We start from the raw sequence: 115,343 nt of genomic DNA on the forward strand, positions 1-115,343 counted from the left end.
TGCTCCAAAGAATAAGGCAAAGTAGAACACGATAGCGAGGGCATGTTATGTCGTAGACTTGCATTCATCCTGGGAGCGGGATCAGGTCTTGCATTGCACAGATCGATCCGTCGCATTCCTTTGGAAAGATTGGCACCGTATGCAATGCAAGACCTGACCCCTTGTGAACCTCCCCCGGTAAAATGGACACCTGAATTCTAATCGAGAGATCTCCGATAACTAGCTCTACCGCGACGGGTGACCGTGATAAGGCCGTTGAAATGACGAAGGTTACCGATCTGATCGCTATCGATGAGGCCCACGCCTGGCACCCCTATACCTCGACCATCGGCCGCGACCCGGTCTATCCTGTGGCTTCGGCCCATGGGTGTCTGATCGAGCTCGCCGACGGGCGTACCCTCATCGACGGTATGTCGTCCTGGTGGTGCGCCATCCACGGCTATAACCATCCGGTCCTGAACCAGGCGGCCAAGGATCAGCTCGCGCGCATGTCCCACGTCATGTTCGGCGGGCTCACTCACGAGCCGGCGGTCCGGCTCGTGGAACGTCTGGTGGGGCTGACGCCCGAGCCGCTCCGGCATGTCTTCCTCTGTGATTCGGGCTCCGTATCCGTCGAAGTGGCCATCAAGATGACTATCCAGTACTGGTACGCCAAGGGTAGGCCCGAGAAGCACCGACTGTTGACCGTTCGTTCCGGCTACCACGGCGATACCTTTGCCGCCATGTCCGTGTGCGATCCGGTCACCGGCATGCACCGCCTGTTCTCCGGTCTACTGCCGCAACAGCTCTTCGCGCCCGCGCCCGCCTGCGGATTCGACGCAACCTGCCGGGATCAGGACATCGCGGAGCTGAACACACTGCTGGCCGAGCATCATCGGGAGCTGGCCGCCGTCATTCTGGAGCCGATCGTCCAGGGTGCGGGGGGGATGCGTTTCTACTCGCCGCACTACCTGGAGCGGGTGCGCGAGCGCTGCGACCGCTACCAAGTCCTCCTCATCGCGGACGAGATCGCCACCGGCTTTGGACGCACCGGACGGCTCTTCGCCTGCGAGCACGCAAGTGTAGCGCCGGACCTCATGACCGTCGGCAAGGCACTCACCGGCGGCTATTTGACCCTGGCCGCGACCCTGGCCAGCGCGGAGGTGGCCCATACCATTTCCTCCGGCGATCCGGGGGTATTCATGCATGGCCCGACCTTCATGGGCAATCCCTTGGCCTGCGCCCTGGCTAATGCCAACATCGACCTCTTGTTGGCGTCCGACTGGCGGGCCAATATTCGCCGCATCGAACAGATCCTTCGGGACGGGCTCGCCCCCTGTGCACGGCTGCCGGGTATAGTAGAGGTACGGGTGCTGGGTGCGATCGGTGTGGTGGAGCTGGAACATCCCGTGCGAATGCGCGAGATCCAGCGCCGCTTCGTCGACCGTGGCGTTTGGGTGCGGCCCTTCGGCAGGTTGGTCTACCTGATGCCGCCCTACATCATTACCGACGCGCAGCTCGCTGTGCTGTGCCGGGCCATGGTCGAGGTGCTCTCCGAATTCGGCGCGGCCTGAGAAGGTGTCTGTCCGGCGTTATTCGGCGCGAATCGGGAAGGCGTCGTGTTGCCGGATATGACGTGGTTCTTGCCATACTTTCATCAACCAGGATACCATTCGTCGCTTTGACGATTTGAGCCGAATAAAGAGGCCCGGAGCAGCGGACATGAGGACTGAGAGTACCAAGCCTGCACAGGTCCGCCATGAGTGGTACCTGGTTGATGCGCAAGGCAAGACGCTTGGCAGGCTCGCTTCGGAGCTGGCACGGCGCCTGCGCGGCAAGCACAAGGTAGAGTACACTCCCCATGTGGACACAGGTGACTATATCGTGGTCGTCAATGCCGAAAGGGTGCGGGTGACCGGCAATAAGCTCCGGAACAAGCTGTATCATCACCACACGGGTTATATTGGGAGTCTCAAGTCCATCAGCTTGGGGAAACTGCTCGCTAAGGCGCCGGAGCGGGTGATCATCCATGCCGTCAAAGGGATGCTGCCGCGTAATCCGCTCGGTCGCGCCATGCTCAAAAAGCTGCGGGTATACGCCGGTCCGCAACATCGCCATCAGGCCCAACAACCCCAACCACTCGACATCTGAGTCTTGAGTACAGGAAGCCACATCCATGTCGGATTTCAACTACGCAACCGGGCGTCGCAAGAGTTCCGCGGCCCGCGTCTTCCTGACCACGGGTTCAGGCAACATCACCGTCAATGGTCGGCCCCTGGATCGGTTCTTCGGTCGAGAGACCGCGCGCATGATCGTCCGTCAACCCCTGGAAACCGTCGCGATGCTGGATCGCGTCGACTTGCGGGTTACCGTTACCGGCGGCGGTACTTCCGGGCAAGCAGGTGCGATACGCCATGGTATCGCCCGCGCCCTGGTCGATTATGACGAGGGGCTGCGCCAGCCGCTGCGCCAGGCCGGTTTTCTGACCCGTGATGCCCGCGCGGTCGAGCGCAAGAAGGTGGGGCTGCACAAGGCACGCAAACGACCGCAGTACTCGAAGCGCTAAATAGAGAAAGGGCACAGGGAAAGGGCCTGGAACCGAGGGACCGGGTTCGATTGGGGGATCGTCTAGCGGCAGGACTACGGACTCTGACTCCGTCAACCTAGGTTCGAATCCTAGTCCCCCAGCCAAGATGCTTAAGAAGCTGTCTGGTTAAAAGCAATCCTGAATGATTCGGCATTGTCGGAGGGTTCGACGTGTTGCGTTCGACGCGCTAAGGCTCGCTGATCGTCTGCTTAGGTCTGTGCCAGCGTCTTAACGCAACCTACACCCACATGATCCCCCGCGCGGCCTGTGGGCGTGGATCCGCCGACGCTCCAGCGTCGACTAAGCGCCTCTATCCGCACAGAGGAGCTGAATCCGCTGGAGCGGACAAGACGGCGTTCCCACGCTGGAGCGTAGGAACGAGCGTGAAATTTACAGATTTCGATATGATTTTACCGGCAGGCCAGCTGTCAGCGGGCACGGTAGGTGATGCGCCCCTTGGACAGGTCGTAAGGGGTGAGCTCGACCGTCACCTTGTCCCCGGTCAGGATGCGAATATAGTGTTTTCGCATCTTACCCGAGATATGGGCGGTGATTAGGTGTCCATTTTCAAGCTCCACGCGAAACATGGTATTAGGCAAGGTATCAATCACCGTACCTTCCATCTGGATTACGTCTTCTTTGGCCATCGATTGCTTGAACTCAAGTGCAGGGATTGGGTTGCCATACGAAATTACCCAAGTATAGCACAGGTCTTGGGGCTCCCCGACCAGGGCAAAATCCTGTCGGACGACTGAGCCGCAAAGGCCCGCAGGATGCACAGGAATCGTAGCCACGCCCATGAAAAGTGCCGAGGTCATCAAACGGCTGGAAGCGGAAGGTTGGATGTTTGCGGGCGGCAAAGGCGACCATCGAAAATACAAGCATCCCGGAAAAATAGGTCATGTGGTTGTACCCCATCCCCGCAAGGATCTTCCGATCGGCACCTTGCGTAACATCTATCGACAGGCCGGTTGGGCATGGAAATAATCTTTATGAGACTGCTAGAACCTTATACCTCGTAAATCAGTTAGTTATGAGTAAGTCTCGGCTTGTTTCCGGATAACGGTTTGCCATCTTCGACAATAATGATTTTAAAATCAATATGTTAGTTATTAGAAGTCTCTAAGGTAGATCATGCTGTACGCAGTCTATGTTCATCCTGGTGACGAGACCCACGCTCACGGGGTCACCTTGCCGGATTTTCCCGGATGCTTTTCAGCCGCGGATCGCTGGGAGGACATCCCCGCAAAGATTCAGGAGGCGGTAGAGCTGTACTTCGAGGGTGAGTCTTCGGAGGTCCCGGTTCCTACCCCGTTGGACCGACTTCGTGATGACCCGCAGTACACCGACGGAGAATGGATACTTCTCGATATCGACCTCACGCGTCTCCGACCAAGGACCAGGCGCATCAACGTCACTTTGCCGGAGCCCCTGCTGGAAAGGATCGATGCCTATGCACAAGCGCATCAGATGAGCCGATCCGGTTTCATCTCGCAAGCGGCCACCAAAGCAATGGAAGAAAAGTGTTAAGGATAAGAGAACACCGATAGCAATTCCTCACCACCCCTTCGGAGTATGTCCCGTGCGTAACAACGTCGTTTGGCACCATCACCCTGTCGATCAATCTGTGCGGGCAGGGCAGAAGGATCAGCGTCCGGTCGTCATCTGGTTCACGGGCCTGAGTGCCTCGGGTAAGTCAACCCTGGCGGGCGCCTTGGAATGGATCCTCACGGCTCAGGGTTACCATACCTATCTGCTCGACGGGGACAATGTCCGCCATGGGCTGTGCAAAGACCTGGGCTTTAGCGATACCGACCGCACGGAGAACATCCGCCGGGTCGGCGAAGTGGCCAGATTGATGGCCGACGCGGGCCTGATCGTGATGGCCGCCTTCATCTCCCCATTCCGGGCGGACCGCCAAATCGTGCGCGAAATCCTCCCCCCAGGGCAGTTTATCGAGGTCTTCATGGACGCCTCCCTGGAGGTGTGCAAGGAACGCGATCCCAAGGGGCTCTACATCAAGGCGGAGCGGGGTGAGATCAAGCAGTTCACGGGTATCGACAGCCCCTACGAGGTACCCCTGGAGCCCGAGGTCCACGTCGATGCGGATCGACTCAGCGTGCCCGAAGGGATAAACCTGCTGCTCGACTACCTGCACGAGCAGGAAATCCTCCGGGGGGGATACCAACGGGTCGAGGAAAGTATCGTCGCCTGATGGAGGGGTGCTTTGCGGCTTGGGAGTCTACGCGGGATGAGCCTGATCAAGCACTGGTGGCGGGCCTTCGGGACCGCAGGGAGGGAACCGGGTCGGCTGGCCCGGGCAGGGATCTTTTCGATCCGTCTGCTCGCGGGCATTCCGGGAAAGTTCCGGGACGGGAAGCTGCACCTGCAATCGACCAGCCTTGCCTATACGACTCTGCTGTCCCTGGTCCCCCTCCTGGCCGTTACCTTTTCCGTGCTCAAGGGCTTCGGGGTCCAGAATCAGCTCGAACCGATGCTCATGCAATCCTTGGAGCCCTTGGGCGAGAAGGGCGCTGAGATCGGCCGGCACATCCTGACCTATGTGAGCAATCTCAACTTTGCCGTCCTGGGCTTTTTCGGCATTGCCCTGTTGTTCTGGACTGTCGTCTCGTTGCTTACCAGGGTAGAAGAGGCCTTCAACACCATTTGGCACGTACCCGGCGTTCGCAGCTGGACCCGCCGTTTCAGCGACTATCTGAGCGTGGCCCTGGTAGGGCCCGTGTTTATCTTCGCCGCACTTGGTGTTACCGCCATCGTATTCCGCAGCGAGAACATCCACCGGATCGTCGGCATCGAGCCCCTCGACCAGCTCATCGTCGGGCTGGGCCGATTGGCTCCTTACCTGCTGATGTGCCTGGCGTTCGCCTCCCTGTACGCCTTCCTCACCAATTGCCGGGTACGCCTGCTACCCGCCCTGGCGGGTGGTCTCTTCGCCAGCGTGGCCTGGCATGGCGTTGCCTATCTGTTTGCCCGGTTGGTTGCCGGCTCCTCGAAATATTCGGCCGTCTACTCCGGTATGGCCGCGGCTGTACTCTTCATTATCTGGCTCAATGTCGGCTGGCTGATCGTCCTGGTCGGAGCGCACATCGCCCGCTACACCCAGCACCCCCACCTGTTGCGGCGCCACTTGGATGGTCCGCAGGTCGGGCAGGTCCATGATCAAGCGCTCGCCCTGGATGTCATGGCCGCGATCGGTCGCACCCATTACTTCGATGAGTCCAAATGGACGCTCGAAGCCCTGACCGCGGCTGGTTGCTACGGCTCGCCGGATCAGGTCGAGCAACTCCTCCAATCACTGCGGGCGGGGGGGCTCATCGTGGCGACCAACGACGAGCCCGAGACCTATCTCCCGGCCCGTGCGATCGAGACCATCGGCCTGCGGGAGATCCTGGATGTAGCCCACGCGCGCGGCGACAAGTCGGCACGCCAGGCGGTGGTGCAAGCGGTCACCGCCGACCTCGAACAGGCCGTTGCCGGGAGCCTGGAGGGGAAGACCTTGAAAGACCTGGTGGTGGCTGCGGTAGCGCCTTGAGACCAATCCAGTGCGGCTTACCAGCCTTCGCGCCCTCTATTCAACCCCTTACTTTGGACCGACGCCTCCTCTCCCCCCGTCATTGGCCGAGCTGGCTCCCGGTGGGGGGGTTCTGTCTCATCGGGTTCCTGCCGTTTCCCCTGCTCTGGGCTCTGGGCATGGGAATCGGGTATGTGGGTTATTTCCTTGCGGGTGCCCGTCGGCGCGTGGCCTTGCGCAACCTCGCGCTCTGTTTTCCGGACCTGACAGACCGGGCGCGCAGAGGGCTTGCGGTCCGGCACTTCGGCTACCTGGGGGTCGCCGTCTGCACCCAGGGATTGGTGTGGGTAAGCTCCCGGCGGAGGCTGGAGCGCATCGTCAAGCTCCGGCACCGGGAACGGGTCGATGAGCCGCTCCGCAACCGGCGTAACCTCATCGTCATGGTGCCCCACTTCGTGGGATTGGAGTTGGGCGGTGCCGCCTTCACCGCCTTGGTTCACCCCGGATTGTACATGTACCAAAAGATCCGTAACCCCGTCATCGACCATCAGATGCACCGTAGCCGCTCGCGTTTCGGCGCGGTCTCGATAGAGCGCAGCGACGACCTGCGGCGGATGGTGCGGGAGATCCACAAAGGCACCCCCTTGTTCTATCTGCCCGATCAGGACCCGGGCCGCCGCGGCATCTTTGTACCCTTTTGCGGCACACCTACCGCTACGGTTCCCATGCTGAGCCGGTTCGCACGCCTCAGCAAGGCCCAGGTGATCCCGGTCTACACCCGCTATCTGCCCTGGGGACGCGGCCTGGAGCTGATCTTCGACTCGCCATTGGACCCCTTTCCCACGGACGATCAGACAGCGGACACGGCCCTGATGAACCGGACCATCGAGGCCCGCATCCGCACCACGCCGGAGCAATATTTCTGGGTGCACCGCAGATTCAAGACCCGCCCACCGGGAGAGCCGCCGATCTATCCGTCGCGACGGCGCGCAGGACGCAAAATGTAGGATGTGGTGAGCCGCCGGGCGCGGGACGCGCCCGGCGGCGAACCGCATCAATGGTGTGGTAAGCGCCTGTCTACGTGCAGGGACGCCCAGGCAGGCAGCGAACCGCATCGCCGGAACTGGCCCCGACTCCGGCGTCACGCAATAAGGGACAGGATTGAACATGGAAAAAACGATCAGGTTGTCTCAATCCATCCGCAGATTACGCAGATGAAGAATGAAACAATCTGTGAAAATCTGCGTAATCTGCGGATAGAAAATTGAGCATAGGAAAATACCCATGGCTTCAATGTCTTATACCCAGGTATAGTCGCTGCATGAGACTGCGGGCACTCCGGGATTCCGGACCCTGGATCGGACGGGCCCGGGACTGGGGTCTCGGCGGCATCCTGCTTGCCATAGTGGTCACCAGCGTGGCGCTGACGCTGGGTTGGGGACCCATACTGGCCTCCTGGCGGGCGTTGACCCCGGCCGAGCTGTTGCCCCCCATGGCGCTTACGGCCCTGAGCTACTGTCTGCGTGGGGTCCGGATCCATGATTACTTTCATCCCCGGCTTCGGGGGCGCTTCCCTGCCGTACTGAGACTCTCGGTCCTACATACCACGGCCAACAACCTGCTGCCGATGCGGGCGGGAGAGCTGGTCTTCCCATGGCTCATGAGGCGTTATTTCGGTCACGGGTTCCTCAGCACCACCGCGTCCCTGATCTGGATTCGGCTGCTGGATCTGCATTTTCTAGGGCTGATGGGCATCCTCATCCTTTGGCTTCGCCATCCGACCTGGCTCTGGTCCCTGGTTGCGCTGCCGTGGCTGCTGCTGTTACCGATCATGGGCCGGCTGGGCCACCGCCAGCCGAACGGGCAGGGCCGGCTCGGAAAGGCGTTCCGCCTGATGATCGACGCCGCCCCGGCCTCCACCTCAAGGGCGCTGCGTATCTACCTGTGGACGGCGCTTATCTGGATCAGCAAGCTCCTCGCCTTCGCGCTCGTGCTGCGGTATTTCCTGGCGGCGGAACCTTGGGAGGTCCTGCTCGGGGTCATGGGGGCGGAGCTGTCCAGCGTCCTGCCCTTCCACGGCATCGCCGGCAGCGGCAGCTACGAGCTGGCGGTGATGACGGCCCTGTTGCCGTTGGGCATCGATGCAGCCACGGCCCTGACGGGGGCGATAAATCTGCACCTGTTCCTGCTGGGGGTAACCCTGCTGCTCGGCGCGCTCGCATTCCTGCTGCCCGTGCGCAGGGACAGGCAAGTAACCAATGTATTGTAGAGCGGGTTTTCGGGCATCGTAACGCAATACGCCATTATTCAGGATTGCTCATTCGATCCCGGCGCTGTTCGGCGTTATTTGGCGTTGCCTGAAGAGGCATCTTTTTAATCCGCAGATTACACGGATTTTCACAGATTATTTCGTTCTTAATCTGCGGAAATCGGCGTAATCTGCGGATCAAATAAGGAATGTAAACCGCATCTTTGGATGGCCCCGCGCCCAACATGCGGTGTTCAGCCTACCCGGTGTTCAGCCCCCCTACGAAATAGGCCTCCTGGTACAAGGCTATCCACCCGCCACTCAGAGGGGCTTGGACAAGGTGAAGGCACCCCGGATGTCTCCGAGGGAAAAGCCCCTTGCTTGGTCTTGCGGATAGGCCCTGTCAAGGGCCGTGCCGACAGCGGGGGCGAGGGCTTCACCGTGGCAGGTGAGGCAGAGCCCGCCGGTGGGGATCGCCTGCATGTATCTGAATCGCTTTTCCCCATTCACTTGGGTTACCTCGGCGACGGCCATGGTCTTGATGTCCTCACCGCCCGCCTTGCGTTCCTCGAACTTGAGCAGGACCTGCTGCTCCCAGGCATCCGGCGCATTCGCCGCGGGGTTGCGCAACTTCAGGCTGGTACGCCCCACATCCCAGCCGGTCCGGGCGGAATAATCCGCGGCGATGGCCGGTGCCCTCTCCTTACAGACCCGGATGGCGTTTGTCGGACCGCCGGCGTTCAATGCGGCCTGAAGCTCGGCCTGCAAGCTGGAGGAGAAGGCCTTGATGATGCCCTTTGCCTCCTCCAGGTTCGCGTCCCCCCCGGTCTCGGCGAAACCGGAGGACATCAGGGTGATACCGGAGGTGATTGCGATCAGAACGCGTGTTCTCTTCTTTTTCAGCGTGTTGAGCATGTCTTGACCTTCGATCATTAGCATACTGTTTTGATAGCGTACCCTCACGACCAGAGGATAGTGATTACCCTACCACGGATCGGAAATCAACCTTGATAAAGAAGCGATTGCAACCGCTCTACTGCCTGTTTCATCCGCGGTGCACCACCGAACAGCTCGGCAATTTCCATGACGTTACCCTGCTCGGAGATGGGCGGCACTTGCAGGGCCTCCGATATGCTGAGCTGGCCGGGGCCGAAATCGGCATATTTGTCGAGCAGCACGATGAGGATGGCCCGCGCTCGTGGCCCGTACTGATTTACGGGACCGAGCATCAAGATTCGCAGCCCCGACCAACGGGCAAACCCAGGGCGAGCGCGTATAAATCCTCCCGAAAACATGATCTTGTAGGTTGGGCAAGGGCCGTAAGATGTGGTGAGCGCAGCGAACCGCATCTTTGGACGGTGCGCCGTGCCCAACGAAATGTTGCTGTTGGGCACGCCGGATCGTCCCTGATCCGGCTTTGCCCAACCTACGAGCCGGCAGGATGCCGGCGCTCCCGGCTTTGCCCAATCGACACGGCTGGTAGTAACTTGTTAATCAAAAAGAAATTTATACGCGCCCGCCCTGCGGGCAAACCGGATGCGCAGTGAGCCGATCCCATGCCTGCTGTAGAATGGGATCCTCACCGCCGGCCTGCGACGTACCAGGGTTCGGCGAATCCCCTTCTCGATGGTCGATACCGGGATGGCACCGCATGAACAAAATTCCGATACTCCTGCTGATGTTGTGGGCGGCGGTAGCCGTCGCCGAAAAGCCCATCCTTATCTATCAGCTCACGGGGGCGATCCAATGTGTCGAGGGTACGGGCATACCGCCTGACCAGGCCGCCGACCTGTTGCGCGGACAGGGCGTCAAGGTGGTCTCGGCCGCAAGGCGCAAGCTGCCGCAGCATGAGACGAGCCGCTGCGGTACCCCCACGGGGGAGGCGAACGTGATGGAGGTCTCCGCCGCCGATTGGTCCGCCTTCTTAGCGAAAAACCCGGACGCGGGCGGCTATGGGCTGTGGGTGTTCGATGCGGGCACCGTCCGCATCTACATGTACGACGGGACCCTGCAATGCGGAATGGGTCGTGAGATTGCCCTGGAAGCGATGGCAAAGGAGCTGGCAGATGCAGGTATCGAGGTGACGGAGCGCTACAAGGGCACAGACGGTCTGGACCACATCAGCGTGTGCGGTGCCTCCACTGGGGCGATAAACATCTTCGTCATCGACCGTGACGCGCTCCCTGCCGCCCGGCGGCTCGGCTATCGGTTGTTGGTGACCCGGGAGATGACCCGGCAGATCACCTCCAGGGATACCAAGCCGCAACCGCCCGGCATGACCACGTCCTCACCGTCCTCGGCTGCCGAAAATCCGCCGGGCCCGAATCCCATCCCTCTGCTGTGGTGATCGGGATGCAGGTTTAAAATCAATGAGTTAGTCTTTAGACAGCCTCTAAGACATAATGGATGCTCGGGAACGCTTTGTGTCTCTGAGGTTCAAATCACACAACTGACGAGGCATGAGTTTTTTGTGCAGTGCACACAAAACTTGACTCGTTCGACTGCCTATAATACTAGGCGAGCAGGACTTTCACGGATGCGTTAGCCGCGAATCGACGCGAATGGACGCATGGATGCGACGGGATGAGGGATCGTCAATGATGGCAAGCGATTGTGGCCGATTTGCGTCGATTCGCGTTCATTTGCGGAAAAAAAGGATTCGGTTATCCCGGCTGCCCGCTCCCCATGCCGACACGCGTTCCCGCGGTAATGTCTCCTACCGGCCAGGCTATCCGATCTGTGCACCCGCGGGCCCGACGACTCGGATAACCCGCCCCGGCGACCCGAATCGAAGGCGACGCCGTAAGGCATCAACGACCACAGGGGGTACCCTGTTGGTCCTGGCCTTGGCGTTGCTCGTTTCCCTGCTAGTTTCCTTCCGGGGGCTGCAAGCCCAGCCACCGCAGGCGGACTCCCCGGCCCCAGGCAAGCCCGGGTACCTGCCGAGCCCCGCGGTCACGCCGGACATGATCGAGAGCAGGAGCAAGGAGATCGCCTCCGCCGCAGACCTGAACGAAGCCACAAAAACCAGACTAAGCGAGCTATACCGCAAGGCCCTAGGCAGCCTGGAGGCTGCCGAGACCTACCAGGCCAGGACCGCCACCTTTGTGGAGGCCCTGGAAACGGCACCTGAGCAGACCGAGGAGATTCGTCGCCGACTCGAGGCCTCGGCCCCTGAGCCTGCAATCGAACCGCTGCCGGCAGGGCGCCCGGTCAAGGAACTCGAACAGCGGCTTACCAAGTATCGGGCCGATACCGCCGCGGTGGAGGCCAAGCTCGGTGAGCTGGAGCAGAAACTCGCGACCTGGTCGCAGCGTCCCGCCCAGCTGCGCGACCGTATCACCGCGGCCAAAATCGAGCTCGAACGGCTCGACGCCGAAAACGGTCTACCGCTCTCGCAGGAAGAACCACCGCTCCTCACCGAGGCCCGCCGCTGGGCCTTGCAGGCGCGCCGCCGGGAGCTGCGCGCCGAGCTCCATATGTTGGACCAAGACCTCTTGAGCCACGCGGCGCGCGAGGCTCTGTTGAAGGCCCGGAGGGACGTCTCCACGCACGAGCTGGCGTTGCTCCGCACCCGGCAACATCAGCTCGAGGAACAGCTCGATCGGCACCGTCACCAGGAGGCCGAACAGGCCCGCGTTGCGGCGGAAGCCGCCCAACGGGAGGTCGCCGGGAAGCATCCCCTCCTGGAGGATCTGGCCGCACGGAACGCGCAGCTCACCGGTGAGCTGTCCGAGTTCATCGCGGCTCATGATGGGATTCATACCCGGCAGGCCCAGGTGGTCGCGGAGACCGAGCGCCTCGGCGATGAGCTGCGCAACACCCGCCGGCGACTGGAGATAGGGGGTCTAACCCAGACCCTCGGCCAGATCCTCTTCGACCGGCGGCAGAAACTGCCCGACCAGCGTCCCTACCGCAGGGAAGCAAAGGAACGGGAGCAAGCGATCGCCGCTGCCATGCTGAAGCAGATCCGTTACGACGAGGAGGTGTTGCGCCTGCGCGACCCGGACACCTTCGTCGCCACGCTGACGATGGATCATGAGGGACCGCTACCATCGGACCTGCGCGACGAGCTCCGGGAACTGGCACAAGTGCGCGCATCGCTGCTCACTAAGGTCATCGCCGCCACCGATACCTATCTGCGTGCCTTGGGCGATTTGGATTATGCCTCCAGCCGGCTCATAGAGACCATCGCCGACTACGACGACTATCTCGCCACGCACCTCCTGTGGGTCCGCAGCGCCCCGCCGGTGAGTCCGGCTACTTTGAAGGTCCTGCCTGGGGCCATCGCCTGGTTCTTCTCGCCGGACAACTGGCTGCAAGTCGCCCAGGTGCTCGTCCGGGAAGTAACCAGCCCCTCCCTGCTATGGTTGCTGCTCTTGGGCCTGCTGTTGCTGCGGTGGCGAACGCGGGCTATCCGCGCCGCCATCCTGGCCACTGCCCACCCCCTCCGCTGGGTAAGTACCGACCGGACCAGATTGACCCTCAAGGCGCTTGGCTCGACCCTCCTGCTCGCCGCCCCGTGGCCGCTCCTGCTGGTCCTCCTGGGCTGGCGACTCGATGCCTCGTTGGAGGCGACGCCGTTCACCAAGGCCATCGGTCACGGCGCCTTGGAGGTAGCATTCGCCCTGTTTTCGCTGCGGGCCTTCCGCCTACTGTGCATCCCGGGTGGCGTAGCGGATCGGCACTTTGGCTGGTCGCGCCGGGCCCTGCGGACCATCAGGCGTCACTTCGACTGGGTGATCTGGTTCCTGGTTCCGGTCGGCTTCGTGGTCCACACCACGCATAGCTATTGGCACGCGACCTATTCTGACAGCCTGGAACAGATCGCCCTGCTCGTCGTCATGGTGGGGACCGCGCTTTTCATCATGTTCCTGAGCCACCCGAAACGGGGTGTCCTGAGTGCCTATCTCGCGGCCAATCCCAAGGGCTGTATCAGCCGCTTGAGCCCGCTGTGGTACCCGCTGATCGTAGCCATGCCGCCGGTCCTTGCGGTACTCACTCTGCTTGGCTATGTCCATACGGCCGGCACCCTCATGCGTTCCCTGGTGGCCGAGCTCTGGCTCATTCTCGGACTTACGGTGATCCAACAACTCAGCGTGCGCTGGCTAACCTTGAGTCGGCAGCGGTTGACCCTAAGCGCGGCCGGCGAGCGGCCCGCGGCACCGGGCAAAACGGCCCGCCAGGGCGATCCGCCGCACCTGGGCCCGGTCCCGCCGGTCGCGGAGCCCGAGGTGAATCTGGCGGTCCTGGACACCCGGACCCAAACCCTGGTCAACAGCCTGGTGTTGGTGGCCGCCGTGGTCGGTCTGTGGGGGATCTACTCCGATGTCCTACCGGCCCTCGCGGTCTTCGAAGACATCTCGCTGTGGACCTACACCGGGACCCTGGACGGCCAGGAGCACGTGATCCCCGTGACCTTGGCCGACCTCGGTTTGACCTTGCTCATCACCATCACCGCTGCGGTGGCGGTCAGGAACCTGCCCGCCTTCCTGGAGATCGCCCTGCTGCAGCGCATCGCCATTTCCGCGGGTATCCGCTACACGGTCAAGACCCTCACCGGCTATATCATCGTCATCGCCGCCGCCTCTATCATCTTCAGTACCTTCGGGCTCTCCTGGTCCCAGATACAGTGGCTCGTGGCCGCCCTCGGCGTGGGCATCGGTTTCGGCCTCCAGGAGATCGTGGCCAACTTTATCAGCGGGCTCATCATCCTGTTCGAGCGGCCGGTCCGGGTGGGTGATATCGTCACCATCGGGAACACCACCGGCGTCGTCTCCCAGATCCGGATCCGCGCCACCATCGTGCGCAGTTGGGACCAACAAGAATTGTTGGTTCCCAACAAGGCGTTGATCACCGGGCACCTGACCAACTGGACCCTGTCCGATCGGATGAACCGCATCGTCATCACAGTGGGGGTGAATTATGCAGCCGATATCCCACAAGCCTTGGATCGCTTACGAGCGGTCGTCGAGGAGAACGAACAGATCCTCATGGACCCAAAGCCGCTCATCACCTTCGAGGGCTTCGGAGGCAACGCCCTCACCCTGGTCCTGCGCTGCTATCTGGACTCTCCGGAGCATCGGCTCGCGGTCATCAGCAGGCTGCATCAAAGCATCCACCAGGAGTTCCGCGCCGCCGGCATCGCCATCACCGGCGAGGCACAGAAAGCACGGGAGGGATAAGAGATGGGCGAGATGCAGTCGCCAGCTCGCGTAGGATGCGGTGAGGCCAGGGATGGCCGAACCGCATCGATGGATGGCGGCCTGTCCCACACCAGGGCAGTCACGGCACGCTCCAAGGATGCGGTTCGCGGCCTACCCGCCCCGTCCTTGGGGCGGGTAGGCGCTCACCACATCCTACGGGCTGTTGCGACACCCTCCACCGGAGGCAGACCTCACCGGAAGGGAGGGTTCCGGAAGGCCCGGATACTCCGGCTCCGGCTTCAATCCTGCACACAGGCGCTTATCTTGACGTCCAGTACGTCTAGATCGTCTCCTTGGATACCGTTCAGGATGTCGAGGACAATCCGAGACCAGGCATATTCGGTCGCCCCCTTCTCATCTCCGCCATGGGCGTCGCGCCATTCCTGACGGTAGGTCTCCATGCGTCCACGGTAAAAGTTCAGTCCACCCGGCTCCGCGTCGCGACTGAACATTTGGCGATAGAGAGCTTTGATCAACTCCTCGTCGCTCATATCGCCGTACTTATCGGTGAATTCCTGGGAGGTCACGAAGGCCGTAACGATCCGCGTGAGATCCGATTCCCTCCCCTCCGGAACCTGGCTTATCGCCTCCTCGATCTTTTTGCACCAGTACTTGAATCCCCCGCACTCGGCACAGCGACCGTAATAGCTTCTGTAGAATTTATGCGTCCAATCCTTGGCCGTCTCATCACATTCGATGTCGTTGACAGCCGGGCACGCAACACTAAACCTGGCAGTGACGGTCTTCGTACTATCAATGGTGAACTCGCACAACGGATTCGTCATACGGTTACAAGCACCACCCGTCCAACCAGTGAATTTATGACCCGAGTCTGCCTCGGCAGTCAGCGACACGGAAGTCCCCTCATCGAAGCTCATCCTGCAGGTATCGGAGGCGGAGGCGACACCTGCCTTGATCGCACAGCTGATCCCGTTCCCTGAGACCCTACCATCTCCGCTTCCGCTGCCTTGTACCGTCAACCTATGCGCTGTCGTTGTTGTTGTTGTTGTTGTTGTTGTTTCCAACTTGAACGAGGCAACAGCCGTGACATCTCCAAAATCAAACACACCCCTAAGCAGCTCACACGGATTCTGCATAGCATCCTTTGCTCCTGGCGGGCCACACTCCTCATCCTTCCAGCCGGTGAACGTACTACCCGGTGCCTCCTTGGCAGTCAGCCTCACAACTTTGGTGACGTCGATCAACTTGCAAGTTGTACCGGAGGCGTCGGAGACGCCTTCCGTGATCGTGCAGTCGATGACCCCCTTTGTAACTGTACCATCTGTTGCAACTGTATCACCTGTAACTGTACCACTTCCGGTACCCTCTCCCGTCACGATCAGGTCCCCTTGGTTGGCCAGGCTGGGGGTTGGATTGGCGATTGCAAGCAGAAATCCCAAGATTACTCCCCAGGATCGAGGGGCCCGTTTCATAACCGCCGTCAGGGCATGGGAACCCCCGTGGACGGTGTTTCCGTGTGGTGTGCCGGCATCGGCCCCTGTGCTACCGTGGTGGACGTGATGATGGGTCATGGCCATAACTCCTCTATTGAGAAAGAGACATCAGGAAGTGCTTCTCGGAAATTTTTCGATACCGCAGTGAGGGAGCTGTCTTGTGGAAAGAATTTTTGTTTGTCATATTCCTGAATCCGTGAGGTAAAATCCGAGATTGGAACTAACCATATGATTTCACTCAAGATTTAGAAATTGGTCACTTCACCCCCTAGGTGAAACTGCCAATCTCTATATATCCAGTAAAATCATAGGGTTATATTTAATTCTAACTTTTACCTCACGGATTCAGGATATTGCAAGAGGAGCTCCCACACTGGTCTGTGAATTCATTCAAATTTATCAATGGGATATACGGGCAAAAGTGTACTCCTTGTAATTCTGATCGGAAAGGCCCTGTAGGGCATTTCAGTCCACGGACAAGGATAGCAACCACAGGGGGGGCTCTGAACCATTACCCAAGGTTATGTTTCAGCATAATTATCATTCGGTAGCCCTGGGAACCCTGTGGCAAAGGCGATGGATGAGGGCCGATTTTGGTACTATGCCGGGACCTTCTGAAGCGGGAACAGTTTATGGCTTCGTGGTCCCCCCCCAGTGCGGAAGCATCCCCACCGGACCCGGTGGCGGCCGTCGATCTGGGCTCCAACAGTTTTCACATGATCGTCGCCCGCATCGCCGACGGCGACCTCCAGGTCATCGACCGCCTCAAGGAGATGGTGCGCTTGGGCGAGGGGCTCACGGACGACAAACAGCTGTTGCCTGCGGTGGTCGATCGGGCCTTTACCTGTTTGGAACGTTTCGGCCAGCGCCTGCGGGGAATGCCGCCGGACAGCGTTCGCGCCGTGGGCACCAACACCCTGCGCCAGGTAGATCCCGCGTTCGGCTTTCTCGAACGGGCGGAGCAGGCACTAGGGCATGCGATCGACGTGATCGCCGGGCGCGAGGAGGCGCGGCTGATCTACCTGGGCGTAGCCAATGGTCTGGCCGCCGGCGACGAACGGCGGCTGGTGGTGGATATCGGCGGCGGCAGCACCGAGCTGATCGTCGGGGAAGGCGTTACCCCACGGTTGCGCGAGAGCCTGCAAATGGGGTGTGTGAGCATGTCGCGGGAACGGTTTCCCGACGGCCGGCTATCCGCCAAACAGATGGATCAGGCCGAGCTCGCGGGGGCCCTGGAAATCCGCCCGGTGCGGGAACGCTTCCGCCGTGCCGACTGGAAACAGGCGGTAGGCAGCTCCGGCACCATCAGGGCGATCGCCAGGGTGGTGGAGGCCCAGGGCTGGTCTATGGACGGCATCTCCGTGGGGTCCCTGGACCGGTTACGGGACGCCCTGATCGGATTCGGCAAATCCGGTGCTATCGATCTCGATGGCCTGTCCGAACAGCGCAAGCCGGTGTTCGCCGGCGGTGTGGCCGTGCTGCGCGCTGTGTTCACGACCCTGGGTATCGAGCACATGCAAATCTCGCAGGAGGCCCTGCGCGAGGGCCTCATCTACGAGATGATGGGGCGGATTCGACATGAGGACGTACGTCAACGCACCGTGAGCAACCTGTGCCAACGGTTCGGCGTGGACGAGGAGCACGCCGATCGCATCAAGACCACTGCGATCGCATTCTACGGTCAGGTCGCCCAACCCTGGGGACTCACGAGCCCCGATCATCTGAGCATGTTGGGCTGGGCGGCCCGTCTGCACGAGGTCGGACTCATGATCGGCCATAGCCAATACCAAAGACATGGCGCTTACCTGCTGCGCAATGCGGACCTGTCCGGCTTTACCCGGCAGGAACAAAATGTCCTGGCGGCCCTGGTGCTCGGCCATCGCCGCAAATTCCCGAGTCAGGAATTTCTCGCCCTGCCCATGCCGGTGCGTGACAGCTCACGCCACCTGTGCATCATCCTCCGCCTGGCGGTCTTGCTGCACCGCGGACGTTCCCCAACCACCAAGCCTTGCCCCATGCTCAATCCGGACGGCGAACGACTCAGGCTCACCTTTCCCGAGGGCTGGCTGTCCCATCACCCGCAGACCCGCTTGGAGCTGGAACAGGAAGCGGAACGCTTGGCACCGGCGGACATCAGGTTGGAGTATGGGTGATCGTGTTAGAATCGAGTACCTGAGGCGGGGACTCGCCATCAGAATCTGAATCGCCTACTCGCCGCTGCGCCTCGCCTTGAGCGGCGGCCATCCTAGAAGATCTCTTGGAGGACCAACGACAATGGCTGAACTTTTTTCCGATGAGTGGATGAAGAAATTCAAGGACGCCTGGAACGCCGAGTCCGAAATCAAGGACAAGCTCGCCGACATCGGCTTCGACTCCGTCATCTGCTACGGCTTCAAAGACGAAGACGATCCTCGCGGTTTCCTGAAGGTGGAGAAAGGCGAGTGCACAAGCGCCGGTGGCTGGAGCGGCGGTGAGATGAATTGGGACTTGCGCGCCGAGAAGGAAAACTGGGACAAGTGGATCGAAAAGGGGGTCGGGATGGGGGGCCTGGGCATGGCCTATACCACCGGCAAGCTCAAGTTCAAGGTCGGTGACTACAAGAGCATGATAAAGGATCCCCGCATGGCCGGTCCCTTCGTCAAGAGCTTCAGTGTGATGGGGAAGGTGGGAACCTAAGAGCCTGTTTGGTCCATCGAACGCGAAACGGCCCGCCACTTGGCGGGTTCTTTCCGTTCCGGGGTGACGGGGCTATCTGTCGCAGAGGAATCCTTCAGGGGTCTTGTAAAAAGCGAGGTGCGCTTCGATGTGGAGAAACATCCGGCCAACTTGGCTTCTGATTGCAGCGCTGGGTATCGGCCTGGCCCCCTCGGTCATGGCCTGGACATCCTACGGTTATGGCCCTTATGGTCCCGGCTACCGGGACGGATATCCGGAACCGCCCCCAGGGACTGGGGCTGGGAGCTATAGACCCGGTCTTCTGCCACCGACCGGTCAGAGCAGCGGATATGCCGGTGGATGGCCCCCCCACTACGGACCTGAGGCACCCGCCCCTTACAGGGATACCCCCCAGAATGCCTTATCTCCTACACCCGCCGACCCCGGTTACGGGTCACGATTCTATCCTCCTTGGGGACACCCCGACTCCGGCGGACGGGACTTCGGAAGGCCGGCGGGATTCCGGATCTCCCGCGCCACATCGGATGATGCCTACATGCTCACCATCGCGCTCGAGGGGATGGGGCCCGAAGCGGTCCAGGTCCGCACCCAAGGACATTGGCTACTCCTCAGCCGAACCCACTCCGCCCAGCAGACACGGAAAGACAGCCTTGACGATGGGCGCGGATCCATGCGCAGCTTTAGCTACTCGTCCGGCACTACGAACCAGCGGTTGTCGGTACCCCCGGACGCTATCCTGAGCGCCATGAGCCGCGAGGACGGCGCAGACAGCATTCGCCTCCGCATCCCGCGGCGCGGTCGTCAAGGGACAGGAAAAGAATAAAGGTAGTGGCCTGAAGTATCCCCACAAACCAGCCTCTCCGGCTCCCATGTTCCACGTGGGAACGAGCCAAGTATTCGCGTGGATTCGCGCGATTCGTACCATTGATGGAGAGGGGATACGGTGCGGTGCATGCCCAACATGCGGCCGATGGCGATGTTTCCATCTAAACCTTAGAGGCTGTCTAGAAACTAATACACTGATTTTATTGGTTTTCAGTTGGAAAACTGTAACTTTCGGTCGTTTCGTACCAAACCATCGATTCGCTTCAGGTTCCTTAAGCCCCTTATTTTTGCCGCAAATAACGCAAATAGACGCAAATTTAAGCCGTGATCTTCATTTGCGTTCATTCGCGTTCATTTGCGGCTGAATCCTTCGGCAGGCAGTTAAGACCAAGGCACCTTGATTTTTTGGACAGCGTCTTAAGCACTACCTGTTAATGCGCTGCAACTGACGTAGTGAGGTGGCAAAAATTCGTACGGTACTTGACACAAATATTCTCTATTCAGCGTTGTATTCGAACCGCGGTGCATCGCATCAGGTTTTGAAAGCAGTATTGTCCAAAGATATTCATCCGGTAATGTCAGTAACTTTGTTATTTGAATATGAGGATGTTTTGAAACGAAATAGTCGAAAACTCGGTATTAAGCATTCAGATATTGATGCATTGCTGGATGTTTTATGTGCGTTGTGTTCACTTCATAAAATCCATTATTTGTGGAGACCATTTTTGCCCGATCCCAAAGATGACCATGTGTTGGAGTTGGCTCTTGCATCAGGTGTCAACACCATCACTACGTTCAATCGCGCTGATTTTAAGGGTGTAGAAAAATTTTGTGTTCACATCATCTCACCCCAGAAATTACTGGAGGAAATAAAATGGGAGCATTGAGTCTGAGACTTCCGGAGTCAATTCATCGTCATATTCGTGAAATTGCGAAGCAAGAAGGTGTTTCGATCAATCAATTAATCTCTTCAGCTGTTTCTGAAAAAATTTCCGCATTGTTGACAGAAGAATACATTCAAGCACGTGCAAAACGCGCGGACATCGGCAAAGTTGAACAAATTCTGGCTAACGTTCCTGATCGAGATCCTGCAACTGAAGATTTACGCTGAAACAAAAGGAGAAGCAAAAGGACACCCATTTTTTTGACCTGATCTTCTTACTGAGCTAGCATTCCCCTGAGCTCATACTACCTGTTAAGCGCCAAACCGTTGGTCCGAGGTGCACCAACGCCTCTTCCGTGGCTTCGAGTGAGCCAAGCCGTTAGGCGAAATCACAAATAGCAGAGATTGTAAATGAAAAAATCAATCTTAATAGAAGGAAAAAAATACACGTTCAGCGATTATTTTGAGTTGAACAATCCTACCGAGGAAATAGTTGAAGAATTAGGATATTCTTTTTCTCATGAAGTAGTGAATCTTCCGCAGTCTGATGATTACGAGCATAATGATATCAGAAAACTTCAAGATACTTTTTATACTATTCTTCCAAAAATCACTATAAATTCTGAAATTGCTAAGAGAGATTTTTTAATAGCACCGATTTTAGTAGAGATTGCTAGAAATACGGAATCAAAAATAAACGTGGAATATGCAATAGAAATCGATAGCAGATTAAGTGGTTCATTAGATTACTTAATACGGCTAAAACGAGAATTGATCGTGATTGAAGCAAAAAAAGGCGACTTAGATAAAGGATTTAATCAGCTATCAGCAGAGTTAATAGCTTTAGACAAGTATGAAGAAAGTAATGAGAGTGATAGATTGTATGGTGCTATCACTATAGGTGATGTTTGGAGATTTGGCGTTCTTGAAAGAAAACAACAACATATTACAAAGGATATTAACAGTTTTACAATTCCGGGAGATTTGGAGAAAGTTTTTTCGATATTGATCGGTATTTTAATAGCATAGTCCTAACGAAAGCATCCGGCGGACCGCCAAAAGCGTCATGGTTTTTGCTTTCGCAGGGAAAAGGTGGAAAAAGAACATGGAGGCGGGATGCTGCGCTTTCCCGCCCTACGGTTCTAATTACGTTTATTTGCGTCCATTTGCGTTGATTTGCGGCTAATTTTTCCGTGATGATCCGCGCGCTCAATGTCATCGGTAATTGAGAGCACCTGTCTAGCTCCCGACAACCGAAACCTTCAGAATCGATACTCCAATCCCTTGAGCCTGCTGCGGAAGTCATCGGTGATCGCTTTGAGGTCCGCATCGCTGGCGATCACCCGCGGCGTCAACACCACCACGAGCTCGGTGCGATCCGCCTTTCTGGAGCGTTCGCCGAACAAGGGACCGATGATCGGGAGGTTGTAGAGACCGGGGACGCCCTGATTGCTCTCCTCGCGCTTATCCTCGATGAGTCCGCCGAGCACGACGGCCTGATTCGAGCGCACCGCCACGTTGCTGGTGATCTTGCGGGTCTGGAAGGTCGGGGAGTCGAGGGCCGAGCTGTCGGTTTGGGCGACGGTGCTGACTTCCTGCTTGATCTCCATCTGCACCAGACCGCCCGGTGTCACCCGTGGCGTGACCGAAAGCTGAACGCCCGTGCTGCGGTACTGGATCTGGTTGATGATCCGATCCGTCTGGGAGGTGCCCTGCTGTTGGGAGGTCGCCACGGGGACCTCCTTTCCGACCTGGATCTCGGCGGTCTGGTTGTCCAGGACCATCACCGACGGCGAGGAGAGCACATTGACCAAGCCTTCGCCGGCTAGCGCGTTCAGGGTCGAACGAATGGTTTCCGGTCGCAGGACCGTGGTCCAGTTGAAGCCGGGAAAGGATGGGCCGATGCCCGACTGGCTTTGGTTATCATGCTGGCCATCGAGCGAGAAGTCGAAACTGTAGCCGCCTCCCGGGCTTCCGCGAAACTGCCATTGGACTCCGTACTTCAGGTTTCCGGACAAGGTAATCTCGAGGATGGTGGCCTCGACCAAGACTTGCAGGGGTACCAGGTCGAGCTGCTTGAGGGCGTCGACGATCTTCTTGTAGTCGCGCGGGTTGGATCTGATCAGCAACGAGTTGTTGACGCTGTCGGCGACGATGCTGACTTTGGAAGAGAGCTCAATGTTGCCGGCGACGGTGCGCTTAGGACTGGCCCGGCGTTGGGTGCCACTCTCCCCCTTTTTACCCTTATCGTCCTTACCCTTATCGGATGCGATGGAGGTCCGGCGCAGACCCGGGGCGACGCCGCCGACGGAGCGACCGTCCTTATGGTCGGAAGCGAACAACTTGGTCAGGATGTCGGCCAGCTCCTCCGCGTCGCCGTGCTTGACCCGGTAGACGAACAGACGCTCCTCGCCGCCCCCCGCCGCCTCGGCCAGGTCGAGGCGTTCGATCCAGTTCTGGGCCTGCTTGAGGTACTTCTCCTGGGGCGAGACCACCAGAATACTGTTGGCGCTATCCACGGGTACGAAATGGAAGAGTCCCTTGAAGGGATTCCCGCTCTCATCGGCGAGGAGATTGTTGAGTTGGGTGACCACATCCCCGGCTGTGGCATAGTCGAGGGTGAAAAAGCCGACCGAAAGGCCGGACATCCAGTCCACGTCGAAGACCTGGATGGTATCCAACAGGTTGCCGATCTCCGGACTGGTCCCCGCCAGGACCAGCAGGTTGCGTAGGTTGTCGATGCGGATGATGCTGCCCTCCGGGGCCAGGGGCTGGAGGATCCTGCTCATCTCCTCGGCCCCGATGTAGTGCAGGGGCACGACTTGGACGCTGTAGCCCACCGGCAACGCCTGGGAGGACTCGCCCAGCTGCGGGATCACCCGCCCCTGGACGGCGGTCAGGGGTACGACCTCGTAAGTGCCGCCCCGGTTGACGAGGGCGGCATTGTTCATCCGTAACAGGGTCTCGAGGGTGGGAATCAGGTGCTTGCGTTGCAGGGGACGCCCGGTCTGTAGAGAAGCCGCCCCCTGCACGTTCGGGTCCAGCACATAATTCACCTGCAATAGATCGCCGAGGATGACCTTGACCACCTCCCGGATATCGGTGCCGTCGAAGTTCAGCGTGACGTCACCGGGGGCAGTATCCGCCGCGGGCGGCGTGATCTTGCGCACGAAGGTCCCGGTGCCCGATTCGATGGAATCCTGCGGGGCCGGAGCGGTGGTGCCGGACCCCAGATCCACCCCCCGTTCTCCGACGGGGTAGGTCCTGGTGTCCCTCCCGCGGAGCGGGCCCTGCTTGCCGATGATGTGCCCTTTGGGGTCGCCGACTTTGACCGTAGGGTCCCAATGGGAGCGCTCGCACGCACTCAGCATGACGAGCAGGACACCGAGGACACAGATCAGCGATCGCCGCAAGCCACTACTCCTAGACTTAAGCATTCAAAGCGATGATAAAGGTCATCCTACCCTGCCGCGTGCTTACGGGCTTACCGAGCGGGCGGGCGGTTGGGGGGCGCCTTAGCGGTTCCCGGCGGGCGGTTTTCGGGTCGGCCTTTCGGGCTGCGCGCCTGCAACGCGCCTTTATCCGCGGTTGGAGGCGGTGGTTGTGCCAGTTTGGGTGCTGTCGGTCTTCTCTTTGGGGGGGGCAGGTTCTTGTAGTCACGCAATACTAACGTATTCTGTTCCCCTTGTCGCTCCAACTGAACACGGTCCGAGAGGATCTCCCGGACGGACCAACCTTCCAGCTCGTCGCCGAGCCGCAGCCGGACCGACGCCTTCTGCCCCGGGTCCCAAACCAAGGCGAATGACTCCGACGGCGTAATCAGGATGGTGCTCAGGTTGAGGCGTGCGAGGTTCGAGGGCGGCTCTAGTTTCACCTTACCCTCTTTATTCGGCGCCTCCGCGGGCGGTCGGCGGTCTACCAGGAACAAGGGCCGTTCCGCGATAGGCGCGTACTTCTCTTTGTCCTCGAGTAGGGACAACCGATCGAGCGGATTCTCAGCCGTCTGTGAGGGCACCTGAGTAGTGGGGGACGCTGGTGGTGCTCCGCTGAGTCCAGGTGCCGCAGGGGGCCAGTCGTGCCACTGCCACACCAGCACCAGCGCCAAGGCAAGGGCGAGCAGGCCAACCCAGGTCTTCAAGGTGTCACCCCCAAGGTATATCCGAAGACATCCAGGCGCACGGTCAGCAGTCCCTGCCGGGTGCCTCGGCGCTGCGGGCGACGCTGCCTCGGGGGGGCACGCACGGAAAGCTTTTCTACAAAGAGAAACGGACGTGCCTGCTCGATCTGGTAGAGCACATCCAGGAGAGCGTCGGTCATGCCTTGAATCTGGGTTCGCACACGCACCCTGGGTGGCTGCTCGTCCTTAGGGGACGGCAAGCGTTGTGTGCTCATGACTTGGCCACCGGCGGAGGTGACCATCTTCTTCACCTGACGCTGCAGCTCGGCACCGGCCAGCGCTGAGGTCTTGGCATCGAAGTAAAAATTCTTCACATCTTTGTTGTCGCTCACCTGCTTGAGCTCGGCCTGCAACCCGGGCAGTGTCCGCAGCAACCCCTGATGGCGGACTATCCGTTCGTCAAGGGACGCGATCTCCCGCTCCAATGCCTTCACTCGCTCCAACCAAGGCCAACCGATTGCGAAGACGAGCCCGACGGGAATAGCCAACACCCCCAGCCAGGCGAGGACGCAGATCCCCTTGTGATCGGTGCGTTCGCTCATGAGTCCTGCGGGCGCCCGTACTGCATGGAAATGTGGAAGCGTTCCCAATTGCTGTTCTTTACCTGGACGACGGGCGAGCGGAACCTAACCCCGGTGATGCCGGGGGCCTGATCGAGCAGGTTGATCAGGGCCGTGGCCTGTTCCGACTCACCGCGAATCTGTATCTCCCCACCCTGGTAGTCCAGATTCTGTACCCAGGTATGGTCCGGGAGGCGGTCCGTGAGCTCTAGCATCAGGTCAATCATCCGCGGCAGCTCCCGCTTGCGCTGCAAGACCGCCACACTCCCCTGCCGACCCCGTTCGAGATCGGTGCGTGCCGCGTGTACCTGTTCGGTCCGCACCTTGAGGTCCGCCAACTGCTCCATGCGCTCGTCCCGGGTCCGCTGCAGCTGCCAGATGGGGGTCCCCAAAACCGCCACGCCCAACAATAACACCAGCAACAGGAGCAGCGTGTTCATGCTCAAGGGCCATATGCTGCGCCGAGGGCGTTCCCGGACCGGCAACAGGTTTGCCTGCGGCCACGCGCCTTCCCAGCTTATCCGCTCCACCGGCGCCCTCCGGTCATGCAAATGCCGCAACCAATCCTGCACCTGATCGCGCAGGCAGATGGCCAACTCGACCTTTACCCTGCCGCCCGGCGCCGGGCCTTCCAGGGTGCGAAAATCGAAATAGACCTGCTCGGACCGAAACGGCGAAAGGCGATCCATCTCATACTCCAGGACCCGCACCAGATTGTCCCGTACCTGGGCGGGGAACATGACCCGGCGCCTCAGAACCCGGCCTTCCAGGAGCCGAACGAATGTCCTGCGACGCCTACCTTTCGTGGCGTCGAGTACTGCCGGCAAGAAACCGGAGGTCTGCAAACCCACCTCCGGCTCACCCTGCGGAGCGTCGAGCATCGCCAGCGAGGAGCCGGGAGCCTGCGGATTCAGCTTCAGCTCACCCACCGCCACTTCTTCGCCATCCTGGGACTCGAACACCTGCGCCTGCGTGCCCATCGGCACGACGATCAGGCGCTGTTCCCGACGCGCCAGAAGACGCCGCAGCTTGTTCGGTAGACAGGAAAGGAGAAGCGCGCGCCCATGTTCGAGAAAACCGTCGAGCGATGAACGCCGCTCGAGGACCGATGCACGCAGCGAGTGGAAAGCGTCAGTGATGGCCATTCGGATTACGGAAGGATCTCCTGTGAAGTAGTGTTTTAGGTCGTGTTGACATTTAGAAAGGTCCGCACAGCGGACCCTACACTAACCTTTGATTGACTGTAGGGTCCGCTGTGCGGACCGCTCGGATGTTGCGACCATTTAGAAGCTGTCTGGTTAAAAGCAATCCTGAATGATTCGGCGCGGTTTGGGGGGAAAGATCCCTCCTGCGTCGGGACAGGGTTTGACGGGTTGCGTTGCGACGCCCAACGGCTCGTTGATCGACGGCCAGGTCCGTACCGGCGTCTCAACACAACCTACACCCGGATTACCCCCGCGCTGCCGGCCCGCGCGGCCTCGCGTTAAGCGTAGGTTGGGTTAGGCGCGCGGTTCGATCCCGAAGCCCAGTGACAGGGCTGAACGCGCCGTAACCCAACACGCCGGACTGGTCCCGACGCAGGAGGGATCTTTTCCCACAACCAACGCCAAATAACCCAGGACCGCGCCCGGACCGGCACGGCGCCGAACGCGGTGTAACGCAACCCGACGCTCGGATCCATTTTAACCAGACAGCCTCTTAATATATGGAAACCGTCGGTTAGGGTTAACTGTCAACAGGACCTAAAGCCAGCGGGCAACATCCTTCGCGTAGTAAGTCAGGATAGCGTCCGCCCCGGCACGTTTGATACAGATCAGGGCCTCGAGGACGACGGCCTGTTCTTCCAACCAGCCGTTCCGGCTCGCGGCCTTGAGCATGGCGTACTCGCCGCTGACCTGGTACACAAAGGTCGGGGCCCCGAAGCGGTCCTTGACGCGTCGGACCAGGTCCAGATAAGGCATGCCGGGCTTGATCATGACCATGTCGGCCCCTTCGCGCAGATCCAGGGCCACCTCACGCATAGCCTCATCGCCGTTGGCCGGATCCATCTGGTAGCTGTATTTGTTGCCACTGCCCAGGCTGGCGGCGGAGCCCACGGCAGCGCGGAAAGGGCCATAGAAGCCGGAGGCGTACTTGGCCGAATAGGCCAGGATGCGCGTGTGGATTCTGCCCGCTGCCTCCAGAGCCACACGGATGGCGCCGATGCGCCCGTCCATCATGTCCGAGGGCGCAACCACGTCCGCCCCAGCCTCGGCGTGGGACAGGGCTTGGCGGATGAGTACCTCCACCGTCTCATCATTCAGGACATAGCCGGTCTCGTCGATGAGACCGTCCTGGCCGTGGGTGGTAAAGGGGTCCAAAGCCACGTCCGTGATCACACCCAGGTCCGGCAAGGCCTCCTTCAGGGCCCGCACGGCCCGCTGGGCCAGTCCGTCGGGATTGTAGGCCTCACGGGCATCCTCGGATTTGGCCGCCGCCGGGGTGACGGGAAACAGCGCCATGGCCGGGATGCCCAGGGTCTGGAGCTCCCGGGCCTCTTCCACCAGCAGGTCGATGCTCAGCCGCTCCACCCCTGGCATGGAGACTACGGGCTCCCGCCGGTTGGTCCCCTCCAGGACGAATACCGGGTAGATCAGATCATCCGGTGTCAAATGTGTCTCCCGCATCAACCGGCGGGAGAAGTCATCGCGGCGCATGCGACGCATGCGGGTTAGGGGATAACCGGTGGGGAAGGTGCTTTCAGCAGTCATGGATTCAAAAGCTGTCTGGTTAAAAGCAATTCTGGATAGTGGTAAATTTCTAACTGATAGAGTGGTTGATAGTCCAAGTCCGCCGACCCGCATAGCGGTCTAACCTACCCTCTGCCAGTTAAAGATTTACCACTACCCAATTCTGAATTATTTGGTGTTGTCGGGAGGGAAAAGATCCCTCCTGCGTCGGGACAGGGTTTGACGTGTTGCGTTCGACGCACCAAGGCCCGCTGATCGTCTGCTCGATCAGTACCGGTGTCTTAACGCAACCTACGCCCACATTATCCCCCGCGTGGCCTGCACGCAGGGTGTCCACCGCCTCACAGCAAAGAAAAACCGGCGTGGAAGCCGGCTTTTCCATCAGGGCATGGCCTTGATATCGGCGTTGAACCGCCGCTTGTGCCGGGCCGCCTTGTTACGGTGGATGAGCCCCTTGCTAACCGCACTGTCGATGACCGGAACGGCCGCCTTGAAGGCATCTGCCGCGGCCTGCTTGTCGCCTGCCTGGATGGGCCTGACGACCTTCTTTATAGCGGTGCGCATCGCACTGCGAAAAGACGCGTTATGCCGACGGCGCTGCTCCGCCTGGCGGGCACGCTTTCGGGCTTGGGATGAATTGGCCAAACTGAAGGCTCCTTCGGATATTCTATGCTATACAAGCAAACTAAATATTCTCTAAGAGGCTGTCACAGATTGTCAACCTTTCGCCTTGTCCACCCAGGGTGAGTGCGTATAAAATTCTTTCAAGGAGTAAACGATTTCAGTTTCTTATATGCCGATTTGCAGGTTCATTTCAGGAAATGGGTTTGCGTTTCACTAAAATGCACGGATTAGGCAACGACTTCGTCGTCTTCGATGCCCTTCGCCAGAGGGTCATGCCGACACCCGAGCTTTGCCGCCGGCTGGCGGACCGGCACTTCGGCGTCGGCTGCGATCAGATCCTGCTGGTAGAGCAACCCCGCAGCCCAGCCATGGACTTCTACTACCGGATCTTCAACGCCGACGGTTCGGAGGTGGAGCAGTGCGGCAACGGCGCCCGCTGCTTGGCCCGTTTCGTCACCGACAAGGGCCTCACCGCCAAGCGCGTGCTCTGTGTAGGCACAGCGGCCGGGGACATTAGGCTCTATCTGAAGGAAGATGGCCTGGTGCGGGTGGACATGGGCGTGCCCAGGTTCGAGCCCGAGCGTATCCCCTTTGTCGCGGACGCCGCTGCCGAACATTACCCGCTGGAGGTCGAGGGTGGGACGCTGGACATCGGCGCGGTCTCCATGGGCAATCCCCATGCGGTGCTCCGGGTCGAGGACCTCGCGGCCACCCCAGTCCCGACGCTCGGTGCCCTGATAGAAAGCCATGCGCGTTTCCCGCGGCGGGTGAATGCCGGGTTCATGCAGGTCCTGGATGCGGGCAATATCCGACTGCGTGTTTATGAACGAGGTGTGGGTGAGACCCTGGCCTGCGGCACGGGTGCCTGCGCCGCGGTCGCGGTGGGACGCCGTTGGGGACTGCTTGCCGAGCGGGTGCGGGTGGACCTGCCGGGCGGAGAATTGGTGATAGAGTGGCCGGATGAATCCGGGACCATCTGGATGACGGGACCGGCCGTGAGCGTCTTTGAGGGGGAATTCGAGCCATGACTACCCGGCGGGTGGAGGAGGACCGCGGTCCTGCGGAGATCATCGCCGAGGATGCGGTCGCCGAGTACCTTGCGGCACACCCGGAGTTCTTCGAGCGCCATCCGGACCTGGTGGCCGGGCTGCGGGTGCCCCATGCGGCCGGGCAGGCCGTATCCCTGATCGAACACCAGGTAGGGGTATTGCGCGGTCAGCTCCGGACCGAGCGACGGCGGCTTGTCCAGCTGATTGCGCGGGCCCGGAATTTCGAGGCCCTGTCCGTACGGCTTCACGACCTGTCCCTGCGGCTTATCGCCGCTCAAGACCCGGAGCAGGTAGAAGCAGTACTGCGCGAGGCCCTGTGTCGGCAGTTCGACACCGAGGCCGTGACCCTAAAGCTGTTTCCCCTGGAATCCGACGCCGCCGATTCGGACCCGAAGGTCGCAGCCTTCATTCAATTCCTCGACCGGGAGCGCTCCCTATGCGGCCCCCTGGACCCTGAGCACAACGGCATTCTCTTCGGCGAGCAAGGCGGGGCCATCGGCTCGGCCGCCCTCATCCCGATACGCATGGACGGCCGTTCCGGTGTCTTGGCCATCGGCAGCCATGATCGCGGGCGTTTCGGCACGGACATGGGCACCGACCTCCTCGACCGTTTGGGAGAAATCGTCAGCCAAAAATTACGCACCTTGCACCGAATCGATGGCTGAATCGATCGCTGAGCCTGGGCTTGAAGACTTGCTCGCAGCCTTCTTACAACACCTGGCCCACGAGCGTCAGCTATCCGACCACACCCTGAGCAGCTACCGCCGCGACCTCACGCGCTTTCGCGATTGGCTCCGGGGCGCAAGGACAGACCCCTGGAAGCGGCTCGACCAACAGACGGTCCGCAGCTACGTCGCCTGGCGCCACCGCGGCGGCGTCTCCGGAAAGATGCTGCAAAGAGAGCTGGCTGCCCTACGTAGCTTCTATCGCTATCTGTTGCGGGAAGGGGTAGTGGACCGGAACCCGGCCCAGGGGGTGCGTGCCCCCAAGGCGGCCCGTAAGCTGCCCACTACCCTGGACGCGGATCAACTCTGTAGCCTGCTCGACCAACCGGATGCCGAGCCCTTGACGCTGCGGGACACGGCCATGATCGAGCTCTTCTACTCTTCCGGGCTACGGCTGGCAGAGCTGGTCGCCATCGATATCGGGGACATCGATGGGGACGATGCTACCCTGGAGGTCATAGGTAAGGGGGCAAAGACCAGGCGGGTGCCCGTGGGAAACCAGGCCCTCAAGGCCATCGGCCGCTGGCTGAAGGTGCGAGGCAACTACGCGGCAACGGACCAGAAGGCCCTGTTCGTCAGCCGGCGCGGCAATCGCATCCATCCGCGCACGGTGCAACAGCGATTGCAGCACTGGGCCCTGGCGCGGGGGGCCACGCGCAATCTCCACCCCCACCTGTTGCGCCACTCGTTCGCAAGCCACCTGCTAGAGTCCTCCGGAGACCTGCGCGCGGTACAAGAGCTCCTGGGCCACTCGGATATAGGCACCACCCAGATCTACACCCACCTGGATTTCCAACACCTGGCCCAGGTCTATGACCAGGCCCACCCGCGGGCGAGAAAAAAAGATTCCCACTGATCGAAAAGCAAGCTACGGGCGCTCCCTCGGTAGCGAAAAGACCTCATTCCCCATCGCGGTGAAGCGAAGGGTATACTTGGTCGCATCTCCCCTGCATCCACCGATACTGTGAATCTTGCCGCAGAAGACATCGCATTCATCAAGGACCACCTGGGCGAATGGCTCGCTGAGCAATCCTTGGGCAAACCGCCAGCGGTCTACGAGATCGAGCTGCGCGAGCGAATACTGCGCGTCGAAGAAGAACTCAAGCACCAGCGCGAGCTGCTCAAGACCATCCTGGAGCAGATGGACAAGCGCTTCGATGCCCTCGACAAGCGCTTCGAGACCCTCGACAAACGCTTCGAGGCTGTCAACAAGCATCTCGATGTTTTACGCAACGAGATGGACAAGCGCTTCGAGCTCATGCAGGAGGAGATGAACCGGCGCTTCGCTGCCGTCGACAAGCGTTTCGAAATCATGCAGGAAGAGACGAACCGGCGCTTTGAAGCCGTTGACAAACGCTTTGAGGCCGTCGACAAGCACTTTGCGACTGTTGACAAGCGCTTCGAGACCCTGCAGAACGAGATGAATAAGCGTTTCGAGGGACTGACAAGGCGTATTGATCGCTTCATGATATGGTCGTATGCCACCACCCTGACCGTGGGCGGTCTTATCGTGACCATACTCAAGCTATGGCCCTGAGTCGAAAAACTTGAGTCGAAAGACGTGAGTCGAAAAATCGGTCGCAAGATCCGGGGAACGGATCGACCGGACCCGTTCGGCAGATGTTCAGGTATCCCTTTTTGAGGGGACCTTGAATTTTTCAAGCTACCCTTGAGGCGAGCAGAACAGGCAGCGATGGAAACATTTCACGGCACAACCATCCTTTCTGTCCGGCGCAGCGGGCAGGTGGTCATCGGCGGTGACGGCCAGGTATCCATGGGGCAGACGATAATCAAGGGCAATGCACGTAAGGTACGCCGACTCTACAAAGAGCGGGTGTTGGCCGGATTTGCCGGGGCCACGGCAGACGCCTTCACACTGTTCGAGCGTTTCGAGGGCAAGCTGGAAAAGCACCAGGGTCACCTCACCCGCTCAGCGGTGGAGCTGGCGAAGGATTGGCGTACCGATCGCATGCTGCGGCGCCTTGAGGCCCTGTTATGCGTAGCGGATACCACGACCTCGCTGATCATCTCCGGCACCGGAGATGTGATTGAGCCGGAACAGGATCTGATGGCCATCGGCTCCGGCGGGTCTTTCGCCCAGGCGGCAGCCAGGGCGCTGCTTGACAGCACCGAGCTCGGCGCCCGCGAAATCGTCGAGCGGGCGCTCGGCATCGCCGCCGACATCTGCGTCTACACCAACCATCGGTTGGTGTTGGAAGAGCTATCCGCGACAGCGGGATAAGCCGCACACCCCATCTCCGGATCAAAAAGATTCCTTCCAGGTTACGCATCACTTGGTGGCGCTAACGCGATCTTAAGCATTTTTGAGTACTCATGTCGGACATCACCCCCAAACGCATCGTAGCCGAGCTCGACAAGCACATCATCGGCCAAGAAGAAGCCAAACGCGCGGTTGCCGTCGCCCTGCGCAACCGCTGGCGGCGAGCACAGATAGAAGAGCCCCTGCGCACCGAGATCACGCCCAAGAACATCCTCATGATCGGACCCACGGGTGTGGGTAAGACCGAGATCGCGCGCCGCCTGGCTAAGCTCGCTGACGCCCCTTTCATCAAGGTGGAGGCGACCAAATTCACGGAGGTCGGCTACGTGGGCCGGGACGTGGAATCCATCATCCGGGAGCTGGTGGACGCGGCGGTGAAGATGGCCCGAGAGCAGGAGCTGGATAAGGTGGCGACCCAGGCCGAGGCTGCCGCCGAAGAGCGGGTCCTGGAAGTCCTGCTGCCCCCGCCCACCAACTTCGAAGAAGACAGCCGTTCCGGCGGCCCCTCCCCGGTGACCCGGGAAAAATTCCGCGACAAGCTGCGCCGTGGCGACCTGGACGAAAAAGAGATCGAGATTCAGGTCAGCGCCACCCCCATTGGGGTAGAGATCATGGCCCCGCCCGGCATGGAAGAGATGACCAGCCAGCTCCAGGGACTGTTCCAGAACCTGGGCCAGGGCCGTACCAGGCGGCGCAAGCTGAAGATCCGCGACGCCCTCAAGCTGCTCAGCGACGAGGAAGCGGCCAAGCGCATCAACGACGAGGACCTTAAACTACGCGCAGTGGAGAGCGTGGAGCAGAACGGCATCGTCTTTCTGGACGAGCTCGACAAGGTCACCAAGCGTTCCGAGCACACCAGCGGCGCGGATATCTCGCGCGAGGGCGTGCAGCGAGACCTGCTCCCGCTGGTCGAAGGCTGCACCGTCTCCTCCAAGTACGGCTCCGTGCGCACGGATCACATCCTGTTCATCGCCTCCGGGGCCTTCCACTTGGCCAAGCCCTCGGATCTGATCCCCGAGCTCCAGGGCCGACTCCCGATCCGCGTCGAGCTCAAGGCACTGACCACGGAAGACTTCGTCCGCATCCTGACCGAGCCAGACGCCTCCCTGACCGATCAGTACAAGGCCCTGATGGGGACCGAAGGCGTCAGCCTGGACTTTACCGAAGACGGCATTCGGCGGATCGCCGAGACCGCCTGGCAGGTCAATGAACGCACCGAGAACATCGGGGCGCGGCGCCTGCACACGGTCCTCGAACGGCTGTTGGAGGACGTCTCCTTCCATGCCGCCGACCTCAACCGGGTCACGGTCACCGTGGACGCGGCCTATGTGAACCAGCATCTCTCGGAGCTGGCGGCGGATGAGGACCTGTCGCGGTATATCCTTTAGAAAGTTTAGAAATCGCAAACCGGAGACGAACATGCCCGTACCCACCGAGCTCAACCTGCACCGCCAATCCCGGGTGTTGGAGATCACCTTCGACGACGGCACCCACTTCAACCTGCCCTGCGAGTACCTGCGCGTCTACTCCCCCTCGGCGGAGGTCCAAGGCCACGGGCCGGGCCAGCGGGTGCTCCAGCTCGACAAAGAAGAGGTCGCCATCGAGAAGATCGAGCCGGTAGGCAACTACGCCGTCCGCCCGCACTTCGACGACACCCACAACACCGGGATCTATTCCTGGGACTACCTGTATAACCTCGGCACCAACCAGGAGGCCTGGTGGAAAGAATACCTGGACGAGCTGGAGAAAGCGGGGCACCAGCGTAAGAAGCCCTCATGAAGGGTCCCATCAGACCGCGCTGCTTAAGCCGGCGCACTTCGCCTTTCGCTTTTGATCCGCAGATTACGCAGATTCGCGCAGATTTCTTGAGAAGACTATGCACCAGCCCGTAGGATGGGCAAAGCAAGCACCCATCAGGATGGTTTATAAGTCGTGGTCATTCCCCGGAGGTTTCCGAGCCGTGACGGTCGGTAGACTGCACCGAGCGCAGCGTGCCCATCAAAGTGAGCTGGGGTGGGAGATAAAATATGGGTCATGTCGTTGCACAAATCGAACTCAGTAATCCCAAAGAACCGGATCTGGTCCCCATCAGAACCGAGGCATTGGCTGACGCGGGTTCACTTATACTCTGTATACCCGAGCATTTGGCTTTACAGCTGAAGCTTGAAACGGAATCGGAGCGGGAAGTCTCCGTAGCCGACGGCCGGAAGAAGAATGTCCCCTATGTCGGGCCGGTCTGTGTGGATTTTGGAAACAGGTTTTGTTACGTCGGTGCCCTGGTACTTGGAGACGAGGTATTGCTGGGTGCGGTCCCCATGGAAGATATGGATTTGGTCGTATCCCCGAGCCGGAGAGAGATTACACCTGATCCGGCAAGCCCGAATATCCCACATGCCCGAGTAAAATCGGTATACGAATCACGCGAATCCGCACGAATCTTCATTCGCGTTGATTTGCGTGATTCGTAGTTTTCGGTAGTGTTCTAACTTTGTTTCTCAGGGTTCAAATAGCGATGCTAATCAACACCTTGTGTGCTCGGAAACAACAGAGTTATAACACCACCCCCGTAGGATGGGCAAAGCAAGCGCCCATCAGGATGGTTTTAAGTCGTGGTCATTCCCCGGAGGTTTCCGAGCCGCGACGGTCGGTAGACTGCACCAAGCGCAGCGTGCCCATCAAAGTGAGCAAACGAAAGAATCTGCGAAAATCTGCGTAATCTGCGGATAGGAAAATCTTGATTTGCCTCGGCAATTTGCCCACACTGAGCCAAACTGAATTCAGAGATCGAGCCCGCGTAGGGCGGATAAGTTTGCGTCATCCGCCGTATGCTAGCCACCGCCGTCGGGTGGCGGCCATTGTTGGTCTGACCCGACCTGGGAGCCACCACCCGCCGCCATTCGGCAGGTGACGGCGCGCCCACCGCCGCGGCAATCGCGGCGCTTGGCACACGCGCCTGACCCGCCTCGACCGGCTTAAAACAAAGGCGTCCACTGCCATTCATATTCGTTATGGTAGGGCATCCTTGCCCCACCCGGCTGCCTTGCATTGTTCAAGGCCCTGCGGCCGTCAGCGATTAATGGAAAACGCCAAGCGCACATTGTTGGCGACCAGGCCGTCGTCCTTTTGCTCGCTCTCGCTGAGATAGAACTCGAAGATGGTCTCGCGACTCATCAGCATTTCTTCCGTCACTTCATCGGCTACCTCGTTGGCGTGACAGAAGACGCTGGTATAGGGGGAGTCCGGCTCGCGCGGATCCGTGACCCACAGGTTGGGTGAGATGCGGTTGACGATCCGCATAAAGCCGTAACCCTTGTCGAAGAACCACTTGGTGCATATGCCGCGCACGCAGGAACCGGACTGACCCCATTCGTTGCGGGGCTCATAGGAGACGGGCAGCAGGTCAGGGATCAGAAAACCGGGGTAAAAGGTGTCGACTGTTTGTTGAAGCTGGCGCGAGACGTTCTTGAAGCCGATCAGCTCCACCCGACAACCGACGTTCTGGAGAGCATTGACCACCTGCAGGAAATCCCCGTCTCCCGTGACCAACAGCACTTGGTCCAGATTGCGTGCCTGCAACATGGCGTCCACGGCCATGTCCAGGTCTGCGTTGGCCTTGGTGGTGACATTGCCGTTTTCGTCCGTGTAACGGCGCACCTGCTTGACCGTGATCTTCCATCCGAAATCCCGCACCATCTGTTGATAGATCCTGGACTTCTTGGCGTAATCCGGGTCTTCCCTGGCGCGCTCCGAATCGAAGGCCAAATAGGTGTTGAGCCGCTGCAGATGCCCCCCTTCACGGGCCGCGAAGCGGCGCAGCACGTCATAGCGCATCTGATAGCCACCGTTGTACCTGACGTTTTCAGCATCGACGAATACGCCGACTCGTAGATTGGAACTCAAGAGATAAACCTCACTTAAGTAATTGATGATTAAGGGTTCTCGGTCCATCATCCAAACTAAAAGATGATACCTATCCGATCGCATCACCGATCGCATAGGCAGTCCACGCGAAGTCGAACCTTTGACTTCGCGGGTTGAAAAATCTCATGGCGAGCGCTCTTCATGGGTCCATATCGCTTCTCTCCAAATGCGGGGGGTGGGAAATGTTATCAAGGGTCCCGATGCCCCGGCCTGGTCCCGATCCGGAATTTTGGATCCACATCACAAAGACCAACCCCCCCGGTATCGAATTCGGCGGACTGTGACACCTAACGGCCGGCCCGGTTGTCGATCAGATCGCTGACCACGGCAGGATCGGCAAGGGTAGAGGTATCGCCCAGGGCGTCGATCTCGTCGGCCGCGATTTTACGCAGGATCCTGCGCATGATCTTGCCCGATCTGGTTTTCGGAAGGCCGGGGGCCCATTGGATAACATCCAGGGTAGCGATGGGACCGATCTCGCGTCGGACCAACGCCGTCAGCTCCTTTTTCAGATTATCGCTCGGCTCTACATCGGCCATAGGGGTTACATAGGCGTAGATACCCTGGCCCTTGATGTCGTGCGGGTAGCCGACGACGGCGGCTTCCGCTATCTGAGGGTGCAGCACCAGGGCGGACTCGATCTCGGCGGTGCCCAGCCGGTGCCCGGAAACGTTCAGCACGTCGTCGATGCGGCCGGTGATCCAATAATAACCGTCCTCGTCGCGGCGTGCCCCGTCACCGGTAAAGTAATAGCCTGGGTACTGCGTGAAGTAGGTCGCCGTGAAGCGCGCGTGATCGCCGTAGACGGTGCGCATGATAGCCGGCCAGGGTCGGGTGATGACCAAAGCACCTTCCCCCGCACCCTCGATCAGGGTGCCGTCGGCGACCTCCACCAGGGCCGGCACGACACCGAAGAAGGGCCGCGAGGCGGAACCCGGCTTGAGCGCGGTCGCACCGGGCAAAGGCGTAATCAGGTGGCCGCCGGTCTCGGTCTGCCACCAAGTGTCGACGATGGGGCAGCGCCCATCACCCACGACCCGGTAGTACCACTCCCAGGCCTCGGGGTTGATGGGCTCGCCCACGGTGCCGAGGATGCGCAACGACTTGCGGGAGGTCTTCTTGACGGGCCCCTCGCCGGCACGCATCAGGGCGCGGATGGCGGTGGGGGCGGTATAGAAGATGGCGACATTGTGCTTGTCCACGACCTGCCAGAAGCGGGAGGCATCCGGGTAGTTGGGGAGACCCTCGAACATGAGCGAGCTGGCCCCGTTGGCCAGGGGTCCGTAAAGGATATAGGTGTGGCCGGTGACCCAACCGACATCCGCGGTGCACCAGTAGACCTCCCCTTCCCGGTAGTCGAAGGCGTATTTGTGGGTGATGGCGGCGAAGACCAGGTAGCCGCCCGTGGTGTGCAGCACGCCCTTGGGCTTGCCGGTGGAGCCGGAGGTGTAGAGGATGAACAGCGGGTCCTCGGCATCCATCGCTTGCGGCGGGCAGTCCTCCGAGGCGGTCGCCATGACCTCTTGGTACCAGATGTCACGGCCGTCGGTCCAGTCAATCGTGCCGCCGGTGCGCCTTACCACGACGACGGTGCTCACATTCGGGCACTCGGCCAGGGCGGTATCCGCATGCTTCTTCAAGGGTACCGGACGCCCACCGCGGATCCCCTCGTCGGCGGTGATCAGGGTTCGACAATCGGAGTCCAGGATGCGGTCGCGCAGAGAATCGGGGGAAAAACCGCCGAAGACCACGGAGTGGACGGCGCCGATCCGCGCACAAGCCAGCATGGCGACCGCGGCCTCCGGAATCATCGGCATATAGATGCAGACCCGGTCGCCCTTCCTGACGCCGCGGGATTTGAGCACGTTTCCCAGTCTGCACACCTGCCCGTACAATTCACGATAGGTCAGCCGACGGTCCTCCGCCGGGTCATCGCCTTCCCAAACGATGGCCACCTGATCGCCGCGGGTGTCCAGGTGGCGATCAAGACAGTTGTAAGCCACATTCAACTGGCCGCCCTCGAACCATCTGATGTAGAGGTTGTCGGCGTCGAAGCTGTAATCGCTGACCCGGTCCCACTTTCTGCTCCAGGTTACGAACGTCTCGGCCTGCTCCGCCCAAAAACCCTCCGGATCAGTGACAGAACGTCGATACATCGCTGCGTACTTTTCGGCATCGATGTGGGCGTTGGCCGCAATCTCGGCTGGAATATCATGGACCTTGATCTCTGTCATGAGAGCCGTCTCCACTTTCGGTTGGTAGGATGCCTACAGCAATTCTGAAAAGAAACAGAAATTTTCATGCTAAACATTTGTCGCCGGTTTTGCCAGCCATTGCCTTACCAGGTCAAAAAATCCCGCAGGGGCACTCCTTTGCCGCGGTCCCGGTAAGACGCTTGAGCCAGGAACAGCTCGGCTGCGGCGAGGGCATCGCTCAAGGCATTGTGAGCCCCATAGCGGGGCAGATTGTAACGCTCGCCCAGGGCATGCAGACGCAGATCCGAATCCCTGAAGGCGATGTGGCGGCGCTCGAAGGTACGTTTGGCCAGCACCTGGGTGTCGATGACGGGTACCGGTAACCCGACCCCGTAGAGCCGTTGACAGATGGCGTTGAGGAAGCCCTTCTCCACTGTCGCATGGTGCGCGATCATCGCCTTTCCCGCCAGTCTTTTCAGTAGCTCCGCGAGCACATCGTCCAGGAGTTCCCCCCGTGCCGCCTGGTCGTCGGTGATCCGATGGACGATGGCGCTGGCCTCCGGGATGGCACGGGCGGTCCGCACCAGGCGATAGCAGGCAGCGCCAAGATCGATGCGGTTGTGCCGCACGCTCACCCAGCCCATGCTCAGGATGTCGTCCCGCTTCGGATCGAGCCCGGTGGTCTCGATGTCGACGGCGAGGAGCGCCAGATCCCGGTAGTCCATGGACGGCTTCGGGAAGGGCGTTTCCAGATAGTCCCGCAGCGGTCCGGCGGGGGTCCTGCGTAATGCCCAGCGGCGGCGCAGATTCAGGGTTAGGTGCAACATTAGGCTTCAGCGATCCTGGGTTATTTGGCGTTGATTATGGGAAAAGATCCCTCCAAACAACGCCAAATCATTCAGGATTGCTACTGCAACCCCCGCTGTGTTGCCCCAGGCCGCGTCGGCACGGATAATCATTTATTCGCCGTTCCTCGTCCAGCGGCGCTCGTAAAGAAACCCGACAAGCCCCATGTTTGATTCGTCCGGCCGGAACCTTAGCCTTAGGAGCACGCCTTAGCGTCGCCGCTTCCCGCTCCGAGGAATCAGTCATGGAGTCAGCCTTGAAGATAAGCCCCGCCACCCTGGCCATTGCCGACGTCCAGAGCAGTGCCGACAGCCGGCGCATTGCCATCGACAAGGTGGGCATCAAGGACATTCGATACCCCGTGCGGGTGTACGACCGGAGCAACGGTGAGCAACATACGGTAGCCAGCTTCAACATGTACGTGCATCTGCCCCACAACTTCAAGGGCACGCACATGTCCCGCTTCGTGCAGATCCTCAACGGTCACGAGCGGGAGCTCAGCGTCACCTCCTTCAAGGAAATGCTCCGTGAGATGGCCGAACACCTGGAATCCGAAGCAGGCCACATCGAGATGAGCTTCCCCTACTTCATCAACAAGACCGCCCCGGTCAGCGGCGTCCAGAGCCTGCTCGACTATGATGTGACCTTCATCGGTGAGATCCGCCACGGTAAACCCATAATGTACATCAAGGTGGTCGTACCCGTGACCAGCGTCTGTCCCTGCTCCAAGGAAATCTCCGACTATGGCGCGCACAACCAGCGTTCCCATGTTACGGTGCAGGTGCGCAGCAGGGGTTTCATTTGGATCGAGGAGCTCATCGAGCTAGTGGAGCAGGAGGCCTCCTGTGAGCTCTATGGTCTGCTCAAACGCCCGGACGAGAAACACGTCACCGAGCGTGCCTACAACAACCCCAAGTTCGTCGAAGACATGGTGCGGGACGTGGCCGGGAAGCTGAACCACGACGACCGGGTGGGCGCCTACCGCGTGGAATCGGAGAACTTTGAGTCCATCCACAACCACTCCGCCTACGCCCTGATCGAACGCGACAAGGACGCGGAGGCGCGGGTGGCGGAGGCCTCTCTTTGAACCGAATACCGGGCCTGGGGCGTGGCCCACCTATGGCAGGGACATTGCTATCCAATGTGATTACAAAACCGCGCATCATCGGCCTCCTGGCAATCCTGGTGGTCTGTTTTCTGATCTTGCGATCCGGGGATGAGCCTCCTGATTCCGGCAATCGGAGCGATAACGCGGGTTCCGCCGGCGACCGGCGGCCCCAACCCCGAACATCCGGTTTCCCGACCCCAAGCCACGATCACGGGATGGCCGGCCGGCCCGGCGCGCAAAGTGCCCCTCCGCGCTACGGTAGGCGGGGATTCTATCCCGAGCAACCCTACCCCGGCGTCGATTATGGTGGCTACGGGGCTCCCGATCCATATGGCGACCCATATGGCGATCCATACGGCGCGCGGACTCGCATCCATACGGACGGTTACCGCTTCAGACCCTTGGCGGAGCAGGCACAACGGCATCGGCAGACACCCGATCCGAACCGGCGCCAAGACCGTTATGCAATACCGCACGACCCGCCCTCGCACTACCAATCGCCCCCGCCGGAGCAACCCCCATCGACCACACCGGCGCCCTATCCCTCCCGACCTGCTTACGCCGATCATCCGTGGGAAATCTACAGCTTTCGGCCGTTGGAGAAATCGCCCGGGGCCCGGGGTCGCTGGCAAGGACCATACGGACAACCCGATCGGCACCTGGATCCCTATCCCTCAGACCCATGGTCACCATCACCGCCCCCCCAATGGGGATCGACGCCGCCGTCTCAGCGTATGTACCCCAGTCTCTCCCGAGACCCCGACCGCCGGTTGACCACGCGGATCGGGTCGGGCTGACGGGATTGCGCCCGTCAGCCCTCGCACACCACCGGACCTGCGGTTTTCCGCATCCGGCGGTTGAGCCCAGCAGGCTTAGCCTGCAAGCGTCCACGGTAGGGTGAACCCCTAGCGATTCAGCGTGGCGCCCTTTAGCGCTTGGTTGATGACGAGATGGCGCGCCATAAACCAGGCACCGCGTCGACAACCGGCAACCCCCAGCGTGTGTCCTCGCACGCCCAGGCGCCGCCGCGCATGGCGCCTACGCTCGTGTCCTGGCTCCACCCGTCCTCCAGCTTCGCCTCGCGGCTTCCACCTTGGGCTTCACTACGCTTCTCGTCACTCTTCGCGGTTACCTCCTCTCAGGTAACAAGTACATGCCCATGTCGGGCACACGAAGGTGGGCTGCGCCCACCAATAGGGTTGCGCCCACCAATAGGGCTATGCCCACCAAATACCATGCCTACTGCCTGAGAAGGCGTTGTGTTGCGTTACGCCGCGTTCGACGCCGTGCCCCTCACCCGGCTCCCACGTTGGAGAGACTATGAAAGAATTCGTTTCCCCCGGAAATGGTGGGGTGAGGCTGTCATATTCCACGCTAACTCCTATACCATGTGGGAGGAAGAGAAAGATTTTCTGCCAAATTCTGCGAAATTGTGTCCTCCTGTCCCTTAAGGAATAACTGCAACACCCCACAGGTTTGCATAGCGGACGACAGAAACTTGTCATTCCGAGCGTAGCGAGGAATCTTAAGATCCTTCGCTCTGCTCGGGACAAGGATCCCTCGCTACGCTCGGGATGACAGCTCCCTATGGTCTCCGGCTCCCACACTCCAGCCTGGAAACGAGAGCCTGGAACGTGGGAGCCAGAGGTTATCGGGCAGGTCGTCGGCGATTAAGGGGTATCGCCGGTACGCGGAGAGGCAGCCGGTTCGTAACCGACCTGGACCAGCATATACTCGACAGCGGCCTTGAGGTCGTCGTCGGAGCAATCCGCGCAGGTGCCGCGGGGGGGCATGGCCCCCTTGCCGGCAATCGAGGTCTCCAGGAGCCGGTCGCTACCTTGGGCCATACGCGGTTGCCAAGCGGCCTGGTCGCCGAGCTTGGGCGCATTGGCTACGCCGGTACCGTGGCAAGCGACGCAGGCCTTATTGTAGACGGCCATGCCGGTGGGATCTGCACCCACAGCCGGAGCGATGGCGTCGCCGGGGATCTGCGCCGGCGAATCTGGATCACGATCGTTGGAGAACCATCCCCCGATCAGGGCATAGCTGATCGCGGCCAGGACCGCGATCCCGATCAGACCCCACAGCCCGGTCTTAGACCCCCGCTTCCGGTACCCGCCCACTCTTTATTCCCGAAACAAAACCCTGGTAGTGGTTAATATTTAAATGATTTGTTGGGCACGCCGCCGCCCAAAGATGCGGTTCGCTGCCTACCTGCCCCGTCTCTGGGGAGGGTGTCGCAAAAGCCCCTCTCCCGTCGGGAGAAGGGTTGGGGAGAGGGGGTCAAAGGGCGGCGAAGATCGGTGCCTTTTGCGACACTCTCCTGGGGCGGTAGGCAGGCGCTCACCACATCCTACCGGCTTTGCCCAACCTACGAGTTTCGCCCCTCTCCCGCCGGGAGAGAGCCTGTCTACGCTGACCACTTAAGAATTTACCACTACCCGGACAGCCATGTCAGGCGTAGACGGATCCCGGAAGAGTCGGTATCCTAGCTTTCGGATCCCAATGGATACCGAACGCCGTTCGGGATCCGATCTTCCCCTCGTTTCGCGCCCGTAGCTCAGCCGGATAGAGCGCTGCCCTCCGGAGGCAGAGGTCAGAGGTTCGAATCCTCTCGGGCGCGCCATCTCTCAGCCACTCACGCGCAGCCGCTGGCCGGGACGGATATTGGTGTCGCCCGGTCCCATCCGGTTGAGACGCCGCAGCTCGGCAACGGACATCTTGTAGTATGTGGACACCCCATAGAGGGTCTCGTTCGGTTTGACCACATGCACCTTCAGGGCCCCGGACGCTTTGGCCTTAGCCACCTTGACCGGCTTCGATTTGGGTTTGGCCTTAGCCACTTTGCCCGGTTTCCGCTTGGGTCTGGCCTTGGCTACCTTGACTGGCTTCTGCTTGAGTCTGGCCTTAGCCACCTTGACCGGCTTCGACTTGGGTTTGGCCTTAGCCACTTTAACTGGCTTCTGCTTAGGCTCGGCCTTGGCTACCTTCACGCGCAGCCGCTGGCCGGAACGGATGTTGGTGTCGCCCGGTCCCATCCGGTTGAGACGCCGCAGCTCGGCAACGGACATCTTGTAGTATGTGGACACCCCATAGAGGGTCTCGTTCGGTTTGACCACATGCACCTTTAGGGCCCCGGACGCTTTGGCCTTAGCCACCTTGACCGGCTTCGATTTGGGTTTGGCCTTAGCCACTTTGCCCGGTTTCTGCTTGAGTCTAGCCTTGGCTATCTTGATCGGTTTCCGTTTGGACCCGGCCTTGGCTAGCTGAACCGGCTTCGACTTCGACCTAGCCTTGGCTACCCTGGTCGGCTTCCGCTTAGGCTTGGCCTTGGCTAGCTTGATCGGTTTTCGTTTGGACCCGGCCTTGGCTAGCTGAACCGGCTTCGGCTTCGACCTGGCCTTGGCTACCCTGGTCGGCTTCCGCTTAGGTTCGGCCTTGGCCAGCCTGATCGGTTTCCGCCTGGATTCGGCCTTAGCCACCTTGGTCGGCTTCCGCCTGGGCTTGACCTTGGCTATCCTGATTGGTTTCTGCCTGGACTCGGCTCTGGCTGTCCTTGTCGATTTACGCTTGGCCTTGGGCCTGTATTCGGCCTTGGCGAGCAGCACCGAGCTGGGCGCGATATGCCCCGCTCGCTTCAGGGTCCCTCTCGGGAGCCATACGGTGCTCCCGGCCGGGAGCTTGGCACTGCCCCGCCGGACCGATTTCTTCCAATGCAGATTTAGATCCGCCAGCCGATAGGTAGGCACATCATAGTAGTGGGCGATCCGTGGAGCGGATATGCTGCGGCGGAGCACTAGGCGATCTTCGGAGAGGGGCGCCTGGTATTTGATGCCTTCCGGAAAATAGCGATGAGGATGACTCGCGACCTCCCGCGCCGCAATGAACTCGGCGTAGAAATTGCGGGAGGCGAACTTGAAATAGGGACCCTTGTACTTGCGCACGATGGCCCCGATGTCATTGCCGTAAATGGCCTTGGCCTTCTGCATGCCGGCTTGGCCATGGTTGTAGGAGGTCACGGCCAAGGGCCAACTGCCGAGCTTGCGGTAGGCACCGCCGAGATAGCTCGCAGCGCCCTCGGCGGCGGTCACCGGATCCAGGCGCTCGTCGACGGCGCCGTTGACGATCATGTACAGCTTGCCGGTACCCCGCATAAACTGCCATACCCCCGCCGCGCCGACGCTGGAGCGGGCGTGGGTCTGGAAGGAGGATTCGACGTGGGGCAGGTAGGCGAGGTCCTCGGGCAGCCCCCGGGAGCGGAAGATTTCTCGGAATTTCGCGTCATAGCGGCCGCTGATTGCCAGACCTCGGCGGAAGCGCTCGCGTAAGCCGCGTTGGCTGCGCACCCGGTTGCTGGCGCCGTAGATGGCCCATTTACCGCCCGCGCCCATGAGCCTGTTGTACAAGGACCGATCGTATCTGCTCAGGGACAGACCTGCCCGCACCTTGTCCTCCAGATTCTTGAGGCGGCGCTTGTAGTAGGCCTTGCGCGCCCGTACGAAACGCTTCTGCTCAGCCGTGTAGCCGTTCAGAGTGGGACCGGGGAGATCCGCCACCTCGTAGATCACCCCCATGTACTCGTTGTCATGGATGGCAACCTCGCCGCGGCTCCATTCGCCGTAGACGTTGCGCCAGAAGGCTACGTTGTCTTTAATCTCGGAGGGAACGGGGAAGGTCCGGGAGCCTGTGGGTCGCTTCGCGGCGGAAACGGTCCTGTTCGCTAGCTCCCGCTCGTTGCTGCTGGAGCATCCGGCAAACGGGAGCACCAGAAACAGCAAGACGATGAGCGGTATCCGGAAGCGAGCGGTTGTGGTCACGGGCAGATCCTCCTCCCCTTATCCGTAGGGGTCTTGGCTGGCACACTAGAAACACGAGTCTTCTCTATGGGGCGAAATATAGACAAAAATTGGTGGAATACGCAAGCATATTGAGTTTTTTCATGAACTCTCTTTCCTCACAGCCTGCGCACTCTAGCACATAATTTCGACTAATATTGCAAACTTCTTCGGAGGAGGCACACATCAAACTGTAGGTGATTATTCCCGCAATATAAGTTGAAATGATGTGCTCGCCGCTCTGGAGGGAAAACGACGAAGCGCGCGCATCGATCCGCGCGGATGCTTGTAATACGGCGCTTTTCTTCCGTTAAGGCGCAAAGATTTTTTGGTGCGGTTCGCTGCGCAAGATGGTTCGCTGCGCAAGATGGTTCGCTGCGCTCACCACACCCTACGGCCACGCCTTGGACAATAATAGGATATACCAACCTGGAATCCATAGAGAGTTCGATCGCAGAACACTCCATATGCGCTCACCTTGGCGAACGATCAAGGTTCATGGGGTTCCTCCTTGGCTTTCCAGTGCCTCGCCGGTTTCGAGCCAAGCGGTCTCAGTCTTCTCGAAATCGGCATCCAGACGGTGCTTCTGCGCCATAAGTGACAGCAGACGGGGCTTGGCCGCCGGCTCGTAGAGCAGGGGTAAGGCCAGCTCTCGCTCCAGCTCACCGCGGCGCGCCTCGAGATCGGCCAAGCGGGTCTCCAGCGCTTCGAGGCGACGCCGTAGCGGCTGCAGGTTACGGCGCTGTTCCGCCTTGGCCCGTCGCTGGGCCTGGCGCGAGGTGCCGTCCTGGGACGGCGCCTGGATGGCAGGCGAGTCCTGATATGCCTGCCGCCCGGCGAGCCAGGCGGGGTAGTCGTCGAGCTCCCCGGCGAAGGTGGTCACCGTGCCCGCGTCCACCAGTAGCAGTTGGTCACTCGTGACCCGCAGCAGGTGGCGATCATGGGAGACCAGCACCAGTGCCCCTTCGAACTCCTGCAGGACCAGGCTCAAGGCATGCCGCATCCCCAGGTCCAGGTGGTTCGTCGGTTCATCGAGCAGGAGCAGGTTGGGGCCTTGCCAGATCAGCAAGGCCAGTGCCAACCGCGCCTTCTCCCCACCGGAGAAGGATGCCGTCGCGGCCGTGGCCTGGTCACCGCCGAATGCGAATCCACCCAAATAATCGCGCAATTCCTGCTCGCTAGGGTCGGGGGCCAGGCGCCGGAGGTGCTCCATGGGACTGGCGTCGGGCCGCAGTTGGTCGACCTGGTGTTGGGCGAAATAACCCACCCGCAGACCCGGGGCCGGCAGGCAGCGGCCGGAATGCAAAGGCAGCACGCCGGCGAACAGCTTGATCAGGGTGGACTTGCCGGCGCCGTTGGGTCCGAGCAGGCCGATGCGCTCGCCGGGCGCAAGGCTGAGGTCGAGTCCGGCGAGCACCGTCCGCTCCCCATAGCCGACGGCGCCTGCTTCCAGCACCAGCAAGGGGTGGGGCAACCGCCCCTGAGGCTCGCGCAGCCGGAATCGAAACGGGGTCTCCAGGTGGGCCGGGGCGATCAGCTCCATGCGTTCCAGGGCCTTGAGGCGGCTCTGGGCCTGGCGGGCCTTGGTGGCTTTGGCGCGGAAACGGTCCACGAAGCGCCGGATGCGGGCGATCTCTTGTTGTTGGCGGGTGAAGGCCGCCTGCTGTTGGGCCGAACGCTCGGCCCGCCGGTGCTCGCAGGCGCTGTAGTTACCGGTGTAGCTGTGGAGCCGACCCTGAGCGATGTGCAGGATAGCGTCCGTTATGGCATCGAGAAAGTCCCGGTCGTGGGAGATGAGCAGCAGGGTCCCCGGGTAGGATTTGAGCCAGGACTCGAGCCAGATCACCGCCTCCAGGTCCAGGTGGTTGGTGGGCTCGTCCAGCAGCAACAGGTCGGAACGGCACATGAGGGTACGGGCGAGGGACAGGCGCATGCGCCAACCCCCCGAGTAGCTGTCCACCGGCCGCCGCTCCTCGCCGGGGGTGAAGCCGAGCCCGTGCAGCAGCCGGGCGGCCCGACTCTCGGCGCCGTAGCCGTCGATCGCCTCCAGGCGCCCGTGCAGCCGGGCCTGACGCAGGCCATCCCCCTGCTCCTCGGCGATCGCCAGCTGGGCCTGCACCGCCCGCAGCTCCCGGTCTCCGTCGAGGACGAGCTCGATGGCCGGCCGCTCACCGCTCGGGGTCTGTTGGGCCACGTGGGCGATCTCCCAGTTCGGGGGAACCAGGAGCTCGCCTTGGTCCTGGTGCAGCTCGCCGCGGATCAGAGCGAACAGGCTCGATTTGCCGCAGCCGTTGGGTCCCACTACTCCCACCTTCCGGCCGGGATAGATGGTCACGTCCGCGCCCGCAAAGAGCAACTTGGAACCACGGCGCAGACCGAGATCGCGCAGCTGTAACATCTAACTCCACCCGCGGTGATGGGATTTTAGCCAACAAGGGCAACCACGGCCCCGGTTAGAAAACAGGCGAGGTTGCCCGCAAGCAGCGATTTGGGGCCGAGCGCGAAGATGTCCCTACGCCGCTCCGGGACCATGGCCCCGAGGCCGCCGAGGAGGATCCCCAGACTTCCGAGGTTGGCGAAGCCACACAGGGCATAAGTCAGAATCAGGCGGCTGTGGGAAGACAGGCCATCCTCCGGCAGGGCCGCTAGATTCAGGTAGGCGATCAGCTCGTTGAGCACGATCTTGGTGCCCATCAGCTCCCCGGCCAGGTTCGCTTCGCTCCAGGGGACGCCGAGCAGCCAGGCAACCGGGGCCATGGCCCATCCGAGCAGGCGCTGCAGACTCAGTGCCTCCCCGCCTACCGCGGGCAAAAGACCGCATAGCTGATTGACCAGACTCACGAGCGCCACCGCAACCACCAGGGTCGCCGCGACGCTGACCACCAGCTTCACGCCGTCGAAGGTAGCGCTGACGGCGGCCTCTACACTGCTGTTGTAGTCTGCGGTCAGGACGGCTGTCTCGTCAGGCCTGCCGTTAGCGAGGCCCGGCACCAGGAGGGCGGCGACCGCGATGGCGGCGGGAGCGCTGATCAGGGATGCCGTCATGAGGTTGCCGGCGGCATCCGGCACCACGGGGGCCAGAATGGTCGCGTAGAGCACGAACATGTTGCCCGCAATGGTCGCCATACCTGCGGTCATGACCGTGAACAGCCCGGCACGACTCATGTCCCGCAGGTAGGGCCGGATGAACAGAGGCGCCTCGATCATCCCGACGAATACGTTGGCGGCCGTCGATACGCCGACTGCACCACCCACATTGAGTAGCCTACGCAGCATCCAGGCAAAGCCGCGCACAATCATCGGCAGCACGCGCCAATGGAACAGCAAGGCGCTGAGTACACTGACCAGCAGGATCAAGGGCAAGCCCTGAAACGCGAGGATGAAGGCGTGTTCCGGGTATGCGGCCTCAAAGGGTGCAGCACCGCCGCCCAGATAACCGAATACAAACGCCGTGCCTTCCCGGGTCGCCGCTTGCACCGCCAGCACGGCCCGGTTCAGGACCTCGAAGGCGTTCTCCACCGGCTCCAATCGCAGTAGCAAAAGGGCACAGGCGAACTGGAGCAGGATGCTGAATACCACCAGCCGCCAGGACACGGAACCGCGGTTCTCGCTGAAGGCCCAGGCCAGGCCGAGCAGGATTACGATGCCGAAAGCCGCCTGCCATGCCATTGTCAACCGTCCTCCAAGTAAGCGCCTAGGTTGAGGTGAGGAACGAACTTCAACATCTTTTTTAATCCGCAGATTACGCAGATTTCCGCAGATGCCCCCGTTTGTTGACGCTGCAATTCATGGCAACGCGCCGGTCCCGAGTAGGGAGGATGAAGCAATCCTGAATGATTCGGCATTGTCGGAGAATTCGACGTGTTGCGTTCGACGCACCAAGGCGCGCTGATCGCCTGCCGGGTCGGTGCCGGCGTCTTAACGCAACCTACACCTACATTACCCCCCGCGCAGCTTGCCCGCGCGGACTTCGCTTTGGGTGTAGGTTGGGTTAGGCGCGCTGTCCGATCCCGAAGGACACAAACACCCTTGAACGCGCCGTAACCCAACACGTCCGGTCCCCCAAACAGCGCCAAATAATTCAGGATTGCTGGAAGCGAGTGGGGCCGGTTGGGCAAAGGGTGTAGGATGCGGTGAACGCGGGAGATCTTTACAGGAAGGCACTGCCGGGTGGTGCAAACCGCATCCATGAATGGCCCGTGCCCAACCAGTCGGGCACGCCCAGCGTCCAAAGATGCGGTCCGCTGCCTGCCGGTGCGTCCCTGCACGCAGACAGGTTCTCACCGCATCCTACGGCCCTAAGCAACCTCAGACTCCAGGTGAACATATTCCGCATTGCGGGCCAGGGCCTCGCGATAAAGGTGCTCCAGGTTCAGCCAGTACTCAGCAGGCTGCCGAAACACGCGCTCGAATTTGAGGGCGCTCTCGGGTGTGATGGAGGCCTTGGCCTTGATGATCTCGTTGATGGTCTTCTTCGCCAGACCAGTTCGCTCGGATAGCTCAACCTGAGACATGCCTCGGCTTTCCAACTCTTCTTCCAATATCTCACCCGGAGGCACCACGTAGTTTGGAAGGTACTGATTTTCAATTGTATTACTCATGAGTATCCTCCACGTCGAGAATCATGACGGCTGTGACGCTGCCCCAGTCGAGCCCACCTTCCTTCCTCAAAGGAAGCGGATTGTGGGCTGGTCTGAAGAGCAGCCGGTATGGGTGATCCAGATCTACGGATAAAACCCCTTTGCGGTTTTCTTTCAACTCATGACAACGCGCCGGTCCTGAATAGGGAGGATGGAAGATTGCCAATGTCGGGGCTGCTCGAAGCTGGGCAAGGCGACGCTTCAGTCCGGTCCTCCAAACAGCGCCAAATAATTCAGGATTGCCTGGTGCCATCGACATAGCGGTCCCGTGCGTCTTTGGCGCGCTGGAAGATTTCCAGCAGATGGTCGCCGTCGCCGCGGCGGATGGTGGCGGCGAGGTCCAGCATCTCGTCGCCGAATTGGCGCAGCATCTTCCCCAGCTGTTCTCGATTGGCAATGCAGATGTCCCGCCACATGATCGGGTCGCTGGATGCGATGCGGGTAAAGTCTCGAAACCCCCCCGCGGCGTAGCGGAAGATCTCGTCGTTCTCCCGCAGCCGCGCCAGGGCGTCCACCAGGCCGAAGGCCAGCATGTGGGGCAGATGGCTGGTGGCGGCCAGGATTTGATCGTGGTGGGCCACGTCCATGGTGGTGACCTGAGCGCCGCAGCTGCGCCACATCCGGGTCACGCGGTCCAGGGCCTCTGAGTCGGTGGCGGGGAGGGGGGTCAGGATGACGCACCGGTCGCGGTAAAGGGTCGGAAAGGAGGCCTCCACGCCGCTGTGCTCGGTGCCGGCGATGGGATGGCCGGGGACCAGGTGCGTCGGCACATCGCCGAAGATCGCCTGGGCGTCCGTCACCACGCTGCCCTTGACACTGCCCCCGTCGGTGACGACCGCATCGTCCCGCAGCCGTCCTTTGATGGCGGCAAAGGTGTCCCGCATGGCGCCGAGGGGAACGGCGATGAAGACCAGATCGGCACCCTGCACCGCCTGCGCCGGGTCCTGCGCGTAGCGGTCGATCACGCCCAGCTCGCGGGCCCGCTCCAGGTTGGCGACGGAGCGGCCGCAACCGACGATCTGGTCTACCGTGCCTGCGGCGCGCAGGGCCCGGGCCAGGGAGCCGCCGATCAGACCGACCCCGATGACGGTCAGCCGCGCGATCATTTGCCCAGCACGGATGCCAATGCGGCCAGAAATCGGGCGTTTTCCGCTGCCAGTCCGACGCTCACCCGGAGGTGGCTGGGAAGCCCGTAATTGGCGAGGCGACGGGCGATGCAGCCCGCGCGTAATAGGTCCCGATCCACGGGCCCCGCGGGTCGGCCGAGATCCACGGTAATGAAGTTGCCTACCGAGGGGATGTAGCTCAGCCCGAGGTGGTCGAATCCGGCGGCGAGCTGCGCCAGTCCTGCGTCGTTGAGGGTGACCGAGTCCCGCACATGGTCGGCATCGCCGAGGGCTGCCAGCGCCGCCAGCTGGGCCGGGGTGTTGACATTGAAGGGTTGACGCACCCGGTTCAGGAGCTCGGCGATGCGCGGGTCGCTGATCCCGTAGCCTATCCGCAGGGCGGCCAGCCCGTGTACCTTGGAGAAGGTGCGGGTAACGATGAGATTAGGGAATGCGTCGAGCCAGGTCGAGGTGTCCGGGTAGTCGGGGGCCTGTACATACTCGCTGTAGGCCTCGTCTACCACGGCGATGCAGGTCGCCGGCAGGGAGGCCAGAAAGGTGCGCAGCGATGCGGCCGGGAGCCAGGTGCCAGTGGGGTTGTTGGGGTTGGCGATCCAGACCACACGGGTATGCCGGTTGACCAAGGCACCCATGGCGTCCAGGTCGTGGCCGTAGTCCCGCGCCGGCGCGATCCGGGCGGTTGCCCCAACGGCCTGGGTCGCGATGGGATAGACCGCGAAGGCGTGCTCCGAGAAGACGGATTCCGCCCCCGGTCGCAGGAAGGTCCGGGCCACCAGGTCCAGGACATCGTTGGAGCCGTTGCCCAAGGTGATGGCCGCCGGGTCTAGGCTGTGGCGTTCCGCCAAGGCCCGGTGCAGCTCGCAGCCGCCACCGTCCGGGTAGCGGCCCAAGTCCGGCATGGCAGCGGTGAACGCCGCCCGCGCCTTGGATCCCGGCCCGAGCGGGTTCTCGTTGGACGCGAGCTTGATCGAGTCGCGGATGCCCAGTTCCCGTTCCAGCTCGGAGATGGGCTTGCCCGGGACATAGGGGTGCAGCCCCGGCAGTCCGGGGGCGGTGAACGCGAGGAAAGGGTTGTCCGGAATCGGCATCTGAGGGGTTTCGGGCGTTCAAGGATTGAATCGCTGCTGCTCGATTCGATGCTCGAGTAGCACTCGGATCACCACATCAGATCATCCGGTATCTTGTAGTCGGCATAGCCGTCGTCTGCATCGCCGTCGTCTCCCGGTGTGTTCAGCAGTACGACCAGGCGTTCGTCGCGCGCCCGGACCCTTTCTGCGATGGCGGGGGATACCAGTTCGAAGCCCGTGTCCTGGCGCACGATGGCGAGCTTGCCCTTGGCGAGCTTGCTCTGCTGATCGGCCGTCACATAGATGCGTTTGATATTGCCGCCATCGAGAAAGCTGTAGGCGATGTCTCCTTCCCCCCGCGGGATCCGGTTGGTGTGGATGAGGTGGCGCAGCTCGTTTGCCTCGGCCTTGCGTCGTGCCTCTTCCTGGCGTTGCCGATTGAGCTCGCTGTCGCGCCGCGCCTTCTCCGCCGCGGCCTGTTGCGCGCGTCGCCGGCCTTCAGCCTCGGCCTTTGCCTTGCCGCCGTCCTGTTTGCCCTGCTTGCGCTTGGACGAGCGGACTTGTTTTACCTGCTGCTCGTCGACGAGACCGGCCTTGAGTAACTGGTCTTGGAGTGAGTTTCCCATTGTTCAGCTCGCCGGAATCTTTGAAGATGCGGACAAGGGGCGAGAATCTATCAGCAAAATGTCCGAATGCAAATCCCGATCCGAGCGTATCGGTAGTTTTAGGTGATGGGCACGCCTCGCTTTGTGCATCCTGCAGGCAGCCACGGTTCGGAAATCTCCACGGAGTGGCCGAAACCTTGGACCCACTTGATGGACGCTTGCTGTGCCCATCCTGGTACCTCGTTTCCCCTTATTTTTCGTCCTCAGCGAGGCGAGAAGCGGCCAGATGCGAGGCGCGCGAGCGCAGGAATAGCCTCTCCTATTTCAAGCTCGCGCAACAACGCAGATGGCCGCTTCTCGCCGCGCCCGAAGGGAGCCCCCAAGCGCGCCAATGCGGCGTTACAGCGCTTGGCAAGAGGAGGAGCTATTCCCTGCGCGCTGTGCCTTGCCTGGGCGCGTTTGGGGGGCTCTGAGAATGAAAAAATAAGGGGAAACGGGGTACTAGTGTTCTGGTTTTGTACGCTTTCAGATTTTCACAGATGAAAGACGAAACAATCTGTGAACATCTGCGTAATCTGTGGATTAATAAAGAAGGTTGGGGTTCCTCCATCGCCCCAACGACACTGCCGGCGACTGGCGACTGGAAGCTGGGAAAGTCGATCTGCCGAAGTCATGTTTTCCGGAAGCTTTGTACGCGCTCGCCCGACGAGATTATCTGCGACTATACCGACATCCCGCCGGGCGCGTAGAATGCTAGTGCGGTGAACCAAATTACACAGTGGAGAGAATTTCCCATGAAACAACGTATCTTATTCATCCTCCCATTCCTGTGCCTGCTCATGACACCCGTTCAGGCGGCGAAGCCCGGGAAGATCGGCTATGTGAACATGCAGGAGGTGATCGATAAGAGCAAGTTGGGTCGGCAGGCACAGGAAACGCTCAAAAAGAAGTTCGGGGATAGACAACAGGAACTTGCCAAAGAGCAGCAATCGATCCAGCAGCTGCAGCAGACCTTCGACAAGGATAAGGCCCTGATGAGTAAGAAGGAGCTCGACAAAAAGACCGCCGAGATCCGGGAGCGCAAGAAGAAATTCCAACAAAAGGTGGCACAGCTCCAAAAGGAAGTGGCGCAGGAGGAAAACAAGCTCGCGAACCGGATCCTGGAGCCGACACCGGCGATCATTGCCGCAGTGGCTAAGAATAAGCAGGTCTCCGCGGTCTTCGAGCGTCGCCAGAGCGGCCTTCTCTACATCGATGACGGCCTGGACCTTACTGCCGAGGTCATCAAACGGCTCAACGCCAAGAAACTCGACCCCAAGTAATAGACAGTGCCGCCGGCGTGGTGCCGATCCAGGTAGGGGACCAATCGTTAGGGTTTTGTTACCATAAGGCCTCGGCATCCACATTAAGATGAGGAGATGTGAATCCATGCTTGGCGAATCCCACGACCTGCGTCACGAATTTCCGACTCTAGATGACAGAATCTCCGTGCTGTGCGACTCCGACGAGGAGTTTGCGCATCTGATGAAGGATCACGATAATCTGGATGCTCAGGTACGTAAGCTGGAGGAGCTGGGCACGCCGGTGGCCGACGAGACGATCGGGGACCTCAAAAAGGAACGTCTTCTGATGAAAGATCGTCTCTATGCAATGCTGCGCACAAGCTGAGCGAGCCGGGCCTTACGGGGAATACGGAAGGTAAGTTCATCACCGAGCAGGTCGCGTCGAGATAGCCCGTGTTGCGATTCAAGATTATTCCCGTCACCCTGTTTCAGCAGAATTGCACCCTACTGTGGTGCGACGAAACCGGTCACGCCGCCGTCGTCGATCCCGGCGGAGAGACGACGCGGGTGCTGGCCGCGATTCAGGAGGCGGAAGTCGAGCCGGTCAAGATCCTGCTTACCCATGGCCATCTGGACCACGTGGGGGGAGCCGCGGAGCTTGCCGAACGCCTCGACCTGCCTATCGAGGGTCCTCATCGAGGCGACGAGTTCCTACTCAAATCCCTTGCGGCCCAGAGCCAGCTGTTCGGTGTCCCGGAAGTCCGCGGCGTCTCCACCGGGCGCTGGCTGGAAGACGGTGACTCGGTCCGGATCGGCGCCCTGGAGCTGCGGGTGATCCACTGCCCCGGCCACTCGCCGGGCCATGTCGTCTTTTTCAATGAGACAGCCAGGTTGGCGCAGGTGGGCGATGTGCTGTTCCAGGGCTCGATCGGGCGCACGGATCTGCCGCGCGGTAACCATCAGAACCTAGTGGATTCCATCCGTCGGTGTCTCTTTCCGCTCGGCGACGACGTCTGGTTCATTCCCGGACATGGCCCCATGTCGAGCTTCGGTGACGAGCGTCGCAACAATCCCTTTGTCCGCGATCCCCTGGTCTGAGATTCAGGGTAACCGGATAGACCGGGGTTGCGGATGAGTAAAGCGGGTCCGGGCCTATCGCCATCCGCATCCGGGCACGGCAGTCGGGACGCTGTGATTCGTGGTGCCCGAGCGTCTCCCGCGGGTGGCGAGGAGCCGGTCCCCCCCGGACGGTCGAGCGGCACGCGTTTCATCGAGCCCTATCGGTTCGACTCAGAGCAACGGGCGGCAATTCTCTCCCGGCTCCAGGAGCGAAGTATCGGTGACGAGGAGAGCCGAAGTCTGTTCGTAGCCGCGCTGGAGTACGATCTGGCGAGCTGCGGCTGGCTTACGACCCCAGGGCAGCGGCCCGCGACGTCCGACCACCAGGAAAATGACCCCGATCTGGATGCGGCGGCCATGGCTGCCCTTGTGGAGACCGCGGAGAAGCTGGTGCAGGAGCTGGCAAATCTCGACCCTGCCACATCGCTGCGTCTGCAACAGGGGCTTGAATCGACGGACCATCTCCGGCGCGGCGATGGCGGGGACTGCCTCGAAACCCTGCTCGGCGAGCTGCGACGAGTCGTAAACGTCGGCAGGTCACTCGGCCGACTCGCCGGATCGGTGGCCCCGAGGCCCGCCTATTCTGACGAGGCACGCCGTTTTGTCCTGCGCGTCGCGGATGCCTTTGAAGACTGCTTCGAGCTGGCCCCCGATACCCGGTCCGACTCCCCCTTCCCGATCGCACTCGATGCCATCGTCACCGCCACGGATATCGCTGTGCCGACGGATCAGGATGCACTCACCAGGATACTGGGTCGAGACTAAAGTTATACCCGTCACACGTGAATATTTCGCCGCGATGCACGCCGCTCGCACCCGCTAGCGGCGTTGCGCCGAAAGGCTACGCGGTCCTTGCTTCGCCTTCCGGTACGGGCCATACATCCCGGTATACCCGTGAAGCCTATCGGCTTCACCGTCGCAATCAGGCTGGCTATTCCTCCTCGTCGCGTCTTGCTCTCGGGCACGAGAGGCACACCTCGCTTACCGAAATATTCACGTGCGACGGGTATATCTAGCCCCTTGCGTGAAGTATGATATATTCATACTCATGAGTACTATTGAGCGTATCACCATTACCCTAACCGCCGAGATGGTTCAAGCCGTGCGGTCTGCCGTGCAAGCAGGTGAGTATGCTTCCAGCAGCGAGATTATCCGCGAGGCTCTGCGTGACTGGCGGCACAAACGGGCCTTGCAGGAACAGGAGCTCAAAGCGCTGCGTGCAAAGGTTCAGGAAGGGCTGTCCGATATCGAGAAAGGCCGGGTACACGACTTCGATCCGGAGCGCATCATCAGGAAGGGAGAGCAACAATTACAAAATCCCGAACCCTCGGCATAGCCGAGAGCGCAGAACAGGATCTGGTTGATATCTGGTGTTTTATCGCGCAGGACGACCGCCGCGCCGCCTCAAAGCTTATCCGGCAGATCGAAGCGCGTTTCTCGACCCTGCTCTCCCATCCGGAGATCGGTCCGCGCCGAGATCATCTCGCCAAAGGGTTGCGGGCGCACTTTCACCGCGACTACGTGCTGTACTACCGCTTCACGGCTACAGAGGTGATTATTGTGCGTGTTGTGCACGGTGCCCGTGATGTGCAGGCATTGATGTTCGACGAAGAGTAATCCTGGGATAGAGCCTTTGGCTGTATACCTCGGAGCGATTCCGCCCGACAATCACCCAGATTATCCGTGAACGGGAGAAAGGCAAATGCAAATCGGAATGATCGGTCTCGGGCGTATGGGCGCCAACATGGTGACTCGACTCATGCGCGACGGACACTCGTGCGTCGCCTACGACCGCGATACCCAGACGGTCCGGGAGTTGGCTGCTGCCGGTGCAATCGGGGCCCAAGACGCGGCCGATCTCTGCGCTAAGCTGGCCAAGCCGCGGGCCGTCTGGATCATGGTGCCGGCGGCGGCGGTGGACGCGGTCGTCGCAGCACTCTTGCCCTGCATGGAGGCAGGCGACATCATCGTCGACGGTGGCAACTCTCATTATAAGGAGGCCATCCGACGCGCCAAGCGACTCACCGATGCCGGCATGTATTTCCTGGACTGCGGCACCAGCGGTGGGGTTTGGGGTCTGGAGCGCGGATACTGCCTGATGATCGGCGGCGATGCGGACGCCGTGCGCCGGCTTGATCCCATCTTCAAAACCTTGGCGCCCGGGCCCGGTGACAGCGAACGCACCGCCGGTCGCAGCGGCGACTATGACACAGCGGAGCAGGGCTATCTGCACTGTGGTCCAAGCGGTGCCGGCCATTTCGTGAAGATGGTCCACAATGGGATCGAATACGCCTTGATGGCCGCCTATGCGGAAGGCCTGAATCTCCTCAGGCATGCCGGCGTCGGTCGCAATGTCCGGGCGATCGACGCCGAGACGGCTCCCCTCGGCGATCCGGAGCATTATCAATATGATATCGATATATCCCGGGTCGCCGAGGTCTGGCGCCGGGGCAGTGTGGTAGCCTCCTGGCTGCTGGATCTCACCGCCAATGCCTTAAACCAAGACCCGGAGCTCAGCCGGTTCGGGGGGCGGGTGTCCGATTCGGGCGAAGGTCGCTGGACCTGTATGGCGGCGATCGAGACCGGCACGCCGGCCCCTCTCCTGACGACTGCCCTCTATGAGCGCTTCGGCTCCCGCGGAGAAGCGGATTTTGCCAATCAGATCCTAGCGGCCATGCGCTACCAGTTCGGCGGTCACCATGAAAAGAAGGACTGATGGATCTGGTTTTCTCGTTCCCACGCGCTGCGTGGGAACGAGAGAAGTTTCAGCAGTATGGGTGGACACAGCCCACCCTACGGGTCCGGTTCGCCAAGCCGCGACTCAAGTCGTGCGGAAAAGGGTCGCAAGCGGACCCTGGACGATGAATGTCAACAGCCCCTTGATATCCAAGGAGATGTCTGGTGTCTCTGATGCAGTCCAACTATACCCAGGCCCCGCCAGCGTTGCCGAACGCCATGGTTATCTTTGGTGCCGGGGGGGATCTGACCAAGCGCAAGCTGATCCCGGCCCTGCTCCATCTCTGCAAGGCTTGTCTGCTGCCGGACAGCTTCGCGGTACTCGGGCTGGACCGCTTGGACCTGGACGACGATGCCTTCCGGGACCTGATGGGGGAGCATATCCGGGATCACGTCGGCGCCGCCTTCGACCAGGCGGTCTGGGAGCGTCTGATCGGGCGTCTCCACTACATGCAAATCGACATGCTCGAGGGTGCCGATTACGAACGTCTGCGCGGGCGCCTGAGTGAGATCGATACCCAGCGTGAGACCGAAGGCAATTACCTGTTCTACATGGCGATCCCCCCCAGCCTCTTCCCCCACGTGACCGGTCGTCTGGGTGAGACCGGTCTGCTGCAGGAGACCGCGAACGACTGGCGGCGCGTCGTCATCGAGAAGCCTTTCGGGCGGGACCTGGAATCCGCGGTGGCACTCAACCACGAGCTGCACGACAACCTGAATGAGCGGCAGATCTACCGTATCGATCACTATCTGGGTAAGGAGACGGTGCAGAATATCATGGTGTTCCGCTTCGCCAACGGCTTCATCGAGCCGCTGTGGAACCACCATCACATCGACCATGTGCAGCTCACGGTAGCCGAGTCCGTCGGCGTCGAGCACCGGGGTGCCTATTACGAGGAGGCGGGCGCCCTGCGGGACATGATCCCGAACCACCTCCTGGTGTTGCTCGGGTTTATCGCCATGGAGCCGCCGAACTCATTCGAGTCCAGTGCTCTGCGCGACGAGGTCAACAAGGTGCTCGACGCCATCGAGCCCTTGTCACCGGAGGATGTGCTCAGGCACGCCGTGCGCGGGCAGTATGGCGAGGGCGATATGCCCAGCGGTGAGAAGGTGAAGGCCTATCGCTCGTCCCCGGGGGTCGATCTCCAATCCCGTACCGAGACCTTCGCTGCGCTCAAGCTCACCATAGACAACTGGCGCTGGGCCGGCGTGCCCTTTTATCTGCGCACCGGCAAGCGGCTGGCGGCCCAGTGCACGGAGATCGCGATCCAGTTCAAGAAGGCGCCGACGGTTATCTTTAAGAACACGGACGTGGAACAAGTCGATCCCAACATGCTGGTACTACGCATCCAACCCGCCGAAGGCATCCAAATGAGCCTCGGCGCCAAGGTGCCTGGCCCGACCATGGGGGTCGGCACCGTGAACATGGATTTCTGCTACGAGGACTACTTCGGCAACAAGCCGGCGACCGGCTACGAGACCCTGATCTACGACTGTATGAACGGCGATGCGACCCTGTATAAGCACGCCGACACGATCGAAAAGGGCTGGGAAATCGTGCAATCGGTCATGGATGTCTGGGCCGCGCTCCCGCCGCGGGACTTCCCGAACTATGCCGCCGGGACTTGGGGACCCACGGCTGCCGGCGCTTTACTCAAGAACGACGGCCGTCTGTGGCGCAGGATCAAGATTCCGAATAAGTGATGCGACCATGACGGATGGCAACACCAGCTGGGACCAGGGGAACATCAGCTATCGAATCGTGGATGTCATTAGCCTGAAAACCTGTGACAAGGCGGCATTCTGCGAACGCTACCTGCAACCCGGCATCCCCTGCGTGATTGAAGACTTGGTCACCGAATGGCCCGCCTTCCACAAGTGGGACAAGGACTATCTGAAGCAGACGTGCGGTGGAACGCGGGTGTTTTTTCATCACGAGACCGAGGGCAGGACTGATTTTGCGCGTCCGGCGACCCAGACCACACTGTCCGACTTCATGGTCAGAATCGAAAACGGCGAGCCGATCCGATTTTTCAGCCCTGCGCACCCCGTGTATGACTTCGTCGCCGGCAATCCGATCTTTACCGACGACGTGTGGCCCCGGACCTTTGCACATCTCCTCCCCGGCGGCCGTTTTATCGGCCTGGACCGACTGGATGCTCGGTTCTGGCCATGGTTACCGCCTTTCCCGCCGCAGCTGTATGTTGCCAACGCCGGTTCTCTGTCGCCGGGACACTATGACGAAGACTTGAGTCATACCTTTCATTGCTGCTTTTGGGGCAATAAAAGCGTCAAGCTGTTCGCTGACGACCCCCGGTCAAGAAACGCCATGCGTTATTTGAGCGACATCGATCTTTCGCAGCCGTTGGACTCGATACACCTGAAACGCCATCCTGAACTTGCCGGGCTCAGCGGTTGGTCGGCCTGGTTGCGTCCGGGTCAGGTTCTCTTTATCCCGAGCCGGATGTGGCATTGGTTTAAGTATGAGGAATTGAGCCTGGCCTACGTCGTTCGCGCTCGTTCATTCAACTCCTGGCGGGCGTATTCCGAGTTCGCGCGCGGTCCCCAGGGCCCACCGAATACCTTCCCTACCCATGCGGACCTGTGGCGGCGGGTCAGCTGGCGCGAAAGGGGCCTCTGGGGCAATCTCCTGGTGACCTTTGAGCGCCCGATCATCCTCGGCACTTGGGTGGTGATGAAGGCACTGTATCTGTACTTTTTGGAATCCGGTCGGCGGCGCCGGGTCGTATCCTGGCTGGCTGAGCGTTGGGGCCCTTCAAGGGTAGGACGCAAGACCTTATAGGTATCCGATCTTTTCCACATCGCCACACAACCTTAGTTGCTACCAGCTTCCAGCTACCAGTCGCCAGTTATCAACCGCTGGAAGCTGGTCGGGGTGACGGAGGAATCCCGACAGCTTTATCGCTTCCTCCGCGTCTTTGCGGTTCAAGAAGTGAACGTAGGTTGTGAGGAACGAATAGCTGGAAGCCGGCGACTGGTAGCTGGTAGCTAAAGGTGTGCCTTATAGTCCTGAAACAAATCATCTATGCGTCGCCACAGGGCACCGGGCACACCCTCGCCCACTGGTTTGCCGTCGAGCAGAGTGACCGGTTGCACCTCCCGGCTGGAGCTTGAGATCCATAGCTCGTCCGCCGTTTCGAGCTCGTCCCGAGTGATATGACGTTCCGCACACGGCATATCCACACCTCGGGCAAGCTCCAACACCAAGTCCCGGGTGATACCGCGTAATAAACGGTTACTCGCCGGAGGCGTCAGAATCTCCCCATCCTGTACGACGAAGGGGTTGGTGGAAGAGCCCTCTGTCACCAGTCCGTCGCGGACTAAGATCGCCTCGGCGGCACCGGCATCCTGGGCCGCCTGTCGGAGCAGGACATTACCTAGGAGCGCAGTGGCCTTGATATCGCAACGGTGCCAGCGATTGTCTTCCAGGACCACGGCGGCGATCCCTTTGCCGGAGATGTCCGGGTCCCGTGGCTCGGCGGTCCAGGCCATAACGAACACCGTGGGTTCGCCACCTTGCGGAAACAGGTGGTTGCGCGTCCGGTCTACGCCCCGCGTTACCTGCAGATAGAGCAACTGGTCAATATCCGGTATGGAGCCGGTCAGGCGCGCGAAGATCCGCTCCCAGGCGTCGAGTTGCAGGGGGTTCTCCATGCGAACCGACCCTAGGCTGTTGTCGAGCCGTTCCATGTGCTGTGACAACCGAAACGGACGCCCACCGTAGACGGGGATGAGCTCATAAACGCCGTCACCGAACAGGAATCCGCGATCCATAACCGGAACGCAGGCTTCCCCAAGGGGTATGAACTCACCGTTGAGATAGACTTCGCTTGTATCAGGTTCAGTCGACATCACTGCGGATACACCTAGGTGGAGGATGTGTTGACTGTGATCTTACACGCCATGTTTTAAGAGAATGACTGCAAAGGAGCAAACCCTGACCTCCGGGCTTGTCTCCCAATGGTACAGGATTCACAGGATTTCCAGGATTAACAGGATGTTATAATTGTTATTTAATAAAATAATCCTGTTAATCTTGTCCTATTAGCGGTTGGTACTGTGTTATGTCAACAGCTCCTAGAACCACTTCAACACCGCGTCCTTGCCCTTCTGCAGGATGCCGCCCTCGGCCACGTCCCGCAACGCCACGAGCGGCACGCGGCGCACCTCCTTACCTTCGAGGGCGATGCTGATATGGCCCACGACGGCGCCCTTGACGATGGGCGCGGAGATGTCGCGATCCTTTACCAGCTTGGCGGATAGTTTGTCATACGTGCGCCGCGGAATGGTCACGGAGACGTCCTCGGCCGGACCGACGGGTAGGTCTTCGACCTCGCCCATCCAGATGCGCAGGGTCTCAATCCGCTGGCCTCCGGCGTAGAGTTTGTGGGTCTCGTAGAAGCGGAAGCCGTAATTGAGCAACGCCAGGCTCGCCTGGGTCCGCACCGCTTCCCCCTGGCTCCCCATGACCACCGACGTGAGTCGCATATTGCCGCGTTCGGCGGAGGCCACCAGGCAGTAACCCGCGGTCTTGGTGTATCCGGTCTTGACCCCGTCGACAGACTCGTCCCGCCACAGGAGACGGTTGCGGTTACGCTGCTTGATGCGGTTGTAGGTGAACTCCTTTACGGCATACCACGCATAGTATTCCGGAAATTCACGGATACTCGCCGCGGTCACCAGGGCGATGTCGCGGGCGGTGGTGTAGTGGTCCTCATGGGGCAGCCCGGTGGCGTTCGTGAAGTTGCTGTTCTTCATCCCGATGCGCCTGGCGTGGGTATTCATCAGGTCCGCGAAGGTCTCTTCCGTGCCTCCGATGTGCTCGGCCAGGGCCACGCTGGCATCGTTCCCGGATTGAATGATCATGCCCTTGAGCAGATCTTCCACCGACACCTGCTTGCCGATCTCGATAAAGGTCTTGGAGCCGCCGGTACGCCACGCCCTCTCGCTGATGAGCACCTGGTCCCGGAGGGACAGATTGCCCCCGCCCAGTTCGCGGAATACCACGTAGGCGGTCATGATCTTGGTCAGACTGGCCGGCTCCAGGCGTTCGTCCGCATTGGATTCCACCAGCACCTTCCCGCTGTTATGGTCCACCAGCAAATAGCTCTTGGCAGCCAGCTGCGGTGGATCGGGGATGGGCATCTCGTCCGGTGCCCGGACCGGGGTCGGGGCGTCCGGTACGGGCATGTCGCCGGCTCGGATACCGGCGGAGAAGAAGAGAATAAGCAGGGCCGAGACGTGAAAGAGCGGCTTCATCGGCTACTCCACAACAATGTGAGATCCCTTCAGCCCCAGAGATGCCAGGTGCTGGGATAGATCCCTTGCGCTCTGTTGGGAATCGAGTGGTCCCACCTGGACCTTGTACCAAGGTGTCTCGTTATCGTCTAGTGTACGAATTCGGACCTGCTCGGCGATATGGTTCACCAAGAGGTGGCGCAAGTGCTCGGCATTCACGCGGCTGCCGAAGGCCCCTACCTGCAGGTATAACGAGGATCGGGGCCTTTGCCTGGGTTTCCCCTCGGTCGTGAATATCGCGACCTTCGGCTCAGACGCGGATGGTTCTGCGGTATCCGTTACCCGGTCTGGGGTGTCCGTAGTCGGTGCGCCGGGGCGCTTCGTCTTTACCACTCGGGTTGGGGTCTTCTCGGCTGGTGGGGCCGGCTTCGCCACCGCCGGTGTCTTTCGGGCAACAACCTTTTTGCGTGCCTTGGTCTTGCGTGTCCTGATCTTTGCTTCATGGGTATCGTCCGCAGCAGCGAGGAAACCATCCTGCCGGTCGGATTTCGGGTCACTGGGATCAATTCGGGTTGCGGTCTTCTCGGCCCGCGGGGTCGGCTTCGCCACTGCCGGTGTTTTCCGGGCGACAACTTTCTTACGTGCCTTGGTCTTGCGCGCCCTGATCTTTGCTTCATGCGTATCGTCCGCGGCAGCGAGGAAACCATCCCGCCGGTCGGATTTCGGGTCCCTGGGGTCGATGGCCCTGATCTCCACCCTTGCGATCCCTCTGCCCGCCATTCCCAGCTTGCGGGCAGCCGAATAGGATAGATCGATGATTCGGTTGCCGTGGAAGGGACCACGGTCATTGACCCTGACCACCGTGCTGCGTCCGTTCGTCAAGTTGGTCACCCGCACATAGGTCGGCAGCGGCAGGGTCTTGTGGGCCGCGGTCATGGCGTACATGTTGTAACGCTCGCCGTTGCTGGTCTTGCGGCCGTGGAACTTTTTACCGTACCAGGAGGCCAATCCCCGCTCTACGTGGCCCTTGCTGCTGGCCTTGGTGTAATAACGCTTGCCGAAGACGACGTAGGACTTCGGATTACCATACTTGCTCTTGGGCTCGACCTTGGGTACTACATCCGCAATGTCGGCCAACCCCGGAGGATCATCCGGTATCTTGTCTCCGGTGCCGGAGCAACCGCCCAACAGCCCCAGCAGCAAGAGCAGACCGACGCTGCTCCCACTCCGGCAGTCTCGAAGTTTCGATAACATGGTAATTATTCTTGTCCGCGAATGAACGCCAATGGACTCAAAAGATCACATGATCTTTTCTGTCCGCAGATTCTCACGGGTTGTTTCGTTTGCGGATAAGTCTTCAGTGAAAATCCTGCCGTTTACGCCCCGCTTCATATGTCGCCTGGATCTCGCGACTGAGCTGGTACACGGCCATGGCATAGAGATTGCTGTGGTTGTAACGGGTAATCACGTAGAAGTTCTTAAGTCCCACCCAATACTCGGGCTCTGGGGCATGGAGGCGGATCAGGGTCGCCCGCGTCGATCCGGGTAGGTGTCCATCATCGACTACTATACCCGCTGCCTTGAGCCTGTCGAGACTGATTGAGGGCTTTACGGGCCTTTTTCCCGCCGGCGCGATGCCCCTTGGTGCTCCATCCGTAACCCTGGTGGGGAAGGCCACCGGCTCTGTGGCCATCCAACCATGTTGTTCGAGATAGTTGCCTACGCTTCCGATCACATCCGCTTTGCTTTCCCATAGGTCCCGCTGGCCGTCACCGTCGAAGTCCACGGCGTAGGCGCGATAGCTCGAGGGGATGAATTGGGGTAGACCCATGGCGCCGGCATAGGAGCCCCTCAGCCCCAAGGCGTCGATGGATTCCTCCCGGGACAGGAGTAGCAGCGCTGCGAGCTCCTTGCGGAAGAAGTCCGCACGTTTGGGATAGGAAAAGCCCAGGGTGCTCAGGGCATCGATTACCCGGTGCCTGCCCAGGTTGCCGCCGTAGTTGGTCTCGACGCCGATAATGGCGGCGATGATCTGCGGCGGTACCCCGTAGACCACCCGCGCGCGCTCCAGGGACCCGCGGTTCTCACGCCAGAAGGCGGCACCGCCTTGGATCCGCCTGTCGGTGAGGAAGAGCGGCCGGTATTTATACCAGGGCTTGGCCTCGAAAGGACGGCGGATGGCGTCTATCACCGCCTGGCTATAGCGGGCCTGCCCCATGAGGGTCACGAGCTCGCCCTGGTCGAAGCCGTGCCGGCGGACCATTTCGGAAACGAAACCTTCGGTGCCCGCGCGATAGCTCGCCGGCTCCTGCGCCGCCGCAGTCAGGAACACCAAGGTCGCAAGCATCCCGTACCACCAACGAATTAATCGCATCGCTTAAGTTCCCAGGTACATCTGCGTACAAAATTCGGAGCGGAGTCAAGAATCCGAGCCGTGCTTCAAGTGCAACCTGGCGAATAGTACGAAACCTTCTAGGAAGGAAGCAATTTTCTGTGCGTATGGATGGACATCAGGATACCGAAACCGGCCATAATGGTCACCAGGGACGTGCCACCGTAGCTCACCAGGGGGAGGGGTATGCCCACGACCGGTAAGAGTCCGGTGACCATGCCGGCGTTGACGAACAGATAGACGAAGAATATCAGGGTGAGTCCGCCGCTGAGCAAGCGCCCGTAGGTATCCTGGGCCTGGGTGGCAATATAGAGTCCGCGCACGATGATGAACAGGTAAATTACCAGCATTACCAGGATGCCGATCAGCCCGAACTCCTCGCCGAGGATCGCAAAGACGAAGTCCGTCGAACGCTCGGGCAGAAACTCCAGGTGGGACTGGGTTCCTTTGAGCCAACCCTTACCATGGACACCGCCGGAGCCGATGGCGATCTTGGACTGGATGATGTGATAGCCGGTGCCGAAGGGGTCGCCCTCCGGGTTGAGAAAGCTGAGTATCCGCCGCTGCTGGTAAGGGCGCATGAAATACCAGAGCAGGGGAACAAGGGCCGCCGCGCCTATCCCCAGCACAGCGATCAGGCGCCACTTCAGTCCCGCCAGGAACAGCACGATCATGCCGGTACTGGCTACCAGCAAGGCCGTGCCGAGGTCCGGCTGCCGGGCGATCAGGAGCACCGGAACGGTGGTCAGCACCACCGTCCCCAGGATCCGTGATCCACTGGGGGGCAAAGGCCGCTCGGCGAGGTACCAGGCAAGCATCATGGGAACCGCGATCTTGAGCACCTCCGAGGGCTGGAAGCGCACGACCCCCAGGTTCAGCCAGCGCTGGGCACCCTTACCCATCTCTCCTATCACCAGGACACCCACCAACAGCACCAGTCCGATGCCGAACAGGGGCAGCGACCAGTGCCGCAGCTTCAAGGGTGGTACCTGGGCGACGACGATCATAACCGCGAAGGCGATGCCAAGCCGGGTCAGCTGTCGGTAGAGCTTGTCCAGGTCCTGGTCGACGGCACTGAAGAGCACCAGTAGTCCATAGCCGCACAGGAGCAGTAAGGCGATCAGCAGAGGCAAGTCCAGGTGCACCCGGGCGGGAAGCAGGGTGCGAATTTTCCCTGGAATGCCGTCGCTGCCCGCAGGAAGGGCGCTATTGTCCATCCGCAATTTCCCCTACCGCCGCGAGGGGTGGCATGCGCAGCAGATAGCTATCCATGACCCGCCGGGCGACCGGTGCCGCCACCGCGCCCCCGTGACCACCGTTCTCTACGATAACCGCCACGGCGATGCGTGGGTCCTCCACGGGCGCGAAGGCCACAAACAGGGCATGGTCGCGCATATGTTCGGCGACCTCGGATTCGCGATAGCGTTCCTTCTGCTTGATACTGAAGACCTGAACGGTACCCGTCTTGCCCGCAATGCTGTAGGCCTTGGTGCGGATGCCTTTGGCCGTGCCACGTCTGTTCCTCACGACCTGCACCATGGATTTGATCATGCGGTCGAGGTTGCGGGACGCGACGGGAAGCTGCCGGACCTGGGCCGGGAATTCGCGTTCCACCGCCGAGCCCGGCGCCCCGGTGGCACGGACGACACGTGGCCGTATAAGGCGGCGGGCCGCCAATGCCGCCGTCGCGACAGCAAGCTGCAGCGGTGTAGCCAGAAAAGGACCCTGCCCGATACCCACCAGCAGTGTCTCTCCGATAAACCAGGGCTGATTGCGCGCGCTCAGCTTCCACGCCCGGGACGGCAGCAGACCTCCGAGCTCGCCGGCAAGGTCGATGCCGGTGCGCGTGCCGAAACCGAACCCGGCCAGGAAACCGTGCAGCCGGTCGATCCCCATAACCTGGGCCAGCTTATAAAAGTAGACGTCACAGGACTGGACGATCGCCTTCTCCAAGGTAACGGTGCCGTGCCCCCAGCGATTCCAGCAGCGATACTTATGGCGGTGTCCGGGGAGCCGATAATAACCGGGACACCACTTGGCGTCGGTCACACCCCCATCGGTCTCCAGTCCCCCGAGGCCGATAAATGGCTTGATCGTAGACCCCGGTGGGTACTGGCCGCGGATAGCCCGATTGAACAGAGGCTTGTGGGGCGAGTCGCGCAGGGTCTTGTAGTCCACCGAGCTGATGCCGTCCACGAAGAGATTGGGATCGAAGCTGGGACGACTGACCAGGGCCAGGACCCCGCCGGTGCCCGGATCGATTGCCACCACCGCACCGCGGCGGTCACCCAGGGCGGCGTGTGCATCCTGCTGTAGTCGGGAGTCCAGGTAGAGCTGCAAGTGCTGCCCCGCTTCCGGTGGCTTCCGTTTCAGCACGCGTAGGGCCCGGCCCTGGGCGTTCACTTCCACCTGGCAGTATCCCGCGGTGCCGTGGAGCAGGGCTTCGTGGGCCTTCTCCACCCCCCCCTTGCCGATGTGATTGGTCCCGGCGTAGTTCGAGGCATCGATACGCTCGAGCTCCTGCTTATTGATCCTGCCGACATAGCTCAACACATGGGCCGTGTACTCACCGAGTGGATAGATGCGTAACGGCTGGGCGCGAACGACGACTCCCGGAAAGCGGTGACCTGTGACGGCAAACCGGGCGACCTCTTCTTCAGTCAGATTGGTACGAATGGGAACCGCCTCGAAACGGCGCCGCAACTTGCGGATGCGCGCAAAACGTTTCAGATCCGCTTCCCCGATGTCGATGAGCTCCCCGAGCTCAGCGATGGTAGCGTCCAGATCCCGGATCTCTTCGGGGGTGAGTTCCAAAGAGCGGGAGGAGTAATTGTCCGCCAGCAGGATGCCATTGGCGTCGTAAATCAATCCCCGGGTGGGGGGAAGGGGTTCGAGTCTGACATGATTGTAGCGGGACAGGGTAGATAGGTGTGCATGGCTTCCAATCTGCAGCTGCACCAGCCTTGCGATCACGACGAGCATCGTCACCAGCACCAGAACGCCCGCCATGACAGCGCGCTCGGCAAAGAGCCGGCTCTCTGCGGAGGGGTCCTTGAGGATCGGCTCCACCATCGTCCCGGATACGCAGTCTCAGGTTATGGCGAAACGCCGACTCAAGTTCCGCAGCAGGATGAATACCCAAGGCCATAGCAGCATGCCGACGAACGGGGGTATCCAGTACGCGAGGGTCGGTGTGGGTTGACCGGTGGCTCCATGGATCCACAGGAAAAGTAGGCGTTCCACCAGCAACAGCACCCACACGGACAGGGTTTGCTGGAGTGGGGGAAACAGGCGGATTCGTCGATGCAGCTCCAGCATGAGATAAATGGGTACGGACAGACTCAGCGCATGTTGGCCGAGCGCGGTTCCCGTAGCGGCGTCCAACATCAGGCCCGCTCCCCAGGCCCAGAATATTCCCACCCGGGTCGGCAGGGTCAGGGTCCAGTAGATCAACGTCAGTGCCATCCACTGGGGGCGGAACCCGTCGGCCCACTGGGGTAGGGGCAGAATGGTCAGGACCAGGGCCGTACCAAGGGTGATCAGGATCACACCGGACCCCTTGCGTGGGGACTCGCTCACGGCGCTTTCCAGACCTCCTCGCCGGTATCTCTTGTCAAGGCCCTGTCCAGCAAGGCCGGCGCTAGGGTCCAGACCAACAGGACCTCGCGGCTGCGGTCCAGGCGCGCGGTGGGCTCGGCGATGACGGTGGCGAACGGCTTGCCAGACTCTTGGCGTACCTGGATGACCTGCGCCACCGGATAGCCGGGCGGGAAATGACCACCTAACCCCGATGTCACCACCAGATCCCCGACCCGCACATCGGCGTTCTTCGGTAAATGGGACAGCTCCAGACGGTTGATGAAGCCCGTGCCCCGGGCGATGGTACGTAATCCATTGCGATTGATCTGTACCGGCAGTCCGTGGCCGGCATCGGTAATCAGCAGTACGGTAGCGGAGAAGGAGTCGACCCGCGTCACCTGTCCCATGACGGCGTTGGCGTCGAGAACGGGTTGACCGACGAAGACCCCGGAGGAGGCACCCCGGTCGATCATTACCTGCTGTCGATAGGGATCCAGATCGACCGCCATGAGCTCGGCGATGAGCACGCGATCGCCCATCCTCAACGAGGATCCCAGCAAGGCTCTCAGGCGGATGTTCTCCGCCTCCAGTGCCTCGAACCGTTGCAGCCGCGCCTTGAGCACCAGATTGTCCCGATACAGGGATCGGTTGCGATGGCGTAGCGCTTCTTTCCGGGCGAGGTAATCTTGTACTTCCCGGGCCAGGATGCCCGGCAGGCCGGTCAAGTAATGCACCGGATAGACAATAACTGAAAGTGTGGAGCGCAGCGGATCGAGAGACTGGTAGCGATGATCCGCCACGACCAGCCCGATGGCGAGCACCGTCGCCAGCAGGATGCGGAAGGAGGGCGAGGGGCCACGTACGAATAGGGGGTTGATGGTCGGCTCCCAGCGAGGAGCGGTCAGGGCCGAGGAAAATCCGGGCCGACCGGGTACCGAGTCGACACTTGGTCACCTACTCCGTCATAGCCAACAGGTCCAGGCTGCGCTCATTGGTCGTCTCCAGGGCATGCCCCCCGCCGCGGGCGACGCAGGTCAGAGGGTCATCGGCGATCAGCACCGGGAGCCCCGTCTCTTCCTCCAGCAGGCGGTCGATGTCGGCGAGCAAAGCACCGCCGCCGGTAACGACGATGCCCCGCTCGGCGACGTCGGCACCCAGCTCCGGAGGGATCTGCTCCAAGGCCGTTTTTACCGCCTCGATGATGCCTGACAAGGGTTCCTGCAAGGCCTCCAGGATCTCGTTGCTGTTCAAGGTGAAGCTGCGGGGGACACCCTCGGCCAGATTGCGGCCCATGACCTCGATTTCCCGCATCTCACCGCCGGGGTATGCGGAGCCGATCTCATACTTGATATGCTCGGCGGTGACCTCACCGATCAGGGCGCCGTAGTTGCGACGCACATAGGCGGTGATGGCATCGTCGAAGCGGTCGCCGCCGATGCGCACCGAATTCGAATAGACGATACCGTTGAGTGAAGTGATCGCCACCTCCGAGGTGCCGCCCCCGACGTCCAGCACCATGGAGCCACGCGCTTCATCTACGGGCAGGCCCGCACCGATGGCTGCAGCCATCGGCTCCTCGATCAGAAAGACCTCGCGGGCACCGGCACCGGCAGCGGACTCCTTGATGGCCCGGCGCTCCACCTGGGTGGAGCCGCAGGGGACGCAGATAAGCACCCGCGGGCTGGGCCGGATGATTCGGCTCTCATGGACCTTGTGGATGAAGAATTGCAGCATCTTCTCCGTGACCGTAAAGTCGGCGATGACACCATCCTTCAAGGGCCTGATGGCGGTGATGTTCTGGGGGGTGCGCCCCAGCATCTGCTTGGCCTCGTTGCCGACCGCCGCAACCGACTTGGACCCTCCTGGCCCCTGGCGGATCGCCACCACCGACGGCTCGTTGAGCACGATCCCCTGGCCACGGGTATAAATAAGCGTGTTGGCGGTTCCCAAATCGATCGATAGATCGTTGGAAAATATCCCTCGAATGCGTCGGAGAAACATCAGGCAGTCACCTTGGGAGAAAAAACGGGAATTGCGTTGGACTTCCCAAAGGTCCGACGGCCAAACCGCTAAGCCGATCGGATTACATAACACGGGGACACAACCCCGATCCATTTTTATCGGAAGACTCTAGTACCTAGTTTCGACCGATATTGCAAATTCACAACCTCTGGTTGACTCTCGCGCTCCAGCGTCAAAGCCAGCAGTATCAATCGAAACTAGGTACTAGAGAAAAATCCCTCCCTGGGATTTTTCAACAGGCGAAGCCGAAGGTAGGGTTTCGACTTCGCCATTCCGAACGGCAAGCCGTAACGACCAGGCTTTCAAACCTAAGTAATTTAGCAATACAACACCGGATGGGCAAGGTCGGGTTTCCGACCATGCATGGGCGTTACGCATCCGATGTGGATGGTGTTCTAACCTTGTTGTTTCTGGTTTATGGGTGCCTTGAAAACCTTTATGGGTGCCTTGAAAACCCCATGACAAGGAGTTTTCAAGTTCCCTATACTCAGCGGCAACAAAATTAGAACACCACCCCGATGTGTTATTTTTCAAGACCACCTTATATCCTTTGTCCGTCCCGCATGGCCGGCGGGGTTCCGCTGCGCCGCGGGTATGCATCACCTTCGGAGGGTTCCAATGTCGCTTGATCGTACCGATGTCGAGAAGATCGCCCAGCTTGCACGGCTCGCTGTTTCCGATCCGGAAAAGGAAGGCTACGCCGTTGATTTGTCTAAGATCCTGGATCTCGTGGAGCAGATGAACGGGGTGAATACCGACCGGGTCACGCCCCTGGCCCACCCCCTGGACATGGTGCAACGGCTACGACCGGATGAACCCACCGAGCCCGACCAGCGGGATCTGTTTCAGCGCATCGCACCAGCGATCAAAGAGGGCCTGTACCTGGTCCCGAAGGTAATCGAGTAGCCAGAGCGAGCGCATATAAATTTCGGCTCTTCATGGATTCCGGACTGCTTTGGAGTGCGCCGGCAAAGCGGCGCGGCCGCATCGAACCTCAGCGACGGGGGATACCAGCGGCGCTTGCCAAGAACCTGGGCAGCAGGTTCTACGCGCACCGCGGCGACGGCGCTTTCCCCTGGCCGCAACGCCTGGCCGGAGATAGAGGCGTCGCCAGATCCAAAGCGGCGGCAGGTTTGCAGTGTACCTGCCGGCCCCCCCGGTTACACCAGGTACCTTGGGTTTCTACCAATGCCGGGATAACGTCGCCGCCGCACTCCAAAGTTTCCGCTGGACCGCTCCGGTTCGCCGCCTGCCTGTGCATCCCTGCACGCAGACCGGTGCTCACCACACTCGACGGTCGTGCCGGGGATGGAGGATGGAACAGTCTGGAATCTATAAAGAGCCAATTTCTTTTCGATTAACTAGCGATCCTGAATGATTTGGCGTTGTCTGGAGGGAAAAGATCTCTCCTGCGTCGGGACAGGGTTTGACGTGTTGCGTTCGACGCCCAAAGGTTTGCTGATCGTCTGCCAAGTCAGTGCCGGCGTCTTAACGCAACCTACACCCACATTACCCTTTGCGTGTAGGTTGCGTTAAACCGCGCGCGAAAACGCCTGAGGGAGTACGGCGTTCTTGCCCGTGCGTCACACGCAGACAGGGAGCGCGGTGTAATGCGACACGACGCTGACAGGTAGTGTCCTTTGCCTTCATCTATAGATATTGACACGTCATTAGCCATTTTCAATTGAAAAATCAGAATTTCCTTATATACTTATACCCCAGTATCGTCATAGGAAAGACAAGATGCTTCCCGTTATCGGTTTAACCCGTCGCGTTCAAGGTAGGTTCAAAATGAAGAAGATCGCAACCCTCGCCTCAGCCATCGCACTTGCTGTCACATCCCTATCCGCCGGCGCCTGGTGGGGGGGGCCCTGTACCCCTTGCGGGATGACCCAAGAGCAGCAGCAGGCCATGGCGCAGCAGCAGACAAAGGCCAGAGAGCAAATGATGGCCGCCCAGCGCCGGCTGGCCGAGCAAATGGCGGCTCGGCAGGCCGAGATGGCGAAACGCATGCAGATGCAGGGCGTCGATCCCACGACCATGGGCTTTCCCGGTGGGGATCCTTGGGGTACTGCCAATCCTTGGGACGACATGGCGATGCCCGAATATCCAACCATGCCTGCAATGCCCAAACCGCCAAGCATGCCCGCAATACCCGAGCCCTTCTCGATGGATATGCCGCAACCGCCGATCCCGGGTTTTATGCGGGACCGGTATGCGGAATTGGAGGCTTATCGCTCCAAGATGGTGGAAGAGTCCAAGGCCCGTCGCGACAGGACGACCAAGGAAATAGCCGAGCGCCGCAGGAAGATCGAGGCCAACCGCCTTACCCGCCCGCATCGCTACAGCCGTCCTCCGTTCAGGTCCCCTTACACCAGGATGACCACGACCCCTGAGATACCCGCCTCCATGTCGCAAACTGCTCCGGCAGTAAAGGTCCCCGCCCAGGTTAGCGGGACCGCTCCCGCGCCTGAGGCAACCCCGACACCTGCTACAGCAACCGACCAGGCACCGGTTCCCCCGGCTGTTCCAGCCACTCCGGTACCTGCTCCTGAGACCACTCCTGTCGCCCCTGCTCCGGCGGCCGCGACTCCTCAAAACTAGGTCCGGCCGCAAACGGACCACTCAAGGTACCTCCCGGACGGGGGGTGCCTTTATCCTTATCCAAGGATCAATCCGGGCCGCCGGTCCGGAACTGTGGCCGGGTGTACCTTCTGCGTGAGGCAGCATGGGCAATCGTTTGACCAAAATCTATACGCGAACCGGTGACGATGGCAGCACCGGGCTGGCCGACGGCAGTCGGGTACCGAAAGACCACCCGCGTATCGAGGTACTGGGGTGTCTGGACGAGCTGAACAGCATCATCGGGCTGATCATGGTCCAGGCGGAACCGGACCCACCGCCCCAGCTGGCGCACGTCCAAAACCGGCTCTTCGAGCTGGGGGCGGAGCTTGCCACACCCGGGGCGGAGCGCACCAAGCCCGAAGACGTGGCCTATCTGGAAACGGCCCTCGATGGTTACAACGCCGAGCTTCCATCGTTGCGGGAGTTTATTCTGCCGGGTGGGGGGAACGCAGCCACCTTCTGCCACCTGGCGCGGGCCCTGTGCCGGCGTACCGAGCGCCGCCTGGTAACCCTGGACCGTCAAGCGCATCTGAACCCGCACACCCTGCGCTACATCAACCGGCTATCCGACCTACTCTTCGTCCTCGCCCGGGTGTTGGCCAGGCGGGACGGCGGCAGCGAGGTCTTCTGGCAACCGGTCACACCCGTATGAAACCACCCATGGATATCCTACTCGCAAATCCGCGTGGCTTCTGTGCCGGTGTCGACCGGGCCATCGCAATCGTCGAGCGGGTCCTGGAACTCTATGAACCTCCCATCTATGTGCGTCACGAGGTAGTACATAACCGCTTCGTCGTCGAGGGCCTGAAGCGCCGCGGCGCCGTCTTCGTCGACGAACTCGACCAGGTTCCGGCCGGCGCCCCCGTCATCTTCAGTGCCCACGGCGTTTCCCGGAAGGTACGTGAGGAGGCCAAGCAACGGGAGCTGCAAGTCTTCGACGCCACCTGCCCATTGGTCACTAAGGTCCATCTGGAAGTGGTGCGTCACTGTCGGAATGGCCTCGAGGTCGTCCTCATCGGCCATCGTGGCCACCCGGAAGTGGAAGGGACTATGGGCCAGTGCGATGCCACCGGCAGCGGTCGCATCCATCTAGTAGAGGGGGTTGCCGACGTGGCCGGGCTTAAGGTGCAGGATCCGTCCCGGCTTGCCTATGTCACCCAGACTACCTTGTCCATAGAGGATACTACCGCCATCGTCGCTGCCCTCGAGGCGCGTTTCCCTGCTATCCAGGGCCCGAAGAAGAGTGATATCTGCTACGCGACCCAGAACCGCCAGGATGCAATCAAAGACTTGGCGCGCCGGTGCGATCTGGTACTGGTGGTCGGCTCTACCAACAGCTCCAACTCCAACCGACTGCGAGAGATCGCCGAGAAGCGCGGGGTGACTGCCCACCTGATCGACGGCCCCGAGGATATTCGGCGCGCCTGGCTGACGCAGGGCCCGCGGGTTGGCCTTACCGCGGGGGCGTCCGCCCCCGAAGTCCTGGTGGAACGGGTCATCAGTCAGCTACGTGAGTACGGTGCGAGCCGGGTGGAGGAGCAACCCGGAATCCGCGAGCAGGTCGTCTTTGCATTACCCAAGGAGCTCGCGGCTACGAGTTTGCGTTGATTCGCGTTCATTTACCGTGCTACTACCCATTTTGGTAGTGGCTAATGTATAAGTGATAACATGACCAACGGTACTGGCTACTATGTCCCCTCTCCCGCCGGGAGAGGGGTTAGGGGAGAGGGGATCAAAAAGATGAATCGCGCTACTTTTTCACTTATAATTTTACCACTACCCCCATTTTTTTGCCGCAAATGAACGCCAATAAACGCAAATTGTTGGCTCCCACGCTCCAGCGTGGGAGCAAATCCGGACGTTCCAGCGTCGATAAGCGGCCAGATAGGCGAGCGTAAATGCCGATTAAGTACAGAGGAGCAAAGTCCGCTGGAGCGGACAAGACGGCGTTACCACGCTGGAGCGTGGGAACGAGCAAAATCATAGTGTTATCTTGATTGAGAACGCCACCTAGTACCTCATTTCGCTTGATATTGCAGGTAGAGTCGCTTGAGCTCAATGCGAACTTCCTCACGCTCAATGCTATGAATTTGCAATATCACATGAAACTATGTACTAGTGCCTGATCGTCCACAATGATTGCGTGGCCCCGAGGTTTCGAAAGCCTATGAGCGATATCCTCGTCATCGGCGGCGGCGCGATCGGCCTGCTCACTGCCCGGGAACTGGTCCGATCCGGTGCCGAGGTCACGCTCGTGGAGATGGGAGCGACCGGGCGCGAGGCCTCCTGGGCCGGCGGTGGCATCATGTCGCCGCTTTACCCCTGGCGTTATGCCGACTCGGTGACCGCCTTATCGCTCCGGAGCCAAGGGCACTATCCGCAGTTGTGCGCCACACTGCGGGAAGAAACCGGCATCGATTCCGAGTTCGTTCGCAGCGGTCTTTTGATCCTGGAGCCACAGGATCAGGACCAGGCCCTGGCATGGGGGCGGGAATACCAGGTGCGGATCGAACCATTGACGCCCGGTGTCCTGTGCGAGACAGCGCCCGGACTCGGGTTTACCCCCTCGACCGCCCTCTGGCTGCCGGCGATCGCCCAGATCCGGAATCCGCGGTTTGTCAAGGCCCTGCGCCGCTCGATCGAAGGGCAGGTGCGTATCCGCGAGCGAGAGGAAGTGGTCGAGCTCCTGCTGGACTCCGGCCGCGCCATCGGTGCCCGCACCCGCAAGAGTACCATCGCCGCGGACCGGGTCCTGGTCTGTTCCGGTGCCTGGACCGCGCAGCTGCTCGGGCGACTCGGCAAGAGGCTCGACATCGAACCGGTGCGGGGACAGATGATCCTGTTGAACGCCGAACCGGGGCAGATCGATCACATGGTGCTCTTCCGCGACCGCTACCTGATCCCGCGCCGGGACGGCCGCATCCTCATCGGCAGCACCCTGGAACATGAGGGATTCGTAAAGGCGACCACCGCCGAGGCCAAGGCAGACCTCTACCAAGCCGCGGTGGGGCTCTTCCCGTCACTCAGACATGCACCCATTGAGAACCACTGGGCGGGGTTGCGTCCCGGCTCCCCCCAAGGCATCCCCTACATCGGGGCCTATCCGGGTATCCGGGGCCTCTACTGCAACGCCGGCCATTACCGCAATGGCCTGGTTACCGGTCCGGCCTCCGCGCGTTTGGTGGCCGACCTGCTGCTCGGACGTGACCCCAGCCTCGACCCGTCACCCTATGCCCTCGATGCCGAGCGTTGATTCCACTTTGTCACAAGTAACCTGGTTTGCTCTATTTTCTTAAGGGGCTTGATAGCCAATGACTGAACCGCAGAAACACGGAGAACGCAGAGTAAATAGAGATCCCAGCTACCAGTTGCCAGCGTGTTTTCTACATACGCGGGGATAAACCAGTCCAAAAAGCAGAGAATCATTTGTTAGGAGGGGAAAGAATGAAACATGTTTGGACAATAATCGGTACACTAGCTGCGGTAGCCTCGGTTGTGGTTGCTTTGTATATCTATTCCGATCAGCAGGAAAAAACAAAGAAATCTTTAGATGTGGAAGAACAATATGAGTCTGAATTGCTTAGAACTAAAGACATACCGAAAAAACTACAGATAAGCTATGATGGAGAACCGATTGATAATTTCGTGATACTTGGTCTCCGTGTCCATAATAGAGGTTCAGTACCAATCGAACCAAAAGATTATGCGGAGCCAATATTAATAACCTTAAAGGGCATAAAGAAAATTATAAGTGCCGAGATAAAGAATGCCGATCCTTCAGGTCTTGATGTAGACACGCAAATTGTTAATAACTCAATCGAGTTGGAAAAAGAATTACTGAACCCAACTGATAGTTACATTATAGAAATCGGAGCAATCCCTGAACAAAATGAAAAAATAGAAGTTGATAAGATCGGAGGAAGGATATCCGGCATAAAAGAAATACGTTACAGATCGCGGCAATTCGACGTCGATGATGAATACTCGCGTCCTTGGTGGTTCCGGTTAGTGTATTTAGTGCTGCTCATACAAATCATACTAATCTTGTTCGCTTTCATTCGCATTCGCGGGATCAGGAAACGCCAGGTCCCGGAGATCCGGGTCATGCTCGTCGCAGGTTCCAAGGAGCTGAGCGAGAAGCAGACCCTACGCAAGCACCAAAAGATCGCTATCGCCAACGGTGATCTGGCCGGCGGAGCAGTGCCCGCAGAGGGGCTCGAGGTCAAACAGGCCGCATCCATTACCTATCTCGGTCGCAAGAGGTTCCGCGTCTCCGCGGACGAGGCTACCCTGATTTACGACAGTGCCGAGAAGCCAAGTATCGAGATCGGCCTCGACGAGCCGTTCGACCTCAAGGACGACAGCGGACACAAGCTCGGCGGCATCATGATCTCGACCTCGGGTGTCCAGGATGACCCCTTCGGAGCTGGTAGCGATGACGGGCCTTTTTGATTGGGCCTGGGTCTGGGGTGCTTGGGGTGCGGTCGGTATGTTCCTTGGCCTCTCGCTAGCCTAGGGTCTTCTGGTGTGAGCATGCGGCTATTGGCTCAGACGTCTCGGTGCCCACAAGGGCCATGTGATTGCCCAAGCGCAGATGGTCCTGTTCCTCGCCGGCGTTGTGCTGCTGCTCGACCTGATCTTCGTGCCCTATGTGTTGATAACACTGTACGGCACTGCAATCGGCGTGCTGATCGTAATCCTGTATACAGACTGGTCTCTTTCTGTTTCATAAAACCGAAAATAGATCGCGTCGGAATGGAGAGGGCCCATTTGGCCCCGGCTCCTCGCTGGAGTCCCCATCACAGCGGCAGCGAGATGTCTTCGGGTAACCGACCGGTCACTGAAAGCACGCCAGCTTTATCGAACCCCAGAGATCGAGATACGCACAGAAACACAAGCCAATGAAACAAGTTCAACCCGCTGTTGTGATCGGGTTGGGTGGTACCGGTGTATCCACTATTACCTTCCTCAAGAAGGCCCTCGACGAACAGTCCCCGGATCTCAAGGAGTTCGTACGCTTTCTGGCCATCGATATCGATGAACTCAAGGGCGAGCTCCCATCGGCCGATCTGTTCGGGGATCCGATCCGGCTCGACGAGGACAAGAACGAGTTCTTCCGTATCACCGACCAGACCGACGGCGCCGGGGCACGCAGCATCCCTGAGGTATCCAGTTGGTTTCCAGAGGAAGGCTATCAGTTCCTGCCCTTGACTGAGGGGGCGCGTCAGATCAAGGCGATCGGTCGGTTGGGTTTCTTCCTCGCGCACGAGCAGCTCGCCCAACGTATCCATCGACTCACGGATCGGCTCGTGACGAGCGAGGTCAGGCAGCGCTTCCCGGGGCTACGGACCGGTGAGCTCAACATCTATATCGTCGCCTCCATCTGCGGCGGTACCGGGGCGGGGCTGTGCATCGATACGGCCTATGAATTGCGCTACCTGCAGCAACAGGCCGAGCTACCGACCAAGTGTCGCATCAAGGGCCTGTTCGCTCTCGGCGATGTCTATGACGCCATCAGCAAGCGGGGGCTTGCCAATACCTATGCCTCCCTGCGCGAGCTCGATTGGTTCCAGCGGGAGTTTGCCTCCTATTCGCCGGACTACCCGGATGTCAGGCGCGACGAGATATGGCGACATGCGTTCGATAGCGTCTATCTGATCGGCAGCAGCAACATCATGGACATCGAGCTGTCCTCGCCCCAGGAGTTTGCCCAGCTCTGCGCCGATATGATCTTTCTCGATTCCGGTGCCGATGCCCAGAACGGCGGCGATTCCCTGTCGCAGATGATCCAATCCAGCCGTAACAACACCGAGGCATTTGCTCGGGCCAGCGATGCCGACGGCACCCCACGCTGCTACAGTTCCTTCGGTCTGTGTAAGATCCGTTTCCCGGCCGAGCGGGTGCGTGACCTCTGCGCCGCCAGGCTGGGCGCAATGCTGCTGAACGAATATGTCATCGGTGCGACCGATCCCCAGGAGACACTCGAGGCCAGGCGCAAGGCCCAGGATTTTGTTCTCAGCGAGGGTCTGAGCTGTGACGAGAGCGGTACCGATCTGCCCGACCGCCTCGTCGAGCGCCAGGGGGGTGGCGGTGAGCGCGAGATCTATGTGCAGTGGGTGAGCAAGAATTTGACCCGGGCCTATAACGCCGACCTCGCGAAGATCAGCGACCTCGAGATCGGCCGTATCAATCAGATCGTCAAGACCCTCAACAACGAGTTGGTCCAGCTCGAGGAGTCGCTGGAGGCACGTGTCGTCGGCGAGCTCCAGGCCTTCCGAGCACTGCTCGACCGGACCTTGAGGTCCCTGTTCGAGGACGAACGGGGCGTGAGCTATGTCGGCCGCTTCCTGAAGGAGCTACTCGAGTCCGCGTGTTCGTCGCGGGAGTTCGCCCAGCAGGAGATGAATAACCTGCTCGGCCACGAGAGGCGCCTTGCCGACCGCATGAGCAAGGAGAACAGCGAGCTCGCCAGCCTGCTCGATGCCGGTCTGTTCGCGCCCTTCAAGCGCAATGCCCAGCGCGAGCAGCTCAGGACCGCCTATGGAGCAATCCGGCAGTACTTCCAAAACCGTATCGGATTCATCCGAATGCGTGCGGCCGGGGACTTCTATGACGGGGTTTTCGACTTGCACCAACGCCTGGTCGAGGGCGGCGAGGGGGTGATCCCGGTCCTCCAGGCGCGCACCAAGGATCTGGATCTGATCCAGATCTATTCCGAGAAGATTGCCAAGGACTTCAAGAGTGCCTACGAGGACAACAAGCGCATTCAGGGCTCGCCGTTCGAGATCCTCATCTACGACAACGAGCACTTCTCCGACGTCGAGCAGCTGATGACACAGGTCGCTACCGGTACCCTCAAGAACTCCCTGTTCCAAGACCTCTTGCAACAGGGGGGCGGTAGTGTATGGGATATCCGTAGCTTCCTCGGTAATGAGGATCAGCTGTTGCAGCTACGGGGTATGATCATGGAGATCTGCCGGGTCCCATTCGCCGAGGAGATCGAGCGTAAGAGTGTCGCTCAGCGCATTCTCGATGCCCGCAACAATCCCGAGAACCCGATCGATTACCGCGACAATATCCGCATCGCCTACGTGCGTGCCGGGTACTACTGTCGTCTCAACGACCGGGCCAAACGCTTCGCGGATTTGCGTGATTCCGAGCAGGCATTGACCGTAGTCGTAGGCTACTACGAGGAAGAGGATACGGCCTGGGACGAGCTGAAATCGGTCCTGCGCGAGGGTACCAGGCAATCCGGTACCAAGGTACCCTTCTCGCGCTCCTCTGACCGCCACAGCATCCTGGTCTACCGCGAGTTCTCCGGCTTCCCCGCCTATACCCTGAGCCGCATCAATGCGTACCACAACAGCTTCATCGACGAGACGCGGCGGGAGAACTCCTCGCCGTTGCAAATGTTCACCAAGGAGGCACTCGAACACATCAATGTGCCCACCCATCCGGTGTTGAGCGGCTATGATCTGCTGGCCGTGGAGGCCTTAGCCATCGGCGTCATCGATTGGGACGAAGATCATTATTATCTCCTCACCGAAGATGAGTGGAGACGGCGCAAGCTGGCAACCGAGGCCCACGCCCGGGGCGAGAGCGCCAGCTTCGAAGACCGTACCGCGGGTAGTGATCGCAAGCTCGGGAAGACCCTCTCAGAGGTCGTCAGCCGCCTCAGCGAGCGGTTGCCCGATGCCCACCGTCTCTCGGCTACCCGGGTCCTCTACCGGGACGAGGTCGAGTATCAGGTCGCCGAGCGCAAACCCAAGATCGACCGCGATATCCTTGCCAATCTCTACGCCGCTATGTACTTTGACGGCATCGAAGGTACACAGATCGACAATATCGGGCTCGAGACCACCATCCGGCCCCCGATTGTGTTCCTCTTCAAACGGGATTTTGCGTTGCGCGAGGACCATATCCAGCGTCCGGAGCAGTCACACACGCAATTGTTGCGCGCCTTCTATCTCGACGACTGATCGGTGCCTTCCCGAGACATCGAAGCACACAAACTAATGCCAGATGGGCAGTAAGGAATATCAGGACCCCTTCACTGGTGAGCCCGAAGGCTCTTTCGGCCCGTCCGGTACGGTCGTCGGGCCTGGGTCTCATCCAGATTTGCCGGCCGCTGAGCAGGAGGTCGTGGAGCGCTTGCTATCCGAAGGCACCATTAGTCATGAGGTCGGCGACGGGTCCCTGCGTCTGGCAGTCCATACCCGGCTGTCGGGAAACAATCGCGGGTGGAAATACCGTGTCATCGTCGTTTTGGACGGGGAGGAGGTCGAGGACCCACTGGGCACCTACCCGATCGAGAAACGTTTCCCGCGTGATCTCAGGACCGACAACGAGGATGGCGGAGACGGCTCGGCCCACCGGCATGAGGTCGCGAAACATGCGGCCCGCTATCACTTGGACATCTGGATCCAGGCCCACCGCCTACTGCTGAAAGAAACGCCACGGCGTAGATACTGGCTCTGGATTTTGGTGATACTGGTCTTGGCCTCCTTCGGAACGGCAATTGCCTATTGCTTATCGAACCCGGATTGCATTGGCGGGTCCCCACCCCCAGGGGAAAGTCAACCACCCATGCCACCGATACAGAAGCCGGACTGCACGCAAATACCGAACCATCCGAATTGCCCCCAGAAAGACCCGCCGACACTGCCGTCGAAACCACCAGCTTCGGATCATTCAATTCTCGATCCTTTCTTCGAGTAAGGAATCATAATGAACAGCACGAATCGAAATTTCCTGCAAATGATTTCGGCTTTCGCTCTCGCATTCTCCCTGGCGTTCTTACCGGTAGTGAGTATTGCCGGGGGTGAGGCAGTCGGTATGGTGACGGGTTCCAAGAAAGGCACCTACTATCGATTCGGCCAGGATATGGCGCCGTATGCCGAGAAGGAGGGCCTGACGCTTCAGATCAGGGAGTCGGCCGGGTCCCTAGACAACATAGAGCGGATCAACAGCAGGGAGAACGCGGCATTCGGTATCGTCCAGGCCGATGTCTTGACCTCTATCAAGCGGAACCCCAAGCTGAAAAGGGTTGCCCGGCGACTGCGTGTCGTCTTTCCGTTTTATCTGGAAGAGGTCCATGTCCTCGCGAGGAAGGAGATCAAGACCCTGCGGGATCTCCGGGGCAAGCGGGTTTCCATCGGACGTGACGGCAGTGGCACCTGGTTGACCGCAAAGAACCTGTTCAAGATATTGAATATTGATGTCGCGCGCGAGGAATTCCTCGGTACCGATGATGCGATCAAAGGCGTCTTGTTAGGTAACCTGGATGCTATGTTCTATGTTGCCGGGAAACCGACCAAGGCATTCAAGAAGCCGCTCATGCGCATGTCCAAGTCCGGCAGACAGGATGTCTTGCAGCTACTTGACGCCGTCCATTTTGTGCCGATCACGGAACAAGAGATATTCGCCCAAACCTATGAGCGCGATGGCGTGTATTTGGGGCCCGACGACTATCCCTGGATGAAGGAAAAAGTACCGACGGCCGCGGTGCGTGCCGTACTGATCTCGTTCGACTTCTCCCAGCGCCACAATGCTTATCAGCGAAAACGCTGCGAACAACTCGGTATTTTGGGTAGGGCAATCCGGGACAACATCGGGGCGCTCAGAAAAAGTGGTCACCCAAAATGGAAACAGGTGGATCTCGAGCGTGAGGTGCCCGGGTGGCAGCAGGATACTTGCTCAAGGGTAACCGACAGCAAGAACAGTGGGGCGTATCGTGCTGGATCTAAACTCCAAAAGGATCTCGAATCCTTCTTCGAGTAGTGAACCGCGGCTAAAGCCGCGATCTCTCTGCGGACTGACACACACAGAGTGCGCGCGATATTTTTTAGTACAGGTGCTTCTTGATGAAGGTGACGATGTCCATGGGGGTCTACACTCGATTCTCGAACCCATTGCATGAGGAACAACTAGCATGAACCCTTCATCGAAACTCCGTTTTCTTTTCCTGTTCATGGGCGTTCTGCTCGTCGCTCCAAACGCATTCGCGGGCTCGACCCTGGATACGGTGCAGGGTCGTGGTAAGCTGCTATGCGGTGTCAATACCGGGCTGCCCGGTTTCTCGAGTGTCGATAGCCGGGGTAAGTGGACCGGTATCGATGTGGAGGTCTGCCGGGCTGTGGCTGCCGCCGTCCTGGGTGATGCCGATAAGGTCGAGTTCACGCCGCTGACGGCCAAGGAGCGTTTTACGGCTTTGCAGTCCGGTGAGATCGATGTGTTGTCGCGCAACACTACCTGGACCCTGACCCGAGACAGTACACTCGGCGTCAACTTCACGGGCGTCACCTATTACGACGGCCAGGGCTTCATGGTCTCCAAGAAGCTCGGGGTCAAGAGCGCCAAGGAGCTCGACGGCGCATCCGTCTGCGTCCTTGCCGGTACTACCAATGAACTCAACCTCGCGGACTATTTCCGTACCCAGGGTATGAAGTACGAGCCGGTGGTCTTCGATACCGCGGACCAAGTGGTGAAGGGGTTCGAGTCCGGGCGCTGTGACGCGCTCACCAGCGACCAGTCGCAGCTCTCTGGTCAGCGGGTCAAGCTCGCCGATCCGGGCCAGGCCATGGTTCTGTCCGAGATCATCTCCAAGGAACCCCTGGGCCCCTTGGTCCGCCAAGGCGACGATGACTGGATGAATGTGGTCCGCTGGGTCCTGTTCGCCATGATCAATGCCGAGGAGCTCGGCGTGAGTTCGAAGAATGTCGGGCAGCTGAAGGACAGCAAAAATCCCAAGATCCGCCGCCTGCTCGGCCGCGAGGGCATCAAGGGCAAGGGACTCAAGCTCAGCGACGATTGGGCCTACCGGATCATCCGGCAGGTGGGTAACTATGGCGAGGTCTTCGAGCGTACCGTCGGCAAGGGTTCTCGGCTCGGTATCGAGCGGGGCCTCAATGCCTTGTGGAAAGACGGTGGCCTACAGTACGCGCCACCGATCCGCTGACCGAGTACGGCTGCGCCCAAATGCTGGAAACAAGCACCACGAATGGACATGCCTGTTTCCATAGGTACCAAAAGCCCCTCTCCCTTCGAGGGTGTCGTAAAAGGTGACGCCCGACGCGGTCTTTCTCGTTCCCACGCGCTGAGACTGTGAAAGAATTCGTTTTCCCCGGAAGTGGTGGGATGAAACTGCTGTATTTCACGTTAAATTCTGCACCATGTGGGATAAGGAGAAAGCTATGCTGCCCAGTTTAGAAAAATTGTGTTGCCCCGTCCCATCAGGTCTGAAAACCCAGTAATACTTTCACAGTCTCGCTACGTGGGAACCTGGTTGCTCCGCGCTGTGGAGAGCATCGGGCCGGTGTCCACCATTCGTATACACGGGAACTAAACCTGCCGGCTGTCCGGCGTTATCTGGTGCGGCCCGGAAGGCGTTTGCTCTGACCGTTGCCGACAGCTGGTGATGGGGTCCGTAAGCCGTCTGAAAGACGGCGGTCCCAGCCGGCCCGGGACCGCCGACATCCTGTCGGCCCCTGGGACCGCCAACATGTTGTCAGCTCCCGGGACACCGATATTTCGTTGGCCCCGGGGACCGCCGACATGTTGTCGGCTCTTCTGGTTATCGGGTAGAACCTGAATGCCGAGTTGCCGGTCCAAATGGTCATCAGTCAGGCTTAGTTTTCTCGTTCCCATGCGCTGCCTGGGAACCAGAGACCGGGAGCGGGGCTGTTGCGACATCCTCCCTTACCCACCATCCCGTGACGCTAAAAAAATCCCTGGTCGGGGGTCCGATTCAAATCGGTGAGACGAATATCTTTCCCGAAAAACCGGCCATTCTCTGAATTGCTTGCAAAATCAACGCAGTAACCCCAAATGTCAACGGGACCTAGGCACCTCTCTACCAACACGCCACCTTTCCACTGCTACTTGGCCCCCCTCACATGGGTCCGTGCAAACCTGCTCTCGGGTCCGGTCGATTCCGTGCTGACCCGACCCTGCTCGCCCTCTATCTGCTCTGGATCGGCATCCCGCCCTTTATTCAATGGGCCGTCATCGATGCCGATTGGGTCGGTAACAGCCGTGACCAATGCACCAGCGGTGGGGCCTGCTGGGTCTTTGTCCGCGTTCGCCTTAACCAGTTCCTTTACGGTGCCTATCCCGCGGACCAGCAGTGGCGCGTCAATCTCGGCCTGTTGCTGTTCGTGTTTCTGTTGGTCCCGCTCATGCTGCGCCGAGTGCCCTACAAACGCATCTTGGCGGTGCTCCTGGTAGTCGTTTATCCCGTCGTCGCCTACGTGCTCTTCTATGGGGGACTATTGGAACTGCCGGTGGTCGAGACCCACCAGTGGGGCGGGCTGATGCTGACCCTGATCCTGGCGGTCGTCGGCATCGTCCTCTCACTCCCGTTTGGTATCCTGCTCGCGCTGGGGCGACGCTCGGACCTGCCGGTCATCCGCGCCGCCTGCGTGACCTATATCGAGCTCTGGCGTGGCGTGCCGCTGATCACCGTGCTGTTCATGGCCTCGGTCATGCTGCCGTTGTTCTTTCCAGAGGGTTTCAATCCCGACAAGCTGTTGCGCGCCATGATCGGTATTGTGTTGTTCCAATCGGCTTACATAGCCGAGGTGGTGCGCGGAGGGCTCCAGGCGATCCCGAAGGGCCAATATGAGGCGGCCAAGGCCCTAGGGCTAGGCTATTGGCAGACCATGGGCCTGGTCATCCTACCCCAGGCCCTGAAGCTCGTGATCCCCGGCATCGTCAATACCTTCATTGCCTTGTTCAAGGATACGACCCTGGTCCTGATCATCGGTCTGTTCGATCTGCTCGGCAAGGTCCAGCAGGCCTTCAACGACCCGGAATGGCTGGGCTATTCCACCGAGGGCTATCTCTTCGCGGGCTTTGTCTTCTGGGCGTTCTGCTTCAGCATTTCCCGTTACAGTCAAGCCCTGGAACGTGCGCTGCATACTGACCATAGGCATTGAGCCGGCAGGTATCGCCGGCTTCGGCATTTCCCCAACATCACTTGGACGCGTCACCCATGGCCCATGAAGATCCTGCATCCACGGATGCTCCGATGGTCGATATCCGGGGCCTCAACAAGTGGTTTGGAGCCTTCCATGTCCTCAAGGACATCGATCTGCGCGTCGACAAGGGACAGCGCATCGTCATCTGCGGTCCGTCGGGTTCCGGGAAATCGACGCTGATTCGCTGCATCAACCGTCTCGAGACCTACCAGCAGGGACAGATCACCGTCGACGGCATCGAGCTCGGCGAGAATTTGCGCAACATCGAGCAGGTACGCCGCGAAGTCGGCATGGTCTTTCAGCATTTCAACCTGTTCTCGCACCTCACGGTGCTCGAGAACTGCACCCTGGCTCCGATCTGGGTGCGCAAACAGTCACGCCTGGAGGCCGAGCAGACGGCGCTCAAATACCTGGAGCGGGTACGGATTCCCGAGCAAGCCGATAAATACCCCGGCCAGCTTTCAGGCGGTCAACAGCAGCGGGTCGCAATCGCCCGTAGTCTGTGTATGAGTCCGCACATCATGTTGTTCGACGAGCCTACCTCGGCCCTTGATCCCGAAATGATTAAAGAGGTGCTCGACGTTATGATCGAGCTCGCCGAAGAGGGCATGACCATGCTCTGCGTTACTCACGAGATGGGTTTTGCCCGCACAGTCGCCGACCGTATGATTTTCATGGACGAGGGTCGCATCGTCGAGAGTGCGGAACCGGACACTTTTTTCCGCAATCCACGACACGATCGTACCAAGGAGTTCCTGGGGCAGATCCTGGGCTAGCAGGTACTGCAAAAGCGGCCGCTGCGGCAGCAAGCTCTCCTGTCACTGGTGTGCGGCGCGGCAACGAATTTTAGGTACGGGAGGACTCAACCAGCACCACCTGGTCGGCATCATCGACATCGAGCAACGTCTTGACTTCCTGGGCCAGGTCGATCGCGGTTTTGGTCGCACGCACACAGACCTTACGTCGTCCGCCCAAGGGTTCGGTGATTATGCAGTTGACTGCGGTTCCCAAGCGTTCGTACTCTTAACATCATAGCGACATGGCTGACCCAGCTCTGCGAAGGGGCCGACGCGTCTCCCCGATCAACTGGAGTGGCTGCTCATCAAGACAGACCAGTGGGCGTCTGGGGTCATATGGATGCCGATAAACCTCCAGGACATCCTCCATACCGGCGGTATCAAGAGCTATCATCAATGCCATGAATTTGCAATATTAGTCGAAACTAGGCACTAGACCGAAGGATCTATCCATGAAGACCTACATGTGTGTTACTTGCGGCTTCGTCTACGATGAGGAAAAGGGCTTGCCGGATGAAGGTATCGCTCCGGGGACCAAGTGGGACGACATACCCATGAGCTGGAAATGTCCGGAGTGCGGTGCCGGCAAGGATGACTTCGAGATGATGGAGATATGATCGCGGTCACTGACTTTCCGCATCGGCCAGTGCCGGCGGGTCTGGTCCAGGCTGAACCGAGGAGTGGGTCCGGGCGTTCCGAATACCGTCATGAGCCGCGATTTTACGCAAGCGGTCAGTCTCGCATAGCGCTGTTGCGGGCTGATCGAGGTGTCCGGCACTGAAATCAGCATCGGCTTGCTGGGACGCTTGTCAATGACGAAGAGCATAAAAAGGGTGAGAAAGCTGTGCTCTTTCTGCTAGGATGGGAAGTCAATGCAAGATTTTCGGAGATGATCCAATGTTGGCGGCCCTCACCGAGCAAGACCTCTCCTTGACCATGCCCGCCCAAGACAAGATAGGCGAGCTCTTTTCTCAGGTCGACGACGCCATCCAGGGCGTGCGTGTGTTCGCAAATCCAGGCGGATGTAGCGGCATCAGCTTCGGCATGACTTTCACCGACAGCGTCAATGACAACGACGGTGTCCTTGCCGTCGGTGGGTTCAAGCTCATCGTCGACGAGGGTACACTCCAGTATTTACGGGGTGTCGAGATCGATTTCGTCGATCGCGGCGACGGCAATGCCAGTTTCGTGTTCAACAACCTCCCTTCCATGGGCGGCGGCTGCGGGACCTGCGGGTCGGCCGGCAGTTGCTCCTGACCCGCATTTCAAAACACCGTTACAGTCCCCAGGGTAATGGATGATCGGTGCACACCGGTCTTCAGCAGATAACGATAACAAGAAAGTGGTAACTCTTTTTGTGCAAAGCGGCGGTTGCCGCTTTTTTCTTCTCAGTTCCCTGGTCACGACCGCCCGGCCATGCGGTCGTGCCTTGATTCGTGCAGGGTAAGCCGCGGTATGATCAGGGTCGGTATTGTCGGTGGTACCGGTTACACGGGGTCGGAGCTGCTGCGCATTCTGATGGGCCATTCACAGGTCTCGCTGGCGGCGATCACATCGCGGGCGGAGGCCGGCACGCCAGTGGCGGAGCTGTTCATGCATCTGCGCGGGCAGGTGGATTTGCTGTTTACCGAGCCGGATCTGTCCTTACTGTCCGAATGCGACCTGGTATTTTTCGCGACCCCCAACGGGACCGCCATGAGGCTGGCGCCGGAGCTCCTAGCACGGGGGACGCGCGTCATCGATCTCGCCGCGGATTTCCGGCTCAAAGACAGCGCATTATGGGAGCGTTGGTACGGTATGCCCCATGCCTGTCCCGATCTCCTCCAGGAGGCCGTCTATGGTCTGCCTGAGCTCAATCGCGATGCGATCCGGTCGGCGCGCCTGGTTGCCAATCCGGGCTGCTACCCGACCGCGGTCCTCCTTGGTTTTCTACCATTGCTGGAGGCGGGGTTGGTGGATCCCGGTTGGCTGGTGGCGGACGCCAAATCCGGGGTCAGCGGGGCCGGTCGCACGGCTGATGTGGGGATGCTGATGGCCGAAGTAGGTGAGAGCTTCAGGGCCTATGCGGTGGGTGGACACCGCCATCTGCCCGAGATTTTCCAGCATCTCAAGTCCTTTATGAAGGGTGAGCTGCGGTTGACCTTCGTTCCTCATCTGATTCCCATGATCCGGGGTATCGAAGCGACGCTATACGCCCGCCTCGGCAATTCCGGGGTGGATCTCCAGGCCCTGTTCGAGGGACGCTACGCGGCGGAACCCTTTGTCGATGTGCTGCCCGCCGGATCGCACCCGGAGACCCGATCGGTGCGGGGTAGCAATCACTGCCGGCTCGCCGTCACCGAGCCATTGGGCAGCGGCACAGTTGTGGTACAGTCGGTAATTGACAACCTCGTCAAGGGGGCTGCCGGTCAGGCCATTCAGAACATGAACCTGATGTTTGGTTGGGATGAATCCACGGCGCTGACGGGCGCCGCTTTGCTACCCTGAGGATCGGCGTTATGGGCCAACATAGAGGTATCGTTACCCCCAAGATCGTCCAACCGGCCAGTAGTGCTGCACGGGTGGCCTTCGTCCTGTTGATCTTGGTGGCACTTGCAGCTGTGGTTATCGGGGCCTTTTTCGTAGGGAGACAGACTGGAGTCGGGATGCTAAAGCCGTTGGGCGAGTATATGCGCGCGGCTGAGGGTAAGTGCGACGAGTGCGACGCGCTTGCCGCGCAGGTCTCAGATTTGAAAGAGCGAAACCTCTTCTTAAAGCAATTACAACAGATCGATCGTGAGGTCAATCGCAACCTATCGAAGCAGATAAAAGAGGCGCAGGATGAACGGCTGACACTGGAGAAGGAGGTATCTCTCCTCCGGCGTTTGGTCCAGGAAGGCGGCGGAGGGATTCTGCAGCTGAAAGATTTTAAGGTGGAAGCGATGGGCACACCGGGTGAGTTCCGATACAGCTTCACCCTCCGGCAGCTTGTCCAGGGCTTCGGTGAGTCTACCGGGGAGATCGAGGTACGGGTTATCGGCAAGCGTAACGGCGAGGGGAAGGATCTATCTCTCGACAAGCTGGTAGGCTACGACCGGTTGCGTCACAGGATGAAATTCAAACATTTTCAGAACGTTCAGGGTTCTGTCAAAGTGCCCGATGACTTCGAACCGGAAAAGCTGATTGTCGAGGTCAAACCTGAAACCGACAAGATGAACCCGGTTAGCGAGATCTTTCCCTGGAGCCTCGAGTGAGAGGGGTAGGCGGCGGCCTGCCTGGGATCTGACATCTAACCCCATTTCGTAACTTTTCGGGCTTTGGAACAATCACAAGGGCGGGAAAATGCCAATGAGAAATAAGAGACAGCAACCACCGGCTTATAGCTCGATCGTTGGCGAGGGTACCGAGATCGTGGGGAAAGTTCACTTCGTCGGCGCGCTGCACATTGATGGAAAGGTGGTAGGCGACATCAAAGAACAGTCGTCGGATGGGTGTGCTTTGACCCTTGGACCGTCCGGTGTAATCGAGGGTAACGTCGACGTTGCGCATGTTGTGCTCGATGGCACCATCAGAGGCGACGTTCGGGCTGCGTACCGTGCCGAGTTGAAATCGGGGGCGCGCATTGAGGGCAAAGTCCATTATAGCAGGCTCCAGGTGCCGGAAGGCGCGGAGATCAACGGAGAGCTGGTGCGGATAGACGAACATCAAACTTCCCCGTTGCTGAATCAAAGTGAAGGAAAGGAACAGACCGGAGATAGAAAAGATCCGGCTCGGAAAACCGTCGCCTCGGATAAGACCGCTAGTAACGACGTCGGTTCGGATCTCCGGAGCAGTGCGGAGACATGAAGCTACTCGGGACCCTCTATTGGGGGCCCGACATCCGCCAGAATATCACTTGCCGTCCGCGTAAGTCGTAGATCGGGAAGCTGCGTTTAAGCACTTGGACCGGAAAGTCCGCTCTCCCGTACTGGGAATCTATGCAGTCCTTGCCATGGCCTTAGCATGTACCGGATTTTGAGGACCTTCCGTCAGGATCTCTGCCGGGAAGTGGAAGCGGAGTCGATGGGTCGAGTGTTTTCTTTCGGCCCGGTGTAGGGGGGTAGCGACAGTGGGATGATGTCCGAGTCCGTTTCCGATACTTCCGATCCGCTGTGCCGGGCTGGCCCCTGGAAAATGATTCCGTACAGGACCCCGGCCACAAGTGCGAGCCCGACGGCGAGTAGAAGCATCTTACGCGGGAAATGTTTGGTTTCCTTAAAGGAAGGGTCTTTGTGACGGAATTTGTAATCGTACATAATAAAATCGCGGTAACTTTTTTAGATAAAAAGCATTTTCCGGTTAGGTGCTCGTCCAAGGTTGCCGGTTGCTCCGGATCGAGCATGCGATCGCTGACACCGATGCCATAGCCGACAGTTCTCGACGCCCCAATGCGACCTTCGCGCCGGCGCTTGAAATCGTTCCACCCCGTGCAGGGTTGTCAAATCACCCGCACTCAGGCACAGCTTACTCCCAACGTGCCGATTTTTAAATCGCTGATCAATGAGGAGAGAACAGGACAATGCATGTCTCAAAGCGATTTGTTTTTCTGGTGACCGCAGTAGCGGTCGCAACTCTGACCGCCTGCACGACGGCGCCGGAGACGGGCCGCTCCCAGCTCATCCTTATCGACTCAGCCCAGGAGACCAAGCTCGGATTTCAAGCGTTTCGAGAAATGAAACGCAAGGAGCCTATCGTCACCTCGGGATCTCAAGCGAAGCGGCTGCAGCGGGTCGGAAAGAGGATCGCCGCGGTGGCGAAAGTGCCACACGCCCAGTGGGAGTTCGTGCTGTTCAAGGACTCGGACAGCGCCAATGCCTTTGCCCTGCCCGGAGGGAAGGTCGGGGTCTATACCGGCATACTTCCGATCACCAAGAACGAGGCCGGGCTCGCCACCGTCATTGCCCACGAGATCGCTCACGTCACCGCCCGTCATGGCGCGGAACGCATGTCTCAATCCATGCTGATCGACGTGGGGGGCTCGGTACTGTCCGGTGCGCTGGGGCAGAACAAGGCTACCCACGATATGGTCATGCAGGCCTACAGTCTCGGGACGACGGTCGGTGTCGCGCTCCCCTACTCACGCAAGCAGGAGCTGGAGGCCGATCATGTAGGCCTGCTCTACATGGCGCGGGCCGGTTACGATCCGCGGCAGGCCGTCGCATTCTGGCAACGCTTTGCGGAGTATGGCCGCAAGCGTGGCGGCAAGCCATTGGAGTTCCTCAGCACTCACCCCCTTGACAAGACAAGAATTGCCGCGCTCAAGCGCCTGATGCCCAAGGCCCTGCAGGAATATAAGCGGGCGAAGCGGTCCTGAATGATTTGGCGTTGTCCGGAGGGAAAAGATCCCTCCTGCGTCGGGACTAGTTCGACTGTACTAGATACTCGGACCGCCCAAGAACCAAAGCGCCGTCGCCGCGCTGCGTAGGAAATGCCGCACCACCGATCCTTGAGCAGATACCGCACTCGGAGTGCACACCGCCGCAGGCCGACCAGACCGCAGCGCCTTGCCGGCGCACTCCAAAAAGTCCGGTAGATTACCCGACCGCTCCGATTTATTTATCTGCCAACAGCTTGTTTCATCTGTGATTATCATTCGGTGGCCCCGAAGCCCCGGCAGCTGACTTGATGGCATTGTGGGAATCTGGGTAATCCGCGGATGAGAGGATGTGGTTACCGATCACCTTGAGTTGCCATAGGGTTATCCTTCTTGATTTGATCCACGTCCGCCGGGCGAGAGAACGAGGAGCAGGACCTGCGAGACATGGCCGACATCTTCATCAGCTACTCACAACAGGACCGCCGACGGGTCGAGCTCCTGGTGGATGCCCTGACCGCCGAGGGCTATGAGGTCTGGTGGGATCTGGAGATTCGCGCCGGCGAATCCTTCGACGAGCTCATCGAGAGCACGCTGGAAAAGGTGCGGTGTGTCGTCACTGTGTGGTCGCAACACTCGGTGGTCTCCGAGTGGGTGCGCGCCGAATCGGCTTGGGCGAAAGATCAGGGAAAATTCGTCTCCATACGAATCGATGAGGACATCAAGCTTCCCCTGAGATTCTACAATATCCACACCCGCAGCCTGGTGGGTTGGACAGGCACTCGGGATGCCGATGTGTTCCAAGCCCTGCTGGCAGACATTGCCAGGATCGTTGGTCCACCCTCGACGCCCGATCTGCCTTCGACACCAGAGCCAAAGCCTGCACCAAACCCCGCTCAGGATCAACCGGCAGACACTTCCAAAGCCGGTAGCTCACCCTCGTCGCCATCTGATCCGTCTCCGCCGCCGGACCAGGGGTCTGTTCCAGACGATATTGCGCCAATTCCGTCACAGACTGGGACGCCAATATCGCCGGTATCGCTGGCCTCGGAGCAAACTAAAGGTCCGCTTGCCCCCCTGGGAGTTTTCCACGATGCCCTCAAGGATGGTTCACAGGGACCGAGAATGGTTGTCATCCCCGGTGGTAGCTTCCAAATGGGCTCCCCCACCGATGAGCCTGGGCGCCATACTGCTGAGGGACCGGTCCATGAGGTGACGCTGCGTCCCTTCGCCATGGGCCGTACTCAGGTTACCTTCGCCGAATACGACCGCTTCGCCGCGGCCACAGGGCGCAAGAAGCCGGGCGATGAGGGCTGGGGACAGGGCCAGCAGCCGGTAATCAATGTTACCTGGAAGGACGCCACGGCATATGCGGCCTGGTTGAGTGATCAGACCGGCGAGAGCTACCGTTTGCCTACCGAGGCCGAGTGGGAATACGCCGCCCGGGCCGGTACCTCGACCCCCTTCTGGACCGGCGACTGTATCCACACCGACCAGGCCAACTACAAGGGCAACATGGGCTACAATGCCTATGGGACCAAGACCGGGATCTACCGGGAACAGATGGTCCCGGCCGGCAGCTTGCCGGCCAATCCCTGGGGGCTCCATGAGATCGCCGGCAATATCTGGGAATGGACCCAGGATTGCTGGCACAAGAACTACCGGGGTGCCCCGTCCGACGGCAGTGCTTGGGGTCAGGGGAACGGCGGCGACTGCGCCGGGCGTGTGGTTCGCGGCGGTGGCTGGTACGACCTTCCTAGGTTCCTCCGGTCGGCGTTCCGGGACAGGGGCTCCACCGATGAAGCGGACGACGGTCTTGGTTTTCGTCTCGCCAGGGAGTTATGACCCTTTGTTCTCTGTGTTTTGTCCCTGTGCAAATTCGCATTTTGAATCCGCAGATTACGCAGATTTCCGCAGATTATTTCATTTTTAATCTGTGAAAATCTGCGTAATCTGCGGATATAAAGCCGTATAGAACTAGTACCTAGTTTCGATCGATATTGCTAGGGGGTGTTCTCAATTAACAAACGATCTAATCCTCGCTATCTCGAACCACGGATAGACACGGATAGACACGGATGGAGACCAATCCGTGTCGATCCGTGTTCATCCGTGGTTCTGTTTCCGGTTGTTATCTGCACTAACCAACGGTTTTCACAGGCTAGATGGCCGCAACATCCCAGCGGTCCGCTCCGAGACACTCCGCGGCGCGGAGCTTCCGCGTTCCCACGCGGCGCGTGGGAACGAGAGAAACAGCAATATCGACAGAAACTAGGTACTAGGATCCGTTTTACCCAACACGGCTTCTCAAATATCCATGATCTCCGCGGCCTGACGATCGGCATGATAGGACGAGCGCACCATGGCCCCGCTGGCCACCTTGGCGAAACCTATGGCCTCACCGATGGCGCCTAACCTCTCGAATTCCTCCGGTGTCCAATAGCGCAGCACCGGCAGATGGGAAGGGCTGGGTTGCAGGTATTGCCCCAGGGTCAACAGGTCGCACCCGTGGGCGCGCAGGTCGGTCATGACCCTGAGGACCTCGGCCTGCTCTTCGCCCAGACCCAACATCAGTCCCGACTTGGTCGGCACCTCCGGATGGCGCGCCTTGAAATCTCGGAGTAACTGCAACGAGCCCCGATAGTCGGCGCCGGGACGGACCCGGCGGTAGAACCTGGGTACGGTCTCGAGATTGTGATTGAAGACGTCCGGTACCGCCTCCCCTGCGAAGGCGTCCAGGGCCACTGCCTCCCGCCCCCGGAAGTCGGGCACCAGCACCTCCAGCCTGGTGTCCGGGGTCCTGGTGCGCACGGCCCGCAAACAGTCCGCGAAATGACCGGCACCGCCGTCGCGCAGATCGTCCCGGTTCACGGCGGTGATAACCACATACTTAAGCCCCATGGCGGCGATGGACCGGGCCAGATGTCCCGGCTCGTTCGGGTCCGGTGGCCGGGGCCTGCCGTGGGCCACGTCGCAGAAGGGGCAACGACGGGTACACAGATCCCCGAGGATCATAAAGGTAGCGGTGCCGTGCCCGAAGCACTCCCCCAGGTTCGGGCACCGGGCCTCCTCGCACACGGTGGTGAGCTTGCCCGCGCGCAACAGCCGCTTGATGCGCGTGACACCCGGTCCGAGCGGCGCCTTGGCCCGAATCCATAGGGGTTTGCGCAGAGGCGCCCCGCCCGCCTCCACCGTGACCGGGATACGCGCAACCTTGTCCCCACCCCGCCGGTGGGTCTCGGGGGTAGCGCGTGAAGGGGCAGTCAGGAAATTCGGGTCTGTCATGGAGGGTCTTTTAGCAATTCGGTTGTCCTGGCAAACTAGGCTTCCCGTAAATGCTGGGTTTCGTTCCCTGTCTGCGTGCAAGGACGCACAGGCAGGCTCAACCCAGCCTACCCACTACTAACCACTTAAAAACTCACCACTACCCACCGAGCGTGGGCTGCGTCTCGGCCAAGTGTCGGAGCAATTCAGCCACATGGTCCGTGTCGCGTACCCGGTAGAGGGCGGCGCTGGGTTGGGGTCGGTCTGACACCAGGATGCCCAGGCCACGACCGCGCACGGCTCGAAAGGCGTCTTCGTCAGTCACATCATCGCCCACATAGAGGGGCAGGACCTCCGGACCGTCCAGTCCCAGCTCCGACAACAACCAGCGTACCGCCCGGCCCTTATCCCAGTCGATATCCGGCAGCAGCTCGATCACCTCTTTGCCGCCGGTCAGGTGCAGACGTGGAAAGTGCGCCTGCACACGCTTGACGGCGGATTCCACCGCGTCCGAACCCCCGCCGGCCTGCCGGCGGTAATGGACGACAATGGCAAAACGCTTGCGCGTCAGGCGCGCTTCGGGGATGGTCTTCAGTGCTGCGGTCAGATCCACCGAGGCCCGATCCAAGTCATCCAAGGCATCGATGCCCTCGGGGAGCTCCAAGCGCAAATCCGGACCCCGGATCTCCAGGCCATGGCTGCCCGCGTAGGTGATCTCTTGGAGCCCCACCAGCTCGGACACCTCATCGAGATCACGGCCACTGACCACCACGACCTGCGCCACCCGGGCGACGCTGCGTAGAATCAGGCGCATGTCCTCGGAGAGCCGGGCATCCTCCGGTCGATCATGGATGGGCGCCAAGGTTCCCCCGTAATCCAGAAACAGCGCCGGGCGTTTCCCCGCCAGCTGCTTCGAGACCCAGGCCACATCCGTCAAAGGCCGAGGGGACGAACACCTGTCGATGTCGGTTCCTTCGACATCGACGCGGCACAGATCCCGGACCACGCGGTCTGCACCATGCTGCCGCGTCTTCCGGTTCCATCCCCCGTGGTCGACACCGATGACAAGGGCGAAACGTCCGCGCTTGCCGGCGGTAATCCCGACGACCGTGTCTTCGAACACGACGGTTCTTGCAGGTACCACGCCCAGGCGGCGCACGGCTTCCAGAAAAATGTCCGGGTCCGGCTTGCTGTCCAGATCGAGGCGCTCGGCCTCCATTCCGTCGATTCGGGTGTCGAACAGGTCGGTGATCTTGGCCTGTTCCAGAACCAGGTCGCAGTGCTTGCTCGCGGAGACCACGGCCGTCTTGATGCCCGCCTTACGCAGGCGATGGATAAGGGCAATGGTACAACCGTAAACCCTTACGCCCTTTTCCTCGACGATTTGGTCGAAGATCAGGTTCTTGCGGTTGCCAAGACCGCAAATGGTGTCACGTTCCGGAGGATCGTCGGATTCCCCCTTGGGCAAGTCGATATGGCGAGCCAGAAGAAAGTGCTTTATGGCCTGGTAGCGAGGTCTACCGTCGATGTAGCGCCGATAGTCGAGGGCGCTATCGAAGTATCTGTAGTCCTCGCCCTGCTGGGAGGAGCGTTCGCGCAGATAGGTGTCGAAAAGGCGCTTCCAGGCACTGGCCTGGAGCTTGGCGATCTGGGTGACGACACCATCCAGATTGAAGATCGCGGCATCGATCTCCTCGCGCAAGACGGTGAGCTCAGGTACACGCATGGCGTGGGCCTTTATAGTCCAACCGTTCCATCGGAGTTGCAGTTGAAATCCTGATCAGATACGCAGATTGTCGCAGCTGCCTGCGTTCTTTGATTGGGCAACGGGCGGTGGCACCTGTCTGCCTTACCTGCCCGCAGGTAGCTGCTACAGGCAGACAGGTCCGCAAGACCATATTTCCGGAAAGCGCTATGTGTGCTCACCCCCAGGTCCGGGATCTACGGTAAAAGCGGGGGGATCGAAAATTGGCTATCGTTGACCCAGAAATGGACCAGAATGCTGGCCGCGTATCCGAGTGCGATGACCGGTGTCCACTTCAGATGGCTGAAGAAGGTGTACAGGCCGCGTGCCTGTCCCATCAGGGCCACCCCCGCCGCCGAGCCGATAGAGAGCAAGCTGCCGCCCACCCCGGCGGTCAGGGTCACCAACAGCCACTGGCCCATGGACATGTCGGGTTGCATCGTCAGCACCGCGAACATGACGGGGATATTGTCTACGATTGCAGACAGAATACCCACCATCACATTGGCCTGGGTGGCCCCCCATTCCACATACATCACCTCCGACGTCAACGCCAGGTAACCGATGAGGCCCAAGCCGCCGACACAGAGGATGACGCCGTAGAAGAACATCAAGGTATCCCATTCGGCACGGGCGATATTCTTGAAGACATCGAAGGGCACCACGTCGCCGAGCTCGAGCTGATTGAGATCGGTCTTGCGCCGTTTATAGGCGGCCCTCTGATCGAAGGTCTTCTTCAAGTAATACCCGAATAACTTGAGATAAGCCAGACCGGTCATCATCCCGACCATGGGCGGCAAATGGAGAAAATTGTGGAAGCTGACGGCGGTGGCGATGGTGCACAGAAACAGGAGGATGACCCGTTTCGCCCCCCGCTTCATGGTAACGACTTCACCGGAGGCCGGTGGTTGCTCATCGGGCACCGCAAAGTGCATGACGGCGGCCGGGATCACCCAGTTGACCACGGAAGGAACGAACAATAAAAAGAAGGTCTGGAAATCGACGATCCCCTTCTGCCAGACCATCAGCGTCGTGATGTCGCCGAAGGGACTGAATGCCCCACCGGCGTTGGCCGCTACCACGATATTGATGCAGGCAATGGTGACGAAGCGCGGATTGTCCCGACCCACCGCCAACACCACCGCACACATGAGCAGCGCCGTAGTCAGGTTGTCGGCCACCGGCGAGATGAAAAAGGCGAGCACGCCCGTGAACCAGAAGAGCTTGCGGTAGGAAAAACCGGACCGTACCAGCCAGGCGCGCAGGGCATCGAACACCAGCCGCTCGTCCATGGCGTTGATGTAGGTCATGGCCACGAGCAGGAATAGGAAGAGCTCGGCATACTCCAGGATGTTGTGCCGAACCGCCTGTTCCGCAGCGTGGGGCAGGCCATGGTGCGCGTAGACAGCCGCGATCATGGCCCAGATGATGCCGGCCGCAAGCAACACCGGCTTGGACTTACGCAGATGGGTGAACTCCTCGGCCATCACGAAACCGTAGGCCACGATGAAAACCACCAAGGCCGTGAAGCCCACAAAGTGATTGGTAAGATCGAGCTGTTCCCCGCCCCCGCCGGCAGCGGCCGAAACGGCTGCGGGAAAGGTGCTGAGCAGGGCCATAAGCGGCAGCATGGCAGTCAAAACCTTTTTCATGCTCTCCTCCTTATGTGGTTATATTTCGTAAGATATGGATTAAGGTGAATGGCACTTAGGCAAGCCGCCACCGGCTGAAAATGCCTGGGAGGGGTCGGCAAGGACAGGACGATAAAATCACCAGCGTCCGGCACCCGCCCAGGGAGTCGATTCGCACGCATCCTAGCCAAGGTTCCATCTCACAGCAACAACAACTCCCCGCAAGCAAATTCGTTCACCGGATGGATTGGACATGCACGGATTCAAGCCTCTGGAAAGCTCAATGGCGGAAAGCTCAATGGCAACCACCTTTACAGGTCGCTCGACTGACCAGGTTTGGCCCAGCGTACCAGAGACGCAAAGCAGGAAGCTTTACACACGCTCGCCTCCCCTTTCCCCCGTGACCAAAATAAAAAGCGGGGCGGCTTTGTAGTACCATGCGGCGTCGCAGGACCGCTTTCGGGTTCGGATCGCTAACGGGAATCGTCCGTTGGCCCATTTGGAGGGCAGCTTGAAAAAGAGGTATTTTCACCAATCAAGTTGATTACTCAATCGCACTGTTGACGAAAACCCTGTTTTTAAGATGCCCCGGAGTAATGTCATGATTGCGGTGCCCACTTCGGCCGCTTGCCGACGTCCTGCCGCCCCCCGCCGGTGGACGTATGTGGCCCTGTTCCTCGTCGCGGTAGTGGTCGTCATGCTCGCCGGCTGCGCCGGTAGTGAACAACCCAAGAGGCGGATCCGGGCGGCCGACCAGGTGGTGGTCGAAAAATCGAAGCGTAGGCTGACACTCATTCGGAACGGCGAGGTGTTGCGCGAATACCGCGTCGCGCTCGGCGAGCGGCCGTGGGGCCATAAGGTACGACAAGGTGACGAGCGGACACCGGAAGGCAATTACTTCCTCGATTGGCGCAATCCCAACAGCCGTTTCTACAAGTCCATCCATATCTCCTATCCCAATAAATGGGATATCCGATTCGCTCGCCTCAGGGGGTATGACCCGGGCGGCATGATCATGATCCACGGCCAACCCAACCACATCCGGTCCGCCAAGTTCAAGGAGCGGTACCTGACCCGGGACTGGACCAATGGTTGCATCGCCGTCCAGAACCACGAGATGGACGAGATCTGGCGGTTGGTTCGTTACGGCACACCGATCAAGATCCTACCCTGAGCCTGAGGTGTCCCCACAAATCAGCCTCTCCAGCGTGGGAACGAGCCAAAAAATTTGTCCGCAAATAAACGCAAATAGCCGCAAATCTACCTGAATGGAGCAATTGCGAGCGATTTGCGTTGATTCGCGTTCATTTGCGGAAAAAATGATTCCTATGTTATCGGTACTTCAGTAGGGCTGTACTCGGTTCGCATCTGAACCTTACAAGTGGTTTGCATGTTCGACTATCCGCAACTCGATCCCGTCGCCCTCTCCCTGGGGCCGCTCAAGGTCCACTGGTACGGACTCATGTACCTGTTGGGCTTCTTCGGCATCTGGGTGCTCGGTCGTTACCGCGCCTCGGATCCCGGCTCCGGGTGGGATGCCCGCATGGTGGACGATGTGGTCTTCTACGGTATCCTCGGGACCATTCTGGGGGGCCGCCTGGGTTACATGTTCTTCTACGGCCTCGATCAGCTGATCGCCAACCCCTGGAACCTGTTCAAGGTCTGGGAAGGCGGCATGTCCTTCCACGGCGGCCTGATCGGGGTATTTATCACGCTGTGGCTCTTCAGCCGCCGCCGCGGCATAGGCTTTTGGCAGGTCACGGATTTCGTCGCCCCCTTGGTGCCGCTGGCCTTATTCACCGGGCGGATCGGCAACTTCATCAACGGGGAGCTGTGGGGACATCCTACCGACGCCCCCTGGGGTATGCGCGTCCCCTGCGAGCGATTCGGCGAGTATTGCGGGGGACTACCGCCGGGCACCACGTGGAGCCCACCGCTGCATGCCTCCCAGCTCTACGAGGCCGCATTGGAGGGCCCGGCCCTGTTTCTGACCCTATGGATCTTCTCCGCCAGACCGCGGCCGACCATGGCCGTGTCGGGTATGTTTCTGCTCGGTTACGGCGTCTTTCGCTTGCTGGTCGAGTTTGTCCGCCAGCCGGACGCTCACATCGGTTATCTCGCCTTCGACTGGCTGACCATGGGCCAGGTCCTGACCCTGCCGATGGTCTTATTGGGAGTGCTTTTGCTGATACTGGCCTACCGGAGCATCCGGCCATCGAAGGCCGTGAAAAGGCCGTGAAGCGGTCGCCCCTGCCATAAAAAGGCCCGGCTTGCGCCGGGCCACCTGTTCTTCTCGCGAGAAGCGAAAGGGGGCAAACCTCCGACCCGGCAACTGCCTTGGGTTGCCGGGACAAACCCGATTCTCCCCCGTCACATGTTCAGTTTGCGGAACTTTTCAGAGAACTGGTCGCTTCTTTGACAAAGGTAACGTATTTATCCCGGATCCCGCTCATCCTCTCCATGCCCTTCTTGGCATCATCCATCAGGCGATCGCCGGTTTCCTTCGCCACCGTGGCCTGGAGGTCTTTCAAGCCCTTAAAGTCTTTGACCTTGGTGGCCAGCTCCATCTGGCGCTTGGCCTGATCCATCACGAATTCGACGGTTTCCATCTGGCTGGAAATGATCTCCTTCAAGGTCTCCATGTTGAGCTCGGCGAGCTTGTGCACGTTCTCCATGGCCTTGCCGCCCATCTCTTTTGTCATGTCAAAATTCTTTTCCGCGTTCATGGTGTATCTCCGCTGTGTGAAAAATAGGTAACCTCCAGCAATTGCTGCGGTGCAACAATTGCTGCACTGCACAATAATATCCCCAAACGGCTTTGTCAAGGGATCGCGTCGTCACCTGTCGAACCCTAGACAGGCATCGGTCGTAGGACCCCCGCCGCGCGGGCACTCGCTATCAAATCGTCCAATCCCAGGAGGCCGCACTTGTGGCCGGCCAGTGCATTGCAGTGGTCGAGCAGTGCCGGCGGGGCGAGCCCGGCGAGCAGACCGTCGATTACCGCGGCGTTGAAGACATCCCCAGCCCCCAGGGTATCCCTGACCAGCGGCGGTCTATGGGCAGGCGCGAAGCAGACCTCTCCGTCGCGGGGTTGGGCATAGGCCCCGGTCTCGCCCCAGGGCAGGATCAGCAGCCTGGCATCCGTGTGGCCCCATTGATCGCACAGGAAGCGGCGCGGGTCTGCATACCCGCGGCTCCGGGCATAGTGGCGGGAGAAAATCAGGACATCCGGCCCTGTGAACAGGGTCTCGATCCCGGGCCTCGGCTTCTCGACCTCCAGTGAAACCCCGGTCTCTGGGAAGCGCCGGGCGCAGTCCCGCAGCATGGCCGCAATCTCCTTGGGATCACGGCCCTCGAAGTGCACCCAATCATAGCCGGCGGGTCGGATCCGGGCGAAGTCGGACGCCGACAGCTCGGGTAGATCACGATAGTGGATGATAGTGCGGCTGCCGTTGGCCCGGCTCAGGACCACGTAGGAGGTGGGTGTGCTGCCGTGCGGATGGAAGACGCAAGATCCGGTGTCGATGCCGCGGCGTTCCAGGTCCTTAAGGACCCACGTCCCCTCGGCGTCCTTACCCAGGGTCCCCGCCCAGGCGCAGGCATGGCCCAACTGGCTGAGCACCGCCAGGGTATTGGCGGCATTGCCACCCCTGACGATGCGCCGATCCAGGGCACGTAGCTCCGCATCCTCCGCCGGGTAGGCCGCCACCTCATTGATGATATCCAGGGCGGCGACACCTACCACGAGGATACGCCGACGCCGCTCAGTCATGGCGCATCGGTAGAAAACGAATACAGCAGTATCGAAGTACCGATAACATGGGAATCATTTTTTTGCCGCAAATGAACGCAAATAAACGCAAATCGGTCACAATCGGCTCGCCATCATCGGGGGTTCTTGATCCCGTTGCGTTCAATTGCGTTGATTTGTGGCGAATGCTTCCGTGAGCTGGGACCTTCGAGCGCCGAAACATGCGCACGCAACTATACGGCTCCTTCATGGTCCGGTTCGGATGCCCGATGCATCGATGTAACCTGTTGCTTTCTATCCTTGTTTCCAGCTTTTTATCCACAGATGTACTCGCGGCATCGATCCGGGGTTCCGCGGCAAAATCGCAGTTGCGTGTCCCCATCCGGCCTTACTTCGGGGCACGCAAGGTCAGGGTCTTGCCGCGCTGTATGAGCTCGAACCGCTTCAGGTAGCTCATCCCCAGCAGAACCTCCTCCCCCGGCATATTGGGCAACACCGACGCCTGCACGCGGCGGGCCGTCAGACCTCCCAGGTCGACGCTGCCGAGCCGCGTGCTCCAGATCCGGATATTGCCGTTCGCCGTCTTGGCCATGCGTGCCGCACCCAAGGGCACACCGAGCCGGCGTGCCACCCGGAGCGGGAGTGCAACGTCCGTGGCGCCCGTATCGAGGAGAAAGACGACCGGCTCACCATTGATCCGGCCATTGGCTACGTAGTGCCCGGACCGATTGCGTTGCAGGATTACCTGGGGACGACCCTGCGCGTCCGGGGCCACCTGGAGATCCCGGTTCGGGTTCTCCTGATCGTTGAGCAGGCGTTGGAAGAACAGGGCAAGTATAGCCAGCCCCACCACCCAGGCCGCGAACAGCATGATCCGGCCGAGCCGTGAAGGCAGATCGTCAGTGCGGGGCAAATCCCGATTCATAACGGTGAACATAGGGACCGACCATCAGAAAAGCGAGGCACTGAGCTCGTAGACCGCCGCCAGCATATCCGCATCATCGGTCAGGGCCTGGGCGATGGCGCTCCGGCAGGCAGTGACCGGGGCAACGCCGGAGACGATCAGCTTGGCGGCGTGGACCAACAGCCGCGTCGAGGCCCCCTCGTCCAGGCCCTGGCCCTTGAGGTTGCGGGTCATGTGGGCGAACTTGACCAGCCGGCGTGCCTGCTCCGGGGCTACACCGGTCTCCTTCTCCAGGATCCGCTGCTCCAACCCGGCCTCCGGGTAGTCGAACTCCAGGGCTACGAAGCGTTGGCGCGTGCTCTGCTTGAGGTCCTTGAGCACGCTTTGGTAGCCGGGATTGTAGGAGATGGCAAGGCAAAAATCATCGGGCGCCGCCAACAGCTCCCCGGCCTTTTCCATGGGTAACACCCGCCGGTCATCGGCCAGGGGATGGATGACGACGGTGGTATCCTTGCGCGCCTCCACGATCTCATCCAGATAGCAGATCCCCCCGGCACGCACCGCCCGCGCCAGGGGACCGTCGACCCAGATGGTCTCGCCGCCCTTGACCAGGAAGCGGCCCACCAGGTCAGAAGCGGTCAGGTCATCGTGACAGGAGACGGTTATCAGTGCCCGCTTGAGTCGCCAGGCCATATGTTCCATGAAGCGCGTCTTGCCACAACCGGTAGGCCCCTTCAACAGCACCGGCAACCCGTTGCGGTAGGCGGCCTCGAACACCGCAATCTCGTTGCCCACGGACTCGTAGTAGGGTTCCTCCTCGATGAAGTACTCCTCGGGCTTCAGTATCCGCAACACCTGCTGCACCGACGGTCTCCTGTTTCAGAACCCGGCCTCAATCGGCGTGCCCAACATCGGTGTTGGGCACGGGCCATCCATTGATGCGGTTCGCGCCATCCGGCAGTGCCATCCTGAAGGATCTCCCGCGCTCACCGCATCCTACGCCCTTTACCCAACCTACGCGGCGCATGTGGTCGGGCGCGCAGGCCGCGCGGAGGTAGTGCGGGCGTAGGTTGCGTTAAGACGCCGGCACGGCCACGGCAGACGATCAGCGGGCCTTGGTGCGTCGTAACGCAACCCGTCCGCTCTATAGGCTAGATCGTCTTGTCGGACTTCTTTTTGCTTGTCTTCTCGCTTTTCTTCTTCTTGGATTCAGACTTTTTCTTGTCGCCTGACTTGGCTGATTTGCCCTTGCTATCGAGTCTCTTCTTAGCGCCTGACTCGACCGACTTGCTCTCGCTATCGAGTTTCTTCTTAGCGCTTGACTCAACCGACTTGCTCTTGCTATCAACCCCCTTCTCGTAGTCAGACCTGACCGATTTGCTTTTGCTATCGAACCTTTCCTTGGGGTCGGACCCGACCGACTTACTCTTGTGTTCGAGCTTCTTTTTGTCGTCCGACTCGACCGATTTGTAGGGTTTGGATTTACAGTGACCAGCGACATCTACGCCGTCCTTGCGCCTGTACGACTCTACCCAGCTGCAACCTTTCCTTTCGCACGGGCCCCGTTCGAGGCCCTTGCATGCCGATGCCGCCGGCACGGACACTGCGACGGACGAAAGGCCAATGGCCAGCGCGAAGGTAGCGAGCGTCACAACGCCTTTTCTTCTGAGCATAATTTCATACCTCTTTGGGATTGACGGTTGGTTTGTGCCAGCCGGAAGACGCATGGGCCACAACACATGACCCGTGCAGGACGAATACTCATCCGTCCGGTGGCGGCACGTCAGAAAGTAACAAACCGGCTTTGATGTCGCTACCTTTATTTATAATCACTAACGACAAAACGACATATCAATGCGGATTCTTAGGTTCAAGCCAGTTTTCCACGGATAGACCCGGTACGCGGGAGAATGCTCGCTCATTTGCGGTGACCAGGATCAGACCGAGCGTCAGGGCATGGGCGGCGATGAGCATGTCGTTGCCGCCAATGGGCGTACCCGAGCCCGTAGGGCGGGTCAGGCGCGTGCGCCAAGCGCCGCGATTACCGCGGCGGTGGGCGCGCCGTCACCCGCCGGATGGCGCTGACCTCCCGTATAGGGTGGGCTGTGCCCACCGCCTCGGTACAGGAACCAAAGTCGCGTTCGCTTTTTGAATCCGCAGATTACGCAGATTTTCACAGATTGTTTCTTTCTTCATCTGCGTAATCTGCGGATATAAGAGCATACGGCGAATGGCGCAAGCTTATCCGCCCTACGCGGGCTCAGAAATGTCAACTGCCTCTAGCCGTCGGAATCTACGCCTCTGAGTCTTTCAGCTACGTACACAGGCCCTCTGCGCCGGTGCATGACAGCAACGATCTGTACCTCATGGTTCACAATGCGATAGATGAGGGAATAAGGGAATCTGAAAAGGGGTTTGCGGCGGAGCTCCCCATAAACAACTGGGCAAGAAAAAGGCGCCCCGGACAGTTGATGAAGTGCCGTGCTAACTTCGGTCAAGAGACCATCGCCAAGTCCAGGGCCCTTGTCGTCATAGTAGCCGACCGCTCCGGCCAACTCGTGTTCGGCGAGAGGTTCGAAACAGACGTTTTTCACCGGCTGTGGTTACGGAGACCGTCGAGCACATCCTGCGCTGGAATCAGTTCCACCTCGCCGGCATCGATTTGGCGACAGCGATGTTCCGCCTCCCTGAGCCAGAGTCGTTCGATTTCCACCTCATCTACCGACTCGGCATCATCAAGACTCTCAATCAACAAGCCGGCAAGTCTCGCCCGGCGTTCGGGATCGAGGTCCAGTGCCAACTCCTCGACTGTCCCAGTCCCAATAGTCATTGGTGATCCACCTCTCATGCCGTGTGGTCACATACCGCGGCCCGCGTAGGGCGAGAAAGCGCAACGCATCCCGCCAACAGCCTTCCGGCGGGTTGCGACCGTCCCTGGTCTTACCCGCCCTACGAGCTCGTGTCTACGTCCCCTTTAGTGTTTGCCGCTGCTTCTTAAATAGTCGGGAGGACTCCTTTCGATTCGCTTCCTGGATCGCGGCTACCCCCTTCAGATCCTCCCGAATTCTCCGAAACTGCTTTTCCCACAGGCTCGAGCCTTCGTTGGTCCAGCGCTGGTTCAGCTGTAGTTTCTTGCTCATGGGATTCCTCTTTGGGTGGTGGTTCGGATTGCCATTGCTCGCTCAAATCGTTGAGGCACGCCACGACGGGTGCAGTATTACTACCCAAACCGGAAAAATTATTGGTTCGGGCACGTAACCAGACTTCTATGTTCCGCTCCGCATCATTGGGGGCGCGGACCTTGGTGAAGAGCTCACTCGCCTCTTTCCGGTCGATAACGAACGAATGAGAAGGATAGCCCGTCAACAGGGTGTCGATGTTTTCTTGCGAGGTATTTCGAAACTTCTTGGCCAATCGCTCCCCATAACGAGTGGCGACTCTCAGCGCCCGCTGCTGTTCACCAAGCCTCATCGGATCGATCTGGCTGGTGATCGGGGCCACGATTTTACACGCCATCTCCGAAGAAAGCTGAGCGGTAATTTTCGTACCCAATCCGCTTCCGAGGCTGATATCCAACAGATAGTCCCGAAAGATTGCCATTACTTGGTCCTGGATCGCCGACAGCGACTGCAGAATATCCAACCCGGAAGATGCCTCGAACAGCTCGTCCTTTTTTCTGAACTGCACATCAAGTGGCCCCAACTCGCCGCGATCGGACACGATAAGCTCGTTCGCCCCGATTGCGACGAGGGTTCCGGCACTCTTGCAGACATCGGGGATCATCAGCCGAAAATCATCCGGATAGTGATGCCCGAACGCCCGCGCGATCCGATAACCCGCGTTGGCGCCACCGCCCAAGGTTACCAATACCAGGTAACTGTTAGGTCCCGTGTGATTATATACCAAGGAGGAGCTATCCTTTGTTGCAGGCAAGAGCGGTCTTACAGCTGCTTGCGGGAGAGGGAGCGGAAGGAACCGGCAAGGTAGCCGCGGGGCTGATCAGGAGCGCCTGATCTGATCCTCACATCACCCGAATCCTGAGTCGAGCGATTACCCTGATGAACATCCACGTGCACCAGCACGCCCGCACCACCCCGGCCATCCGTCTGGAACTCCAGGCTCAGCCCGCGTCAGTGAGCAACCGGGAATTGGCAGCAGTCTACCACCTCAATCGCCACACGGTTGCGAAATGGCGCCGACGCGAAGGGACAGATGATGCCTCCCACCGCCCGCACCGGCTCCAGGCGACCCTCAGCGCGGCCCAGGCAGCGGTGGTCGTGGCCTTGCGTGAGAGCCTGCTGTTGCCCCTGGATGACCTGCTGGCGGTGACCCGCGAGTTCATCCACGGCGAGGTCTCGCGCTCGGGCCTGGACCGCTGTCTGCGCCGCCATGGCGTGTCGAACCTCAAGGCGCTGATGCCCCAGGAGGACGGCGCTAAGACGCCGGTCAAGTCCCTCAAGGCGTATGCGCCCGGTTTTGTGCACGTCGATGTGAAATACCTGCCGCAGATGCCGGGTGAGGACCAACGCCGCTACCTGTTTGCTGCCATTGATCGCGCCACCCGCTGGGTTTATGTGGAGCTCCTCCCGGACAAGTCAGCCGCCTCTGCCAGCGGTTTCCTCAAGCGCTTGATCGAGAAGGCGCCGTTCACCATCACCAAGGTCCTCACCGACAATGGCAAGGAATTCACCGACCGCTTCTGTGCCACCGGTCAGCGCCCGCCGACCGGCGCCCACGCCTTTGATCGGGTGTGTACCGACAACCACATCGAACATCGCCTGATCAAGCCCAGAACCCCGCAGACTAACGGCATGATCGAGCGCTTCAATGGCCGCATCGCTGACGTGCTGCGCACCACCCGCTTCGACTCCTCCGAGCACTTGGCCGACACCCTCAAACGCTACGTCCAGGTCTATAATCAACACCTTCCACAACAGGCTTTGGGTCACATCCCGCCCCTTCAAGCCATGAAAAGCTGGTACCAAAAACAACCCAATCTGTTCAAAAAACGTGTCTATAATCTGGCGGGACTTGACACTTCGTCTGTGCCTCGGGTCTCTGCCCGTCACCATCCGTCGAACATGAGCTAAGTACAGACCCATGACATCTAATCATCCGAGACCCGATGCTAGCAGGATCGCGCCCCGGTTCCCTGACACTGGACCCTTGCCTACCGACCTTGTGGGTGCAGGCTCACGAGCTGAACTCACGGCCCCGGATACTCTCCGGTATGGGCGAAACGAGCGGGGAACCAATCTACGTATAGGCTCGTGGCCTTCGGTAGAGGCTTCTTCCCAGGTACGCCCCATCGAATCCCTCGATAGCCCTCGACATTTCCTTGGGAACAGACCATCCAAGGATGCGTCCTCCTGTCTACTGGGTAAAACAATGATTGTTTTGGGCGGTGCTCCCGCCCACTCCGAATTCCATTTACGCAAGCTCCAACAACGCCTGCTGGTTGCCACCGGGCAGGTCCTGCAATGTGTTGCCGAATACAGGTATTTCGTGGATCTCGGGCAGGATCTGCTCCCGGAGGAAGGGGTGCGGTTGGAGCGGTTGCTGCACCATGGCCCCCGGCCGCCCGGACCGGAGCCGGAGGGAGCCCTGGTGCTGGTGGTGCCGCGTGCGGGGACCATCTCTCCCTGGTCGTCCAAGGCCACGGATATCGCCCATAACTGCGGCCTGAACAAGATCCGGCGCCTGGAGCGGGGTGTCGCTTATTTCCTCCAGGCCCGGTCCGCTAAGGTCGATGACGGCTTGCTGGTTGCTGCCGCGGCCCCCCTCCACGACCCCATGACCCAGGTCCCGCTATTCGCTATGAAGGACGCCTGCCGGCTGTTCGACCGGGCCGAGCCGCGTCCGCACCGGTCCATTGATGTGCTGAGCGGGGGGCGGGCGAATCTGGTGGCCGCGAACAGCGAGCTTGGTCTTGCCTTGTCCGGGGATGAGATCGACTACCTGGTGGCGGGCTTCAGGGATCTGGGGCGCAATCCCACGGATGTGGAGCTGATGATGTTTGCCCAGGTGAACTCCGAACACTGCCGGCACAAGATCTTCAATGCCGACTGGACGATCGACGGCGAGCCCCAGGACCGGTCCCTGTTCGCCATGATCCGCCACACTACCACCTGCTCACCGCAGGGGATCTTGTCGGCCTACCGAGACAATGCCGCCGTGGTGGCGGGTTGGCCGGGGAAGCGCTTCCTGGTGTCCCCTGAGGATGGGGTCTACGGTGAGCACGACGAGGCCATCCACCTGTTGATGAAGGTGGAGACCCACAATCACCCCACGGCGATCGCCCCCGATCCGGGCGCGGCCACCGGCGTCGGTGGGGAGATCCGGGACGAGAGCGCCACCGCTCGGGGCGCCAAACCCAAGGCGGGCCTGTGCGGCTTCTCGGTGTCGAACCTACGCCTCCCGGACCAGGTGTTGCCCTGGGAGCAGGACTACGGCAAGCCGAGTCATATGGCCTCGGCCCTGGACATCATGCTCGAGGGCCCCATCGGTGCGGCCGCCTTCAACAACGAGTATGGGCGTCCCAATCTGTGCGGCTACTTTCGGACCTACGAACAGGAGGTACCGGGACCCGAAGAGACCGAATTACGCGGCTACCACAAGCCCATCATGATCGCCGGTGGCCTCGGCAACATCCACCCCAAACACATTTTCAAAGAGAAGCAACTTCCGCCGGGCACACCCCTGATCGTACTCGGCGGACCTGCCATGCTCATCGGTCTGGGGGGCGGGGCCGCCTCCAGCGTGGCGTCCGGGTCTTTAGCCCAGGACCTGGATTTCGCCTCCGTCCAGCGCGCCAACCCAGAGATGGAGCGGCGTTGCCAGGAGGTCATCGACAGCTGTTGGGCCCGCGGTGAGGAGAATCCCATCCTGTTTATCCACGACGTAGGGTCGGGCGGGCTCTCCAATGCCCTGCCGGAATTGATACAGGACGCCCGTCGCGGTGGACGCTTCGCGCTGCGGGAGGTTCCGAACGACGATCCGGGCATGTCGCCCATGGAGCTCTGGTGCAACGAGTCCCAGGAGCGCTATGTGCTGGCGGTGGCCGCCGAGCGACTCGCGGTGTTTAAGGCCATCTGCGCGCGCGAACGTTGTCCCTACGCGGTCATCGGGGAGGCGACCGGCAAGGAACGCCTGCTGCTGACCGATGCCCACTTCGGGGACACGCCCATCGATCTGCCCATGTCCCTGCTGTTCGGCAAACCCCCACGGATGTCGCGGACCGCTGCACGCATCGAATTTCAGAGACCGGAGCTGGACTTGGCGCAGGTATCACTATCGGAAGCGGTACAACGGATACTGCGTCTGCCCACGGTAGCCAACAAGGGGTTTCTGATTACTATCGGTGACCGCAGTGTTAGCGGTCAGGTGGCGCGCGACCAGATGGTAGGCCCCTGGCAGATACCGGTTGCCGACGTGGCGGTCACCCTCAGCGATTACGCGGGGGTAACGGGCGAGGCCATGGCCATGGGCGAGCGGCCCCCGGTGGCGCTGATCGATCCGGCGGCCGCGGGACGCCTGGCCGTAGGCGAGGCCATCACCAATCTGGCCGCCGCCGCCATCGACCGGATCGACCACATCCGGCTCTCCGCCAACTGGATGGCGGCGGCCGGACACCCAGGGGAGGATGTCGGGCTCTTCGACACCGTCCACGCCCTAGGCCTGGAGCTATGCCCGGCCTTGGGGGTGGCGATCCCCATGGGCAAGGACTCGCTGAGCATGCAGACCCTGTGGACGGACCGCACTGGCCGCTCGCGGGAGATGATCGCCCCGCTGTCATTGATCGTCTCGGCCTTCGCGCCGGTATGGGACGCCGGCCGCACCCTCACCCCCCAGCTGCGCCTGGATGCGGGTGCTACGGATCTGATCCTCATCGACCTCGGGCAGGGACGCAACCGCCTCGGGGCCTCTTGCCTGGCCCAGGTCTACGGGCAGGTCGGCAATCAGGCCCCGGACCTGGATGATCCACGGTTGCTCACAGGGTTTTTCGCCGCTGTGCAGGCACTCAATCGGGAGGGTCTGATCCTGGCCTACCATGACCGCTCCGATGGGGGGCTGTTCGTGACCCTGTGCGAGATGGCCTTCGCCGGGCGTTGTGGTCTGGATGTGGACCTGGAGCCGTTAGGGCCGGAAGCGCTGGCCGTGCTCTTCAGCGAAGAGCTGGGGGCCGTGATCCAGACTCGGCGCGGGGACCGGGACGCCGTGCTCAAGCTACTCGCTGAGCAAGGCTTGGGCGATTGCAGCTGCGTGATCGGCACGCCCCAGGAATCGGAAGCCATCCGGTTCTGGAGAGGGCGTCGCAAAAGCCCCTCTCCCGGCCGGGAGAGCGCTTGCCCCGAGCGTAGCGAGGGGGCTTGGGGAGAGGGGATCGAGGGTGGAGAGGGGATCAAAGGGCAAAGAACCGAGATCCTCACGGCATCTCGCACGGAGCTGCAACAGATCTGGTCCGAGACCAGTTTCCATATGCAATCCCTGCGCGACAATCCGGACTGTGCCCGCGAGGAGTTCGAACGCATCGCCGATACCGCCGATCCGGGCCTGACCGCGGCACTTGGCTTTAACCCCGCTGACGATATAGCGGCCCCTTACGTCCTGAGCGGGGTGCGCCCGCGGCTGGCGGTGCTCCGGGAACAGGGCGTGAACGGACAGCTGGAAATGGCGGCGGCCTTCCACCAGGCCGGATTCACGTGCGTGGATGTACACATGTCCGACCTCATGGCCGGTCGGCTGGACCTGGCGGGCTTTCACGCCCTGGCGGCCTGCGGCGGCTTCTCCTACGGCGATGTCCTGGGCGCGGGGGCGGGCTGGGCCAAGTCGATCCTGTTCAACCCGCGGGCGCGGGACCAATTCCAGGCCTTCTTCGAACGGCGGGAGACCTTCGCCCTGGGGGTGTGCAACGGCTGTCAGATGCTCTCCCACCTCCGGGAGTTGATTCCGGGTGCGGACCATTGGCCCCGCTTCGTGCGCAACCGCTCGGAGCAGTTCGAGGCGCGGTTGGTAATGGTGGAGATAACGGACTCGCCGTCGGTGTTGTTGGGCGGCATGGCCGGCTCCCGACTGCCCATTGTCGTGGCCCACGGCGAGGGACGGGCGGAGTTTGACGCCGGGGATTTATCCGATGTCGCCCCGCAGGTGGCGCTGCGTTACGTCGAAAATAACGGCGACATCGCCATGCGTTATCCGGCCAATCCGAACGGCTCCCCGGCAGGTATCACGGGACTCACCACCACCGATGGGCGCGTAACCATCATGATGCCCCATCCGGAGCGGCTGTTCCGGGCCCTCCAGTACAGCTGGCGGCCGGACCATTGGGCGCCGGACCATTGGGAGAAAGATGGCCCCTGGATGCGGCTGTTCAGAAACGCCCGAGTGTGGGTGGATTGAGCAATCCTGAATAATTCGGCGCTGTTTGGGGAACCGGACGTGGCGGAATTCGATCCCTAGTATCCACTTTCACCTGATTTTGCATGTTTATGCTGTTATCCGCAGATTACGCAGATTCTCGCAGATGAAAAACGAAATAATCTGTGAAAATTTTTTCTCGTTCCCACGCGCTGCGTGGGAACGCCCAAGCTCCGCGCCGCGGAGTGTTTCAGAGGTCCCATGAGCCATAGCCGCTATCCTATTTCCATGTTCCCACGTAGCCCGTAGATTCCGGCGGGATGCGCTGCGCTTTCCCGCCCTACGGCCTGCCGAGGGTCGGTCGGGGGGGGGGGCTGCCACGGGTCAGGAGACCCGACAAAGTTAAGCGGAGAAACTGGTCGAATCAGGTCCTGGCCTACCGAATGCGTTATCAGATTATTTCCAGGCTGAAGCCAGGCCGATAATTGTCTCCGGAAGGCTGGGCTGATCCGAATTGACCTACCAGGGATCGATCGAGGGCTGCCACGGGTCCGGGGCCCCGATAAGAAGTGAGTCGAGCCAGCCGATCAATGCTTGGGGGGTGGAGGGCCTTACCGGGGGGTCGAGAGTAGCGAGATTTTATTGTCGGGGTCAGTTAGAGCTCTCGGGGTCGAAGGCTGGCCCGCCACTATCACGGCTGAGACGCCGGGCGGATGGAACACCACCCGCGGGCTTGCGCTGTAGCCCACTTGGGACAGGAAAATCCCCTCATCGGGCAGAGTTGAATGTCAACCGCCCGGGCGAGATATTTCGAGGCCGATATGAAGAAGAAGAAGGCTGGACGAAGGCTGGTTGGGACAACTCAAAGCGTCGTCCGGCGGGGCAAGAAGTCACCCTGCTCATCGGTGCGGAGCTTAACTCGGTCAAAGCGGGCATCCCCACCGCCGCCGGCTTTCGATAAAGGAGATCAAGGCGCGCAATCCGCCGGCCCTATGGACAGGCGACGCAAAGACCTATCCTGGCGGGCTTCCGCCAGGCGCACGTCAGGATCGATTACCAAGTTCGTGGACCGGGCTACAGCATCAACTGGGCCCTTATCGCCATCGCCCAGCTCGTACAGCGGCTTCGTCGATCGGGTCCTTACCGTCAACTTCGATCCCCTGGTGATCAGGCCTGCGCCCTGGTGAAATTTCCGGCGGTCTATGACTTTTGCCATCCCAATCTTCAAACCCGCCGACATCCCCGACCAGGCCGTGTTCCATCTCCATGGACGCTCCGGAGTTTCGCCTACACTGAACTCGGAGCGGGAGATTGAGCACTCCGGGTCCCTGGCGGTATTCGAGGGACGCCGGACGGGGCCGTATGTGGATCGTGGTGGGCTGGCAGGGGAGAACGACGGTTTTCGACCACTTGGCGCACCCCAGTTCGACAACGGATCACCTACCAGGACAACGAACCCCTGCACAGGTGCGCGAACATCTGCTCCAGCCGGACGAAGCTATGCCTTCTACATCCAAGGGGCTATGACGCGGACGGCTTCTTCATTGAAACTGGCCCAACAGCTCGGATGCTTCCGCCGGGGTGGTGTTATAATTCTGTTGTTTTGATGTACTTGAATGTTGATTTATAATATCTATTTGAAGACCCTAAAAGCAAAGTTACAACACTACCATGTATCCCCTAGCGCTTGAA

Annotated in this window: 105 protein-coding genes, 2 tRNA genes and 2 pseudogenes; 64 read left to right on the forward strand and 45 right to left on the reverse strand. The window is 60.3% G+C overall.

The features are described 5' to 3' along the window. Window positions 1–260 precede the first annotated feature (260 nt). From bioA to E1958_RS04420, 4 genes are all read left to right on the forward strand, one after another. Complete coding sequence (bioA, locus tag E1958_RS04405) at window positions 261–1,553, forward strand: adenosylmethionine--8-amino-7-oxononanoate transaminase (protein ID WP_133510794.1); 1,293 nt, start codon at window positions 261–263, stop codon at window positions 1,551–1,553. A 148-nt stretch (window positions 1,554–1,701) separates the two neighbouring features. After that, window positions 1,702–2,130 (forward strand): 50S ribosomal protein L13, encoded by a 429-nt coding sequence (gene rplM / locus E1958_RS04410; protein ID WP_133510795.1) that lies wholly within the window; start codon window positions 1,702–1,704, stop codon window positions 2,128–2,130. A 25-nt stretch (window positions 2,131–2,155) separates the two neighbouring features. After that, window positions 2,156–2,545 (forward strand): 30S ribosomal protein S9, encoded by a 390-nt coding sequence (gene rpsI / locus E1958_RS04415; RefSeq protein WP_089725312.1) that lies wholly within the window; start codon window positions 2,156–2,158, stop codon window positions 2,543–2,545. Between the two features lie 51 nt (window positions 2,546–2,596). After that, window positions 2,597–2,670 (forward strand) — tRNA-Gln (locus tag E1958_RS04420). Window positions 2,671–2,994: 324 nt separating this feature from the next. Here the strand turns inward: E1958_RS04420 and infA are convergent. After that, window positions 2,995–3,213 carry a translation initiation factor IF-1 gene (infA, locus tag E1958_RS04425; protein ID WP_133510796.1) on the reverse strand — a complete coding sequence of 73 codons (219 nt, stop codon included), beginning with the start codon at window positions 3,211–3,213 and terminating at the stop codon, window positions 2,995–2,997. A gap of 151 nt (window positions 3,214–3,364) precedes the next feature. Between infA and E1958_RS04430 the strand changes: the two genes are divergently transcribed. The 6 genes from E1958_RS04430 to E1958_RS04455 all read left to right on the forward strand — a co-directional run bounded on the left by E1958_RS04430 (window position 3,365) and on the right by E1958_RS04455 (window position 8,367). Then, window positions 3,365–3,553 (forward strand): type II toxin-antitoxin system HicA family toxin, encoded by a 189-nt coding sequence (locus tag E1958_RS04430; RefSeq protein WP_089725315.1) that lies wholly within the window; start codon window positions 3,365–3,367, stop codon window positions 3,551–3,553. A gap of 147 nt (window positions 3,554–3,700) precedes the next feature. Continuing rightward, window positions 3,701–4,096 (forward strand): type II toxin-antitoxin system HicB family antitoxin, encoded by a 396-nt coding sequence (locus E1958_RS04435; RefSeq protein WP_089725317.1) that lies wholly within the window; start codon window positions 3,701–3,703, stop codon window positions 4,094–4,096. Between the two features lie 52 nt (window positions 4,097–4,148). Next, window positions 4,149–4,781, forward strand: a complete 633-nt coding sequence (gene cysC / locus E1958_RS04440) for an adenylyl-sulfate kinase (RefSeq protein WP_133510797.1) — start codon at window positions 4,149–4,151, stop codon at window positions 4,779–4,781. Window positions 4,782–4,817: 36 nt separating this feature from the next. After that, on the forward strand, window positions 4,818–6,119 hold the full coding sequence (locus E1958_RS21150) for a YihY/virulence factor BrkB family protein (protein ID WP_133510798.1): 1,302 nt from the start codon (window positions 4,818–4,820) through the stop codon (window positions 6,117–6,119). Between the two features lie 53 nt (window positions 6,120–6,172). Beyond that, entirely contained in the window at window positions 6,173–7,105 is a 933-nt protein-coding gene (locus E1958_RS04450; RefSeq protein ID WP_243448412.1) for a lysophospholipid acyltransferase family protein, read from the forward strand. A gap of 314 nt (window positions 7,106–7,419) precedes the next feature. Continuing rightward, complete coding sequence (locus E1958_RS04455) at window positions 7,420–8,367, forward strand: lysylphosphatidylglycerol synthase transmembrane domain-containing protein (protein ID WP_133510800.1); 948 nt, start codon at window positions 7,420–7,422, stop codon at window positions 8,365–8,367. A gap of 300 nt (window positions 8,368–8,667) precedes the next feature. Here E1958_RS04455 and E1958_RS04460 read toward each other — a convergent pair whose 3' ends face one another. Both E1958_RS04460 and E1958_RS04465 read right to left on the reverse strand, forming a co-directional pair. Beyond that, entirely contained in the window at window positions 8,668–9,279 is a 612-nt protein-coding gene (locus E1958_RS04460) for a Tll0287-like domain-containing protein (RefSeq protein WP_243448411.1), read from the reverse strand. A 68-nt stretch (window positions 9,280–9,347) separates the two neighbouring features. Next, window positions 9,348–9,695 carry a type I restriction-modification enzyme R subunit C-terminal domain-containing protein gene (locus tag E1958_RS04465; RefSeq protein ID WP_133510903.1) on the reverse strand — a complete coding sequence of 116 codons (348 nt, stop codon included), beginning with the start codon at window positions 9,693–9,695 and terminating at the stop codon, window positions 9,348–9,350. Window positions 9,696–9,997: 302 nt separating this feature from the next. Between E1958_RS04465 and E1958_RS04470 the strand changes: the two genes are divergently transcribed. Together E1958_RS04470 and E1958_RS04475 are read left to right on the forward strand one after the other, a co-directional pair. Beyond that, a complete protein-coding gene (locus E1958_RS04470) occupies window positions 9,998–10,693 on the forward strand; it encodes a hypothetical protein (protein WP_133510801.1) in 696 nt (231 codons plus the stop codon). Window positions 10,694–10,988: 295 nt separating this feature from the next. Continuing rightward, the gene (locus E1958_RS04475; RefSeq protein ID WP_165741889.1) at window positions 10,989–14,531 is read left to right on the forward strand and encodes a mechanosensitive ion channel domain-containing protein; all 3,543 of its coding nucleotides are present in this window, start codon (window positions 10,989–10,991) and stop codon (window positions 14,529–14,531) included. 260 nt (window positions 14,532–14,791) lie between these two features. Here the strand turns inward: E1958_RS04475 and E1958_RS04480 are convergent, their stop codons facing one another. After that, window positions 14,792–16,084: a DUF4214 domain-containing protein gene (locus E1958_RS04480; RefSeq protein WP_165741885.1), complete on the reverse strand. Its 1,293-nt coding sequence runs from the start codon at window positions 16,082–16,084 to the stop codon at window positions 14,792–14,794. Between the two features lie 554 nt (window positions 16,085–16,638). On the opposite strand from E1958_RS04480, the gene E1958_RS04485 reads away from it, so the two are divergent. From E1958_RS04485 to E1958_RS04510, 6 genes are all read left to right on the forward strand, one after another. Continuing rightward, the gene (locus E1958_RS04485) at window positions 16,639–18,159 is read left to right on the forward strand and encodes a Ppx/GppA phosphatase family protein (protein ID WP_133510804.1); all 1,521 of its coding nucleotides are present in this window, start codon (window positions 16,639–16,641) and stop codon (window positions 18,157–18,159) included. Between the two features lie 121 nt (window positions 18,160–18,280). Then, a complete protein-coding gene (locus E1958_RS04490) occupies window positions 18,281–18,682 on the forward strand; it encodes an SCP-2 sterol transfer family protein (protein WP_133510805.1) in 402 nt (133 codons plus the stop codon). A gap of 127 nt (window positions 18,683–18,809) precedes the next feature. Beyond that, window positions 18,810–19,505, forward strand: coding sequence for an Hsp20/alpha crystallin family protein (locus E1958_RS04495; RefSeq protein WP_133510806.1), 696 nt, complete (start codon window positions 18,810–18,812; stop codon window positions 19,503–19,505). A gap of 460 nt (window positions 19,506–19,965) precedes the next feature. Next, window positions 19,966–20,394: a putative toxin-antitoxin system toxin component, PIN family gene (locus E1958_RS04500; RefSeq protein ID WP_207787751.1), complete on the forward strand. Its 429-nt coding sequence runs from the start codon at window positions 19,966–19,968 to the stop codon at window positions 20,392–20,394. Further along, window positions 20,382–20,618: a toxin-antitoxin system HicB family antitoxin gene (locus tag E1958_RS04505; protein ID WP_133510807.1), complete on the forward strand. Its 237-nt coding sequence runs from the start codon at window positions 20,382–20,384 to the stop codon at window positions 20,616–20,618. Before E1958_RS04500 ends, E1958_RS04505 begins: the two co-directional genes overlap by 13 nt. A 183-nt stretch (window positions 20,619–20,801) precedes the next feature. Beyond that, window positions 20,802–21,419 carry a hypothetical protein gene (locus tag E1958_RS04510; RefSeq protein WP_133510808.1) on the forward strand — a complete coding sequence of 206 codons (618 nt, stop codon included), beginning with the start codon at window positions 20,802–20,804 and terminating at the stop codon, window positions 21,417–21,419. A 233-nt stretch (window positions 21,420–21,652) separates the two neighbouring features. Here E1958_RS04510 and gspD read toward each other — a convergent pair whose 3' ends face one another. The 6 genes from gspD to rpsT form a co-directional block, all read right to left on the reverse strand. Beyond that, window positions 21,653–23,827 (reverse strand): type II secretion system secretin GspD, encoded by a 2,175-nt coding sequence (gene gspD, locus E1958_RS04515; protein WP_133510809.1) that lies wholly within the window; start codon window positions 23,825–23,827, stop codon window positions 21,653–21,655. Window positions 23,828–23,874: 47 nt separating this feature from the next. Then, a complete protein-coding gene (locus tag E1958_RS04520) occupies window positions 23,875–24,528 on the reverse strand; it encodes a type II secretion system protein N (protein ID WP_165741882.1) in 654 nt (217 codons plus the stop codon). Then, window positions 24,525–25,109: a type II secretion system protein GspM gene (gene gspM / locus E1958_RS04525; RefSeq protein WP_089730120.1), complete on the reverse strand. Its 585-nt coding sequence runs from the start codon at window positions 25,107–25,109 to the stop codon at window positions 24,525–24,527. Before gspM ends, E1958_RS04520 begins: the two co-directional genes overlap by 4 nt. Beyond that, window positions 25,106–26,272: a PilN domain-containing protein gene (locus E1958_RS04530; protein ID WP_133510811.1), complete on the reverse strand. Its 1,167-nt coding sequence runs from the start codon at window positions 26,270–26,272 to the stop codon at window positions 25,106–25,108. Before E1958_RS04530 ends, gspM begins: the two co-directional genes overlap by 4 nt. Window positions 26,273–26,869: 597 nt before the next feature. Then, on the reverse strand, window positions 26,870–27,877 hold the full coding sequence (gene hemB / locus E1958_RS04535) for a porphobilinogen synthase (RefSeq protein WP_133510812.1): 1,008 nt from the start codon (window positions 27,875–27,877) through the stop codon (window positions 26,870–26,872). A gap of 360 nt (window positions 27,878–28,237) precedes the next feature. Next, the gene (gene rpsT / locus E1958_RS04540; protein WP_133510813.1) at window positions 28,238–28,501 is read right to left on the reverse strand and encodes a 30S ribosomal protein S20; all 264 of its coding nucleotides are present in this window, start codon (window positions 28,499–28,501) and stop codon (window positions 28,238–28,240) included. Between the two features lie 176 nt (window positions 28,502–28,677). Between rpsT and dapF the strand changes: the two genes are divergently transcribed. The 8 genes from dapF (at window position 28,678) to E1958_RS04580 (ending at window position 35,003) form a co-directional block, all read left to right on the forward strand. Then, window positions 28,678–29,508 carry a diaminopimelate epimerase gene (dapF, locus tag E1958_RS04545; RefSeq protein WP_133510814.1) on the forward strand — a complete coding sequence of 277 codons (831 nt, stop codon included), beginning with the start codon at window positions 28,678–28,680 and terminating at the stop codon, window positions 29,506–29,508. Continuing rightward, window positions 29,505–30,194, forward strand: coding sequence for a DUF484 family protein (locus E1958_RS04550; protein ID WP_133510815.1), 690 nt, complete (start codon window positions 29,505–29,507; stop codon window positions 30,192–30,194). The genes dapF and E1958_RS04550 overlap by 4 nt, the downstream gene beginning before the upstream one ends. Then, window positions 30,187–31,110: a tyrosine recombinase XerC gene (xerC, locus tag E1958_RS04555; protein ID WP_133510816.1), complete on the forward strand. Its 924-nt coding sequence runs from the start codon at window positions 30,187–30,189 to the stop codon at window positions 31,108–31,110. Before E1958_RS04550 ends, xerC begins: the two co-directional genes overlap by 8 nt. 108 nt (window positions 31,111–31,218) lie before the next feature. Beyond that, window positions 31,219–31,791 carry a phage tail tape measure protein gene (locus E1958_RS04560; RefSeq protein WP_133510817.1) on the forward strand — a complete coding sequence of 191 codons (573 nt, stop codon included), beginning with the start codon at window positions 31,219–31,221 and terminating at the stop codon, window positions 31,789–31,791. A gap of 156 nt (window positions 31,792–31,947) precedes the next feature. After that, window positions 31,948–32,496, forward strand: coding sequence for an ATP-dependent protease subunit HslV (gene hslV / locus E1958_RS04565; protein WP_133510818.1), 549 nt, complete (start codon window positions 31,948–31,950; stop codon window positions 32,494–32,496). A 92-nt stretch (window positions 32,497–32,588) separates the two neighbouring features. Beyond that, window positions 32,589–33,923, forward strand: coding sequence for an ATP-dependent protease ATPase subunit HslU (gene hslU / locus E1958_RS04570; RefSeq protein ID WP_133510819.1), 1,335 nt, complete (start codon window positions 32,589–32,591; stop codon window positions 33,921–33,923). 31 nt (window positions 33,924–33,954) lie between these two features. Then, window positions 33,955–34,314, forward strand: coding sequence for a gamma-butyrobetaine hydroxylase family protein (locus E1958_RS04575; RefSeq protein ID WP_089727447.1), 360 nt, complete (start codon window positions 33,955–33,957; stop codon window positions 34,312–34,314). 248 nt (window positions 34,315–34,562) lie between these two features. Beyond that, entirely contained in the window at window positions 34,563–35,003 is a 441-nt protein-coding gene (locus tag E1958_RS04580) for a pepsin/retropepsin-like aspartic protease family protein (protein WP_133510820.1), read from the forward strand. 598 nt (window positions 35,004–35,601) lie between these two features. On the opposite strand, the gene E1958_RS04585 is transcribed toward E1958_RS04580, so the two are convergent. From E1958_RS04585 to E1958_RS04595, 3 genes are all read right to left on the reverse strand, one after another. Continuing rightward, window positions 35,602–36,435 (reverse strand): LabA-like NYN domain-containing protein, encoded by an 834-nt coding sequence (locus E1958_RS04585; RefSeq protein WP_089727466.1) that lies wholly within the window; start codon window positions 36,433–36,435, stop codon window positions 35,602–35,604. 308 nt (window positions 36,436–36,743) lie between these two features. Continuing rightward, on the reverse strand, window positions 36,744–38,690 hold the full coding sequence (gene acs / locus E1958_RS04590; RefSeq protein ID WP_133510821.1) for an acetate--CoA ligase: 1,947 nt from the start codon (window positions 38,688–38,690) through the stop codon (window positions 36,744–36,746). 104 nt (window positions 38,691–38,794) lie between these two features. Next, window positions 38,795–39,478, reverse strand: coding sequence for an exonuclease domain-containing protein (locus E1958_RS04595; protein ID WP_089727460.1), 684 nt, complete (start codon window positions 39,476–39,478; stop codon window positions 38,795–38,797). Window positions 39,479–39,741: 263 nt separating this feature from the next. On the opposite strand from E1958_RS04595, the gene folE2 reads away from it, so the two are divergent. Both folE2 and E1958_RS04605 read left to right on the forward strand, forming a co-directional pair. Then, window positions 39,742–40,584: a GTP cyclohydrolase FolE2 gene (folE2, locus tag E1958_RS04600; RefSeq protein ID WP_133510822.1), complete on the forward strand. Its 843-nt coding sequence runs from the start codon at window positions 39,742–39,744 to the stop codon at window positions 40,582–40,584. Further along, window positions 40,581–41,402, forward strand: a complete 822-nt coding sequence (locus E1958_RS04605; protein ID WP_133510823.1) for a hypothetical protein — start codon at window positions 40,581–40,583, stop codon at window positions 41,400–41,402. Before folE2 ends, E1958_RS04605 begins: the two co-directional genes overlap by 4 nt. Before the next feature lie 873 nt (window positions 41,403–42,275). Here the strand turns inward: E1958_RS04605 and E1958_RS20775 are convergent. Further along, on the reverse strand, window positions 42,276–42,728 hold the full coding sequence (locus E1958_RS20775) for a c-type cytochrome (RefSeq protein ID WP_207787985.1): 453 nt from the start codon (window positions 42,726–42,728) through the stop codon (window positions 42,276–42,278). A gap of 426 nt (window positions 42,729–43,154) precedes the next feature. On the opposite strand from E1958_RS20775, the gene E1958_RS04615 reads away from it, so the two are divergent. Continuing rightward, window positions 43,155–43,231, forward strand: a tRNA-Arg gene (locus tag E1958_RS04615). A 4-nt stretch (window positions 43,232–43,235) separates the two neighbouring features. Here E1958_RS04615 and E1958_RS21155 read toward each other — a convergent pair. From E1958_RS21155 to E1958_RS04660, 7 genes are all read right to left on the reverse strand, one after another. Further along, window positions 43,236–45,422: a LysM peptidoglycan-binding domain-containing protein gene (locus tag E1958_RS21155; protein ID WP_243725235.1), complete on the reverse strand. Its 2,187-nt coding sequence runs from the start codon at window positions 45,420–45,422 to the stop codon at window positions 43,236–43,238. A 514-nt stretch (window positions 45,423–45,936) separates the two neighbouring features. Continuing rightward, window positions 45,937–47,838 carry an ATP-binding cassette domain-containing protein gene (locus tag E1958_RS04630; protein ID WP_133510824.1) on the reverse strand — a complete coding sequence of 634 codons (1,902 nt, stop codon included), beginning with the start codon at window positions 47,836–47,838 and terminating at the stop codon, window positions 45,937–45,939. 26 nt (window positions 47,839–47,864) lie between these two features. Then, complete coding sequence (locus E1958_RS04635) at window positions 47,865–49,109, reverse strand: NupC/NupG family nucleoside CNT transporter (RefSeq protein ID WP_133510825.1); 1,245 nt, start codon at window positions 49,107–49,109, stop codon at window positions 47,865–47,867. A gap of 629 nt (window positions 49,110–49,738) precedes the next feature. Further along, window positions 49,739–50,041 carry a HigA family addiction module antitoxin gene (locus tag E1958_RS04640; protein ID WP_133510826.1) on the reverse strand — a complete coding sequence of 101 codons (303 nt, stop codon included), beginning with the start codon at window positions 50,039–50,041 and terminating at the stop codon, window positions 49,739–49,741. Window positions 50,042–50,313: 272 nt separating this feature from the next. Further along, a complete protein-coding gene (locus E1958_RS04650; protein WP_133510828.1) occupies window positions 50,314–51,186 on the reverse strand; it encodes a prephenate dehydrogenase in 873 nt (290 codons plus the stop codon). Next, window positions 51,183–52,295, reverse strand: a complete 1,113-nt coding sequence (hisC, locus tag E1958_RS04655) for a histidinol-phosphate transaminase (protein ID WP_207787670.1) — start codon at window positions 52,293–52,295, stop codon at window positions 51,183–51,185. The genes E1958_RS04650 and hisC overlap by 4 nt, the downstream gene beginning before the upstream one ends. A gap of 68 nt (window positions 52,296–52,363) precedes the next feature. Then, entirely contained in the window at window positions 52,364–52,900 is a 537-nt protein-coding gene (locus E1958_RS04660) for a DUF2058 domain-containing protein (protein WP_133510829.1), read from the reverse strand. Window positions 52,901–53,418: 518 nt separating this feature from the next. On the opposite strand from E1958_RS04660, the gene E1958_RS04665 reads away from it, so the two are divergent. The 10 genes from E1958_RS04665 (at window position 53,419) to E1958_RS04710 (ending at window position 60,820) form a co-directional block, all read left to right on the forward strand. After that, window positions 53,419–53,628, forward strand: coding sequence for a hypothetical protein (locus tag E1958_RS04665; protein ID WP_133510830.1), 210 nt, complete (start codon window positions 53,419–53,421; stop codon window positions 53,626–53,628). A gap of 45 nt (window positions 53,629–53,673) precedes the next feature. Next, window positions 53,674–54,201, forward strand: a complete 528-nt coding sequence (locus tag E1958_RS04670) for an OmpH/Skp family outer membrane protein (protein ID WP_133510831.1) — start codon at window positions 53,674–53,676, stop codon at window positions 54,199–54,201. Between the two features lie 106 nt (window positions 54,202–54,307). Beyond that, window positions 54,308–54,547 (forward strand): HP1242/YdcH family protein, encoded by a 240-nt coding sequence (locus tag E1958_RS04675; RefSeq protein WP_089727668.1) that lies wholly within the window; start codon window positions 54,308–54,310, stop codon window positions 54,545–54,547. Window positions 54,548–54,618: 71 nt separating this feature from the next. Then, on the forward strand, window positions 54,619–55,260 hold the full coding sequence (locus tag E1958_RS04680) for an MBL fold metallo-hydrolase (protein WP_089727666.1): 642 nt from the start codon (window positions 54,619–54,621) through the stop codon (window positions 55,258–55,260). 33 nt (window positions 55,261–55,293) lie between these two features. Continuing rightward, on the forward strand, window positions 55,294–56,046 hold the full coding sequence (locus E1958_RS04685) for a hypothetical protein (RefSeq protein ID WP_133510832.1): 753 nt from the start codon (window positions 55,294–55,296) through the stop codon (window positions 56,044–56,046). Between the two features lie 283 nt (window positions 56,047–56,329). After that, window positions 56,330–56,617, forward strand: coding sequence for a type II toxin-antitoxin system ParD family antitoxin (locus E1958_RS04690; RefSeq protein WP_133510833.1), 288 nt, complete (start codon window positions 56,330–56,332; stop codon window positions 56,615–56,617). Then, the gene (locus tag E1958_RS21880; RefSeq protein WP_424945067.1) at window positions 56,614–56,898 is read left to right on the forward strand and encodes a type II toxin-antitoxin system RelE/ParE family toxin; all 285 of its coding nucleotides are present in this window, start codon (window positions 56,614–56,616) and stop codon (window positions 56,896–56,898) included. Before E1958_RS04690 ends, E1958_RS21880 begins: the two co-directional genes overlap by 4 nt. 85 nt (window positions 56,899–56,983) lie before the next feature. Continuing rightward, on the forward strand, window positions 56,984–57,997 hold the full coding sequence (gene gnd / locus E1958_RS04700) for a phosphogluconate dehydrogenase (NAD(+)-dependent, decarboxylating) (RefSeq protein ID WP_133510834.1): 1,014 nt from the start codon (window positions 56,984–56,986) through the stop codon (window positions 57,995–57,997). A 194-nt stretch (window positions 57,998–58,191) separates the two neighbouring features. Beyond that, window positions 58,192–59,721 carry a glucose-6-phosphate dehydrogenase gene (zwf, locus tag E1958_RS04705; RefSeq protein ID WP_133510909.1) on the forward strand — a complete coding sequence of 510 codons (1,530 nt, stop codon included), beginning with the start codon at window positions 58,192–58,194 and terminating at the stop codon, window positions 59,719–59,721. A 7-nt stretch (window positions 59,722–59,728) separates the two neighbouring features. Next, window positions 59,729–60,820 carry a cupin-like domain-containing protein gene (locus tag E1958_RS04710; RefSeq protein WP_165741723.1) on the forward strand — a complete coding sequence of 364 codons (1,092 nt, stop codon included), beginning with the start codon at window positions 59,729–59,731 and terminating at the stop codon, window positions 60,818–60,820. Window positions 60,821–61,026: 206 nt separating this feature from the next. On the opposite strand, the gene E1958_RS04715 is transcribed toward E1958_RS04710, so the two are convergent. From E1958_RS04715 to E1958_RS04760, 11 genes and pseudogenes are all read right to left on the reverse strand, one after another. Next, entirely contained in the window at window positions 61,027–61,890 is an 864-nt protein-coding gene (locus tag E1958_RS04715) for an aminotransferase class IV (RefSeq protein ID WP_133510836.1), read from the reverse strand. Window positions 61,891–62,115: 225 nt separating this feature from the next. Then, window positions 62,116–63,297: a D-alanyl-D-alanine carboxypeptidase family protein gene (locus E1958_RS04720; RefSeq protein ID WP_207787669.1), complete on the reverse strand. Its 1,182-nt coding sequence runs from the start codon at window positions 63,295–63,297 to the stop codon at window positions 62,116–62,118. Window positions 63,298–63,300: 3 nt separating this feature from the next. Continuing rightward, complete coding sequence (locus E1958_RS21160; RefSeq protein WP_424945068.1) at window positions 63,301–63,711, reverse strand: SPOR domain-containing protein; 411 nt, start codon at window positions 63,709–63,711, stop codon at window positions 63,301–63,303. Between the two features lie 141 nt (window positions 63,712–63,852). Continuing rightward, window positions 63,853–64,530 (reverse strand): annotated as a pseudogene (locus E1958_RS21165) (septal ring lytic transglycosylase RlpA family protein); the annotation flags it as partial. Window positions 64,531–64,633: 103 nt separating this feature from the next. Continuing rightward, on the reverse strand, window positions 64,634–65,650 hold the full coding sequence (gene mltB, locus E1958_RS04730) for a lytic murein transglycosylase B (RefSeq protein WP_133510838.1): 1,017 nt from the start codon (window positions 65,648–65,650) through the stop codon (window positions 64,634–64,636). A gap of 98 nt (window positions 65,651–65,748) precedes the next feature. Next, window positions 65,749–66,885: a rod shape-determining protein RodA gene (rodA, locus tag E1958_RS04735; RefSeq protein ID WP_089727651.1), complete on the reverse strand. Its 1,137-nt coding sequence runs from the start codon at window positions 66,883–66,885 to the stop codon at window positions 65,749–65,751. After that, entirely contained in the window at window positions 66,875–68,740 is a 1,866-nt protein-coding gene (gene mrdA, locus E1958_RS04740; protein ID WP_133510839.1) for a penicillin-binding protein 2, read from the reverse strand. Before mrdA ends, rodA begins: the two co-directional genes overlap by 11 nt. Window positions 68,741–68,758: 18 nt before the next feature. Continuing rightward, the gene (gene mreD / locus E1958_RS04745) at window positions 68,759–69,247 is read right to left on the reverse strand and encodes a rod shape-determining protein MreD (RefSeq protein ID WP_133510840.1); all 489 of its coding nucleotides are present in this window, start codon (window positions 69,245–69,247) and stop codon (window positions 68,759–68,761) included. Continuing rightward, window positions 69,244–70,152 carry a rod shape-determining protein MreC gene (mreC, locus tag E1958_RS04750; protein WP_207787671.1) on the reverse strand — a complete coding sequence of 303 codons (909 nt, stop codon included), beginning with the start codon at window positions 70,150–70,152 and terminating at the stop codon, window positions 69,244–69,246. Before mreC ends, mreD begins: the two co-directional genes overlap by 4 nt. A gap of 49 nt (window positions 70,153–70,201) precedes the next feature. Then, on the reverse strand, window positions 70,202–71,248 hold the full coding sequence (locus E1958_RS04755; protein ID WP_089727643.1) for a rod shape-determining protein: 1,047 nt from the start codon (window positions 71,246–71,248) through the stop codon (window positions 70,202–70,204). A 225-nt stretch (window positions 71,249–71,473) separates the two neighbouring features. Beyond that, entirely contained in the window at window positions 71,474–71,803 is a 330-nt protein-coding gene (locus E1958_RS04760) for a hypothetical protein (RefSeq protein WP_133510842.1), read from the reverse strand. An 84-nt stretch (window positions 71,804–71,887) separates the two neighbouring features. Here E1958_RS04760 and gatC point away from each other — a divergent pair, with 84 nt between their 5' ends. The 13 genes from gatC (at window position 71,888) to E1958_RS04820 (ending at window position 87,647) form a co-directional block, all read left to right on the forward strand. Continuing rightward, complete coding sequence (gene gatC, locus E1958_RS04765) at window positions 71,888–72,175, forward strand: Asp-tRNA(Asn)/Glu-tRNA(Gln) amidotransferase subunit GatC (protein WP_133510843.1); 288 nt, start codon at window positions 71,888–71,890, stop codon at window positions 72,173–72,175. Window positions 72,176–73,060: 885 nt separating this feature from the next. Beyond that, window positions 73,061–73,873 carry a hypothetical protein gene (locus E1958_RS04770; protein WP_133510844.1) on the forward strand — a complete coding sequence of 271 codons (813 nt, stop codon included), beginning with the start codon at window positions 73,061–73,063 and terminating at the stop codon, window positions 73,871–73,873. Window positions 73,874–73,997: 124 nt separating this feature from the next. Beyond that, window positions 73,998–74,546, forward strand: a complete 549-nt coding sequence (locus E1958_RS04775) for a cob(I)yrinic acid a,c-diamide adenosyltransferase (protein ID WP_133510845.1) — start codon at window positions 73,998–74,000, stop codon at window positions 74,544–74,546. An 8-nt stretch (window positions 74,547–74,554) separates the two neighbouring features. Continuing rightward, on the forward strand, window positions 74,555–75,502 hold the full coding sequence (gene ispH / locus E1958_RS04780) for a 4-hydroxy-3-methylbut-2-enyl diphosphate reductase (RefSeq protein WP_089727237.1): 948 nt from the start codon (window positions 74,555–74,557) through the stop codon (window positions 75,500–75,502). Between the two features lie 559 nt (window positions 75,503–76,061). Then, on the forward strand, window positions 76,062–77,147 hold the full coding sequence (thiO, locus tag E1958_RS04785) for a glycine oxidase ThiO (RefSeq protein ID WP_133510846.1): 1,086 nt from the start codon (window positions 76,062–76,064) through the stop codon (window positions 77,145–77,147). A gap of 191 nt (window positions 77,148–77,338) precedes the next feature. Further along, window positions 77,339–78,346, forward strand: coding sequence for a hypothetical protein (locus E1958_RS04790; protein WP_133510847.1), 1,008 nt, complete (start codon window positions 77,339–77,341; stop codon window positions 78,344–78,346). A gap of 124 nt (window positions 78,347–78,470) precedes the next feature. Continuing rightward, window positions 78,471–78,626, forward strand: coding sequence for a hypothetical protein (locus tag E1958_RS20120; protein ID WP_165741719.1), 156 nt, complete (start codon window positions 78,471–78,473; stop codon window positions 78,624–78,626). A gap of 169 nt (window positions 78,627–78,795) precedes the next feature. Further along, window positions 78,796–81,873 (forward strand): tubulin-like doman-containing protein, encoded by a 3,078-nt coding sequence (locus tag E1958_RS04795; RefSeq protein ID WP_133510848.1) that lies wholly within the window; start codon window positions 78,796–78,798, stop codon window positions 81,871–81,873. A 43-nt stretch (window positions 81,874–81,916) separates the two neighbouring features. Further along, entirely contained in the window at window positions 81,917–82,612 is a 696-nt protein-coding gene (locus tag E1958_RS04800; protein ID WP_133510849.1) for a hypothetical protein, read from the forward strand. A gap of 39 nt (window positions 82,613–82,651) precedes the next feature. Then, window positions 82,652–83,674, forward strand: a complete 1,023-nt coding sequence (locus tag E1958_RS04805; RefSeq protein ID WP_165741717.1) for a TAXI family TRAP transporter solute-binding subunit — start codon at window positions 82,652–82,654, stop codon at window positions 83,672–83,674. Window positions 83,675–83,825: 151 nt separating this feature from the next. After that, the gene (locus E1958_RS04810) at window positions 83,826–84,851 is read left to right on the forward strand and encodes an amino acid ABC transporter substrate-binding protein (protein ID WP_165741715.1); all 1,026 of its coding nucleotides are present in this window, start codon (window positions 83,826–83,828) and stop codon (window positions 84,849–84,851) included. Window positions 84,852–85,788: 937 nt separating this feature from the next. After that, window positions 85,789–86,829 (forward strand): amino acid ABC transporter permease, encoded by a 1,041-nt coding sequence (locus E1958_RS04815; RefSeq protein WP_133510851.1) that lies wholly within the window; start codon window positions 85,789–85,791, stop codon window positions 86,827–86,829. 56 nt (window positions 86,830–86,885) lie between these two features. Next, window positions 86,886–87,647, forward strand: a complete 762-nt coding sequence (locus E1958_RS04820; RefSeq protein WP_439329463.1) for an amino acid ABC transporter ATP-binding protein — start codon at window positions 86,886–86,888, stop codon at window positions 87,645–87,647. A gap of 70 nt (window positions 87,648–87,717) precedes the next feature. Here the strand turns inward: E1958_RS04820 and E1958_RS20130 are convergent, their stop codons facing one another. Further along, window positions 87,718–87,882 carry a hypothetical protein gene (locus E1958_RS20130; protein WP_165741997.1) on the reverse strand — a complete coding sequence of 55 codons (165 nt, stop codon included), beginning with the start codon at window positions 87,880–87,882 and terminating at the stop codon, window positions 87,718–87,720. 238 nt (window positions 87,883–88,120) lie between these two features. Here E1958_RS20130 and E1958_RS04825 point away from each other — a divergent pair, with 238 nt between their 5' ends. From E1958_RS04825 to E1958_RS04855, 7 genes are all read left to right on the forward strand, one after another. Continuing rightward, on the forward strand, window positions 88,121–88,285 hold the full coding sequence (locus E1958_RS04825; protein WP_089727743.1) for a rubredoxin: 165 nt from the start codon (window positions 88,121–88,123) through the stop codon (window positions 88,283–88,285). Window positions 88,286–88,565: 280 nt separating this feature from the next. Beyond that, the gene (locus E1958_RS04830) at window positions 88,566–88,925 is read left to right on the forward strand and encodes a HesB/IscA family protein (protein ID WP_133510852.1); all 360 of its coding nucleotides are present in this window, start codon (window positions 88,566–88,568) and stop codon (window positions 88,923–88,925) included. A 198-nt stretch (window positions 88,926–89,123) separates the two neighbouring features. Then, complete coding sequence (gene argC, locus E1958_RS04835) at window positions 89,124–90,155, forward strand: N-acetyl-gamma-glutamyl-phosphate reductase (protein ID WP_133510853.1); 1,032 nt, start codon at window positions 89,124–89,126, stop codon at window positions 90,153–90,155. An 11-nt stretch (window positions 90,156–90,166) separates the two neighbouring features. Then, window positions 90,167–90,901 (forward strand): DUF6776 family protein, encoded by a 735-nt coding sequence (locus E1958_RS04840; RefSeq protein ID WP_133510854.1) that lies wholly within the window; start codon window positions 90,167–90,169, stop codon window positions 90,899–90,901. Window positions 90,902–90,995: 94 nt separating this feature from the next. After that, window positions 90,996–91,493: a bactofilin family protein gene (locus E1958_RS04845; RefSeq protein WP_165742000.1), complete on the forward strand. Its 498-nt coding sequence runs from the start codon at window positions 90,996–90,998 to the stop codon at window positions 91,491–91,493. Between the two features lie 712 nt (window positions 91,494–92,205). Next, window positions 92,206–93,000 carry a M48 family metallopeptidase gene (locus tag E1958_RS04850; protein ID WP_133510856.1) on the forward strand — a complete coding sequence of 265 codons (795 nt, stop codon included), beginning with the start codon at window positions 92,206–92,208 and terminating at the stop codon, window positions 92,998–93,000. Window positions 93,001–93,447: 447 nt separating this feature from the next. After that, window positions 93,448–94,845 (forward strand): SUMF1/EgtB/PvdO family nonheme iron enzyme, encoded by a 1,398-nt coding sequence (locus E1958_RS04855; RefSeq protein WP_133510857.1) that lies wholly within the window; start codon window positions 93,448–93,450, stop codon window positions 94,843–94,845. Between the two features lie 462 nt (window positions 94,846–95,307). On the opposite strand, the gene lipA is transcribed toward E1958_RS04855, so the two are convergent. The 3 genes from lipA to nhaD all read right to left on the reverse strand — a co-directional run bounded on the left by lipA (window position 95,308) and on the right by nhaD (window position 99,660). Further along, complete coding sequence (lipA, locus tag E1958_RS04860; protein WP_133510858.1) at window positions 95,308–96,285, reverse strand: lipoyl synthase; 978 nt, start codon at window positions 96,283–96,285, stop codon at window positions 95,308–95,310. A 139-nt stretch (window positions 96,286–96,424) separates the two neighbouring features. Next, window positions 96,425–97,990 (reverse strand): trehalose-phosphatase, encoded by a 1,566-nt coding sequence (gene otsB, locus E1958_RS04865; protein WP_133510859.1) that lies wholly within the window; start codon window positions 97,988–97,990, stop codon window positions 96,425–96,427. A 215-nt stretch (window positions 97,991–98,205) separates the two neighbouring features. After that, window positions 98,206–99,660, reverse strand: a complete 1,455-nt coding sequence (gene nhaD / locus E1958_RS04870) for a sodium:proton antiporter NhaD (protein WP_424945066.1) — start codon at window positions 99,658–99,660, stop codon at window positions 98,206–98,208. 580 nt (window positions 99,661–100,240) lie between these two features. Between nhaD and E1958_RS04875 the strand changes: the two genes are divergently transcribed. Both E1958_RS04875 and lgt read left to right on the forward strand, forming a co-directional pair. Next, window positions 100,241–100,813, forward strand: a complete 573-nt coding sequence (locus E1958_RS04875; RefSeq protein ID WP_243448445.1) for a L,D-transpeptidase family protein — start codon at window positions 100,241–100,243, stop codon at window positions 100,811–100,813. Between the two features lie 216 nt (window positions 100,814–101,029). Next, entirely contained in the window at window positions 101,030–101,878 is an 849-nt protein-coding gene (gene lgt / locus E1958_RS04880) for a prolipoprotein diacylglyceryl transferase (protein WP_133510860.1), read from the forward strand. A gap of 139 nt (window positions 101,879–102,017) precedes the next feature. On the opposite strand, the gene E1958_RS04885 is transcribed toward lgt, so the two are convergent. The 9 genes and pseudogenes from E1958_RS04885 to E1958_RS04925 form a co-directional block, all read right to left on the reverse strand. After that, window positions 102,018–102,365: a phasin family protein gene (locus E1958_RS04885; RefSeq protein ID WP_133510861.1), complete on the reverse strand. Its 348-nt coding sequence runs from the start codon at window positions 102,363–102,365 to the stop codon at window positions 102,018–102,020. 125 nt (window positions 102,366–102,490) lie between these two features. Next, window positions 102,491–103,411 (reverse strand): PfkB family carbohydrate kinase, encoded by a 921-nt coding sequence (locus tag E1958_RS04890; RefSeq protein ID WP_133510862.1) that lies wholly within the window; start codon window positions 103,409–103,411, stop codon window positions 102,491–102,493. A 367-nt stretch (window positions 103,412–103,778) separates the two neighbouring features. Next, window positions 103,779–104,327: a retropepsin-like aspartic protease family protein gene (locus tag E1958_RS04895; protein WP_243448446.1), complete on the reverse strand. Its 549-nt coding sequence runs from the start codon at window positions 104,325–104,327 to the stop codon at window positions 103,779–103,781. A 12-nt stretch (window positions 104,328–104,339) separates the two neighbouring features. Continuing rightward, window positions 104,340–105,158 carry a CbbQ/NirQ/NorQ/GpvN family protein gene (locus tag E1958_RS04900; protein WP_133510863.1) on the reverse strand — a complete coding sequence of 273 codons (819 nt, stop codon included), beginning with the start codon at window positions 105,156–105,158 and terminating at the stop codon, window positions 104,340–104,342. Window positions 105,159–105,445: 287 nt separating this feature from the next. Further along, window positions 105,446–105,967 carry a hypothetical protein gene (locus E1958_RS04905; RefSeq protein WP_133510864.1) on the reverse strand — a complete coding sequence of 174 codons (522 nt, stop codon included), beginning with the start codon at window positions 105,965–105,967 and terminating at the stop codon, window positions 105,446–105,448. Window positions 105,968–106,145: 178 nt separating this feature from the next. After that, window positions 106,146–106,292, reverse strand: a pseudogene (locus E1958_RS21170) (PIN domain-containing protein); the annotation flags it as partial. A gap of 281 nt (window positions 106,293–106,573) precedes the next feature. Next, on the reverse strand, window positions 106,574–106,888 hold the full coding sequence (locus E1958_RS21885) for a type II toxin-antitoxin system RelE/ParE family toxin (RefSeq protein WP_133510865.1): 315 nt from the start codon (window positions 106,886–106,888) through the stop codon (window positions 106,574–106,576). Continuing rightward, window positions 106,885–107,124, reverse strand: coding sequence for an addiction module protein (locus E1958_RS04920; protein ID WP_133510866.1), 240 nt, complete (start codon window positions 107,122–107,124; stop codon window positions 106,885–106,887). Before E1958_RS04920 ends, E1958_RS21885 begins: the two co-directional genes overlap by 4 nt. Window positions 107,125–107,288: 164 nt before the next feature. Further along, window positions 107,289–108,200 carry an SDH family Clp fold serine proteinase gene (locus E1958_RS04925; RefSeq protein WP_208108570.1) on the reverse strand — a complete coding sequence of 304 codons (912 nt, stop codon included), beginning with the start codon at window positions 108,198–108,200 and terminating at the stop codon, window positions 107,289–107,291. Window positions 108,201–108,352: 152 nt separating this feature from the next. Between E1958_RS04925 and E1958_RS04930 the strand changes: the two genes are divergently transcribed. From E1958_RS04930 to E1958_RS04940, 3 genes are all read left to right on the forward strand, one after another. Beyond that, window positions 108,353–109,384 (forward strand): IS481 family transposase, encoded by a 1,032-nt coding sequence (locus tag E1958_RS04930; protein ID WP_133510868.1) that lies wholly within the window; start codon window positions 108,353–108,355, stop codon window positions 109,382–109,384. Window positions 109,385–109,682: 298 nt separating this feature from the next. Continuing rightward, window positions 109,683–113,693, forward strand: coding sequence for a phosphoribosylformylglycinamidine synthase (gene purL / locus E1958_RS04935; protein ID WP_133510869.1), 4,011 nt, complete (start codon window positions 109,683–109,685; stop codon window positions 113,691–113,693). Window positions 113,694–114,432: 739 nt separating this feature from the next. Further along, window positions 114,433–114,612 (forward strand): hypothetical protein, encoded by a 180-nt coding sequence (locus E1958_RS04940; protein ID WP_133510870.1) that lies wholly within the window; start codon window positions 114,433–114,435, stop codon window positions 114,610–114,612. The last annotated feature ends 731 nt before the right edge of the window (window positions 114,613–115,343 follow it).

Origin of the sequence: Candidatus Thiosymbion oneisti (genome assembly GCF_004359955.1) — a bacterium.
Classification (GTDB): domain Bacteria; phylum Pseudomonadota; class Gammaproteobacteria; order Chromatiales; family Chromatiaceae; genus Thiosymbion; species Thiosymbion oneisti.

Coding starts and splice junctions, on each gene's coding strand:
- bioA (WP_133510794.1), top strand. CDS start 261: ATGACGAAGGTTACCGATCTGATCGCTATCGATGAGGCCCACGCCTGG.
- rplM (WP_133510795.1), top strand. CDS start 1,702: ATGAGGACTGAGAGTACCAAGCCTGCACAGGTCCGCCATGAGTGGTAC.
- rpsI (WP_089725312.1), top strand. CDS start 2,156: ATGTCGGATTTCAACTACGCAACCGGGCGTCGCAAGAGTTCCGCGGCC.
- infA (WP_133510796.1), bottom strand. CDS start 3,213: ATGGCCAAAGAAGACGTAATCCAGATGGAAGGTACGGTGATTGATACC.
- E1958_RS04430 (WP_089725315.1), top strand. CDS start 3,365: ATGAAAAGTGCCGAGGTCATCAAACGGCTGGAAGCGGAAGGTTGGATG.
- E1958_RS04435 (WP_089725317.1), top strand. CDS start 3,701: ATGCTGTACGCAGTCTATGTTCATCCTGGTGACGAGACCCACGCTCAC.
- E1958_RS21150 (WP_133510798.1), top strand. CDS start 4,818: ATGAGCCTGATCAAGCACTGGTGGCGGGCCTTCGGGACCGCAGGGAGG.
- E1958_RS04455 (WP_133510800.1), top strand. CDS start 7,420: ATGAGACTGCGGGCACTCCGGGATTCCGGACCCTGGATCGGACGGGCC.
- E1958_RS04460 (WP_243448411.1), bottom strand. CDS start 9,279: ATGATCGAAGGTCAAGACATGCTCAACACGCTGAAAAAGAAGAGAACA.
- E1958_RS04465 (WP_133510903.1), bottom strand. CDS start 9,695: ATGCGGTTCGCTGCGCTCACCACATCTTACGGCCCTTGCCCAACCTAC.
- E1958_RS04470 (WP_133510801.1), top strand. CDS start 9,998: ATGAACAAAATTCCGATACTCCTGCTGATGTTGTGGGCGGCGGTAGCC.
- E1958_RS04480 (WP_165741885.1), bottom strand. CDS start 16,084: ATGACCCATCATCACGTCCACCACGGTAGCACAGGGGCCGATGCCGGC.
- E1958_RS04485 (WP_133510804.1), top strand. CDS start 16,639: ATGGCTTCGTGGTCCCCCCCCAGTGCGGAAGCATCCCCACCGGACCCG.
- E1958_RS04490 (WP_133510805.1), top strand. CDS start 18,281: ATGGCTGAACTTTTTTCCGATGAGTGGATGAAGAAATTCAAGGACGCC.
- E1958_RS04495 (WP_133510806.1), top strand. CDS start 18,810: ATGTGGAGAAACATCCGGCCAACTTGGCTTCTGATTGCAGCGCTGGGT.
- E1958_RS04505 (WP_133510807.1), top strand. CDS start 20,382: ATGGGAGCATTGAGTCTGAGACTTCCGGAGTCAATTCATCGTCATATT.
- E1958_RS04510 (WP_133510808.1), top strand. CDS start 20,802: ATGAAAAAATCAATCTTAATAGAAGGAAAAAAATACACGTTCAGCGAT.
- gspD (WP_133510809.1), bottom strand. CDS start 23,827: ATGCTTAAGTCTAGGAGTAGTGGCTTGCGGCGATCGCTGATCTGTGTC.
- gspM (WP_089730120.1), bottom strand. CDS start 25,109: ATGAGCGAACGCACCGATCACAAGGGGATCTGCGTCCTCGCCTGGCTG.
- E1958_RS04530 (WP_133510811.1), bottom strand. CDS start 26,272: ATGGCCATCACTGACGCTTTCCACTCGCTGCGTGCATCGGTCCTCGAG.
- hemB (WP_133510812.1), bottom strand. CDS start 27,877: ATGACTGCTGAAAGCACCTTCCCCACCGGTTATCCCCTAACCCGCATG.
- dapF (WP_133510814.1), top strand. CDS start 28,678: ATGGGTTTGCGTTTCACTAAAATGCACGGATTAGGCAACGACTTCGTC.
- E1958_RS04550 (WP_133510815.1), top strand. CDS start 29,505: ATGACTACCCGGCGGGTGGAGGAGGACCGCGGTCCTGCGGAGATCATC.
- xerC (WP_133510816.1), top strand. CDS start 30,187: ATGGCTGAATCGATCGCTGAGCCTGGGCTTGAAGACTTGCTCGCAGCC.
- hslV (WP_133510818.1), top strand. CDS start 31,948: ATGGAAACATTTCACGGCACAACCATCCTTTCTGTCCGGCGCAGCGGG.
- hslU (WP_133510819.1), top strand. CDS start 32,589: ATGTCGGACATCACCCCCAAACGCATCGTAGCCGAGCTCGACAAGCAC.
- E1958_RS04575 (WP_089727447.1), top strand. CDS start 33,955: ATGCCCGTACCCACCGAGCTCAACCTGCACCGCCAATCCCGGGTGTTG.
- E1958_RS04580 (WP_133510820.1), top strand. CDS start 34,563: ATGGGTCATGTCGTTGCACAAATCGAACTCAGTAATCCCAAAGAACCG.
- acs (WP_133510821.1), bottom strand. CDS start 38,690: ATGACAGAGATCAAGGTCCATGATATTCCAGCCGAGATTGCGGCCAAC.
- E1958_RS04595 (WP_089727460.1), bottom strand. CDS start 39,478: ATGTTGCACCTAACCCTGAATCTGCGCCGCCGCTGGGCATTACGCAGG.
- folE2 (WP_133510822.1), top strand. CDS start 39,742: ATGGAGTCAGCCTTGAAGATAAGCCCCGCCACCCTGGCCATTGCCGAC.
- E1958_RS04630 (WP_133510824.1), bottom strand. CDS start 47,838: ATGTTACAGCTGCGCGATCTCGGTCTGCGCCGTGGTTCCAAGTTGCTC.
- E1958_RS04635 (WP_133510825.1), bottom strand. CDS start 49,109: ATGGCATGGCAGGCGGCTTTCGGCATCGTAATCCTGCTCGGCCTGGCC.
- E1958_RS04640 (WP_133510826.1), bottom strand. CDS start 50,041: ATGAGTAATACAATTGAAAATCAGTACCTTCCAAACTACGTGGTGCCT.
- E1958_RS04650 (WP_133510828.1), bottom strand. CDS start 51,186: ATGATCGCGCGGCTGACCGTCATCGGGGTCGGTCTGATCGGCGGCTCC.
- hisC (WP_207787670.1), bottom strand. CDS start 52,295: ATGCCGATTCCGGACAACCCTTTCCTCGCGTTCACCGCCCCCGGACTG.
- E1958_RS04660 (WP_133510829.1), bottom strand. CDS start 52,900: ATGGGAAACTCACTCCAAGACCAGTTACTCAAGGCCGGTCTCGTCGAC.
- E1958_RS04665 (WP_133510830.1), top strand. CDS start 53,419: ATGAAAGACGAAACAATCTGTGAACATCTGCGTAATCTGTGGATTAAT.
- E1958_RS04670 (WP_133510831.1), top strand. CDS start 53,674: ATGAAACAACGTATCTTATTCATCCTCCCATTCCTGTGCCTGCTCATG.
- E1958_RS04675 (WP_089727668.1), top strand. CDS start 54,308: ATGCTTGGCGAATCCCACGACCTGCGTCACGAATTTCCGACTCTAGAT.
- E1958_RS04685 (WP_133510832.1), top strand. CDS start 55,294: ATGAGTAAAGCGGGTCCGGGCCTATCGCCATCCGCATCCGGGCACGGC.
- E1958_RS04690 (WP_133510833.1), top strand. CDS start 56,330: ATGAGTACTATTGAGCGTATCACCATTACCCTAACCGCCGAGATGGTT.
- gnd (WP_133510834.1), top strand. CDS start 56,984: ATGCAAATCGGAATGATCGGTCTCGGGCGTATGGGCGCCAACATGGTG.
- zwf (WP_133510909.1), top strand. CDS start 58,192: ATGCAGTCCAACTATACCCAGGCCCCGCCAGCGTTGCCGAACGCCATG.
- E1958_RS04710 (WP_165741723.1), top strand. CDS start 59,729: ATGACGGATGGCAACACCAGCTGGGACCAGGGGAACATCAGCTATCGA.
- E1958_RS04715 (WP_133510836.1), bottom strand. CDS start 61,890: ATGTCGACTGAACCTGATACAAGCGAAGTCTATCTCAACGGTGAGTTC.
- E1958_RS04720 (WP_207787669.1), bottom strand. CDS start 63,297: ATGAAGCCGCTCTTTCACGTCTCGGCCCTGCTTATTCTCTTCTTCTCC.
- mltB (WP_133510838.1), bottom strand. CDS start 65,650: ATGCGATTAATTCGTTGGTGGTACGGGATGCTTGCGACCTTGGTGTTC.
- rodA (WP_089727651.1), bottom strand. CDS start 66,885: ATGGACAATAGCGCCCTTCCTGCGGGCAGCGACGGCATTCCAGGGAAA.
- mrdA (WP_133510839.1), bottom strand. CDS start 68,740: ATGGTGGAGCCGATCCTCAAGGACCCCTCCGCAGAGAGCCGGCTCTTT.
- E1958_RS04755 (WP_089727643.1), bottom strand. CDS start 71,248: ATGTTTCTCCGACGCATTCGAGGGATATTTTCCAACGATCTATCGATC.
- gatC (WP_133510843.1), top strand. CDS start 71,888: ATGTCGCTTGATCGTACCGATGTCGAGAAGATCGCCCAGCTTGCACGG.
- E1958_RS04770 (WP_133510844.1), top strand. CDS start 73,061: ATGAAGAAGATCGCAACCCTCGCCTCAGCCATCGCACTTGCTGTCACA.
- E1958_RS04775 (WP_133510845.1), top strand. CDS start 73,998: ATGGGCAATCGTTTGACCAAAATCTATACGCGAACCGGTGACGATGGC.
- ispH (WP_089727237.1), top strand. CDS start 74,555: ATGGATATCCTACTCGCAAATCCGCGTGGCTTCTGTGCCGGTGTCGAC.
- thiO (WP_133510846.1), top strand. CDS start 76,062: ATGAGCGATATCCTCGTCATCGGCGGCGGCGCGATCGGCCTGCTCACT.
- E1958_RS04790 (WP_133510847.1), top strand. CDS start 77,339: ATGAAACATGTTTGGACAATAATCGGTACACTAGCTGCGGTAGCCTCG.
- E1958_RS04795 (WP_133510848.1), top strand. CDS start 78,796: ATGAAACAAGTTCAACCCGCTGTTGTGATCGGGTTGGGTGGTACCGGT.
- E1958_RS04800 (WP_133510849.1), top strand. CDS start 81,917: ATGGGCAGTAAGGAATATCAGGACCCCTTCACTGGTGAGCCCGAAGGC.
- E1958_RS04805 (WP_165741717.1), top strand. CDS start 82,652: ATGATTTCGGCTTTCGCTCTCGCATTCTCCCTGGCGTTCTTACCGGTA.
- E1958_RS04810 (WP_165741715.1), top strand. CDS start 83,826: ATGAACCCTTCATCGAAACTCCGTTTTCTTTTCCTGTTCATGGGCGTT.
- E1958_RS04815 (WP_133510851.1), top strand. CDS start 85,789: ATGGGTCCGTGCAAACCTGCTCTCGGGTCCGGTCGATTCCGTGCTGAC.
- E1958_RS04820 (WP_439329463.1), top strand. CDS start 86,886: ATGGCCCATGAAGATCCTGCATCCACGGATGCTCCGATGGTCGATATC.
- E1958_RS04825 (WP_089727743.1), top strand. CDS start 88,121: ATGAAGACCTACATGTGTGTTACTTGCGGCTTCGTCTACGATGAGGAA.
- E1958_RS04830 (WP_133510852.1), top strand. CDS start 88,566: ATGTTGGCGGCCCTCACCGAGCAAGACCTCTCCTTGACCATGCCCGCC.
- argC (WP_133510853.1), top strand. CDS start 89,124: ATGATCAGGGTCGGTATTGTCGGTGGTACCGGTTACACGGGGTCGGAG.
- E1958_RS04840 (WP_133510854.1), top strand. CDS start 90,167: ATGGGCCAACATAGAGGTATCGTTACCCCCAAGATCGTCCAACCGGCC.
- E1958_RS04845 (WP_165742000.1), top strand. CDS start 90,996: ATGAGAAATAAGAGACAGCAACCACCGGCTTATAGCTCGATCGTTGGC.
- E1958_RS04850 (WP_133510856.1), top strand. CDS start 92,206: ATGCATGTCTCAAAGCGATTTGTTTTTCTGGTGACCGCAGTAGCGGTC.
- E1958_RS04855 (WP_133510857.1), top strand. CDS start 93,448: ATGGCCGACATCTTCATCAGCTACTCACAACAGGACCGCCGACGGGTC.
- lipA (WP_133510858.1), bottom strand. CDS start 96,285: ATGACAGACCCGAATTTCCTGACTGCCCCTTCACGCGCTACCCCCGAG.
- otsB (WP_133510859.1), bottom strand. CDS start 97,990: ATGCGTGTACCTGAGCTCACCGTCTTGCGCGAGGAGATCGATGCCGCG.
- nhaD (WP_424945066.1), bottom strand. CDS start 99,660: ATGAAAAAGGTTTTGACTGCCATGCTGCCGCTTATGGCCCTGCTCAGC.
- E1958_RS04875 (WP_243448445.1), top strand. CDS start 100,241: ATGATTGCGGTGCCCACTTCGGCCGCTTGCCGACGTCCTGCCGCCCCC.
- lgt (WP_133510860.1), top strand. CDS start 101,030: ATGTTCGACTATCCGCAACTCGATCCCGTCGCCCTCTCCCTGGGGCCG.
- E1958_RS04885 (WP_133510861.1), bottom strand. CDS start 102,365: ATGAACGCGGAAAAGAATTTTGACATGACAAAAGAGATGGGCGGCAAG.
- E1958_RS04890 (WP_133510862.1), bottom strand. CDS start 103,411: ATGACTGAGCGGCGTCGGCGTATCCTCGTGGTAGGTGTCGCCGCCCTG.
- E1958_RS04895 (WP_243448446.1), bottom strand. CDS start 104,327: ATGTTCACCGTTATGAATCGGGATTTGCCCCGCACTGACGATCTGCCT.
- E1958_RS04905 (WP_133510864.1), bottom strand. CDS start 105,967: ATGCTCAGAAGAAAAGGCGTTGTGACGCTCGCTACCTTCGCGCTGGCC.
- E1958_RS04920 (WP_133510866.1), bottom strand. CDS start 107,124: ATGACTATTGGGACTGGGACAGTCGAGGAGTTGGCACTGGACCTCGAT.
- E1958_RS04930 (WP_133510868.1), top strand. CDS start 108,353: ATGAACATCCACGTGCACCAGCACGCCCGCACCACCCCGGCCATCCGT.
- purL (WP_133510869.1), top strand. CDS start 109,683: ATGATTGTTTTGGGCGGTGCTCCCGCCCACTCCGAATTCCATTTACGC.